The organism is Agathobaculum hominis (assembly GCF_014288055.1).
Lineage (GTDB): Bacteria > Bacillota > Clostridia > Oscillospirales > Butyricicoccaceae > Agathobaculum > Agathobaculum hominis.
Genome location: NZ_JACOPK010000004.1, coordinates 114,896 through 225,808 on the forward strand (window position 1 = coordinate 114,896; position 110,913 = coordinate 225,808).

The window sequence follows — 110,913 nt, forward strand, 5'->3', positions numbered from 1 at the left end:
GCAGTTATCGTTGATGTTTACGCCGTCCGGCTCATAAAAGCGGATTTCAGCCTTGCACTCGACCAGTCGCATCAGACGCTCTACCGTCGTGGAGGACGAACCGTTCGCGCAGTCGACAGCAACTCGCAGACCGGACAGGTCACCGGAAATCGTTTCCGCAAGATGGTTGGTATACTCAACGACCGGGTCAATCTCGCTCTTGAGCACACGGCCGATCCTGTCATGGGTCATGCGCGGAATGGACTCAAAGTCATCGATCAGATCCTCGATCTTTGCCTCGGTAGCATCCGGCAGCTTGTAGCCGTTGCCTGCAAAGATCTTGATGCCGTTGTATTCGAACGAATTGTGGCTTGCAGAAATGACAATACCAGCATCTGCCTTGTGCTTGATGGTGAGGTACGCGACAGCCGGCGTCGGGATAACGCCGAGCAGTTCTACATCTGCGCCGACCGAGCAAATGCCCGCTACGAGCGCGTTCTCCAGCATATCCGAGGAAATGCGCGTATCCTTGCCGATCAGAAGCTTGGCCTTTTTGCCGTGCGCGGACTCCTGTGTGAGCGTATATGCAGCGGCTGCACCGATCTTAAATGCGAGCAGTGCGTCAAGCTCAAGATTTGCAACGCCGCGGACGCCGTCCGTTCCAAAGTATCTACCCAATATGAAACACCTATCTTTCCTGTTGATACGACATGGGGACATGCCCCGGTTTACAGCATTAGCTGTCCGTCAGCCGGCTCCATGTTAAGATGCCGGTATGCCTGCATCGTCACGCATCGTCCGCGCGGCGTGCGGCTGAGAAAGCCGATCTGCATGAGATACGGCTCGTAAACGTCTTCAAGAGTAATGGCCTCCTCGCCGATCGTCGCAGCGAGAGTGTCCAGCCCGACCGGTCCGCCGCCATAGTTGAGCATGATGCTCTGAAGCATGCGCCGATCGACATTATCGAGACCGAGTTCGTCTATTTCCAGTGCGCGCAGCGCGATGTCTGCGCTCTTTTTGTCAATGGTACCCGTGCCGCGAACCTGCGCAAAATCGCGCACACGGCGCAGCAGACGATTGGCAATACGAGGTGTGCCGCGGCTGCGCCGGGCGATTTCATATGCGCCTTCGTGCTCGCAAGGGACGTTCAGAATGCCTGCCGAACGTTCAACGATACTGCAAAGCTCCTCGGGCGAATACAGCTCGAGACGGAGCATGACGCCGAAGCGGTCGCGCAGCGGACTGGTCATCTGACCTGCACGGGTTGTTGCGCCGATCAGCGTAAAGCGCGGCAGGTCGATTCGTATGGAGCGGGCAGAGGGCCCCTTGCCGATGATGATATCGAGCGCGTAGTCCTCCATGGCCGGATAAAGGATCTCCTCTACCGCACGGTCGAGACGGTGGATCTCGTCAATAAACAAAATATCATTTTCTGAGAGGTTTGTCAATAAAGCGGCAAGATCTCCGGCCTTTTCAATGGCAGGGCCGCTTGTGACGCGGATGTTGACACCCATTTCGGCGGCGATGATACCGGCGAGCGTGGTCTTGCCGAGGCCGGGAGGACCATACAGAAGCGTATGGTCGAGCGACTCGCCGCGCATTTTTGCGGCTTCGATATATACGCTCAGGTTTTCCTTGGCCTTGGTCTGACCGATGTAATCCGCCATCGTCTTGGGGCGGAGCGAATTTTCGGTCTCGTCCTCAGACAGCTGCCGGGTGGAGATGATGCGTTCATCATCCGCCATGCCGCCGGAAAATTCAATACTCAAAGGAACACTCTCCCTTATTACTGCTTAACAAGTTTCTTGAGACACTGGCGGATGATTTCGTCCGCTTCCATGCCGGCCGTGTCGATCTGCTTCATTGCGTGGAGTGCTTCAGCCTGCGTATAGCCAAGCACCATGAGCGCCGCAACGGCTTCCTGTGTATGGTTTACGCCGCCGGAGAGATCTGCTGCGGCCACAGGCGAAGCAGCGGAAGCACCTTCAAGCTGCTCCTTGCTCATTTTGTCCCGAAGCTCCAGAACGATGCGCTGCGCGATCTTTTTTCCGATGCCGGGCGCCTGTGTGAGCATTTTCTCGTCGCCGGTGATGATCGAGAGCGCAAGCCGGTCGGGCGGCGCGACCGAAAGAATGGAAAGCGCTGCCTTGGGACCGACGCCGGAAACACCGATCATCATCTCAAAGCAGGACTTTTCCTCCTCGTCGATAAAGCCGTACAGCTCGAAAATCCCCTCGCGCACATTGAGATAGGTCAGCAGACGGGCCTTCGTGCCGATTTTCAGCCTGCTGATTGTATTCTGCGAAGCATGGCAGGCATAACCCACACCGCCGCAGTCGATTACGGCAAGTCCCGTCTGAAGGACGCTTACCGTTCCGTCAACATAATAAAACATAAATTATAAACCCTCATATCGCATAGCCTGTCTGGAATGACCGTGGCAGATCGCAAGCGCGAGTGCATCCGCCGCATCATCCGGCCGCGGGAGCTTTGTGAGATGGAGAATGCTCTTTGTCATTTCCATCATCTGTTTTTTTTCTGCGTTGCCGTAGCCGACGACCGCCATCTTGACCTGATTCGGTGTATAGGAGACCGGATGCAGCCCCTTCTGCGCGAGTGCGAGCAGAATAACGCCGCGTGCCTGCGCAACCTGAATGCCGGTCGTGATGTTCTTTGAAAAGAAAAGCTCCTCGATCGAAACCTCATCCGGGTGGAATGTATCCACAAGCGTGCAGATATCGTCATAGATCTCGCACAGACGCAGATGCATGGGCGTGCCCGGCGCAGTTTTCGCGGCACCGTACTGGATAGCGGTGAATTTCATATTATCGAACCGGACGACACCGTAACCGATCGTGCCGTAGCCGGGGTCTATGCCAAGAATGATCATAACAGGTCCTTTGCCAATGTAAAAACGGAAAAATAATTCCGAGTTCAGATATTATAGCACAAACGTGTGTATTTTGCAATATGTATCATGATAAAGACAGGGATGAATGCAAGAAGCACTCATCCCTGTCGGATCATCTGCTGCTGTCTTTAAGGCAATACCGAATCATTAAAGCTGCGGCGTTAATTTTGCAGTTCGGTCTTGATTCTTTCGGCCGCAAGCAGGATGCCGGCCTTGCCGGAGGAGTAGGTCAGACCGCCCTGCATATAGCAGACATACGGCTCGCGCATCGGCGCGTCGGCAGAAAGCTCGATGGATGCGCCCTGCACAAATGCGCCGGCTGCCATGATGACGGGATCGTCATAGCCGGGCATTGCCCAGGGTTCGGGCGTAACGAAGGAATCGACCGGAGCGCCGGACTGAATGCCCTCACAGAAGCGGCGCAGCGGTTCGGGTTTGCCGAATGCGATCGTCTGGATGATGTCATAGCGCGGCTCCTCTGCCTTGGGGCTAACCTCGTAGCCGAGCTTCTCCATCACCTTCGCACAGAAAATCGCAGTTTTAAGCGCTTGAGCGGTAATGTGCGGCGCCATGAACAGACCCTGAAACAGCAGACGGTTCTGCCCCATTGTGCAGCCGCATTCGCCGCCGATGCCGGGCGCGGTCAGCTTGTAGGATGCGTTTTCGACGAGATCTCTGCGGCCGGCAATATAGCCGCCCGTGGGGGCAAGACCGCCGCCGGGGTTTTTGATGAGCGAACCGGCGATGATGTCTGCGCCGACCTGCGTCGGTTCGATCGTTTCGGTGAATTCTCCGTAGCAGTTATCGACCATAATGGCAGCGCACGGGTTGACCTCACGCACAACCTCGCAGACCTTGCCGATCTCCTCGACGGAAAGCGTCTTGCGCACGGCGTAGCCGCGGCTGCGCTGAATGAATACGAGCTTAACGTTTTCGTCCCTTGCCGCCTCACGGATCGCAGGCAGATCGGGAACGCCGTCCTTCAGATCGACCTGTTTATAGCCGATGCCGTAGCTCTTCATGCTGCCGCAGTAATCGCCGGTAATGGTATTCTGAAGGGTGTCGTACGCCGGTCCGGTAACGGACAGAACGGTGTCCCCGGTCTTTACTGCGGAGAACATTGCGCAGGACAGGGCATGCGTGCCGTTGACAAAGCCGATGCGCACGAGAGCAGCTTCCGTGCCGAAGATGTCGGCGTAAATTTTGTCGAGCGTATCGCGGCCGTAGTCATCATAGCCATAGCCGGTCGTACCGGCGAACAGATTGTCGGAAACGCGGTTCTTTGCGAAGGCGGCGAGCACCTTTTCGGTATTCCGATCGCAGATTTCCTCAATACGGGAAAAATAAGGACGGATTTCACGTTCGGCTTCAGCGCCGAGCGCACGGATTTCCTCGGAAATTTTTAAGTATTCTGACATATTGAATGGTTACTCTCCTAACAGTGTTTTCCCTCCGGGCAGGGTAAAATATACCTTGTCGGGGGCTTCGGTCGAAAGTCCGGAGACAGAGACCGAGCGGGTGAGCGTATCGCCCGAATAGAACGATGCGCTTTTGAGAAGTCCTGAGGACGCAGACACGCTGTAAGCGCAGCGGTAGCCGTCCAGATCAAAGCTGACGATGATGCACGGTTCGCTGTCTGTGGATGTGCGGCCGGCAGAAAGCGGTGTAACGCCTGCTGCGAGCACATCCTCATAGGTCGGCAGCATGGCAGAGGCGTCATCAGAAAAACTGCCTGCCCTGCCCTCATAGACTGCCGAACTGTCAGCGTTCCAGGAATAGATGGTATCGCCTCTGCGGATGATCGAGGAGCGGACAGCGCCGCTCTCGGTCAGGGTATCCGTGCGGATGACGCCGTCGCGAACATAGCGGCGGCAGCGGAGAGAGGATGAGCCGCCGGTATAATACAGTTTGTTTTCGATGGTGCAGCTGTATGCCTCAGGGCGCGTGAGAGACGCAATCACATGCTGGACGTTATCGGTCGTGATATCAACATCTGCAACGCTCTGCGCAGTCAGCAGCTGACTGTCGGCGGTGACGACCGGCGTGTCAGCCTCCCCTGTCGGCAGCGTGATGCCTGTGTCGCGGCGATGCAGCAGACCGGAGGACATGATGTAGCTCAGGAACAGGAGCGACACAAGAACGCCTGCACAGATGGCGGCTGCCATAGGCGCAGAGAGGACTTTTCGCTTTCTCACGGGTTGAACGGTGCCGGACCGTCCTCGCGCAGACCGAAATAGTGCTCGATCGCTTCGACAATGCGCTTCGAGGTTTTTCCGTCGCCGTAGGGATTGACGGCATGCGCCATCCTTGCGTAAGCAGTCTCGTCCTCGAACAGCTCGCGTGCGAGCTTTACGATATCGGCCTGCTCAACGCCCGCAAGCTTGACTGTGCCGGCTTCGATTGCTTCCGGACGCTCGGTCTCGCGGCGCAGGACCAGAACCGGCTTGCCGAGACTCGGCGCTTCCTCCTGAAGTCCGCCGGAGTCGGTCATAATCATGAAGCAGCGCGCCATCAGATTGTGCATCTCGTCAACGGTCAGCGGATGAATCAGATGAATGCGGTCATTGCCGCCAAGGAACTTTTCTGCGGTCTCACGCACATACGGACTGAGGTGAACCGGATAAACGAAGTGCACATCCGGATATGCTTCGCTCAGCTCAGCAATCGCACGGCAGATATTCTCCATCGGTTCGCCGTAGTTTTCGCGGCGGTGAGCCGTGACAAGGACAACACGGTTGTTCTCGAAGTCGAGCTTTTTCAGCTGCTCATCACGGAATGCAAAATCCGGCTTGACGGTCATGTGGATCGCGTCGACGACGGTGTTGCCGACGACAGAAACGCCCTCAGTGATGCCCTCGCGGGCGAGATTGTCACGGTTGCGAGGAGTCGGAGCAAAGTGTAGCGTCGCGATCTGACCGGTCAGCTTGCGGTTCATTTCCTCAGGGAACGGCGAATATTTGTCGTAGGTGCGCAGACCGGCCTCAACATGGCCGACAGGGATTTTGTGGTAGAACGCTGCGAGTGCGCCGGCAAAAGTGGTCGAGGTATCGCCATGGACGAGAACAATGTCCGGCTGCGCCTTTTCGAGCACCTCATCCAGACCGTGCAGGCTCTTTTCGGTGATGGTAGCGAGCGTTTGACGCGGCTGCATGATATTCAGGTCATAATCCGGCCTGATGCCGAAAATATCAAGAACCTGATCGAGCATTTCGCGATGCTGTGCGGTAACGCACACGATGGACTCGGTGTTTTCGTTCTGCTCAAGCGCATGCACGAGCGGAGCCATTTTGATAGCTTCCGGGCGCGTACCGAATACAGTCATTACCTTGATTTTATTCATGTTTGTTTTTCTCCTCCTGTGCAGCCTCGTTTTTGTGTTTTTTCTGCTCCTGCGGATGCTTGCCCCAGTGTTCCGCACCGTAGATAATACATGCGCCGACAAGAATTGCTGCAAGCACTGCGGCAAGCAGTACGACAGCCTTTACCTCACCCGACGAGGTGAGCACGACGGCGGTAAGACCGAGCGTTGCACTGATTGCGTAAAGAATAGCGACCGCCTGCTTCTGATTGAAGCCCATGTCGATCAGCTTGTGATGCACGTGACCGCGGTCAGGGCTCATCGGGCTGCGGCCCTCCGCAAGACGGCGGATGATCGCGTTTGCCGTATCGAAGATCGGCAGGCCGAGAATAAGAAACGGCACAGCAAACGAGATGACGGCGTAAAATTTGAACAGACCCATGATGGACACGGTTGCGAGCATATAACCGAGGAAGGTCGAACCGGTGTCGCCCATGAAGATCTTTGCAGGATTAAGATTGTACGGCATAAAGCCGATGCAGGCGCCTGTGAGGGCGGCCATTGTGATGGCGATTGCCATATTATCGGTCAAAAGCGCAACAGCGAGCATGGTGATTGCGGCGATAGACGATACACCGACAGCAAGACCGTCCAGACCGTCGATCAGATTGACCGCATTTGTAATGCCGACGATCCAGATGATCGTAACAGGAACGGCGAGAAAGCCAAGATGCCAGAACGGCGCATCCGAAAACGGATTGAGGTTGGTGAAAAGACTGATCTGCAGGCCGCCGACACAGACCGGAATGGCCGCCGCGATGATCTGTACGATAAATTTGAGCTTTGCACCGAGTGCGAGAACATCGTCGAAGATGCCGAGCGCTACAATAATCGTTGCACCGAGCAGTACGCACAGCATGGTCTGGTCCAGCTGACCGAATACCAGAATGGAGCAAAGGAAGCCGCCGAAAATCGCAAGGCCGCCAAGACGCGGAATCGGTTCCTTGTGCATGCGGCGGTTATCCTTTGGTACATCGATCGCACCAACCTTGTGCGCGAACCGTTTGACGGGCGGCGTAAAGAAGTAGGACAGCACGCCGGCCAGGATGAAGGCGGCGACGACTATGCCGATTACAGTATATTCATTCATTGCGCTTTCCTCTTTAATGCTTTTGATTTGAACATAAGGGATATATCCTCATACTTATTTTAATCATATCACATTTTGCAGCCTGTTGCAACGAATATTATTAAGGCGCCAGCCGCAGTTGACAAGCATACGCTGCGCAGAGTATGATAAAGGCACGGGTAAAGGGAAAAAACAGAGCAATACGGCATCCCTGAACAGGCGCGTTTTACGGAAATCTGCGGTATTGCGCAAAAGCGAAGGAGAGGAGTTTTCCGTCATGGGAAAGTATATACTGGCCCTTGATCAGGGCACAACGAGTTCAAGAGCAATACTTTTTGACAGCGAACAGAATATTCTTGCAATCCGTCAGCACGAGCTGACGCAGCATTATCCGCATGAAGGATGGGTTGAGCAGGATCCGATGGAGATCTGGTCTACGCAGTACGCGGCTATGTTTGAAGTGCTTGCGGCGGCGGATATCTCCCCTGCCGATGTGGCCGGTATCGGCATTACCAATCAGCGAGAGACGACGATCCTTTGGGATAAAATGACCGGCCGTCCCATTCATAACGCTATCGTATGGCAGTGCCGCCGCACCGCAGACATCGTGGACGGGCTGGTGGAGAGCGGTCTGTCCGACCATATCCGCCGCACGACCGGTCTTGTCCCGGACGCATATTTTTCGGGCACGAAGATCAAATGGCTACTCGATCATGTGGAGGGCGCACGGGAGAAGGCTGAGAAGGGCGAGATCCTGTTCGGAACGGTGGATTCGTGGCTGGTATGGAAGCTCACGGGCGGCAGAGTACATATCACGGATGCCACTAATGCTGCGCGCACGATGATCTTTGATATTCACAGTCTCGATTGGGACGACACACTGCTGACGGCGCTCGATATTCCTCGGGCAATGCTGCCGCGCGTATGCTCGTCAAGCGAGATTTACGGCTATGTTTCTCTGCCTAATGGTGAGATCCCGATTGCCGGCATTGCAGGCGATCAGCAGGCAGCATTGTTCGGCCAGACCTGCTTTAACGCCGGCGACGCCAAAAACACCTACGGCACCGGCTGCTTCCTGCTGATGAATACCGGAACGACAGCCTGTGAAAGTGAAAACGGTTTGCTGACAACGATCGGTATTCGTATCGGAGACGAAACGCAGTATGCGCTTGAGGGCAGCGTATTTGTCGGCGGTGCGGTCATTCAGTGGCTGCGCGATGAGATGCGGTTTTTCTCGGAAAGCCGGGATGCGGAATACTATGCGTGCAAGGTGAAGGATACCGGCGGCGTTTATCTCGTTCCGGCGTTCACCGGCCTCGGTGCACCGCACTGGGATATGTATGCACGCGGCTGTCTGATCGGACTGACGCGCGGCACGACGCGCGAGCATATCATCCGTGCGGCACAGGAGTCGATTGCCTATCAGGTGAACGATTTGCTGACGGCCATGAAACGCGATACGGGCGTGGCCCTATCTTCCCTTTCGGTGGATGGCGGCGCGAGCCGTGACAGCTTTCTTATGCAGTTTCAGGCTGACATTTCGAACTGCACGATACGTCGTCCGGTCATCCGCGAGACGACTGCGCTCGGCGCGTGCTATCTTGCAGGCCTGGCAACCGGCGTCTGGAGCAGCAGGGACGAACTCAAGGAGCTGTGGCGCTGCGATACACTTTATGCTCCCTCGATGGAGGATGAGAAGCGCAGCAGGCTGCTGAATGGATGGGACAAGGCGGTCGGACGCTCGCTTGACTGGGCGGAGCATTGAGCATAAAAAAACATCCTGCCGTGAGTCGTAAAAGACTCCGCGGCAGGATGTTTTGCTTTATTCAGGACGTTCCTTCTTTTTGCGCAGGATGGCATAGCGGTCAACTGCGAACGGGAACTGAAAGTGAACCTTCATCTGCGGCACATTGAACAGGTCAAGCGCTTCGCCGTCATCGTTCACAGCCTCGGCGTGGAAGCTATAGGGTGCGTGACCCGGCTGAAGCAGCTCCAGCTCTTCGCCCTTGAAGAAGCGGTTCTTGAGGGCGAACACGGCTGTACCGTCCTCACGGCAGTCGACCGGCATACCCACGACCTCATAATCGCGGATATACTGGCTGTCGCCGTAGTGCTGACCGTTGGCAGAAGGACCGAAGTAAAAGCCTGTGTAATACTCCCGATGGCTGACCTTGTTTACTTCATCAAGGCAGAACTGCGGCATGACATAGTGCTCAGGATCGGCAAGATAAGCATCGACCGCAGCGCGGTATGCGCCGGTCACGCAAGCCGTGTAGTACGCGGTCTTGTTGCGGCCCTCGATTTTGAAGGAATCGATGCCGGCCTTGATAAGCTCCGGAATGTGCTCGATCATGCACATATCCTTGGAATTGTACAGATAGGTACCGCGGCTGTCCTCTTCGACCGGGAAGAATTCGCCGGGACGCTTTTCCTCCATCAGGGAGTAATTCCAGCGGCAGGGCTGTGCACACGCGCCGTGGTTTGCATCACGGCCGGTCATGTACTGCGAGATCAGGCAGCGGCCGGAATAGGAAATGCACATTGCGCCGTGGACAAATGCCTCGATTTCCAGTGCTTTCGGCGTCTTGGCACGGATTTCAGCGATCTCCTCGAGCGAGAGCTCGCGTGCGAGGACGACGCGTTCAGCGCCTATGTCCGCCCAGAAGTTTGCAGCCTCGGGGTTGAGAATGCTGGTCTGGGTCGAGATGTGCAGCGGAACTCCGGGAGCGTATTTCTGCGCCATGCGGATCACGCCGACATCAGCGACGATCATCGCGTCCGCGCCTGCGTCCTGGAGCAGCTCAAGGTAGGCGGGCAGCGCCGGAAGATCGCGGCACGATGGCATGATATTGACGGTAATATAGCATTTTACGCCGTGTGCGTGCGCCTCAGCGATGCAGCGGCGCAGTGCCTCGTCATCGAAGTTCGCCGCTGCCGCGCGCATTCCGAAGCGCTGACCGGCCATATAGACTGCATCGGCGCCGTAGGCAATGCCGAAGCGCATTTTTTCGGGATCACCCGCAGGTGAAAGAAGCTCTGGAATCTTATTCACCGCTTACCTCCGTGCTTTGGTCCGTGTTTTCGCTTGCGGCCTGTGCCTGTGCAGCGTTCGAGGTCGCAATGTTGCGCTGATGCTCCTCATAGCTGCTTGCGAACAGGTGGCTGCCATCGGGCATTGCGACATAATAGTAATAATCATGGCTCTCCGGGTGGCTTGCAGCGTAAAGCGAGGCATAGCCCGGGTTGCAGATCGGTCCGGGAGGCAGGCCTTCCGCGGTATAAAGGTTGTACGGGGAATCGCTCTTGAGATCCTCGTCGGTGAGCTTGCCGCTCGTACGGCCGAGACCGTACAGGACAGATGCGTCCACCTGAAGATACGGGAATTCGCTCGAATTGTTCAGACGGTTGTAAATAACGCCCGCGATGCGCGCACGTTCATCATCGCGCTGCGCTTCGCGCTCGACAAGCGAGGCGACAGTGACAATGTCGTGCATGGAACGGCCGAGCTCATTGGCTCCGTCTGTGATCTCCGAGCCATAGCGCGAAGCGAAATTATTGAGCATCTTATTGACCGTATCGACGACCGAGCCGTTGCCCTTGTAGATCTCATAGGTATCCGGGAACAGATAACCCTCGAGCCATCCTTCCTCGACCGGCTTCTCGTCCTGCAGGAAGTCATGCTTGAACGGGTACTGGTTGAGCACCTTGTCGAGCGCATCTGCGGTGCAGACATGGTTGTCAAGCAGAAGCTGGCGTACCTGTGCGACCGAGTAACCCTCGGGAATCGTGATCTGAAGCGTATCAGACGAAGAAGAATTGGTCAGCTTGTCGATGATCTGACCGTAGTCCATGCTGGGGTTAAGCTGGTACTCACCGGCGAGCACATCGTCGGCAGAGTCGCCCTTGACGGCGAGATACGCCTTGAAAACCGTACCGTAATTGATAATCCCCTGCTTGTCCAGATCTTTTGCCAGATCAGCGAGCTTTGTGTTCTCGGAAACATAGAACTGCTGCATGGCGTTGTCCTTGACGAATGCAAAGACGTCGTTTGCAGTAAAGATCGCTGCAAGCGAAATGACAAGCGACGCGCCGACGACCGCGATGACATAGACCATCGTGCCGGCGCAGCCGCTGTTCTTATGCCGTCTGCTGCGGCGGCGCTTGCGGCGGACTTCCTGATTTTCCTGATTATCGTACTTATCGTAATCCATAATTCACCTCGAAACATCCCGACCGGCTCAGCCGATCATATCCAAAACGATTTTTGCCGCAAATGCGACAGCGAATACGAGAACCCCCGGATTTCGCATAAGAAGCCACAGATCGTAGAGACCGGCGCTCTTGACGAAATGCGGCACCGAATCGCGCACAAGCATTCCCTGCGCAGTACGCACGGTCAGGTACAGGAACAGCAGCAGGCCAAGCAGATTGCAGGCGAAAAAGTAGTTCGCGATTCCGAACGGTGCATAAACATCGGTCATCCACATGGTGACCGACAGATAAAGACCTCCTGCCAGATGCGCGATAACAGCAGGCCACACGCTGTCGAAAATGTAGGCGGTATAAGCGAAGGCACAGCCGGCAGCGAAAGCACCGATCATGCGGAGCGGATCGCCCTGAAGCAGCGCAAATGTAAGACCGGCAAACAGAAGGCAGGCCGAAGTGCCAACGCCTTCCTCATGAATGGGCATGAGCACACCGCGCAGAAAGAGCTCCTCGACTAAGGCTGCTGCAGCGGCGAATACAAAATACACGCCGTGCGCACCAAACCGGGACTGGGCCAGCGGCAGTGCCGCAGCAAAAAAATCACCGTTCGCCTGTCCGATGAGTGAGCCGAGTGCAATATTGGTCGAAAGAGCGAACATCGCGGTCGTAATGCCGAGCAGAATGGCGAACAGAAGTCCGCCATTTGGCGGCATCTTCCATCCAAGTCTGTGCTTGATCGCGGTTCGATCCTCCGCAGCATAGTACGCAAGGAGCGCCGGGAGCGCAAAGGAAAGCACCTCCGCGAGCAGCAGCAGAGGCGGGCTGATGCCGACATAGCGAATGATGAGCCGGCTGAGACCTGTCAGCAGACAAAAGCAGACAAAGAGGCTGAGACCTGATAAAAGTGCTGTTCTATTTTTCATTCGTGTGCAGCACCTGCCTTTCAGTAATGATGTAGTTGCACGGAAGATCAAACGGCTCACGCGGAAGCTCGTCCGTCAGGCGGCTCTCCGCGCATAGAGCCGCAGCTACAGCGCGGGTCCGGGCAAGAAAACGATCGTAATAGCCGCCTCCATAGCCGAGACGGTAGCCGTTTCTGTCGCACGAGAGCGCAGGAACAATGACGAGCGAAATTCCGTCAGGCGGGATTTCCGGTGCACCGGAGGACGGCTCCGGAATGCCGTAGGCACCGCTTTTCAGTTCATCCAGCGAGAGAATGCGCCGCGCAGACATCTCCCCGGCTCTGCCGCACAGCGGCACGCAGAGCGTTTTTCCGTCTGTAAGCGCCTGCTTCAGAATGGCGGCGGTTCCAATCTCATCGCTTGTGGAGACGTAGCAGAAAATACAGGCGGCATCACGGTACAGATCACTTTTCAGAAGATTATCCGAAATTTTGCAATCGATAAACCTCTTTTCATCAGAGGAGAGTGTGCGGCGTGCCTCACGGTAGTACCGGCGGAGCTGCTGCTTTTCAGTTTGCAGCATGATACACGACCGAAAGGGCGATTTCATCCGCCTTTTCGCGGCTGATGAGTGCGGTAATGAGTGCGCAGGCGAAATCAAGCGCACCGCCGACACCGCAGGCGGTGATGATCTTTCCGTCAGTGACGCAGGTGGCCGGCACCGCTTCAGCCCCCTCCATGCCGTCCTCCATGCCGGGGTAGCAGGTCGCCCTGCGGCCCTTGAGCAGCCCCATGCCGCCGAGGATAACGGACGGCGCCGCGCAGATTGCAGCAACATATTTCCCTGCATCGTACATCGCGCGGACTGCGCTGGTCACACGCTTGTCTGCGTACAGATTGGTCGTACCGGGCATGCCGCCCGGCAGCACGATCATGTCAGCCTGCGCAAGGTCGATATCATCCATTGACAGATCGGTCACGACCCTGATGCCGCGCGCACCGCAGACCGTTTCGCCGGTTACGCCGACGAGTCTGGTCTCAACGCCTGCGCGCCGGAGCAGATCGACCGGGGTCAGCGCTTCGACTTCCTCGAAGCCTTCAGCCAGTAATACATATACCATTGCTGTCACACCTTTCAGTTGAGCATAAGATTGATATATCCGTTATCCGCACACGACCTATCATGCCACTTGGCAACGCCGAGGGCGGTTTCTGAGCCGGGGGCGGTGACAGTGAGCGTTTCCCGGCTGAGCGCATTCAGCAGTCCCCTTTCCCGGTTTGCAGTAAGTCCGATGGCTTCCTGTGCGGTATCCTCCCAGCAGAAAGCATAAGCGGTGAGTGCGGCTCCGTCAAACCAGCCGTAAACGCCGACACCGAGCGCATCGAACATTGCGATCTGCCGGCTCCATTCCTCACGGCTGCGCGTGATATGAAGCGGCGGGCACGAGGCTTCGTAGAGTGCGTTGATCTGTGGGATGTGCGCGTCGCTGAGACGGCGCGGCAGTTCGAACTCCCCTGCTGTTCGCGTCAGTGAGCGGCGCGAGAGATAGAATGTCTCGGCATAGCCAAACGGACGATAAAACTCGAACAGCCATTTTTCTGCAGGAATGAGTATCGAAGCCGCTCTGTTCTTCTCTTTATCGAGAGCAAAGGAGCGTTCCAGAAGCTCGGCGGCATAACCGCGGCGGCGGTGGGAAGGATGCGTGCATACGCCATAGATATAGGTGATCTCGCGCAGCTCTCCGTTGACCGAAAGTGTGTACGGGAGCATCTGGAGCATCGCACACAGGGTGTTTTCCTGCATGAGCAGCAGCGTATGCTGCGGTTCATAGAGATGTGAGAAAAAGTAGCCGTTAAATCCACCTTCGTCCGGAAAACAGGTTTCCCAGAGTGAATAAATCGCCGGGAGATCGCGTTGCTCGGCAAATCGGATCATATTATCCTCACTCCTTTGGTACAGCCATATATTTCACGCCGCGCATAACGGGATAATAGGATTTTTTTGCCTTGCGCAGCCCCTCAAGGCCAAGATCCTCCTCGCGGTTAACATACATCACATCCGTGCAGTTGCGCTGCACGAACTGCTGATTGATCATCTGATATGCGCCCTGGATTGTGTGATCGGCCTTTTCAATCTGGACAACATACATATCCGGCGTTGCCTTGCAGCCGAAGGTGAACGCAATCACCTCGCCGTCCAGACGCAGCAGGCCGCCACGCAGATTCAGATAATCGAAGTTGTGGAGAGCCTGTACGATCGCACAGGTTTCCCCTTCGAAATCGCGCTCATGGGCGCAGCCGTTCAGGTTGCACCAGTGGACATGGAACGCAAAAGCGTCCTTGATGTTGTCCTTTGTCATATCTTCATAACTCCAGCGGTTCTCATAGGCAGTCTTGAACCGGTTCACAAGATTGCGCTTGCTCTGGAGCTTTTTTCCGGAGAGCGTCGAGAGCTTTTCGGCAAGATAGATATAGTCATCTCCGTCCTCGGTGTCGTGCGAGAAGGCGAATTTTCCCGGACGTACCGCTTCGATGCGCTCGATCATCGGTTCCGCGACTGATACGATCACGAACGGAATACCGCGTTCGGCGGCATCCTGCTCAAGCGCATCGAGCGCCGCGCCGAGGTCGCCATTGCCGACCGGTGCAAGATAGCAGTCGTGACCGCCGTCGAGCGGTGACATTTTGATCAGGAAAAATCCATCCAGAAAGCAGATTCTGGTATTGTAATGGCTGCGCCACATGAACAGGTCGACAAAGCAGCGCTCGCACAGATGATAATTATAATGCGAGCCGCATTTTTCGACCGCAGCCTTATCTTCTAAAGTTATTTCACGAAACGGAAGCATAAAAATCCTTTCTGTTTTTGCGAGGGTTACTTTCCCTCTCCGCGCAGTTTCATGTAGTGCGCGCGGACTTCGGCCGCCTTGCCGCAGGACATTTTGCCCTCTGTGCAGACACCGTCAACACAGGCCGGACCGCAGTGTCCGAACAGCGTCGGCGCAACAGCGTAGACCAGTCGGTACATTTGTTCTGCGAGCTCGCGGATTTCCCACTGTGCGCGGCTGCAGCAGCGCAGACGGAAAAAGTTCTTGAGACTGCGGGCGTTGGCAGTCATCATGATACGGGTCGCGCAGGCGTTCGGCAGCACATAACGTGCGTCCTCGATTGCGTGCTTTTCGGCCTTGCTGCGAGCTGCCTTTTCAGGAATACCCTGCTCAAGCAGTTCCTTCAGATACCCTTCCATCAGTGCGGCGGTCAGTTCCTCGTAGGTGCGCTGATCGTCCTCCATTGCCTGAATGAATTTTTCCCGTGCGGCCGGGATTTTATCAATCTCGGGCGGAAGAACATACTCAAAGCCCTTCTCGCGTACATAGCGCTGGCTCTGCACCGAAAAGGATGCCATGCGGTGACGGGTGATCTGCGCCAGCAGCGAGCGCGAAACGCCCTCGATGGCGAAGGTGAAGGAAACATGCTCGATAGGACTCTCGTGACCGATCTCGGAGAGCATATTGACAAAATTCTCTGTCTTTTCCTCTGTCAATCCCTCGAGTACGTTGTCAATATTGCTTGAAGAGTAGCAGTTTTTTGCTGCTGCCGCAATCAGCTTTTCCGGCTCGGGAGTATGAGCCAGCAGTTTGACTTTCATAAATTCTTATCCTTTCTTGCCGAACAGACGCTCACCGATGACAACGAGCAGGAATTTCGGCAGCTTCATCATGCGGCCGATACGGCTCGGCTGCTTGAGCAGACGGTAGAACCATTCCAGTCCCAGCTTGATAAAGATATCGGGTGCTCGTCTGGACACGCCTGCGAATACATCGAGCGAGCCGCCGAGACCGCAGAACAGCGTGCCGTGAATATCGTCGATGTTCGCGGCGATGAACTTTTCCTGCTTGGGGGCGCCGAGGCATACAAAAACGGCATCTGCGCCGCCTGCGGCATTGATCGCATCTACGACCTGCTGCGTGTCCTTGAAGTAGCCGTCATGCGTGCCGGCAAGCACGAGTCCCGGAAATTTCGCACACAGATTTGCGCCGGCCTTTTCTGCGATACCCGGTTTGGCACCGAGCAGAAAGAGACGCATGTTTTCCTTGGCCATCGCCGCACAGAGATCTTCTGCAAATTCAATGCCCGGAACACGGCCCGGCAGGCCCTCGCCGAGAATTTTTGCGGCGTAGATAATGCCGATGCCGTCCGGCAGCACAAGGGCGGCGTGATTTACGATGCCCATGAACTCAGGGTCACGGCGGCAGAGATCAACGATTTCCGGGTTAGGCGTTACAACATAACCCTTCTGCCGCGCGCGGAGCTTGCTCATCGCCAGTTCAACGGCCTGCTTTTTTGTAACTGCGTGGAACTGCACGCCTAAAATAGAAGCGGTTTTCATCCTTTTATTCTCCTATGTCAATACGTCATCATCGGGCACTGCCCATAATCCTTTATATTATAACGCAGTTTATATAAAATCACAAGTGCTGACCCGGCAAACCATCGTTTTGACGAAAAAAACAGAAAGCCCGAGACAAAACCGGACTTTCTGTGTTAAAAGATAAGTTTTCGGTACTATTTCCCGGGAGAACAGCCGCCCGGACCGCAGTGAGAAATAACCTCGTTGAGATAGACCGACATGCCGGTGCACAGGATACCCTGCACCACACCGTCAAACATCACACCTGCCCAGTTGGCATATTCAGACCATCGGGACGCTGCGCCGAGACACGCAAGCGCGATGCCGCAGCCGGTCAGCGTCAACGGTATCAGCCGGTTCGGAAAACGCCCGAGAGCCTTTAAGACCCTGCCGAGGCAGTACAGGACGGCAGAAAGTACGGCATAATCCGCTTCGATATACTGCGAAAGGTGTTCCAATGCGCTCACCTCCGCTTCATTCTATGCGGGAAACAACGAAAGGAGAACGCCGGAGCGCTCCCCTTTCGATATTGTCTTAGAGCTGCTCGCGAATCAGCGTGCCCATCTCGGATGTGGACAGCACCTTCTCGCCTTTAGCAGCGATATCCGCAGTGCGGTGGCCGGCGTTCAGCACGTTCTCGACAGCGGTTTCGATGGCATCCGCCTCGGCCTTGAGGCCGAACGAGTAGCGCAGCATCATTGCGCAGGACAGGATGGTAGCGATCGGGTTTGCGATGCCCTTGCCTGCGATATCCGGCGCGGAGCCGTGGATCGGCTCGTACATACCCTTGCCGCTCTCGTTCATCGAGGCGGACGGCAGCATACCGATGGAGCCGGTGATCATGGAGGCCTCATCGGACAGAATATCACCGAACAGGTTGCCGGTTACGATAACGTCGAACTGGCTCGGATTGCGGACGAGCTGCATCGCGCAGTTATCGACATACATATCGGTGTACTCAACTTCCGGGTACTCGTCCTTGATGCGGTGCATGGTCTCGCGCCATACGCGGCTGGTTTCGAGCACGTTCGCCTTGTCGACCGAGCAGACCTTCTTGCTGCGCTTCATCGCCATTTCGAAGGCGCGGCGGCCGATGCGCTCGACCTCGTAGACCGAGTAGTTCATATCGTCCGCGCCGGTCTCGCCCCAGCCCTTGTCGCTCTCACGGCGGTAGTGCTTGCCGAAGTAGACATCGCCGGTCAGCTCGCGGCAGACAAGGATGTCGAAGCCGTCACCGATGATCTCCGGTTTGATCGGGCAGGCATCCGCCAGCGCCTTGTGCATCTGCGCCGGGCGCAGGTTGACAAACAGGCCGAGCGCGGCGCGCAGGCCGAGCAGCGCCTTCTCCGGACGCTTTTCACTCGGAACCTCGTCCCACTTCGGACCGCCGACCGCGCCGAGCAGCACGGAATCTGCATTCTTACAGATCTCGATGGTCTCCTCGGTCAGCGGGATGCCGTTCTTGTCGATCGAGCAGCCGCCTGCAAGGACTTCCTGAAAATTGAAGCTGTGGCCGAACTTTTCGCCAACCTTATCGAGCACGAGCATAGCCTCGGAGACGATCTCCGGACCGATGCCGTCGCCTTTTACTACTGCGATATTATAATTCATGAGATTATGCCTCTCTCTCCTTGAGCGACTTGAGCAGGCCGCCCGCCTTGATGATGTTCTGGATAAACGGCGGGAATGCAGCCGACTGCCAGCTCTCGCCCTTGGTAACATCGGTGATCACGCCGGTGTCGAAGTTTACCTCTACCTCGTCGCCTGCGTCGATGCCGTTCGCCGCTGCCTCGCACTCGAGGATGGGCAGGCCGATGTTGATCGCATTGCGGTAGAAGATACGCGCGAACGAGGATGAGATAACGCAGGAAACGCCGTTCTCGCGGAGAACGAGCGGTGCGTGCTCACGGGAGGAGCCGCAGCCGAAGTTGCGGGTCGCAACCACGATGTCGCCCGGGTGCATATTCTTTACAAAATCCGCGTCGATGTCCTCCATTGCATGGGTGGACAGCTCCTTCGGGTCTGCAATATTCAGATAACGTGCGGGAATGATAACGTCGGTATCGACGTTATCGCCGTACTTGAAAACCTTGCCTTTTGCGTTCATGGTATGTGTTTCCTCCCTTACTTCAGGTCGTCCGGCGCACAGATGTAGCCTGCAACTGCGCTTGCTGCGGCGACTGCCGGGCTTGCCAGATAAATTTCCGAGGTGATATGACCCATACGGCCTACAAAGTTGCGGTTGGTGGTGGAAACCGCCTTTTCGCCGTGCGCCAGAATGCCCATATGACCGCCAAGGCACGGACCGCAGGTCGGCGTGGAAACGATAGCGCCTGCCTGAATGAAGATCTTGGTCAGGCCCTCCTCGATGCACTGGAGATAAACATCCTGCGTCGCCGGGATGATGATGGTGCGCACATTCGGATTTACCTTGCGGCCCTTCAGAATTTCAGCTGCAACGCGCATGTCATCAATACGGCCGTTGGTGCAGGAGCCGATGACCGACTGCTGGACTTCGATATGGCCGAGCTCGTCGATGGTCTTGGTGTTCTCCGGGAGGTGCGGGCACGCAATGGTCGGACGGAGCGCGGACAGGTCGATCTCGATGGTCTGCTCATACTCAGCGTCAGCGTCGGCCTCGAATGCGGTGATGTTGCGGTCAACGCGGCCCTTGATGTAGTCCATCGTCTTGTCGTCCACCGGGAAAATGCCGTTCTTCGCACCGGCCTCGATCGCCATGTTGCAGATGGTGAAGCGGTCGTCCATGGACAGTTCATGCGCGCCTTCGCCGACGAACTCCATCGACTTGTACAGAGCGCCGTCCACGCCGATCTTGCCGATGATGTGCAGGATGACGTCCTTGCCGGAAACCCACGGGCTCAGCTTGCCCTTGAGAACGAACTTGATCGCGCTCGGAACCTTGAACCATGCTTTGCCGGTAGCCATGCCTGCCGCGAGGTCGGTCGAGCCAACGCCGGTCGAGAACGCGCCCAGCGCGCCGTAGGTGCAGGTGTGGCTGTCCGCGCCGATGATCAGCTCGCCGGGAGCGGTCAGACCTTTTTCCGGGAGCAGCGCATGCTCGATGCCCATTGCGCCGACGTCGAAGAAGTTAACGATGTTATACTTCTTCGAAAACTCACGGCACTCCAGACACTGCTCTGCGGACTTGATGTCCTTGTTCGGAGCGAAGTGATCCATTACGAGGGCAATCTTGGTGTTGTCGAATACCTTGCTGAAACCGGCTTTTTCCATCTCGCGGATGGCAACAGGGCCGGTAATGTCGTTCGCGAGCGTCAGATCGACGTTTGCTTCGATGAGCTGTCCTGCGGTCACGCTGTCAAGACCTGCGTGCTTCGCGAGGATTTTCTGCGTCATAGTCATACCCATAACAGTTTTCCTCCTGCGGATTGCGATTAGTCGTTAAAATACTTGTTGATGCCGTTGATATACGCCTTGATAGAAGCCTCGATAACGTCAACCGATACGCCGCGACCGGTGACGAGCTCGTCGCCGCCGCCCACGCGGATCTTGACGATCGCTTCGCTCTGTGCGTCCTCACCGTCGGTCAGTGCGCGCAGCGAGTAATCCTCGAGCTCGATATCCTTGCCGACGATCTTGTTGATGGCCTGGAAGGATGCGTTGATCGGGCCGTCGGAGGCAGCGGCACGCTCAAAGGTCTCGTCACCCTTTCTGACACGGATGACTGCGGTAGAGGTGATGGTGTTGCCGGAGTTGATGACGAAGCGGTCGAGGATGTAGCGCTCCTCGCCGGAAACCGGAACGGCGCCGATCAGGCCCTCGAGGTCGCGATCCTTAATGACCTTTTTCTTGTCAGCCAGAATCTTGAACTTCTCGAATGCCTTTTCGAGCTTCTCCTTGTCGAGCGTGTAGCCGAGCTCATGCAGACGCTCCTCGAATGCATGGCGGCCGGAGTGCTTGCCAAGGACGATCGCATTCTTCGGAATGCCGACAGATTCCGGGGTCATGATCTCGTAAGTTTCCTTGTTTGCCATGACACCGTGCTGATGGATACCTGCCTCGTGTGCGAACGCATTCGCACCGACGATCGCCTTGGTCGGTGCAACAGCAACGCCGGTGATGGTCTGGATCATGCGGCTTGCGCGGTAGATCTGGGTGGTTTCGATGTTGCAGCCGATGCCGAAGTGATCTGCGCGGGTCTTGAGCGCCATGACGCACTCCTCCATGGAGGCGTTGCCTGCACGCTCGCCGATGCCGTTGATGGTGCATTCGATCTGGTCGATACCGGCTTCAACGCCCGCGAGAGAGTTTGCAACCGCCATGCCGAGGTCGTTGTGCATATGACAGGACAGAACGATGTTTTCGATGCCGGTGGTGTGCTCGCGCAGATACTTGATGCGTGCGGCGTACTCCTCCGGGATCATGTAGCCGACGGTATCCGGAATGTTGATGGTGGTAGCGCCTGCCTTGATAGCGGTTTCGACAACGCGGCACAGGAAGTCGAGGTCAGTGCGGGTCGCATCCTCGGCGGAGAATTCGACATCCGAGCAGAAGCTTTTCGCGTAGGAAACGCTGTGCGCGATGGATTCGATGACCTCGTCCGGGGTCATCTTGAGCTTGTACTCCATATGTACCGGGCTGGTAGCAATAAAGGTATGGATACGGGCAGATTCAGCGCGGCGGATCGCATTGTAGGCTGCCTCGATGTCCTTGTCTACGCTGCGCGCAAGCGAGCAGATGGTCGCGCCGCGAACGGTATCAGCGATTGCTGCGATCGCAGCTGCATCACCGGGAGACGCAGCTGCAAAGCCGGCCTCGATGATGTCGACCTTGAGCGCTTCGAGCTGCTTTGCGACCTCAATCTTCTCGTTGAGGTTCATGGAGCAGCCGGGAGACTGCTCGCCGTCGCGCAGAGTCGTGTCAAAAATCTTAATCGTTCTACTCATGGTTTCTTGTCCTCTCCTTCGGGTAATGTTTGTCGTACAGGGACAAAAAAAGCTCCGTCCCTTAATTCTGCATTAAGAGACGAAGCGAAAGCTCCGCGGTACCACTCTTGTTGCCGCAGAAAAAACTGCGACCACTCTAAGCGCATCCATCAATGCGCAGTCCGTATAACGGCGGACATTCCGTTCCATCTTACCGGCACAAAAGGCTTTCAGCGGACAGTTCCCGGGCGAGTTTCACTGCATTTCGACGCTGCTTTACACCGGACAACAGCTCTCTGAGGACGAAAGTACAATTACTTTACCCGTTCATCACCTTTATCATATGTTATTATATTATCCCCTGCGCACTGCATTGTCAAGAGAAAATTTCGAAGTTTCGCCGTTATTTTACATATGCCATCCCGGACGGCTTGCGAAGCATGATAATATCTGATATAATATTTGTTATCTCTGGGATAAAGAGAAAATAAAAAAGAGGAGTATGTAACATTGAAACAACTTGGACTGCTGGTTAGACTCATTATCGGCATCATCGCCGGTATGCTGATCGGCCTTTGCGGAGGCTGGTTCGGCATTGCGGATACGACGGGATTTGTTGCGGTCATTCGGCTGCTCGCGACGTTCACCTCGCTGTTCTCCACTTTCCTGTCCTTCATGATTCCGCTGATCATCATTGCCTTCATCACGGTCGGCATGGCGGAGCTGGGTAAGAAGGCAAACCGCCTGTTCGGCCTGACGCTGCTGCTTGCCTACGGCACGACGACGATCTCCGGTTTTCTTACCTTTTTTATCGGTAAGGCGTTCCTGCCGTCGCTCATCAAGCCGATCACTGGCGATATCCTCGAAAGCAACGCATTCGAGCCGTTCTTCACCATCGAGGTCACCCCGATCTTCGGCGTTATGACTGCGCTCGTGCTTGCATTCGTTCTCGGCATCGGCATGGCAAACCTCAAGGGCGATTCCATGCTCAAGGTTTTCCGTGATCTTCAGAACATCGTTTCCGGCGTGCTGCGCCACGTGATCATTCCGCTTATTCCGGTGCATATCGCAGGTCTGTTTGCCAATATTTCGGCGGAGGGCCGTCTTGCTGCAACCGTTAAAATGTTCGCGTCGCTGTACGCAATCATCATCGTGCTTCAGCTGCTCTACATTCTTTCTCAGTTCCTTCTGGCGAGCGGCGTATGCAGAAAGAACCACCTGAAGAGTATCAAGAATGTCGCCCCTGCGTACTTTACCGCCCTCGGTACTCAGTCCTCTGCGTCTACGATACCGGTAGCGCTGAACTGTGCGTACAGCAATAACGTAAACCGCGATGTTGCCGATTTCGTTGTTCCGCTCTGCGCGACCATCAACCTCAACGGCGATACCATTTGTCTGGTGCTCGGCTCGATGGGCATTATGCTCGCAAGCGGCATGAACCCGACGCTCGCTGTGTTCGCGCCGTTCATTCTCATGCTCGGCGTTACTATGGTAGCGGCTCCGGGCGTCCCGGGCGGCGGCGTTATGGCGGCTCTCGGCCTTATCACCTCGATGCTCGGCTTTACCGACCCGATGCAGCAGCTCATCATTGCACTGCACTTCTCGCAGGACAGCTTCGGAACGGCGGCGAACGTTACCGGCGACCAGGCGCTTGCGCTGATCGTGGATGAGGTAGACCGCAAGAGCGGCAAGGAGTAAATCGAAGAAAGGAGACAGCATGGAAATTCTGCTTGACATCATTCGGAGTGTGGACTACAATATCCTGCTCCTTATCGCGGACAGGCTCCGCGGCGGCATGCTCGACCCGGTCATGACCATGCTGTCTCTGATTGGGAACGGCGGCGCAGTCTGGATCACGCTCGCGGTCCTGCTGCTGTTCTTTCGAAAAACGCGGCGCGCAGGCGCAGCCATGCTGCTCGCGATGCTCGCGGGATTCCTTGTAGGTAATCTGTGGCTCAAGGAGCTGGTCATGCGGCCGCGGCCGTTCGTTACGCACAGTGATCTGACCGCACTGCTCGCTCCGGGCGATCGGTGGTCGTTTCCATCGGGACACGCGCTCTCGTCATTTGCGGCGGCGACGGCACTCTGGTGCTTTCATAAAAAGACCGGCGTGCTCGCGCTCGTTCTTGCGGCGCTTATTGCATTCTCGCGACTGTACGCGAGCGTACACTATCCCACCGATGTTCTTGCAGGCATGCTTATCGGCATTGTACTCGGTCATGCGGCGGCGTTTCTGACCGACCGCATCATCGACACATTCCATTCCATCCGGCTGAGAAAGGGCGACAAATGAACCAGTATAAACGTCTGCTCAGCAATACCTTTATCTTTGCTGTCGGCACATTCAGCTCCAAAATTCTTGTCATCCTGATGCTGCGCTTCTACACCGGAGTGCTGACGCAGGACGAGATGGGCGTTGCAGATCTTATCATCAAGACGACAAGCATTTTGTATCCGGTCGTATCACTGTCCATCGGACAGGCAGTTATCCGTTACGGGCTGGAGCGAAGACGGCGCAAGCCGGATGTGTTCACCATCGGTCTGCTGACAGTGGCCTGCGGCTTTCTGATCTCATTGCCGTTCAATCCCCTGCTGAAGCTTGTTCACTATAACACCTCGGCGGGCGTGGCAGGCTCACTGCTCGACTACCGCATTCTGATCTATGTGTATGTGCTGACCTCGTGCACGCAGAATGTCTGCGGCCAGTTTATCCGCGCGATCGGTTATGTCCGCCTGTATGCTATTGACGGCATCTTCCGCACATTCATGACCATTGTGCTGAACATCCTGTACCTCAAGGTGTTCCGCTGGAACATTTACGGCTACGTGGCTTCTATTATCTGCTCGGACGCTCTTTCGACCGTGTGCCTGTTTATGATTGCCAGACTCTGGAAATATTTCCGCCCGCGGCGCATCAACTTCTATCTGTGGCGCAGCATGCTGCTGTACGCGCTGCCGCTTGTTCCGGATGCGATCCTCGTCTATATCATCGGTTTCTCTGATCAGGCGTTTCTCGCCTCCATGCAGAATACCTCGGTCAGCGCGATCTATTCGATCGCCTACCGCGTGCCGACGCTCATTGCGCTCGTCGCATCCATTTTTATTGATGCGTGGCAGCTTTCCATGGTCAACAGCAATACCAAGGAGGAGCAGATCGAATTTTTCTCGAATGTCGGAAATACCTATTCCGCCATTGTATTCATCATTGCCTCGGGCGGCATCATGTGCGCAAAGCTCGCCATGACGGTGCTCGCGGTGAAGAACTACTATATCGGCTGGACATTCATTCCCATTCTGGCGATCGGCGCAGGCTTCAACTGCCTGTCGAGCTTTCAGAAGAGTGTGTATCTGCTGGAGAAAAAAACCGTTCCGTCCTTCCTTTCAACGGCATTTTCTGCGGTCATCAATATTGTTCTGAACGCGCTGCTCATTCCGCGTTACGGCGGAACGGGCGCCGCAGCGGCAACGCTGACAAGCTACGTTGCTCTGTTTATTTACCGCGCACTCGACAGCCGCCGGTTTATGCCGATCCGCTGGAAGAGTCTGCGTCTGGGACTGACTGTGCTGCTGCTCGCCGTGCAGGCAGCGCTCATGCTTATCGAGCCGCCGTTCTGGCTCATCTGGCAGCTGCTGCTGTTTGGTGCAGTGGGACTGCTCAACAGCCGTGAACTGATGGCAGCATTTGCCAAGATTCTGCATCGGCACAGAAAAGCATAAATACAAGGGCGCCTCGAAATCGAGGCGCTTCTTCTTTGTTCGTTTCGGCATTCCGACGAAAAATACGCTTTCTGCGCGGCTGCCCTTGCTTTTCGCTGCCCGATACGTTATACTATATGGCGTGCTGTTCGGCATTCATTGCTTCCGGATATGAAAATGACAGTTCGAAACCATCCTGTCGATAAACAAAACTAGGGACAACGAAACAGAAAATATGTTAATTTTCTCGTTGTTGTACGCATTATTTGGAGGTGAACGAAATATGGTGAAAGAAAATATGAGCAAAGCGCAAAAGCTGACATTTTCTGCGATGATCATGGCGCTCTACATTGTAGTGCTGTACTTCACGCAGAGTTTTTCATTCGGTGCTTATCAGATCCGTATCGCAACTTCGCTTTACGGCCTTTCCTACCTGTTTCCGTTCCTGGTTTTGCCGCTTGGTTTCGCAAACTTCATCGCCAACATGCTGTTCGGCGGCCTTGGCCTGCTCGACATGTTCGGCGGCTGTATCGTCGGTATCGTTACGACCGCAATCATCGTGCTCATCCGCCGTCAGGGCTGGAGCCGATGGCTGATGATCCTCCCGATCATCCTTGTGCCGGGTCTCGGCGTTTCGACGTACCTTTCTTATCTGCTGCATGTGCCTTACAGTGCGCTTGCACTCAGTCTCTGCATCGGCCAGACTGTTCCGGCTATCTGCGGCGCAGTACTGGTAAATGTGCTTCAGCGTGCACTCTATCCGCAGAAGATCAAGGCAGACTGATTGAATTTAAAGGAGAAATGCAACCTATGACCGGAAGAAATAAAGAAGAACTGAACGGCGTCACCCTTCTGGGAAATCAGAAAAACAAGTATCCTACGGATTATGCACCGGAAATGCTCGAGAGCTTTCCGAACAAGCATCCGGAGAACGATTACTTCGTAAAGTTTAACTGCCCCGAGTTTACGAGCCTGTGCCCGATGACCGGACAGCCGGACTTTGCGACCATCTATATCTCCTATGTGCCCGGTGAGCGCATGGTGGAGAGCAAGTCACTCAAACTGTATCTGTTCAGCTTCCGCAATCACGGCGATTTCCACGAGGACTGTGTGAACATCATCATGAAAGACCTTATCCGCCTTATGGACCCGAAATACATTGAGGTCTGGGGCAAATTTACCCCGCGCGGCGGTATTTCGATTGACCCGTACTGCAACTACGGCAAGCCCGGCACACGCTGGGAGCAGGTCGCCTTTGACCGTCTCGCGCATCACGATCTTTATCCGGAGAAGGTGGACAACCGATGAGCGAAAAAGCTATGGTGCTCTGCTCGGGCGGCGTAGACAGCACGACCTGTCTTGCGCTCGCCGTCGAGAAATACGGTAGAGAAAACGTCAGCGCGCTGTCCATTTATTATGGTCAGAAACATGTCAGGGAGATCGAGGCTGCGAAAAAGGTCCTCAAATACTACGGTGTGGAGGGCGCTTCCCTCGACCTTACCCCGGTGTTCGCGTACAGCGACTGCTCGCTGCTTTCCCACTCGACCGAAGAGGTCCCCGAGGAAAGCTATGCAGAGCAGCTGAAGAGTACGCACGGCGCACCGGTCACGACCTATGTCCCGTTCCGTAACGGACTGTTCCTTTCGGCAGCGGCGAGCGTCGCACTTTCCAAGGGATGCAGTGTCATCTACTACGGCGCACATCATGATGATGCAGCCGGAAACGCCTACCCCGATTGCAGCGAGGAATTCGTGAATGCGATGAACCGGTCGGTAGAAGAAGGCACGGGCGGCGCACTGCGCATCGAAGCGCCTTTCGTCCGCTGGAACAAGGCTCAGATCGTCAAGGAGGGCCTGCGGCTGCATGTCCCCTATGAACTGACATGGAGCTGCTACGAAGGCGGAGAGAGGCCGTGCGGCAAATGCGGCACCTGTCTCGATCGTCTGCGCGCGTTCGAAGCGAACGGCGTGAGCGACCCGGCAATGAAGTAATAAAAAAGACTGCTGTTTTCTCTCGAGAACGGCAGTCTTTTATTTTGACACCTCCCCTGCTCTATGCATAGAATGACGCAGAGGAGGTTTTTCTATGGGTAAGAGCTTGACTCTGGCGGTCATCGGCGGCGATGAGCGTCAGGTTTTTCTGGCGAGCCTTGCACTGGCAGACGGTCATGCCGTGCGCACGTTTGCGCTTGACCGGGCGAACATAGAGGGCGCGGCGATCTGTTCTGATGCTGCGTCATGCACAGAGGGCGCAGATGCAGTGCTGCTGCCCGTCCCCGTCATGCAGGGCGATGGCTTGCTGCGCGCACCGCTTGCGCGGACGGAGACTGATGTGATGCAGGTGCTTGATGCGATACCGGCAGGCGTGCCGGCGTTCGGCGGTGCGGTTCCCTTCCGGCTGCATGCCCGGGCGGTGCAGTGCGGTGTACGGCTGATCGACTATCTCTCGCGAGAGGAGCTAGCGATACGCAACGCCGTGCCTACCTGTGAGGGAGCGCTGCAGCTCGCTATGGAGCAGACTGACTGCACGATACAGGGTGCACATGTGCTCGTCATTGGTGCAGGACGGATCGGATTTCTGCTTGCTGTCAGACTGCATGCACTGGGAGCACAGGTGACTGTCGCGGCCCGGTCACTGAGAGACCGTGCTCGTATCGAGTCCGCAGGCCTTGCGGCGGTGGATACGGCACAGCTTGCACAGGAGGTGCACGGCAGGGAGATCATCTTCAATACTGTGCCTGCACCGCTTTTGACGGGCGAGATACTGCGCGCACTGACGCCATCCTGCATTGTGATCGACCTTGCGTCCATGCCGGGAGGTGTTGCGCCGGATGCGGTTCCCCCAACGGGCTGCCGGGTAATACACGCCTTGTCTCTGCCTGGAAAGGTTGCGCCGCGCACGGCTGCTGCCGCGATTTATGCTACGGTGACCGCTATACTGCGAGAGGAGGGCGTGCTGTGAAAATCGGTTTTGTTATGACAGGTTCGTTCTGTACGTTCGTCAAGGCACTTCGAGCAATGGAAAATCTTGTATCGCTCGGTCACAGCGTTACACCAATCCTGAGCGAGCATGCAGGCGGTATGGATACACGGTTCGGCACGGCAGATGATTTGCGTGAACGTCTGCGGAATATCACTGGCAGCGAGATCATCGACAGTATTGCGGGAGCGGAGCCGATCGGGCCAAAGCGAATGTTCGATGTGCTGATCGTTGTGCCCTGCACGGGCAACACGCTTGCAAAGCTCTCGCACGGTATTACAGATACGACCGCTGCAATGGCGGTTAAGAGCCATTTGCGAAGCGAGAGACCGGTTGTCCTCGCACTTTCAACCAATGATGCGCTTGCAGCCTCCGCAGAGAATATCGGAAGACTGCTGAATCGCAGACACTATTATTTCGTGCCGTTCGGACAGGACGATCCGGAGGGCAAACCGCGGTCGCTGGCAAGTGAACTTTCGCTCCTGCCGGAGACCATGGAAGCAGCACTTGAAGGGCGGCAGCTGCAGCCGATATTGATTTCTTTCTGATGCAGAAGAACAAGGGCAGGGACACGATACGGTGTCCCTGCCCTTTTACGGCTGTCGGTATTGCGGATCAGCTGTTTCCGTCCGCATTCTCCCCGCCAGTCACGAAGCGGATGGCTCTTGCATAGTTTTTGATCTCGGCATGCGTCTCTGAACCGCCGAATTCACCGTCAAGCGTCCAGGAGATTTCCTCATCTGAGTCAAATGTGATATGCGAGGTGCGGAAGTAGAGAAAACGAGTCGATTCGGTGTTATGCGTCAGCAGGTCATTGATCAGCCATTGAAGCTCCATCGGATTATCGACCGGATAGACGAGCAGAACCTCATACAGACCGTCATCGAGTGCGATAGAGTCCGGACTCAGTGCCTTGAAACCGCCTACAGAGACCGAATTTGTTACCATGCCGTAAATGAAGTGATCTTCGGTCTGCATTTCCGGACTGTTGACGCGGATGCGATATTCCTTGATGTTCGCAAGCGACATAACGCCCTGCATGATGTAGGCAGCACGGCCGAAGATGTTTTTAGTCTGCTGCGGCGTGGCGTAGCTGACCTCGGTGAATACGCCGAAGGCAGCGATATAGTTAAAATAGCGGCTGTTAAAGCGGCCGATGTCGAGTGCCTGCAAGCGGTCCTTTGCAGCGATAGCAGCCGCCTCGGCCGGGACCTTGGGAATACCGAGACTGGTAGCAAAATCGTTGGTCGTGCCGGCAGGGATGTAGCCGAGAGGCGGCTGTACCTTGCTCTGCATCAGTCCGGTGACGACCTCGTTGAGTGTGCCGTCGCCGCCGGCACAGACGATACGGTCAAATTCCCCGGCTCTTGCCTGCGCAACGCGGGTCGCATCCTCGGGACCTTCGGTTACGTGCAGGGTTACATCAAACCCTGCCTCTTGAAAGGTGAGGATGCAGTCAATGAGCTTGCCGCGCATCGCACCGCGCCCGGCATGGGGATTAACGATCCAGAGCATTTTTTTCATGTGCATCCGTCTCCTTTCATGAGTATGCGTTTAGCGGGCAAGAAGAGCGCAGATCTTGTTGGCGTAGCCGGCCGGGTCATCCACCGGCAGACCCTCGATCAGCAGCGACTGCGTGTACAGAATGTCCGCATAGTCGGCAAGGGCATCCGAACCTTCGGCCTGGAGAGCGCACAGCTTCTTGAAGATCGGGTGATCTGCGTTCAGTTCGAGTACGCGATCAGCGCGGACAGTCTCACCGCCGTTGACGGCAGCCTGCTGGTTGAGCACCTTCTCCATTTCAAGCGTTACCGGGCCTTCGGCGCGCAGACAGCACGGATGGTTTTTGAGGCGGCCGGTCAGCTCGACCTTCTTCACCTTGCCCTCAAGCGCCTTGCTGAGCGCGTCGAGCAGCTCCTTGTTGTCCTCAGACTGCTTCTTGATCTCTTCCCTTTCCTCTTCGCTTTCCAGACCAAGGTCTGCGTCCAGAATCGACTTGAATTCCTTGTCGTCGTATTTCGCAATCATTTTGGTGCAGAACTCGTCGATGCTGTCATCCATGCAGAGGACTTCGTAGCCCTTGTCGGACAGAGTCTCCATGACAGGCAGCATCTTGATCTTATCAACAGTTTCACCGCAGGCGTAGTAAATATACTTCTGGCCTTCCTTCATACGGGAAACGTAGTCCTTGAGCGAAACGAGCTTGTTCTCGGTCGAGGAATGATACATCAGCAGATCCTGAAGCAGCTCCTTATGTGCGCCGTACTGGACGTATGCGCCATACTTAATCTGGCGGCCGAAGGATGCCCAGAACTTGTCGTAATCCTCCGGCTTATCCTTCTGCATCTTGAGCAACTCGTTCTTGATCTTCTTTTCCAGACTCTGTGCGATAGCCTTGAGGTGGCGGTCGTGCTGGAGCATTTCGCGGGAGATGTTGAGCGACAGGTCTGCGGTGTCTACCATGCCGCGGACAAAGCTGAAGTGGTCAGGCAGCAGATCGGCACACTTGTCCATGATGAGCACGCCGTTGGAGTAGAGCTGAAGCCCCTTTTCATAATCCTTGGTATAATAATCCATCGGAGCGTGCGACGGGATAAACAGCATCGCGGTATAGGTCACTGCGCCCTCAACGCTCGTATGGATGTGACAGAGCGGCGGCTGATAGTCGAAAAACTTCTGCGTATAGAAATTGTTGTAGTCCTCGTCCTTCAGCTCCTTTCTGGATTTCTTCCAGATCGGAACCATGGAGTTCAGGGTTGTGTTTTCGGTATACTCCTCCCACTCGGGCTTGTAGTCATCCCCTGCATCTGCCGGCTTCTCCTTCATGCGAGAACGGGTCATGTCCATCTTGATCGGATAGCGGATGTAGTCGGAGTATTTCTTGACCAGACCCTGTACGCGGTAAGGTTCAAGAAATTCATCGTAGTTTTCGGATTCGGTGTTGTCCTTGATGGTGAGGACGATCTTCGTGCCGTTCTCTGCCTTTTCACAGGGCGTCACGGTGTAGCCGTCCGCGCCGTCCGACTCCCAGCGGTTTGCGCCATCGCTGCCGACCGCACGGGAAACGACCTCAACATGCTTTGCGACCATGAAGGCGGCGTAAAAACCGACGCCGAACTGGCCGATGATGTCGATGTCGTCCTGCTTCTCGTTCTCAGCCTTGAAGGCAAGCGAGCCAGAGCGTGCGATGGTGCCGAGGTTGCTCTCGAGCTCCTCAGCGGTCATGCCGCAGCCATGATCCTCGATGATGAAGCGGCGGTTTGCCTTGTCGAGGGTCAGCTCGATGGGGAGCGCATCGCGCGTGATACCCGTTTTGCCTTCCTTCATCGCGTTATAGTAGAGTTTATCGGTGGCATCCGATGCATTCGAGATCAGCTCACGCAGGAAAATCTCCTTGTGCGTATAAATCGAGTTGATCATCAGGTCAAGCAGACGCTTGGACTCTGCTTTGAACTGTTTCTGTGCCATAGTTACATACACCTCTGTGTTTTGATTTATCTGTTCAATACGATTAGCACTCTATATCTTCGAGTGCCAACAATGATATGATAGTACGCTTTTTACAAAAAATCAAGAGGGCAGCACAGAAAATTCACGTTTTGTTAACAGTGTGCAAAATAAAAAAGAACCGCTCCGTGAAGAGCGGTTCTGAGACTATGGACTTTTCTCAGCTGAGCAGTATTTATTCTGCGACAGCCGTCAGCATCAGGCTGCCGAGAGTCAGGGAGCCGTTGCTGAACGAAATGGTCTCGCCGGCAAGCTGGAACAGCTCTGCCGGAACCCAGCTTGTGCCGTTGATCTCGTAGGAGGCAGCGCCGAGAGATACGCCGCCGGTGCGATCGTTGCCTGCGTGGTAGCGGTCTGCACCTAGCTGGACGTTGATCGGGGTCTCACCCTTTTTGAGGATAACGGTCTGGGTCTTGCCGTCCCAGGATACCTTGTAGCCGAGGTTCTCTGCGACCTTGCGGACCGGAATCATCGCTACGCCGTCTGCAACGCAGCCTTCGGTCAGCTGCGAGCCATCCTTAGAGAAAACGAGGAAACGGCTGTCCTCCTGGCCCGGGATGACAACGCGGTCGGCAGCGGCCTGTGCCGGGTAAGAAGTAGCAGCGACGTCGAACCATGCAAGGAAACGGGTGCCGACATGGATATCATCGACGGTTACAATGTTGCGGGTCATGAACGGCTGAACGCTCGCGTCCTTCGCGATGGTAAGGTGCAGCGCGCCGCTCTGGCAGGTAACGGTGACAGAGCCGTCGTCGTTCTTCTGAACAGCCTCAGCAGTGAGCAGAGATGCCGGAGCGTGCTTGTCGGTGAGATTGGTCAGAACAGCATATGCGGTGGTCTGTGCCGGAAGAGACATGGTGACAGCTTCGTCGTGGTATACGTAAACGCTTTCACCTGCCTTGAGGGCAGACAGATCAGCCGCAGCAGCGGTCTGGGTGTCCATGACGATCGCATTTTCGGTGTGCAGTACGAGCTCGTCGCCGTCTGCGGTCTTAACAGTCAGATCGCCGTTCTCATAGCTGACAACGGTCGCCAGCTCGGTCATCGGTGCAACGGACAGAGACGGGAGCGTATCGGCAGCGGCCTGCGTCAGCGTCGAGCTGCCCGTTCCGTTCAGATGAGAGACATCGACTGCGCCAGCAGCCGGAAGTGCGCTCATCATCATCATTGCAGCGGCCAGTACGCCGCCCATCGTTCTCTTCATCATAGTGTTTTATCCTCCTGTGTTATGTTCTTGTCCTGTTAGACGGAGAACCGCACAGAAGGTTCCCTGTTTTTCGAAAAAACTCAAATTATTTTTTTGACGGTACAGCGCGATTAAAGCTTGTGCGGCTTACGGGAATTGTACGGCATGGCCTTAGCCTGCGAAAGCTGCCGAGACGGAAACGGTGTACTCCCCTGCTGTGCAGTCGAGAGAAACCGTCTGAGAGACGATTTTTCCAAAGGAGACCGTCTGTTCAGTTTGAATGTTCGATACCTGCATGCTGCCGCCGTTCGGCATGGCAAATGCAGCGGTGTCCGTAAGACTGTCATAGAGCGGCGAGGTAAGCTTGATCGCCCAGCGGTCGTTCGAGCGCGAAAGTGACGAAACATACGCGAGCGGCACGCGGCCGAAGGCGGTCAAACGCTGCATCTGGTCGCGTGCTGAGCACGCTTCGCTGTCGCTCTTGGAACCGAAACTGGTGCTCAGCAGGCCGTTTTCAAGCGAAACTGCCGTCAGCAGTGTCTTGTCAGCGACGTTTGCGGCCGAAAGGGTCAGCGTACCGCTCGTCAGCAGACTCTGGTTGTCTGTATCTGCAGTGGTCGTATCCTCTGCCCGTAGGGTCAGCACGGTCTCGCCGTTCCTTTTGACGGCGGTCGGCTGAACGACGGTTTTATAGGTAAGCGCTGCGGCGGTTTTCGCGGTCATGGCGCGGTAGCTCTCGTAATTGGCAAACAGGCGCTTGAGCGGCGCAGCAGCGGCCGCGTCAACAGCGCCCTGCTCAGTGAGACGGTCGAGCAGTGTTCTCTCTTCCCCCTTCGGGGAAACTGCAAGTGCGGTGTAGGATGCTGCCGCGGCGTCATCACGGTTAAACAGCTCGGTGTCGACAGCGGCGAGATCATACACGCCAAGCTGCGCGGCGGTCTCGGCAGCATCGGAATAGCTGAAATCCCCGGCGGTATCCGAATAGCCGAGTGAGCGCAGCAGAAATGCCGCATACATCCGGGCATCACACATGTTCTCCGGCGACCACGAAGTCGCAGAGGTGCCCTGCGTCAGACCGTTATCATACAGATACTGGATATACGGCTGCTCCCACGCGGCAAGGTCGGTAAACGGCGCGGTATAGGTGAGCTCTCTGGCGGCGTCCTCCTGTCCGAGCAGGCGGACGAGCATGACAGCGGCCTCTGCACGGGTAGGCGCACGGTCGAGCGCGTAGCCGCTTCCTGTTCCTTCGAACAGGCCGAGCGAATGCAGCGTGTCTGCACACGGCGTGAAGTCGGCGGCGAGAGAGGCGCAGGTTAGCGCGCCGGTGAGAGCTGCACCGCAGAAAAGACTGCGTAATACTTTATTCAAAGGTGTTCCCTCCTGAGTCATAGAGAATATATAGGCGATACCGCATGATTGAACAAGGGTGATTTGCACGGTACCGCTATAATACTATATCACATTCTGATGTATTTTCCAACCGGTAATCGGGCAGAATACGCGAAAAGGAGTGACTTTCATGGCAGACATGCGAAAATGCGGTATCATCGGTACCGGAAATGTAGGTGCGGCGAGCGCTTATACCCTTGCGGTGAGCGGACTGTTCTCCGAGGTATTACTGCTTGATGCGGACATGCACAGAGCGGAGGGCGAAGCCGCTGACATTGCGCACGGTGCAGCGCTTCGGCGGCCCTGCCGGGTACACGCAGGCGGCTACGCCGACTTTGCGGACTGCGGACTGGTTATACTCGCGGCCGGGACGAACCAGCGCCCCGGCGAGACTCGGGAGGCTCTGCTCGGGCGAAACCGTGCCATCCTGCAAAGCATTCTGGAACAGCTGACCGCTGTAAACCGGGATGCAGTCCTGCTCGTCGTGTCGAACCCGGTGGACGTACTGACCGGATATACACTTGAGCTGTCCGGATTTCCGGCTGAGCGGGTCATTGGTTCGGGAACCGTGCTCGACACGGCGCGCATCAAGTGCCTTCTGGGGGAAAAACTCGGCGTGGACAGCCGAAATGTGCACGCCTTCATGCTGGGCGAGCACGGCGACAGTGAAGTCGCGGTCTGGTCGAGCGCCAATATCTCGGGCGCGGATCTTGACGACTTCTGCCTTGCTGCCGGAATTGATGATCCGGAAAGCATGCTTGCCTCGCTCGCGCGTGAGGTCACTCACGCAGCGTATGATATCATCGAGCGCAAGGGCGCAACCTGCTATGGCATTGCGATGGCAGTGCGGCGCATTGCAGAGGCTATCATCCGGGACGAGCACGCCGTCCTGCCCGTTTCGACGCTTGCGCGCGGTGCTTACGGCATCGAGGGCGTATGCCTCGGTCTGCCTGCCGTCGTAGGAAGATCAGGCGTCTCCCAGGTTCTCGACCTGCCGCTGTCACGCGATGAGACTGAACGGCTGCTTGCTTCCGCGCACAAGCTCAAAACCCTCATGGAGGGATGAACAAGGCCGCAGAGCGAAAAACTCTGCGGCCTTGTTTATGATCTTTCATTATTCGCCCTCGGGATGAATCTGCTTAAGATACTCGACCATGTCAATGTAGCTCGACAGGTCGGACGGAATGCTGATCTTGACGGCGGAGCCGGTCGCCTTGACGACGCTCTTGACATCCATGGAGGCGGAGACGGTCTCGCCTTCGACGGTGATCTTTACGGTGCCCTTGACTGCGACCTCTGCAAGCTGGCCGTTCCTGACGGTCATGGTGATGGCCGTATCCTTGAATTCGACCTTGGTGTTCGCAGAACCCTCGGGGAGACCGCCTGCATAGCTGGTGAGAATCTCGTTGATCGTGCTGTTGAGAGCCGAACCATCGTAAGTAACGGTGAGGTCGGAGCCGGACTGCTTGATGTTCTTGATGTAGCAAAGCGGCAGAACATCTGCGTCACTTACGCCGAAGCTGTGAAGCTGCGCCGTGAGCTCATCAAGATCCAGCGTCATCTTGACCTTGACGCCATCACCCATATCCATGTAGTAAACGCCGCCGGTGTAGCACGCCTTGATATTCGAAACAACCGGCTCAGAGCCTGTGACCCGGGTCGTGGTCGTGCCGGTGATTTCCATCTGCGCGTCCTTCAGCTTGTCCGGGTCAACGTAGGCCTTGGTGTTCATCACGCTGTCTGCGGTGATTTCCATGTCGGATGCCTTCATGGTCATGCGGGCGGTAACGTCCTGTTCTGCGCGGGTAATCGGCGTAGAAACCGCCTTATTGTAGCTTTCAGCGAGATCGATGAAACTGGAGAGCGGCGCCGCCTTACTCTGGTCGATCGCACCGTCGGCGATGAGCTTGTCGAGCAGGGTGATGTCGGTCGCCTTGACCGGGGTTGCGAGCGCTTCCAGACTCATGGCAGCGACATTATCTCGCAGGAAATTGTTCGTGTCACAGAAAGATTCGTCGATGAGACCGACGTTGTCCGCCGCAAAGTCAAGTGCACCGGTATAGGTGAAATCACCGTTCTGCGTGTCGGAGTAGCCGAGCGAACGCAGCAGGAAGGTGGTGTACATCTGAGCGGAGCACTTTGCCTTCGGCTCGAAGGTGGTCGCGGTTGCGCCGGTAGTCAGCTTGTTGTCATAAAGGTACTGGACGTAAGGGGCTTCCCAGCCCTCCAGATCGGTAAACGGCGCGGTATAGGTGAGCGCCTTGGCGTCGGCCTCCTTGCCGAGCAGGCGCACGAGCATAACGGCGGCCTCTGCACGGGTGGGGGCACGGTCAAGGTCGTACTGCGGTGCGCCGGAAGCGGTCGTGCCGGTGCCCTGGAACAAACCGACCTCATGCAGACGGTCAGCAGACGAAGTGAAGTTTGCCGCACCTGCGGAAACCATTACGCCTGCTGCACAGGCAACTGCCATAGCGCCGAGCTTAAAGCATCTTTTCATAATTTTCTCCTCCTTACACTTTTACTGGATAGGACCAGTTTATATGTTCATTATAACAGAGTTAATATGAAAAGCAAGCGGTATTTCTTTTTGCAGAAAGCTTTATTCTCAGCAGAGGTTTACCCTTCCGCTGAGGGGGAAGAGGAAACTATCTGCATATGCGGATATGCAATCTCTATCCCTTCCCTGTCGTAGGCCTGCTTGATGCCCTCCAATACGGCACACTTGAGCGCGAATGCAGTCGCGTTGTCCTTCGCCCAGAGAGACGCGCGCAGCGTCACCGACGAGTCGGCGAGCTCGAGTACCACGACTGTCACCTTGGGCGCGCCGTCATGCTTCTGCTGTTCGGTGCGCACATCGAGATAGCTCGGCTGCCGCGCTACCTCGGCTGCAAGCAGTTCCTTCGCCTTTTTCAGGTCACTCTCGTAGCTGACGCCCACGGTCAGGAACACGCAGATGCGGCTGTCCGCGTAGTCGGCGTTTTCGATGATGGCGCTGTTCATCTTGCTGTTCGGGATGATAACGCGCTTGTTCTCGACTGTGCGCACGGCGGTGTGATGCAGCGTGATCTCTTCGACTGTGCCGGTGATGTCGCTGTCGACATAACGCACGACGTCTCCCATCTTGAACGGCTTGAACAGCAGGATCATCACGCCGCTCACGACGCTGCCGAGCGCTTCCTGCGCCGCAAGACCGGCTACCACAGCGATAACACCGCCGGCCGTCAGCAGGGTATGTACCGCGCTCGAAAGCAGAGGTATCGCTCCGATAATGACCATGCCGCCGGCAAAATACACCGCTGCGACCGCGATATAGCGCACGAAGCCAGTTACTGTCGCGAGCGAACTGCCCGACTTTCTCTGTCGGTCGACAAGCTTGCGCATCAGTCGATTTACCGTCTGCGCCGCGATATAGGTCAGCACTGCGGTCAGGATCGCCAGTCCGGCCATGCCCAGAAAGCGACCGGCGGGCGTGGACATGAATTCTTCTATCTTTGCAAGCAAGCACAGCACTCCTTTCCTTGAAAAACAGCGAAGGCGAGGTGATGCGTCACCCCGCCCTGCATAAGTTTCTGATGCGTCTTAGTACGCGATGCCCCAGACAACCATCTTGTCGGCCTTCTTGCCGCAGACCGGGCAGGTATCTGCAATATGCTCCTGCTCAAACGGCATGCAGCGGCTCGGCATGCCGGTTTCTTCCTTGATCTTCTCCTCACAGGCCTGATCGCCGCACCACATGGACTTGATAAAGCCAGTGTGTTCAGCGAGGATGGACTTCATCTCATCCAGGCTGGTTGCGGTGTAGGTATGTGCCTCGCGGTTTGCCAGCGCCTTTTCGTAGAGGCTCTTCTGGATGTCATCGAGCAGAGCCGGAATGGTCTTTTCGAGATCCTCGAACTTGACAACGGTCTTTTCGCGGGTGTCGCGGCGGACAAGCACACACTGACCCTCGGCGATGTCGCGCGGGCCGACCTCCAGACGGAGCGGAATGCCCTTCATCTCATACTCGGCGAACTTCCAGCCCGGGGTATTGTCGGACAGATCGATCTTTGCACGGATACCGGCTGCCTTGACCTGCTCGTACAGCTCGGCTGCCTTTTCCTTGACGCCTTCCTTATGGGCAGCGACCGGGATTACGACGAGCTGGGTCGGAGCGATGCGCGGCGGCAGCACCAGACCCTCGTTATCGCCGTGGGTCATGATGATCGCGCCGATAATACGGGTGGAAACGCCCCAGGAGGTCTGATACATATACTGAAGCGTGTTGTTCTTATCGGTGTACTGCATGCCGAAGGCGCGCGCGAAGCCGTCACCGAAGTAGTGCGAGGTGCCGGACTGAAGCGCCTTGCAGTCGTGCATCATGGCCTCGATCGTGTAGGTGTTCTCTGCACCGGCGAAGCGCTCCTTCGGGGTCTTTTCGCCCTTGACGACCGGGATGGCCAGCCATTCCTCGAAGAACTTCGCGTAGATGTTCAGCATGCGCAGGGTCTCCTGCATCGCCTCCTCGGCGGTGGCGTGGACGGTATGACCCTCCTGCCACCAGAACTCACGGGAACGCAGGAACGGACGGGTGGTCTTTTCCCAGCGGACGACCGAGCACCACTGATTGTACAGCTTGGGCAGGTCACGCCAGGAACGGACGATCTTCGCGTAATGCTCGCAGAACAGGGTCTCGGAGGTCGGGCGGACACACAGACGCTCCTCGAGCTTGTCATTGCCGCCGTGGGTGACCCACGCGCACTCCGGCGCGAAGCCCTCTACATGGTCGGCCTCCTTCTGGAGCAGGCTTTCCGGGATGAAGATCGGCATCGCAACGTTCTCATGGCCGGTCTCCTTGAACATAGTGTCGAGCGTGTGCTGAATGTTCTCCCACAGCGCCTGCGCGTACGGGCGCATGATGATGCAGCCCTTGACGGACGAGTAGTCCGCCATCTCCGCCTTTTTTACGATATCTGTGTACCACTGCGCGAAATCCACGTCCATCGACGTGATCTCACTGACCAGCTTTTTCTTTTCTGCCATTATTCTTCACCTTTCTGGTTCGCAATAATCTTATCTATTTTCTCTTGTTCGTTTTCCAGCGCATCGTTGCCCCAGATGTAGAATACATCATCGGTTGCAGACCGGACGGTAATCCTTCCGTCTTTCAACAGGCAGGTATAGTGTCCGCTTCTATGGCCCTCTGTCGGAATGGCGATTGTGAAGCGAACAGCACCGCTTTTGACCGTCTTTACCTCGTCGATCAGAATGTCATCGAGTGTTGCAAACGTGGTCTGTGTTCCATCCGGCGCGATACGCACGAGCATATCACCGGCCATGTATCCGATACCATCCGAATAGTATTCCGTCCGCTCAGATTTATTGCAGGAAACAGCATAATAGGCCCCATCGGCATCCTGCTTTACGCTGATGACCGGAGAGTCTGTCACCTGCACCAAACGGCCGTTTTCTTTGCGGTACAGCCCGGCTGTGCCCCAGAACAGCGCACCGTCACTGCCGAATATCTGCGGTGCAAAATGCTTGCGCACCTCGGCATCATCCGACTGATACGCATTGGAGATGGCATAGCTGTCTGTCTTTTGACCGTCCCAGTTATATGCCGTCAGCACGGTTTCGTCCGCCGTGCATTTCTGCGTAATAATCATGCCATCCTCGGTCAGTTGGCAGATGCCTGCCGCCATGTTGAACGGCTCCACGCCTGTTTCCGTGAGCTTATAACCGGTCGTCTCGTCCGTGCAGATGATGCAGCCGCGTGCGCTCTGATAAACGGTATGTGCTGCCTGCTGCTGTGCTTCGGTCAGGGTCAGTTCGGTTTTGACCGTATCGCCGCGCACTGAGCACAGCGAATACGTTTCCGTTTTCCGGTCGTGCACCAGCAGATAATCGGTTTCTCCGGCACTGCCGAGATATTCCACGGAGCTTTCTTTCGGCAGCGAGAGCACTTGCGTCAGTTTCATCGTCTTGCTGTCCATGCGGTACAGGGTCAAGTCCGACTGATCCATATCGCTCTGCGCATAACGGTCTGTACCGCTGACAGGCTGCACTCCGTCAATCGGGCACTGTGCCACTGTCACATCTGCGATCTGGCAGACGAACGGCGAAGCGATCAGGTTCCACTTGTCATCGTACTGATAATCATTGCCGTAATCACGCGGCAGAACGTTCCATGCCGCATTTTTGAACTGTTCCGCCGTGAAAACGCCGTTGTCGATCAGCTTTTCCGCCACACTACGGTCGCCTTCGTCGCCGTTTTTCGCGTAGTTCGTACTGAGCAGCCGCGCCGAGAGCGAAACCGCATCTCCGCGGATAAAGCCCTCCTCGTCCGTCTGCCGTACCTCATCGTTATCGACAAAAGCCGTACCCTGATAGCTGTCCGCATCCAAATGTGCCCGGGTCAGAAAAATGCAATACTGGTCGCAGGTGACATTGCGCTGCGAGCCGTACAGTGTCGCGGAAACGCCTTTGGTCAAACCATTCTGATACAGCCAGCCGACGTATTTGTCCGCCCACTGCGGCACATCGGTAAACGGATGCTTCCAGTTTCCTGCCAGCGCGGTCTTTTCTGCGCCAAGCAGACGGGTCAGCATCACCGAGGCCTCTGCGCGGGTCATGGATTTCTCCAGCGCAAAGCCCTTGTCGGTGCCTTTAAACAGCCCGAGATCGTAAAGCATCTGCGCTTGCGCTTCGGTATCGCCGGGATAGTTGTTGTTGATCGTACCGACCCGTGCGGCACCGGCGGCACAAGTCAGCAGACCTGCCATCAAACACGCGGAAACAAATTTTTTCATGCCGCATCCTCCCTGCATACATGACAAAACTCTATGAACCTTTATTCTATTGTGACGGAGAACGGAATACCGCTTCCGCTCTCCGTTTTGCTGCTTACTTCAGCCTGTTCTTAACCTCGTAATCGAGCTTCTCGATAAATTCGCTGAGCTCCATCGGGGTGGTCTCGCCGGTCTTGCGGTTGCGAACGGAGATGATGCCCTTCTCCTCGTCCTTGTCGCCGATAACGATCATATACGGTACCTTGTGTACCTGCGCCTCGCGGATCTTGTAGCCGATCTTCTCGTTGCGCTCGTCCATGGTGGCGCGGAAGCCCTTGTCGGTCAGCTGCTTCATGACCTCCTGTGCACAGGGAATGTTGCGGTCAGTCATCGGCATGACGCGAACCTGCTCCGGAGCCAGCCAGGTCGGGAACGCGCCGGCAAAGTGCTCGGTGATAACGCCGATGAAACGCTCGATCGAGCCGAGAACGACGCGGTGAATCATGACCGGGCGATGCTTCTCGCCGTCCGCACCGGTGTACTCGAGCTCGAAGCGCTCAGGCAGCTGCATATCGAGCTGAATGGTGCCGCACTGCCAGGTACGGCCGATGGAGTCTGCCAGATGGAAGTCGAGCTTCGGGCCGTAGAACGCGCCGTCACCCTCGTTGACAACATAGTCCTTGCCGATCTCAGTGATCGCCTCGGCGAGGGTTTTTTCAGCGAACTGCCAGTCCTTGAGCTCGCCCATGTGGTCCTCCGGCATGGTGGACAGCTCGATCTGATAGGTCAGACCGAAGGTGGAATATACCTCATCGAACAGGCGGACAACGTTCTTGATCTCGTCCTTCATCTGATCCCAGGTCATGAAGATGTGGGCATCATCCTGCGTGAAGCAGCGGACGCGGAACAGACCGTGCAGCGCGCCGGACAGCTCGTGACGGTGTACCAGACCCAGCTCGCCCACGCGCAGCGGCAGCTCCTTGTAGGAATGCGGCTGAGACTTGTAAACGAGCATGCCGCCCGGGCAGTTCATCGGCTTGATTGCGTAGTCCTCGTCGTCGATGACGGTGGTGTACATGTTCTGCTTGTAGTGATCCCAGTGGCCGGAGCGCTCCCACAGCTTGCGGTTGAGGATCATCGGAGTGGAGACCTCAACGTAGCCATAGCGCTTGTGAACCTCGCGCCAGTAGTCGATGAGCGTGTTCTTGAGGATCATGCCGTTGGGCAGGAAGAACGGGAAGCCGGGGCCCTCCTCGGTCAGCATGAACAGACCGAGCTCCTTGCCGAGCTTGCGGTGGTCGCGTTTCTTCGCTTCTTCGAGCATGTTAAGGTACTGGTCAAGCTCGTCCTTCTTCGGGAACGCGGTGCCGTAGATACGCTGGAGCATCTTCTTGGAGGAGTCGCCGCGCCAGTAAGCGCCCGTAACGTTCATCAGCTTGATGCCGTTGCCCTTGACACGGCCGGTGGAGTCCAGATGCGGACCTGCGCACAGGTCGGTGAATTCGCCCTGCTTGTAGAAGGAGATCGTAGCGTCTTCGGGCAGGTCGTTGATCAGCTCTACCTTGTACGGCTCCTCGCGCTCCTGCATGAGCTTGACAGCTTCCTCACGCGGAAGCTCGAAGCGCTCGAGCTTTTCCTTCTCCTTGCAGATCTTGCGCATCTCGGCCTCGAGTGCGTCCAGATGCTCCTGCGTGAAGGAGAACGGTGCATCGAAGTCGTAATAGAAGCCGTTTTCGATAGCCGGGCCGATGGCCAGCTTGACCTCCGGGTACAGACGCTTTACCGCCTGAGCGAGGATGTGGGAAACCGTGTGACGGTACGTGTCACGGTATTCCTTGTTTTCAAACGTGTACTTGTTGTCCTCAGACATGGTTTTATCTCACCTTTCCTGTCAGTTTTAACAAAAATAAGCGTAATCCGTGCAGATAAAAAAATTCCGCTCACCGCTGAGTGTGAGACTCAGGGGTGAGCGGAAAGCCCACGGTACCACCCTGCTTGCAGAGCCTCGGCATCCGATACACGAGGTTTCGGAGAAGGCGTTTCTGCCGCTTGGGGTCTTATAACGCAGACGAAACGATACAGCTTCAGCACTTTTCTAAAGGCATTGGGCCGTACAGCTCGGGAAACCGGTAGCCGTTCCTTGAGGTCTGCGGACGCTTTCAGCCGCGTCATCCGCTCTCTTGCAGGACCGTATTTATGGAAACAGCATTTTTCCGTCGAAGCCGATAATATTGTTAAGTTTGAATTACATGGACTATTTTATACTGTAATTACTGGTTTGTCAACCCCTTTTTCGCAACCTTTTACAGAGAACAGAAGCGGCTGCGCTGCTGATGAGAACGGGGAAAACGGTGTTCAGCATTTGAGCGCCGGGTCAGAGATATTCTTTGTAATGCGTTCATAAAACGCACGCTGGTCATCCATGGTGGAGAACGCCTCGAAGGGGACGATGATGGCGGAAAACTCGTCGACAAAAATGAAGTAATGCCTGTCATCGGATGCAGTACGCTGCACTGCGTCATAGCGGTAAACGCTGTCCTCGTTCTCCCCCTTGAGCTCGAAGTCTTCATCGCGCAGGGTGAGTGTCTTGGGGCCGCAGAGCTGCTTGTTGTTGGCGTTTTTGAGGATGCGCTCGGTATTTTTCACGACTTTGCGGCGCATATACCACGGCGTTCCGAAAAAGCAGACCGCAGCGAGTGCGAGATAAACCAGACCGGAGACGAGTGTCAGCGCGTGCAGCCAGTACATGAGCACCGAACCACCGATGATGACGATGACAGCCGTTGCGACACGCATCATCCAGATGGAGCGCTGCACGACAGCATTGTTGTTGAAGTAGTTAAGATTAAAGTCGATGTAATCCTGTTTGGAAACACTGTATTTGAATTCCAAGGTGAAAGCCTCCTCTTTACCGTTTGGTAAAGAGTATACCATAAAAGGCAAAGGCATGCAACCGGCGCCCGTCCGCTCCCCCCTGCTGCCGGGAGAGAAAACTTGCCCGGATATCAGGAGACCTTTCAGGAAACTGTTAGATAAACCCTGTAAAAGCAAAAAAGCCGCCCTTTCTCTCGAAAGAACGGCTTTATTTGGTCCGAGTGACAGGACTTGAACCTGCGGCCTCTTGACCCCCAGAAATCTTGATATTGAGAAATGTTGCGTTTTTTCGCTAATAACGCCCGAATAATGCGAATACATCACATAAATACTGATGATTTTTGGGGTCTTTTGAATGCATAAACCGCGTCGTAAAGGACAATTAAAGGACAAGGCAAAGCCCCGGTGTTCAAATTAAACACCGGGGCTTCCCTTCTGTTTATCTCCTGCATTATCTGCTGTACAGCCCGGTGACCTGCAGCAGCAGGAGGCGCGTGCAATCCGGGCAGGTGCCGTCTTTTTCCCAGCGCTGCAAGGTGCGCATGGGAATGAGATATCGCTGAGCAAACTCAGCCTGCGTCAGGCCGAGGTGATCCCGGATCCGCCGGACGGGCATGTTCGCCGCGTCCCACAGTCTGCCGAGCTCGCGCAGGCGATCGGCGGAAATTTGAGCATCTTCCGCATCGCCCCAGATGGACGAGAGCGCCGCATCCGAGATAAAACCATCTCGATCGGCGTAGCTCAGTGCCTCTCCCCACAATACACAAAACTGCTTATCGTTCATGCTTACTGCTCCCTTCTCTCAGTTCGTTCCACTTCTTCCAAATTCCCTCATTCCTCGGCTCTCCGTCGAGGTAATCGAGGATTTCGCACACTTCCGCCGGAGATTGATAAAAGAACGCATTCGTCTCTCCGTTGTTCGTCCGGATGAACTGCATTTTCTTCGGCTTTGCCGGGAACCGGCTGCAAACAGCCTCCAGCAGGTCCGGCTGGCCGTATATCCGCAGCCGCAGCCGGCGCTGCGGAACGCCGTAACTTGAAACCTTTCTTAGATCCACTATCCCCTGCAGCTCGACGACCGCCCGGCTGAATGCCGGCCAGTCGTCCACGTCGTCCAGTGTCGGCGGCGTGAAGTTTTCCGCTGACGCTGATTTTATGCACCAGTAGTCCTTCTTTTCCCCGGTGCGGTGCTGCAGGAAAGGCCTCGTCCGCTCAAAGAGCGGGGCGACTGCGTCGATATAGTGCTTATCGACGCAGCGGACGAGGTACCGCTTTTCCTGCCAGTAGCCGAGCAGGTACAGGATAGCCTGCTGGTACCCGTTAAATTCCATACGGATCACCTTTCCTTTTCTGTGGCTTCATTGTAACGCCATTTTGGCGTATTGTCAATATTATTGTGCCATTTTGGCGCGTCAATCTCACACAAAACTCAGACCTTCTTTTTGTGCAGAAACCACAAAGCCCCGGTGTTCAATTTGAACACCGGGGCTTCCCCTTTATACCTTATTTAATATGCGCCGCGATTTTCTTAATGAGCTCGTCGCCGTACTGATACCGGCGAAGGTACTCGATGGTCTGCCCCTCCAGGCCGGCGACCTCCTGCACGGTGTCGATGGCCTCCTGCACGTCCGGCGTGCCGTCCGGCACGAACGTGCGGCACTGCGGCGCGGTGATGGCCGGCATCTGGCGCACCGCATCGTAAACCACAGTAAACCCCGCCTGCTGGAGCGACCGCATCTTGATGAAGTTCACATCATCGCGGCAGATGCACTCACACTCGTAGGTCTTGCCGTTGAGCAGGACCTTTTTCTTTTCTACCACTTCGTCCTCCTTCTTCGGTTCGGGTTCAACCGGCGCGGTCAGCCGCGCCTTGAACTTACGCCACAGGCTTTCATCACGCACCCACGGCTCCGGGCAGTCCTTACCCGTTACGTCATAATGGCGCACAACATGATCCACGTCGATGCCGTACTTGTCCATCAGCCAACGCACCAGCTCAACCGTGCGGTCTACCGTCTGCGGCGTGATGGTGTACTTGCCGCCTACGATGTCGCTGCACATTTCCACACCCAACGAATTACGGTTCATACAAATGCCGCGTAACGGGTGATGCGAGCTCTCGAGAGCGCCGCCGCAGTGCCATGCTGCATCGTTGTCGCGCACGGACTGCGTAACGCTGTCCTCATCGACAAAATAGTGTGCACTTGCCCGTCGGCCTGCGCCCTGAAAATAGTGCGCATTACCCTCGTCGGTGTCACCGTCGTTGGCGGTATAGTGCATGACGATGTACTTGATCGAATTGCCGCCGCGGCCGGAGTAGTAGTTGCTCGGATCAGCCGGCACAAACGGAATGTTCATCAATCGTTCTCCTCCCCTAACTTATCCACTGCGTCCTTTGCTGCCGCGAGCGCCTTCTGCAGCCACTGCGGCACCGGCGCGCCGAGCGCGACGGCATTCTCGACGATGCTGCCGAGCTCCGTAAGGGTGTACCACACCACTACCATCGGGCACAGCAGCACAGTGTACTCAAACGGCAGCGTAACGCCGGGGATGTGTCCGATCAGCGTGCCGATCAGCAAATCGGCGACGCCTGCGACAATGACCACGACGATGCTGCCGCACTTGTGCCAGATGCCGTCTCTGGCGGCCGGGGATGACCACTTGCCGGCGCGGCACGCCACCGCCGAGCCGGTGAGAAAGTCAACAGCCATGCAAAAGATAAAGAGCACGACCAACCAGCCGAACCACCCCCAGAGCGCGGTGAGAATGGCGATGATTGCTGCAATCGCAGCCTTAAAATGCGCTACATTTTCCATGATTTTTACCTACTTTCTTGCGTCAAGCAATGACGCGATTATATTCGTATTGCACGCGGATTGGATTGATCTCCGCATAGATGAGCGTCGTTTTCGGGTCGGTATGCCCCAAAAGGTGCTGAATAACTGTCAAGTCCATGCCAGCCGACAGCGCATGCGACGCAAAGGTGTGCCTCATAAGGTGCGGATACAGTGGACGCTCCATACCGATACGCTTGCCAAGCTTGGAAATGATCTTCTCAATTCCCCGATCGCTCAAAGGTTCGTAGGGCGCACGGCTGCTGGAGAAGAGCGCCTCTCCTCCCTTGCGGCCCTTGATGTAGAGCTGCAGCATGAGTTTCGCACGCACCGAAAAGTACACGGTGCGCTGTTTACCGCCCTTGCCGAGGACTTTGCACTTGCGCTCCTGCCAGTCGATGTCCTGCACGCGCAGACCAGCGACCTCGGACACGCGGCAGCCGCTGGACACCAAGAATTCAACCAAGGCTTTCTCCTTGTAGCCTTTACACCCGTCGCGAATAAGTTCCAGCTGCTCTGCGGTCAGAGGGTGCCGCGCACGCAGCTTGTCGATACGCAGTGACTTGATCTTACGCATAGGGTTCTTCCTGATGACGTCCTCATCTGTCAGCCACTGAAAGAATGACCGCAAGCAGTTGATGTGCGCTTGCACAGAATTGTCCTTGAGGTGGCGCTCATCGACCAGATAGGCGATGTGCTCTCTCAAGTCATCAGTCGTGATCTTCTGCACCGGTTTCTTGCATCTCTGGATCAGCACCTTGAGCCGCTCACGATAGCCCTCCAGCGTCCTGGGACGGCAGCCGTCGATACGCTTCGCCGCCAGGAAAGCGTCAACACGCCTCGGCAGATTGCTCCGCTCATACACCTTGGCAGGCATAATCTCGTAGTCATGCAAGATTTTCGCGATCTCGCCCGCACATTCGGGCATTAAAGCGTTCAGTTTAGCTAACAGGTCCATTTTTGCAGTCATAGCGCACACACTCCTTTGTGCCATTATAGCACAATAGTGATAGGGCGCCTACGGCAAAGCGACTCAAGGACTGCGGCGAGTTATCTGGTCAAAACGACGCTGATATGCTCACAGAACCCGGCTTTTATCGGGGAGGAGACACGTCGAAAATGTTGCTTCACGCCCCGATTTTCTCGTACGCATGGACTTTAGAAGTGCTTGCAAATTCAGCATGGAACATCGGAGTGACACAGCGGTTTATCGACTACGAGACCCGACGCATGTACATCCGCTCCAATCACCCTATCGAAAGCGGTTGGGAGTGGTATGACTGGCTTGAGGTTGCACAATGCAAAACGCCCGAGATGCACGAGCTACCATTGGCTGATAGTATCAATCGCCTTGGCACGGCTGCATACTGGAAAAATGCATTTAATGAAGTAACAGTAGTATTCGATTACGGCGAAAAGTCGAATGACAACTTTGTCCCAGATCAGTGGACCCTCATCGCAACACTTCCAGAAGGATTTAGGCCATTTTTGCAGTCGCAATGGGGAATGTGTAGCGATTCAGGATCTGATAATGTTGTCGCTACATATCGACTTGACTATGATGGTTCCTTGTATTACCGTGCATCTACAGCAGCGGTTAATAAAAAATCACTTGGCGGCATTCGATTTGTTTTCATTGCCCGAAATTAACCCGCGACAAAAGTCGCCTGCATATAAAGCGATTTGTCACTGGCTGTTATCGTTTCGCAAATCTCACCGTTAGATTTGATGATAATTGTAGTCGGCGTGTAGCTTGGATAGAGCAGCGCTGGCACGACGATCGCATGATCCGGCCTAAAGCCCTCGGGCAGCACTGCAAAAGTTTCGTCAGCACGAAAGCCACTCGTTCGCATTACTTCTCCGGCAAAAGAAACCACATTTTCTTGTGTGCGAAAGTATTTACATCCGAGATCGGTATAGCCGTCCGCCAAAGGAAAATTATGCACTTCTGGAGTAACGGCAAGTGATAACTTCCTCCAGCCAATCCAATGATCAATGTTGTAAATGTTGAACCAGCGTTCAAGCGTTACAACATTGGTAACATAAAGCACACGCCATTGATTAGAGGGTGCGTGCAGAGTTAGTTCGGCGCACCAGTAGCCCTCATAAGGTGTATCGGTTGTGTGCGGATCAAAACCGCACTGTTTAGGCTCTTTTTGTGCCGCTGCCCATGCTAAAGCGGACTGTTGAGATACTAAAACTGCATCCCACACTGCTCGCTTTGCCATAGCCGTCCCTACGTCCTCTTTGCTGTCGGGCATTTTGATGTCAGCCGCCGTCAGCGTCACATCCTTCGCCAGTGTCTTCCCGTTCACCGTCCGGCTCGTCGGCACGAGCCCCGCGAGCGCGGTTTTCACGCTCTGCGCCCAGGCCTCGATCTTATCCCAGTTATCATTGAGCGCCGACTTGATGTTGAACGTCTGCGCGCCGTCCTTGTCCGGCTCGTATTTGAAAAGCTCGAGCAGCTTTGTTTTCAAACTCATTTTCTCGCCTCCTAAAACGCAAAATCATGCATCGTGTGCCCCTGCAGCTCGTCGAGCGTCATACCGTCAACCTCGCGCACGAGCAGATAACGGTAGAGGTAGCTCACCGCCAGATGGCACGGGATCACGCGGTCTACCGCGTCCTGCAGCGCCGCAAGCTCCGCCGCCTCGGGCACGCCATACGCGCCGACAAACGTCAGCACGATCACGCCCTTTGCAAAGCCGACAGAAATCTCGCCGTTCTTCCAGCTGTCGCACACGCGCTGAATCAGGTCAACGTCGCACTTGCCCGAGCCGCGCCACCGTGCAATCAGCGCCGTGCGGCGCTCCTCCAGCGTGCCGGTCGAGGCCAGTCCGGCGTCCCGCTCCTCGATGGCAAGCGCCCACGTCATACTGCCGGGGAACAGCTGCTGCGTAATGTCGAGCATCTGCTCGCGCTGCGTGTCGTCGAGCGATTGGATCGCGGTAAGCAGGTCGCGCACCCACTTGTCTGTGCGGTACGCCACCGGCAGACTGCGCAGCATGTTATCAAACTCAGCCATAGGTAATTGTCACCTCTCCGAGCACCGGACACTCGCGCTCGCCGACCGCGATGTTGCTCGTGCCGCCGCCGACCGTCAGCCCCTCGAAGTCCACGACGCCGTCGGCCGACAGGATAGCCGCCGCAATCTGTCCGTACGAGACATAGCTCTGCGCAAACACTGTGCTGGCCAGATAGTCCGCAACCGCTGACTTGATGGCAGCAGTTACACTCTCCTCGTCTGCGGTGTTCGATTTGGACACCGTGCAGCTGACCGTGATGGCCTTGCCGGTCGCGGCAGTGACAAAGCACTGTGCGCCGATAGGAGCTTGTCCGCGGCCTGCACCCTCGCTGTCGGGGTCAATGTAGTCCTGCACCGACTTAACCAGTGCAGGCGATGCAGGCTGACCGGCGTTGTCCGCGATCACGACATCAACTGTGTTGACGCCCTGCACCCGCGGGAACACCTTGACATGACCGACACCGGCCACCTCAAGCGCCCACTGTACATAGTGGTAGATGTTGCCGCTCGTCGCAGGCGTGCGCAGAACGACCAGATAGCGTGCATAATACTCGCTGTCCGACTCCTCGGCATAGCCGCCGCCGATCGGCTCAGGGTTATCACACGAGGCAATGCCCTGCATCGTCACCGGCATCTGTTTTACGCTGTGCGCGGGCAGATTGCCCGCCGTGCCGTCCACCGTGCAGGTGACCGGGACGGTGCCCTCGCCCTCAATGGCAACGGTCTCGGTTGCGTAATACTGAACACCGCCGCCGCTCTCAAACAGCGTGCCCTGCTCGACCGTGCCTGTGCCGGTGACGGTCAGGCTGCCGTGTGCAAAGGTCGCCGCCTTGCGCTCCAAGCCGGAGCGCGGATAGATGTAGCGATCAAGGGCGCTGTCGTGCAGATTTTCCGGGTCAAGCTGCTGTTTGGCCTCGTCAATAGCCGTGTCCGTGCCCTCCATCCGCAGGCTGACTGCGGCTAAAAGGTCATATGTCGGAAAGCCGATGGTCTTTTGATAGCTTTCCGGCATATTGCCGAGCATCTCGTCTAAAATCTCACTCGCTGACAAACGTCGTCACCTCCTCACTCTCTCCGGTGTGCAGCCGCACCGTGAAGCGTACCTCCACGCCGCGCCGCACGCGCGTAAACTTAAAACTGTCAAGTGACCGGATAGCCGAACAGAACGCGGCGGTCTCTCGCACGTTGCGCTCAATCTCGGCAAAAATCCAGCCCTCCGGCACGCGCCGGTCAAGGCTGACCGCCTCCACGCCCGGCTGGGTCGTGCCACTCGTCCGGTAGATTGGGATTGCACCCGGTTTCTGGCGCAGCATCAGCTCAAGCCACTGCTTGACCGCCTCAATGCCCTGCCGCTCGACCAGAGCGCCGTCGATCAGCTGAAAACTGCCCGAGCGTCCGTCCTCATGGAACACAAACTCCGGAGAGCGCCCAATGCTCTCCGCGACCTGCGCGGGCAGCTCCTCCGGGATAACCGGAAACACATCGGCCATAGCCGACACCTCCTATAAAGAATCTAAAACCAGCAGCTCACTGCCTTGCAGAATGGCCGCCGCCTGCATGCCGACCTTCCACGTTTTGCTCTTTGCCGTGGCGGTCATAATCAGGCCATCTCCCGTGCTGAACTGAAATTCCTTACTTACCACAGAAAAAATCAACTTGGGCGTTACCTGCAAGACCTCGGCACGATACCAGCCTTTGGGTAGGCTCTTTGCCGCTTTTCTCGCGGTGTTCTTGATGGCCAAAGCCATCTCTGTATCCCATGCCACTGGCACGCACTCCTTTCCACATCTTCCACAGTTTTATCCACAAGCATACAATATCTTGTGTTATCCCCACGGAGTACAGAAACCGGACACCTCACCATAGCTGCGCGTTACGCGCTTGACGCTATTGGAGCAGTTGCCCTCCACCGTCTCAAATGACGATGCTCCGGCAGATATTACAATACCGATATGTCGGTCGCCCTGAATCATCAGGTCACCCGCCTTGGGCTTGTAACTGCCTGCCGATTTGTACTTGCCGCGTGATTTGAAATAGCTGCTCATATCGCCAACGTAGCCGTAGCTTGTCGGGATAGGTGCACCGGACTTATACGCACACCAGCAGATAAAATAGACACACCACGCAACGCCGTTGTGGCCGGCCCACTGGCCGTACTTGTTGATGTCCTTGCCGGACTCCTTGTACCCGACCTCGCCCAGGGCGGTGTTGATAAACGACACCGCGCTGCCCGAGCCGCCGCCCGAGCCGCCGATGATCGCAGAGCCGTTTTTGCGTCCCCAGCGATTGCACTCGGCGTTGCTGCTCATCAGCAGGTCAAAGTGGTAGACACCGTTCTCGATCTGGATCGCGCCGCCTCTGTCGTTGACAGTGTAGGTCGTGCCGTCAAGGCTTGTACCCGTGTCGCGGACGGTAATTTTCGTACCGAACGGCACAGACGGCGGTGCGGCGCAGGTTTTCTTCGACGGGTCGAGCCTGTTGCCCTGTGCATCCAGATAACCGCCCTCCAGCGCATTGTTGGCGGGGTAATAAGCGGTAAACAATGCCTTGACGATCGTGCCGCCCGCGCCGCTGTCGCTGCTGCCGGACAGATCGGGCAGGCCGAACACCTGCACCTTGTCCGTGCTGGCGGCCTTGATGGCTGCCGCGTCGGTCTTACCCTCGGCGGCGGCTCGCACCTGCTCGAGCGCCGTGATTTCCAGCGCCATTGTATGCCCTGCACCGCCGTAGTGATGCTCCACGCGCGTAACGCGGAAGTTGCCCTTGATGCCAAACGCGGGCGAGTTAAACCGCAGTACCACGCCGCTTGTCACCTCATCACAGCCCCAAATCTCGGAGATGGAGCGGGTCTGCCCTACCTTGTCGGCGTTCTTGAGCAGATTCTTGACCATCTGGCCGAGCACAGCCGTGCCGGGATTTTCCGTGACCGTTTCGATGTGCTGCATAAAGCCGTAACGCTTGATAGACGCCGCGTTGCTGGCCTGTGCGCCGATGTACGCCTTTCCGTCGTCCTCGGCAGCAATAACCACAGCGTTGCAGGTGTTCTCAATGCTGTCCTCACCGCTCACCTGACCGAGCGCCCATGTAATATCAAAGCCGGGCAAATTGTCCGCCGGACGATGGAACGCCTTGATGGGCACGGTCGGCAGCGCCTCGACCTGCAGGCCGCTGTCGTCCACACGGTGGCGGTACTGCTTGCCGGTCGCAGACGTGCAGGTGTCCAGCACATCGCTGATAATGTCAGCGGGCGTAGAGCCGGTCCACAGCTTCGTGATCTTGGTCGGCAGGCTGCACACCTTGCCGACTGTCACGCCCGCCTTGGCACACGCCTTGCGGATGACCTGATCGGCGGCAAGGTTGTTGACCTGCAGCACGATTTCGCTCTTGTTGAGATACCACCCGCGGTCGTAGGCCGTAACACCGCCGTCCAGCGTCACCGTGATAACGATGCCGGAAAAGACCGTTTTGCCCTGATTGGTCACGCGCACCTTATCGCCCGGCGCGAGTGCCAGCTTGGGCGTGTACTTGTCCCACGGCGAGATAAACGTCTTAAACGTCAGCTCTGCCGCCAGCGTGTCAAGGTCATCGGTCAAGGTCATGCCACTCGCAAACGCAGTGATATCGCGCGGCTGTGCGCCGTCGCGGTACAGTATCAGCTTGTGGTCATCGACATATCCTGCCGCCATCGGCGCACCTCCTCATTTGATAAACTTGTATTCTGTGACGGCAATGCTGTACTCCAGATCGCCGTTTTTTCGCACGGTGACGTCAAAGCTGTCCACCGTCACCGGCATGTTAAGCCGTGCCGCGCCCTTGCTGTCGAGCACGATCAGCCGGAACGGCACCTTCTTGTCGCGCCATCGGCTCAGAAAATCGACATACGCCCAACCATCTGCAGATGCCTCGGACGGCATGAACGAGTACCGGCGTACCGGCAGCAGCGCCGTCCACTCCATGTGCCGCAGACTAAGCGTGCCGATGCGTCGATAGTCGCGGCTCAGGCCCTCGTAGGTCTCGTGGTGCTGCTCCGGCTGTGGAATCGGGAAATCCGGCGGACAGTGCGGCAGCGTCCAAACCTCTTCATTGTTGTTTACGCTGAAAATAATCTTGTACACTTACCGCACCTCCTTATGTGTTGCCGAGCGCCGCCAGCACCTTGCGGCCGACATATGCGCCGACCTGTTCGGTATACTCCCGGTTGCCGATCACGTTGCCCTGGATGGTGACGTTGACCGTCACGCTCCGACCGCCCGCCGCCTTGACAGATACATCATGCGGGATGATCTGCGTGCCGCTTGGCAGGTTCATAATCTCGCCGCCGCGCTCGTTGACGCGGGTCAGACCGCCGCGCCAGTAGGGCGTGCCCATGGCATTGCCGTCCAGCTGATCGGCAACCCATGACACGGCGCTCTTGCCGCCCTTGTAGATGGAGCCGAGAATCGGCACACTCTCGATCTTCTGGTTAAGCCACGAGAAGAAGCCCGCGACCTTTTCCTTAGCAGCCGAAAAAGCGCCCGTGATACTGTCCCTGATGCCGCCGAACGCTGTTTTTATGCTGTTCCATACCTCTCCGGCCTTGGCCTTTACGGTGTCCCAGTTCTTATACAGCGCCACACCTGCGGCCACAACAGCTGCCAGGCCGAGCACGATCCAACCTATCGGCGTTGCTACAAATGCAGCGTTCAAAGCCCACTGGGCGGCCGTCAGAGCGGCAGTTGCACCGGTGGCCACGCCGGATGCTACGGCACTGGCAACCATGCCTGCTTTGTTGACAACCATCATGGCGGTATTATGGATCCACGCAGCAGATTCTACGCCCTTGGCGGTCACCAGCTTCCACACGGTCTTTATAAACCCGCCGATCGTCTGTCCGGCAGAGATTATGCCGGCAACAAAACTAAACACCTGTCCAATGCCCCACATGACAGCCAGCTTTTTCAGCGTGCCGATCAGCGTATCCGAGTTGTCGCGCACCCACTGCAGTGCCTCTCCGGCCTTTTGCAGTGCCCGTGCGAACTGCTCATCGAACTGCTTCTGCAGCGAACTTAAATCGAGCCCTTCAATCCACTGTCCGAATGCTTCTGCCTTTCGCTGCACCCAATCCAGCATAGAGCCGGAGCGGATGGAACCGTCCTCGGCGGCACCGGCCAGCACCCACAGCTGATTTTTAACCTTGGCGCTGGTATCGCCAACCTTAGCGAGCATCTCGTCTAAGGTTGCGTGGTTACGTCGTGCGTTAATAACCTGCTGATTGTTTGCATAGTAGCTGTCGGCGGCCTTGTCATAGGTCTTGGAGAGCGTATCAACAATCAGTTTCTGACGGGCACTTTCGTCCGAGCAGTTCTGCAGCGCGAGGTTGAAAAAGTCCTCTGCGCTTGCGGCTGACTTAACAGCCTCATTCCATTTCTTGTTGGCTTCGGTATCAGCCTTGAGTGCAACACCAAACTTCTCGCCTTCCTTGGTGGCCCAGTTGATAGCATCCGCAAAAACGCCTGTGATCTGACCGGTTCGTGCAGTCTCATTGGCCGACTCTACCAGACCCTCGATCGGCAGCGAATCGCCAAATGTGCCGTGCACGCCTGCGGCAATGCGCGTCCACTTGGTTACCTCTTCATCATTCTTCGCCATGTTTGCGAGCAGCTGAGAAGCCTCAGTCGCAGTGTCTGTATCGCCAAGAATGGCGTAGAAATTACGATAGCTCTTTCGAGCCGTGTCTGCGGAAAGACCTGCCGCCTGGAATCCGGCGTTTAACTTGCCCTGCGCGACGCGGTATTCCTCGGTCGCGCCGTCGAGTGCAATGAACGCAGCGGTCATGCCTGCAACAGCCGCACCGGCAGCCTTGACACCCTTCTTTGCAAAATCCCCCAACGCCGTGAGCGATTTGTTCTTGAATGCGACCACCTTGCGGGTGGCCTGCATCATGCTGTCATCAATATTCTTGCCGGATTTCTTAGCCGCCTTGGCTGCCGCTACCAGACCGCCCGACATCTCATCCTTTAGCGTCAGGACGGTATTGATTACTTTGTTTTTAGCCATTTCCGTCCTCCTCCTTTGGGTTGTACGCCAGTGCAATACCGGATGCAATCAGCCACCGGTTATCCTCATACCAGCGCGCCCGGCCTTCCCGCAGCACTGCGCGGTCCGCAAGAGACATCTGCCGGATAGCTTCCGGCGTTATGCCTCTCGGTGCATAAAATGCCGCAAGGTCGAGCACCGGGTCGCGCTCGATCAGTTTTTTACGGTGTCGGCCCTCGCAGTGTCCGGCGTGTTGTTATCGCGCGGACCGATCAGGCCGAGCCAGCGATACAGCTTGCCGCCCAGCTGGTCAACCTCGTACGGCTGCATCAGCGTCCAGACGGTGTCATACGGGTCGGTAACACCCAGAGTCTTGTGCAGCTCCGGATCCTGCAGATCCGGACAGCAGTCATAGATCAGACTTGCGCAGGCGCGTACCGTGTCTGCCGCACTCTCGGACAGCATGGCTTCGGCATAGCTCAGCTTGGCATCCACGCTCGGCTGTACAAAGGTCAGCATTTCGCCGGCCACTTCAAACTGCTTTGCGTTCTTGCGGTCCTTTGCGCGCTGCTCGGCTTTTGCCGCCAGCGCGTCCAGTAACTTCTTGTCCACGCTTTACGCCTCCTTAAATCGTCTCAAGAACCTCGAAGTGACCGAACTTGAACGGCACTTCCTCCTCGATCTTGCTCTTCTTCGCGAACTTGGCGAGATATATCTCGTCGATGGTCACATCGCTGTACGCGACGCGCTCGACCTTGTTCGTGCCCTTCTGCTCGAGGGCGGTGATAATGGTCATCGTCGGCATTTCGCCGGTCTGGAAGGCGTCCGCCATCAGCTTCAGCACATCCGAGTCGATCTTGAGGACCGTAAACGAGCCCTCGCCGGAATAACCGTTGTAAATGCGATAAGTCGCAGAGTCGCCGCAGTTGTTGATCTCTTCAAAGTCGCCGGTGACCTTCGCCTCCACGCTCTGCAGCGTGGAAAGGCGCTTGCCGTTGAACCACATATTGCCCTGATTGGAATGGAGCACGCGGTTCGGATTAAAATCAGCCATAAGTACCTCCTGTTACGCCATCGTAATCGGCATGATGAGATCGGTCATCGAGTTCAGGATCTTGACATTTGCGGTCAGGTAAACCGTTCTCTTAAACGGGTTGGCCTTGACCGTGTCGTCGTCCCAGCTCTCCGCCTCGCTCTTGCCGGATGCCACCCATGCGGCTCTCTGCGCATCTACATCGATCATTGCAGCATTCGCATAATCCGGATCAAGGATTGTCTGCTGCATAAGCTGACGGAAATAGCTGCTGTTGAGTGCATTTACGAGCATCATCTGATTATCCCGCGAGTTTCTGTAGTTGCCGAGGTAGGTCTCGCGGAATGTCGCCGCAATATCGTCCTTTATCATATCCATGGCCTCGACGGTCTCGATCAGGCACATATCCTCAGTGCGCGTCTTGCCATCCGTGGTCGTCATGGAGTTGATGCCCTGTGCGATACGCACAGTATTGTCCTCGCTGTTAACAAGGATAAACTTGCCGGTGCCAAGCGCCGCATCGTTGTCCTCGACCTCCTGCACCTCTTTCAGATTAGAGCACTGGTAGTTGGTGCTGCCTCTCTTGACGTTGCAGACGGCGAAAATGCCGACAAGGCTCGGCAGATACGCTACGCCGTCCTTCTCCCCGCGATCATCGGAGAACGTGACCTTTTCGTTCACGAAATTGACCACGTGCATATCATCCGGCAGGGTCGTGAGGCCATAGCAGACCGCCTTGTAGGTTTTCTTCTTGGTGTTGTCCTGCGTTTTGACCCACGCGGCAAGCGCCAGACCGTCAGCGGCACTCTGACCGGCGATGGTCAGCCAGCCGGTCTTCACGGTGCGGCTGATCTCCGCAAGCGTGTCGGCGAGTGCGCCGTCCGAATCCGCGCGGAACACGTGCGCCTGATACGGCGCAAAGCCGAGCAGGTCGCAGATAGCAGCGTAATTGTCTGCGGTGTACAGGCTCTCGTCCGCCTGCGCGGCAGACAGGTCGCTGTACTGCTTGTGCGTGAAGCTCTTATCCGTATCGTCGCGCACGATCAGGATTGCGATGCCGCGTTCCGAGCGGTCAATGAGCGACACAGCTCTCTGCTCAAAACTGATTTCGATTTTCGGCATTGTAATTGCCATTGGTTTTACTCCTCCTCTCAGTATTCGAGGGCTTCCATCATGTCTCCGGTTTCGGCGGCGCTCTCGCACCAGCTGAGTGCAAACTGGAGCACCAGCACACCGAGCGATATGGTCGTGCTGACCGTATCGTCCGGCACCAGCACGATCTCGCCGGTGTCGATACCGGTTTCAAGTGCGGCGATCAGGCGTTCCGCCATCTCACTGCACTCCTCGAGGTACTCCACCCGCTCGGCGGGATAGTACCAAACGTCCACGTCGATCGACCGCTCCCGCGCACCGCCGCAGGCGGCGTTTCCCTCGGCCGGGAAAATGTCGATTTTGAAGGACGGACGCACCACGGGTTTATCGGTGTCCGATTTGGACACCGGAACACCGGGTGCTGCTTGCTTTAACAGCGCGGTCAGTGCCGCGCGTACTTCTCGAATTGTCATATTTTATCTATCAACTCGTCGATTACATCTTCACAAGCCGAAGCAAATTCCGGTTCAAACTCCTCCTGCGCTTTCTCAAAAACGCCGAAGCCCTTAACCTCACCGACCTTGCGGCCGATGCCTTTGCCGGGGATTACGCCGCGACCATTGCCCTCCCCCTTTCCGGGATTGACAGTCTGCTCATGACCTTCTTCAATCAAGTGTGCATGCGGCGCATTTGAATAGACACGGACACTCATGGCGTTAGCATTTGCCTCAGTCCACACCTTGCCGCGTTTGATGCGCTTGTTGTAGTTGCCGGTGTGCTGTTTGATGCCGAGCGCCCGTACCTTTGCTTTGGTCTTGCGTTTGAGCTTGTTGCCCTGCTTCTGCAAAAACTTTCTTTGAGTCTTGCTGGCCTCTTTTGAAGCGAGAATGAGCTTTTCAGAAAAGCCATACAGCTCGGAAATGTCAAATCCGTCACGCATCTTCAACCACCAGCTTCAGCATGACCTCCAGACGGTCGCGGCGCTTGTAATGCGGCTGCCAGTACAGCACATCGTACCGCTGACCCTCGTAAACGAAATACGTCGCCGTGGTCAGCTTGCACGAGCGCGGCCGGATGGCCAGCTTATGCGTAACCTCGGCGCGAACCGTATTGCCCGGCAGGGTTTCGTTCCTGCCGGACATGACAGTCAGCGCACCCCAGATCTTGCCGTCCTCGGTGTACTGCCAGCAGGTTTCGCCGATGTCGTTTTCAATCTGGTGCTTGTTAAACACCGTCAGGCGGTGTCTGAGATCATTGGTCAGCGCCATTTGCGCCCTCCTTTTCCGGGTATCGGCCGGACAGGGCAATATGATTGAGCAGGGTCTGCACGGTAAACGGCACCTGTGTCACGCTCGTGTCCGTGACAGGCGTGCGGTTTTCGTACCAGTGCGCCGTCAGCTGGAGCACAGCCGTGTCGAACAGCTCATCACTGTCCGACGGCGGCTCCTTGCCGGTCATATCCCGGACGGCAGTGTCTGCCGCCCGGATCAGGCTCTCAATCAGCTCGTCCTCGTCCGCATGGTCGATGTGGGCGTACAGCTTAAAGCGGTCGAGCGTCAGCATCAGGCGCTCGCCTTCACGAGCTTGCGGACCGCATCGGCCTGGCTCGGCTTGCAGTCGAACATCGCGCAGCCGAGGAACAGGAACGCATTGGTCTTGACGTCAAACGTCGAGGTAATGGTCACGTCCTCCGGCATATTGCCGATGACGGTGGACAGGTCAGCCAGATACGCCTCGTGGTCACCGATGCGCTCGTCGATGAGCACCGGATAGCCGTAGATGTAGTAGCTGCCGCCCTCGATACGAACGAGGTCGTTCTTGGACTTGTCCTGCAGCGGCATGAAGTCGGTGAACAGGGTCTTCTTGCTCATCAGGAACTGTGCGCCTGCATCGTAGCCGCCGGGCAGCAGTGCAATCAGGTCGAGCACGTCCTTGTTAGTCAGTGCGGCAGTCTTGCCGACAGTGACCGAGTTGGTCGCGCCCCAGGTGTTCGCCTTCTCGATGCCGGTGCCCTGATCCGTGCCGGTGCCCTTGATGATGGTGTCCGAGATCAGCTTTGCGATCTTCTTGGCGAGCATATCGGTCAGCCAGTTCTCGAATACGTCGAGCGCCATCTGCTGTACGGACTTGGAGATCTGCACGAGCTTGGTGATCTCGTACGCCGACAGGTTGATCTTGGTCAGGCCGGTGTCGGTGGCAGTGATAGCCGCATTCTCGGTGTGGTGTTCTGCATCCGCCTGCTCGCTCTCAACCGCAAAGGTGACATTGCCCGGCACGCGCAGCAGCGTTACCTTGTCCAGCAGCGGTGCGTACTGGTGCACCTTCTCGATGATGGTGTTCGCGGTCTGGGTCGGCACCAGCGGACCGGCGGAAGCCGTTGCGGTAGACCATGCACGCTGCTCGGTTTCGGTCAGCTCGTTGTTTGCCAGCGTTTTCAGCCATGCGGAGCGGTATTCCTCGCTCGAGCGGTCATACTCGCGCTGCTCCGGCGGAGTCGGCTGCGGCAGGAACGTGCGTACCTCGCCGCCCGCACCGTTTGCGATCTTGTTCAGCAGATTGCGGCGCTGCTCTGCCTGTCCCAGCAGGGTCTTGCGCTCCTCGAGCAGACTGTCGGTTTCGGTGCTCAATGCGTCAAGGTCTGCGCCCTCGGCGTCCATCTCGGTGCGGATTGCCGCCAGACGCTCCTCGATCTCGGTCATGCGGTTCTTGCCTGCAAAAAACTGCAGGCCGACCTGATTGCGGAAACCGCCGAAGATCGCCTGCTTGTTCTGATTCTTGCTCATTTACTTTTCCTCCTTTGTAATACCATAGGTTTTCAGCTTGAGTTCCAGCCTGCGGCGCTTGTCCGCCTCCGCGTGCTCGCGCTCGGCCTCCGCCTTTGCCCACGAGCGTGCCGCAATACTGGTGCCGTCGTACGCCGGAATATCCACCGCCGCCACATCAAACACCCGCTTGAAACCGGTAATGCGGCGCAGATGCTTTGCGCGGTCATATTCCTGCTTGTTGACGGTGAACGCGAACGACATCTGATCCAGATAACCGCCCCGGATTTCCTCGTAGAGCCTCCGCCCTTCCTCGGTGCCGGACAGGTCAGCCGAAATACGCAGACCGCGTGTGTCCACGGTCAGCTGTAAGGTGCCGTTCTTGGTTCGTGCCACGGGTTTACCCCCATGGTTATAATTCATCACGACATCGCGCATCTCCGCTCCCGTAAATGCGCTCCTGTCGATGACTTCCTTGTATTCGATACCGTCGTACTCGTACAGCACGGTTTCCTCATCAAAAACCGCCGCATACCCTTCTACGCGGTACTGCTTATCCTCTTCCCCCGTGTCCAGCGCCCGCACCTCAAAAGTGCGGTAATCACGGGTTTCCGGTGTGATCGCCATTGTCGCCCTCCTTTGACGTATCGCCCACGGCGTCCAGATTGGACACCTCTGCGTACTCCTTGCGGATATAGTACTTGTCGCCGTCCTCGACCGGACTCATGTTGAAGATTTCCAGACCCATATTGTGGGTCAGGAAGCCGCGGTCGAACAGCTGCGTCACGACATTCAGCTTGGTCTGGTTGCTCGCATACTGCAAACGGTTCGCCGTTGCGATGATGGACGCGCCTGCCGCGATCTCCTCCGGCGTGAACGTCATAGCCGTCAGCACCAGCGACAGCTGAATGGCAAACGGCTCGATAAATCCCTCGTAGTAGGCGTTCCACTCATCCTCATTGTAGGTGTTGGTGAGGATTTTCTCGTTGGTGCCAAAATACTCGAACACCGATGCTCTGATAAGCTCCTGCTGCTTGGGATTGACGACCATCGCCGCCGACTCAATCTGCTTAACGTCCGCGTACTTGCTGTCGAACATGGCAACGCCGGTCGAATTACCGGCCAGATTGTCCCGCGCAAAGCGTTCGCGCTCGGCAGTGATGTCCTTTTCCTTGAGGTTGCCGTTCAGACGAGCCAGAAACCGGATGGTCGTAGCATTCTTGATGCCGTTGATAATGCCCTCGGCCTGCGTCTGCGCCATCTGCATGGTCGGCATGAGCGGCCGGTTGTCCGAACCGAAGAAATCGTCCTCGTACTGGTGCTGGGTCAGGATACCCGCTCGGTTCAGCTCAATCGCGGCCTTTTGACCGCCCCAGAAGCTGTACTGCAGATACGGCTCACCGCCGTACTCGCGCACCGAGGACTGCTGCGGCAGTACCGGATAATAACCGATCAGCCGTCCGGCGCTGTCCTCCATCGGCACGATAAAGGCGTTGTTCTGCACCAGATAGATGGTCGCCAGCCGCGCAAGGAACTTGCTCGCATCCATAAACGGGTTGGGCTGCATCCCCAGCACGCGCCGCAGATCCGGCCGGGCGTCGCCCGTCACCTCGAGGTGCAGCTTGCTGCAATGCCGCGCAAACGCCGCAATGGCCGCGCGTGTCAGCTCCATTTCGTACAGGCCGCCGCGGTAGGTCGTGTAGACCGGCTGGTAGGCGGTCAGTGTCTTAAAATATTCCCTCGGTGCTGTGCCGCCGGGCGGCCTCCGCGGGAACAGCTTTTCCAAAAGCCCCAATGTACTTACGCCTCCTCGTTCATCGTTACATAGTCATCGTAGTGGTCCTGCAGCACCTTGTACGCGCAGATCAGCGCGACCGTGCCGTCAATTCTGCGGCGGCTGTCCGTAATCTTGACCGGCTGAATGTTGCCGTTGATGTCGGTGCGGACCTCGGTGTTGACCATGCACCACTTGTCGATCGGGTTGTTGCCATCGACCACCAGACCGGCGCCGAGGTCGGCCTTGAGGTCCTTCATCGGCTGAGACAGCGACAAGGTGCCCTGCCGCACCGGTATCATGCACTGCTCGCCAAACTCGGCCTTGAAGCGGTCGAGCAGGCTATCGTCAATGTGCCACGGGTCATAGCCGATGTAGCGGACGTACAGATCGTCCTCGTCGCGCAGCTCCATAAACCAGTCGAGCATGACCTGCTTGTCCACCTTGTTGCCCGGCACGGCACGCATCAGGCCGCGCTTGACCCACAGGCTATACGGCACGCTGTCGCGCTCGCGGCGGTTGCCGGCAGCCGCATCGGCATCGAGCACGCTCTGCGGCAGCCAGTACATACTCCGGCGGTAAATCTTCGGGTCGCCCGGCCGCTGACAGATGGCCGTTGCCGCCGCAAGGTCGATGCTGTCTGCCGCGTCCATGCCGCCGATGGCGTAGTCGAACGCGATATTGTACGTTTCCGGATTGGAGCACTCCGCCCAGGTCAGCCAGCTTGTCGCAGCGTTTTCCTTGAGGTTGAAGTCCTTGACCAGCACGGTCGGCAGGAAGGACGGGTCATTGTCCGCCTTTTTGACCATGCGCCGCAGGTAGTCCACCTTCTTGATGGTACCAAGTCCGGGATTGGCCTTGATCCACATTTTCTCGCTGCGGTACTCGTCCCGCTCGTCCAGCTCGTAGATCCACGCGAGAAAGCTCTCGTCCTCGATCGAGCCGTCGATGACGCCCGCGGCGTAGGCATACTGCGCGTCGAAGATACACTCGCGCACGAAGCCGTTGGTCGAGATGGAGAACAGCAGCGGCTGCTCCCGCGCCGACATGGACTGCTTCATGTCGTCGTAGATTGCGCGGTTCTTGATCGCTGCCAGCTCGTCCACGAGTACGCCGTGCGAGTTTAGGCCGTCGAGCGTGTTGGTCGCGCTCGCCAGGGCGGTGATAAAGCCGAGGTTGTACGGATAATACAGGTCGCTCTGGCGCTTGCGGATACCGCCCGCCAGCTCTGGCGACTGCTTGCGCATATTGACGCAGGCGTTAAAGCTCTTCGCCGCCTGTTCGCGCTTGGTGGCGATAGAGTAAATCTCCGGCGCGCCCTCGCCGTCGTTGACCAGCAGGTCAATCTCTATCGCGGCGCACTCGGTCGTTTTGCCGTTCTTTCGTCCCTCGACGATCATGCACTCCTGATACTGCCGCAAGCCGGTGTGTGCATCGACAAAGCCGAAAATCGCCTGCCAGCGTGCTTTCTGGAACAGCTCCAAGCGCAGCGGTGCACCGAGCTTGCCCTGCGGCTGCTTGCAGAACCTCTCGACGAACTCAATGTGATGGTTCGCCAGGGCTTCATCGAACACCCACGGCCGGTACTTCTCCGGGTGGCGCAGCTTGTCGAGCAGGACGGCGCACAGCGTTCTGACCTTGCGGCAGGCGGTGATCTCGCCCGTCAGCACCGCGCAGGCGTACTGCTCGAGCCAGTTTTCGCCCTTGCCCGCCGGTGTTTTCTTCGCCTCGCGCGTCATGCGCTTTACCAGGCGCTCCCGTTTCTGTCTGGGATCTGTCTTTGCTGCCGTTCTGCTCACCTCCCTGTGTTTCTGCGTTCTGACGGACGAACCCGCTCGTCAGCTTTCCGGGTGTGCCGCCGTATCCTTGCCCATATACTCGATATGGGTGGACGGAATGGCAATACCGTCCGTCACAGCGCAAAAACAAAAAAGAGCCGACAGCGCCATCTCCGGCAGTCTATCGGCTCTGGGCTCCAAGGCCTCTGGCTCTCGTTGTTACTGTTGGGCGTGGCGGCAGGATTTGAACCTGCACCCGTCTGCGCGTCCGCTTTGGTGACTGGTCGCCACTTCTCCGCAGGCGTTATCGTCAATGTGACACTCCCACATCGGGCCGCCGCTCTACCCCTTGAGCTACACCACGCATATTCATTTCGCATTCTCGGTGTTCAATTTGGACACCGCGTCCCGCATTTTCCGGTGCGGGCACTCCGTCACCTGCGATGCCCGCGTCCAGGCGCTTTCGCAAAATCCCTGGCTGTTGATCATCGGGCAGGTCAGCGGACAGATCGTGCGCTTTCCCATCAGCCGATACGCCTCCCTGCGGTCGTGCGCTGCCACTCAGTCAGGGCATTCATTTCACCGTTGGACTCCGGCAGCAGGTCGCACAGCGTCTTGATGACCGTGGTGTAATTTTTGATCATCGTGTTGTACACTTCGACCTCCGGCGACTTCTTCGTGCCGAACTGATTTTCGCCGTTCTGGTACTCGGATACACAGCCGTTTTCGTTGATGGAATCCCGTAAATCCTCCAGAGTTACGGCCATAAAAGCCGCATTATCCATGAGTTTTTCGGCGGTTTTCCGCTTGTTTTCGTCCATTTTCGCAAAGACTTCTGCGAGCTTCTCGCGCTCGCGTTTTATTCTTGTTTCGGCCTTCGGTTTTCCCATGCCGCACCTCCTCTCAACTACACCCCTCCTGCACCCGTCACTCAGCCTAATCTGGGTTTTGGGGTGCGGTCTTCCGTCGGTCAGCGCCGCGGCTCGAATGGGGGGAGTAGGTTTCCGTCGTCATCAAAGCCGCAGCGTGCGCCGCTGTGCTCTGTCATGTGCTCAATGTCGTGGCAGTGATGGCACAGCAGCTCGAGATTAGACCAGCCGAGCGTCCGTGCCGGATTGCCCATGTCCTGCGGCCGCAGTGCCTTGCGGTGGTGCACGATCAGTCCCGGCTTGCCGCATCGCTCACACAGTCCGTGCTTGCTGACCATGTAGGCCTCGCGGGTGTCGCGCCATGCCGCCGAGTTGTAGAATGCCTTCGCCCATGGCTTAGCCATGACGCTCACCTCGCATCACAGCAATCGCACCGGCGCTCTCGAAGATCATCTGCTCGAGTACCTCAACCCGTTTGTGCAGTTTCCATCGCCGTTCGGCACATTGTTCCGCACGAATAAGCAGGGCAACTTCGTCCCGGCGCTGTTTCAATCGGATCAGGTTCCGCTCATACTCATCTGCGATTTCGGCAATGCTTTTCACGACGTTCACCGCTTTCGGGGAAAATAAAAAGCCGACAGCGCGCACTCCTCACGGAATGTCACGCGGTCGGCTCTGGGCTCCAAGACCTCTGGCTCTCACCGTCAAAGCTGACGATGGACTCGCACTTGCAATATTTGCACCAAAGTGGGAAACACCTCAGCACAGTTTGTCCCGGCATGACCATAACACCAGTTGGCCGGCCACATCGCGGGCACACGATTTTCATCTTCTGTTTATGATTATACACTCGTTTTCCGCTCCTGTCTACCCTTTCGGCGTTGTTTCTCCGGCCCCCTGTCATATGTTATAGACAGTTCCAAGCCAGAATCAACGCGCTTCTTTCTGCGCGCTGTCTTTCTATTATAATGTATGGTTTTCGGCATCAGGTATTTGATGTACTTGCAGCTGGCTATCTCGTTCCGGCCGCCGCCCTCATCGAGCACCTGCGCGCCCGGCGGCGCATCCACGCTCGTGCCGTCGTCTACCCACTCGTAAGTTGTGACAGGTCGGGCAAGGTTGCGCGATCCGACAAACTGTTTCTTGCCGTTGAGCGACGCTTCTCTCCGCTCTTTGGTCAAGTAGCCTGCCCATCCGTCATACCCACGCTCTCTAATATAATTAAGCTGTATATCGTCGCCCCAGATCCAGAGTGACCGCATCAGCTCCAAGTCACCGCCTGCGGCATTGATGATAATATGTGCGTGAGGGCGGTGGTCACCGTGTCGGCCCTCGAGCACATAAATGTATTTCAGATCCGGAAGGCCTCGCGCCTTGCGGTAGGCCCGCATCTGCGCAAACACCTTGCCGAGATGCTTGCGTGTCACGTCGGCGCTGTCCGGCAGGTCCGCATCTCGATAGGTGACGGTCAGCACCAGATCGGTATCGTCAAAGTTGGTCGCCATCAGCATTTCCAGTTTGCGTTGAGCCGTATTGGCGTTAGTGCGCGCCACCTGCTCCTCGGTCACCTCGCGGATGCGCTTGCGCTCCTGCTTGCTGGCGTTTGGTCGCGGCACCGTGTAGGTGATGTCCCACACGAGCCGTCCGGCTCGGATTGTCTTTCTTCTCTTCATTTTCCCTCCAACGGTGTCCAAATTGAACACCACAGCGGACGAGGCTATCCCCGTCCGCGTGTAGTTTTATAGAATATCCGCAAATTTTCGGTTTGTCAAATATTTTTTAGTCCTTTAGATGCTGGCGCATGATTTCGACCGCCATGCGGCAGGCTTCCTCACACGCAGCCATCATCTTCTCGCGGCCGTGCAGACCGCCATAGTATTCGATCTCGCCTAACGCCTCGGCCGAGGTATCCGGGTCGAGGATGCGGATTGCCTGGTTAATCGTCATGGGTGTTGTCCTCATCCCGCAGATGATGCATCAGGAAGTCGGCCCCCGGCACGTCACAGAACTCGTTCTTGTTACGGCCGACCACAAGAATCGGACCAACGAAATCCACGCCGAAGAACCGGCAGTTATACGGCATTCCGAGCAGCACTCCTTCCTCGTTGCAGATCACGACGGCATCCGATGCAATCGTTACGGTTTCGATGTACCCGCCGACCTCGGCCTGCAGGGCTTTCAGCGTGTTGTCGATGTCGATCAGCTCCGGCGCACAGCCGGGCTTTTTACGGATTGCTTTCATAATGTCCCCCCTACTTCAAAAAACGTTCGATCTGCTCAAACGGAATGGTGAACTGCACATTGCCGTCGTTGATGCTCAGTGTTTTACCGATTTCGTCGTTAGTGATGATGCAGTCGAACATCTTCGGCACCAGAAACGGCGATCCCGATACATTCACTCCTCCGCTGACACGAACGTGCAGATTTTTAATCTTCTTTTTCTTCATGCCTCGTTACATCCCAACTCTTTCAGCCGTACCATCGGGCACTGCTCGCACTTGTCTACCAACGCCTCATAGTCCATCTCAAACGGAAACTTGCAATACTCATCACAGAACTCGCTTGCAAGTTTGTTCACCGTCTGCTCCCAGCAAGCCGGATGGAATACCGGACCAGAGCGCACGCCCTGTCCACAGAATTTACACTTCGCCATTATTCCGGAATCACCTCCGTCCAATGCGTTACTGTTACGCTTGCCGGGCAGTCCTGGTCTTCAGCGAAGCGCCAGCCATCCTCCCAGCGGACATACTCGCCATAGCTCCCGTTATCCTTGCGGCACAGCAGCGGCACGGCCTCGGGCGGCTGCTCGGCGGGATACTCGTGCCAGATCACCGATGCAGGCAGGCCGGACAGCATCTGGAAGGGGTCTACCCCCGCCCAGTCGGCCAGCTCGAAAAGCTCGTCTAAATTAGGTAAAGAACAGTCCAGCGGATTATCCCACAGCCAGCGCATCGACCAACGGCACCTAAAGTCAGAAAGGTCATCCGCGCTCGTAACACCGACGCCCGCGAGCGCGAGTTTGATATGCCGCCGCGCCATCGCGAGCGGCGATTTCATGAAGGCGTCCTCGCGCTGCTGGCGCTCGGCCTTGCGCATCTCGGCGTCCTTCGCGCTCGTGATGCGCTGCTTTACCTTGCCGCAAACGAGCTTACAGCCGTCCGCTTTGCTGCACTCATGGCAGCAGCCGACGCAGTATTCCTTTTTTACCCACGCCGCACGCTTGTCTGCGCCGGTGCAGGGCTCTATGAAGGGCGACGCCTCCGGGCAGGTCAGCGGTGTAAAGTCAAATTCCGCCGCCTTGCGGTGCGCTTTAATCTTCTTGCTGTTCAGACTCCAACAACGGTCTTTGTACGCGCCGTGCAGCTCCCTTTGCAGACCCGCATCGCACTGGCTCAGCTCGTAGGCCGTGCTGTCGTTGATGCGGTGGCACTTGAGGTCGCCCGCCCACGCCTTGGTCAGCCCGTTGTCGATTGCCTTTGCCCTGGCAATCTGCGCCTCTGAGGTTTTGAGTACCTCGGCAACGTAACTGCGCAGCTTGCCCGGCAGCTCGACCACGCCGCGTGCTTGCAAATCCTTGAGCGCGGCCTCGATTTCCTTGGCGGCCTGTCCGGTATACTCGGCAGTCAGACCCGCGCCGCCGCGTGCCATGGTGTTGGTCCAGTGCAGGATCAGCGTCTGGATGGACGGGTCAAGGTCAGCATCGAGCACAATACAGGGCGCGGTCTTGCGGTCGAGCAGCGCCAGCGCGTTCCTCCGGCGGTGTCCTGCAAGGAGTAAGTACCCGCCATCGGTCTTGCGGCGCACCACAAGCGGCTGCTGCAGACCGATGACCTTGATGGACTCGGCCAGCTCGTCAATGTCGTTCTGCGCGTAGCTGTTGTTCTCGTTCTCCTCAATCTCGGCCATCGGGATTTGCTCCACCCGCATTTCTCCGGTGTTCGATTTGGACACCGCCTCGCCCATCAGCTCCGCGAGATTAAATTTCTTTGCCATATCACTCCACCTCCATCAGCTCCGCGACCCATGCCCGGTAATCTCGGGCAGCCGCCGAGGTCGGCGACCAACGCGTAACCGGCTGGGCGGCGTAGGTGCTCTCTGTCACCTTGTCCGTGCGGCGGATTTTCCGGTAAAACAGTGGAATCGGGCTGTGCTCTCGCAGCCAGTCCTCGCTCTGGCGCGTTGCGTCAGCGTTGTGCCAGATGGTCAGCAGACCGAAAACTCTGCGCTTGGCAAGGCCGGTGTTCCGCACGCTGGCAATCTGGTCGGCAAGCAGCCGCATACCGGACATCTCAAACGCCCCCGGCTTGATCGGCACAATTACCGTGTCACTTGCCGCAATCGCCGAGATGCACGGTAAACTGAACGACGGCGGGCAGTCGAAGATCATCACGTCATACACATCATCCTCGACCAGTGCGTCACGCAGATCGGCGTACACGCGGACCGCCTGCTTGCGGTCAATGTCGGCGTCCAGATCAACCGAGGCCAACTGCATGTCGGACGGGATAATGTCCAGATCACGGTAAATGGTGTGCTGGATGACGTCCTCGTAGTAGGCCGTGCCACCGTCAAACAGGTCGGCCGTGCTGCAGGCATCAGGTGCAACGCCGATATACTGGCTGGCGTCACCCTGCGGGTCGCTGTCTACCAACAGCACGCGCTTGCCATAATCAGCCGCCAGAATGCCTGCGAGGTTTACTGCGGTGACGGTTTTACCTACCCCGCCCTTCAAATTCACTATGCTTATCGCTTTCATGATTTTATCCTTTCTTTTTCTGTTTTCCGGGCGACCGCATTTTTACGCCGCTAGCATGCAGGATGGCCGAAACCACAGCGTAGGCGCGGCCCTGTCCGCGCGCGATGGCGAGTATGGAGTTTCCGGCCTCGTAAAGCTCCACGATCTTCTGTCTTTCCTCCGGCGTCGCGGATGCGTTGCGCCTTGCCTCGCACCGCGCCTTGGCGTCCTCCTTCGGGTTTACCATGCGCCGCTCGTCGCGCTTCGGCGTGCGGACGGTTTCGGTGTAGCGATACGGCTCGCCAAAGACTCCGGTTCCGGACACCTCAACCGTTTCGTAAATCCCGCGCGGATGGCGGAAGATGACGCGGCGCTCACTTTTATTCATATTCCACCTGCGACGTCGATGCCTCACACTCGCGCTTGATGGTCTCATCTTTGATCATATCAGCGAACTTATCCATTATAGCTAATCCCAGCTTATCGCCGAAAACCTCCACAGCGATTGAGTGCATCGCGATAAATGCACGATGCAAATCTTCAAATAATTCGCGACGGCGGCCTTCGATAAGCTCACTGGCGGTGCCGTCATTGTTAATTTTAATTTCGATCATTTTTCTCTCTCCTTTTGGGATTCATTACCTTGCCTGTTACCCTTTCGGTTCCAAGCGCCATAAGAGCGTAAGTAGCCATCCCCTGGCCTAAATACTCCACCAGCATATCACGCAGCATATAGACTACCTGCGCAGCTTCTTTCAATGCCGCATTAGGACTATCAAATTCGTTCGTCCTGTCCTTAAATCGGCGTTTAGCGTCAACTTTAATCTCAATCATGGGTTTGCCTCCGATTTCTTTTGATATACCCGAGCACCGCGCCAATAGCTTCCGCCCTCTCGCGGTACTCTCGCGCGAGCCTCGGCTCAACGAGCTTGCTCTGTGCGTACAGCCTGCGGCGGTCAAACCGCAGCTTTTGGATTGCTTTTCTTAGCTTCATTCTTTTTCTCCATCCTCTTCGTCTGCACGATCACCTCGCGCTGGCCGTCCATGTACTCGACAAACTGCTGCACGCTGCCGTCGAAATCGAGGTAGACTTTGCCGAGGCGGCCCTCCTTGTTTTTGAGCACCTGCAGCACGCGCTCGTTTGCCGGTGCGCTGTCCGCCTCGTTCTTGTAGAGCGCAAGCACCGCATCGGCGTCCTGCTCGATCTGGCCGGACTCGCGCAGGTCGGTGAGCGACGGCTCGCCGTCGCGCGCCTCAGACGCTCGCGAAAACTGCGACAGCGCCACGACCAGTATTTTTTGATCCTGAGCCATAGTGTGCAGCCCCATGCTGATGTTGGTAACGACTGTAACACGGTCACGCCCCGGCGCCCGGAGTAATTGCAGGTAGTCGATAAAAACTATCCTATGTCGGCGGCTTCGCGCGCAATCCAGAATGTTTTGCACGCTCCACCCCGGCGCATGCACCAGCTCGATGTCGCTCTCGGTGATCTCGCGCTGCAGGCGGTTGAGCCGCGTCCACTCCTCCGGCGTCATCTCCCGGCGGTTGATGTGGCCGAAGTCGATGATCGCGCGGTTCGAGACGATACGGTTTATCAGCTTGGAGGGCGTAGTCTCGAGGCTGTAAAAGCCGACTTTCGCGCGCCGCCCCATGTGCGTCGCCATCTGGAGCGCGAGCGCCGTCTTGCCGGCGGACGGGCGGCCTGCAAGGACTACAAAATCGCCGAAGTCGCTGTACAGACGGCTATCGAGTCGGCTGAACCCGTACTCGATGAATTTTCTCTTTGTCGTCTGCTCGAGGGCGAAGGTTTCAAGTCCCTGCGACAGCGAGACGATTTCTGCGCCCTGTTTTTCCGCCGTGGCCTCCATCGCCGCGGCGATGAGCTCGCGCCCTTCCTCGCTCGTGCGCACCTGCGTGAGCTTGTCAGCCAGCTCCCGCAGGCGGCTGACTTTCGTCTGCTCCTGCATGGCCTCGGCGTATGCTTTCCAGGCGCTCGCCGTGCTGCATACGTCCATGCACTCCATCAGCAGCGGCTCGTATTCCTTGCCGATGGCGGCGCGGATCGTCACCGGGTCGAGCGGCCGGCCGCGGTTGAAGATCTCGCGTGCCGCGGTGTACACCGTCCGCAGCTCAGCGCGGAGAAAATCGCTCTCGCGCGTCGCGGCGAAAAGCTCGCCTGCGATCTTCGGGTCAAGCAGCAGCGCGCCGATAACGCTGTACTCGGCCGCGAGCGTCGCTCGTTTCTCTACCACACCTCGACCTCCTCTCGCCGCCTGGGCGGCTTGTCCGGCGCGGCTTCCGCCGGATTGTCATACTTGCCCTCGAGCACCTTGACCAGATTGTTCTCGTTCAGCAGCCACTCAAAATCGGCTTTCCAGTGGCGGTCGTTCTGGCCGGTGCAAAAGCTGCTCGCCTGTGCCTTGCGGAACGCCTCATCGAGCTGCTCCGGCGTGTAGCCCTTGCTGTAAATCCGCCGCACTGTGAGACAGCGTTTGTCCGTCAGACGGACGACTTTCGGCAGACTGGTGCAGATGGCGTTATAGCGGTCCGCAAGCTGCTGCGGCTTATTGCTTATTTCGGGCTTATTTGCCTTATCTTCCTCTTCTCTTATCTGTGTCTTTAACTGTTCATTAATCATTTCACTGTTCGGTGACAGCTTGTCACTGTTTGGTGACAGGGTGTTGTCACCATTTGGTGACAGGTCACCACCAAACGGTGAAATGGGTAATTTGCTCTCGTCGAGGGCGTAAAACAGGGTGCGATCGTGGCTGTCCCTGGCGTAGTTCGCGGTCAGCAGAACGCCCTTGTCCTTGAGGTTCTTGACGATGCGCTCGATCTGCCGACGCGACCAGAACGGGAACAGTTTTTCCATGGCGCGCAGGCTGTTGTACGTCCAGTATCGGCCTTCATGCCAGTGCCGGTCATTGGCGGCATTTTTCTCAATCCAGAACTGGAGGCGCGAGATAAAGACCGCGCCGTCCACGCCGTACATCTCAGCGACTGCACCATCGAAATGGTAGTTCATGTGTCCACCTTCCCCTCACCGCGCATAATGCGCAGGTTCTCGCGCAGATGATGCCGTGCGCGTACCGTCATGAGAAAGGATGCAAGACGGTACGCGTCCGTGTGCATTTCCTCGGCCAGCGCATGGAGGTCCTGCCACAGCTCGTCCGACAGGTGGACTCTCAGAATGATTTCAGGCATAGTTATCCTCCTCTTTCAGCCTTATGCTGTATGATGTGCGCCGCCGACCCACATGGCCAGCAGTCCGACGGCCGCCACGAAAAACGTCGCCCAGCCGCTGAGCAGATTCGCATTGTCCGCACCGGATGCGCAGACAAGCAGGATAAAGCCGACCATGGAAAGGGCTGCCCGAATTTTTCGATCAGTCTGTTCTCGGGCTTGACGGCTTTTGACCGTGGTGTTATAATTACAAATACAAGATGTTTTCGCATTTGCGCTTGCTACGGTTGCCGCCGTGCAGGCGCTTTTTCTTTGTCTGTTTTTCATGCCGCACCTCATACTGACCACCGGATATGCTCCGGCACCTTACGGATACCTGTCTCCTGCTGCTGGCCTTGCAGATCAAGCGTCGGATGCTCGGCAAGATACTCGATCAGCGTGTCCAGGTTGACAAACTGACGGCAGCCTGCTGTAATCATCGGCACCGCGCCCGATCTCATCAGGTAGCGGATATGATGCTCGCAGAACTTCGTGCCCGGATCGAGCTTGCGCAGCTCGCTGGCAGCTTCCTTTGCGCTGCGGATTCTTGGTAAATTAGCCATTCTTAGCACCTCCGGATGCAAAATCCAATTCCAACGCCGCTGTTACGATTTCGTGTAATTCGGACATGATCTCGTCGTGCAGCGGCTTTTCCGCTGTCGTGATGACGCCGTCCTCGTTGATTTCCATCAGCTGATCGAGCCGTCCATCTTTGGCGAACCTGCCGATCAGACGGATGAGCCGCATGGTTGCGTGCTCCAGCGTCCGTACGCCTACCTGCGGCAGCACTCCGGCGAGATCACCCGATTGGATATGCTGATAGCACAGATACGGGAAATCGTACAGCTGCGCCATCCGCAACACCGTGCTGTCCGGCGGCCGGCGGCGATCCTGCTCATAGGCTCCGAGGCTCTCGACGCTGATGTCCAGTCGTTCGGCTGCGACTTCCTGCGTCAGACCTTTCAGCTCGCGAGCGGCTGAATAGATATTTTGGTTTTTCCGCGCACTGGTAATGGGCGCGGACTCGGTATATAATGCAGCCATAGTTAAACAACCTCCTTCTCCCCTTTGTACAGATCGTCCAGCGTGCAGCCGAGATAGATTGCGATTTCCGGCAGCAGTCGGGACGGAGGGTACAATCCTTCGCTCTCCCACTTGACTATTGCGGTCTGGCCAACACCAAAATGTGCCGCCATATCCACCTGTCGCAGACCCTTTGCCAGACGCAGTTCTTTGATTCTTCGCATTGTGTCACCTCCCTCCCAGAGTCAACATAGTTACTGCTGACTCTGGGCTTATGGAATTATTTGAATATAACCGCAAAAACAGCTATTGCCGCAACAATTAACGCAATAACAGATACTTTTTGACAAACATACAGTTTACATCGCAAATTCGCATAATTACTCGAAAAACTACCTCTCGTCTTACGCAAGGCAGTCATAAGCTGCACCATCTGCTTAGTAATAGCAGCTTGATCGTTGATGTTTCCACCTGCTACGTTCGCCATTGCATCTAACCGACTCATTTGGTTAAAGATTGCTTCTAAATCCTTGGGCATCTCTTCTCACCTCCCTCTGGTGTTCCTTCCTTTCCCGTGGTAGAATTTAGGGGAAAGGAAGTGTTCGTATGGCATCTTTGTCGGAGATTTATTTATCTCGTACCGAACTTTGGTTATTGAAATTCATATACTTTCACAAAAACCATACCATTGCACGCGATAGTTCGCTTGCATCTAAGAAAACATTTTTGAAGTTGATGGATCTGCATTTTGTTGAATCATCTTGTGATTTCAAAAAGTTTCCTGAGATTATTAACGATATAGGCGAAATGGAAGCTAACTGTTACTGTGTTTCAGACTTGGGTGAACAGTTTCTCCGACTTCAATCAGTTCGGTTCAAAGCCGACCGCCGATATTGGATAACGACTGGTATCGCTATTGTTGCGCTGATTAAGTCATTCCTTCCAGAATTGACCGCACTAGCGGAACGATTATTGAAATAATTAACGCAATAATCGAAATCACTAACGGAAAATCCGGATGTTTTTTCGGAAAATCGTTAATCCATCGTTCAAATCGGTTCATCCTCCCTCACCTCCATATCACTTTCTGTGTTATTAGTTTATAACACTCTGAGTGTTATGTCAAGCGTTTTATGGATTTTTTTATACGTTCTGTGTTTTCATATTTCTTTATATTACTTTTGGTGATATGATTGTACCGAGGTGAACCGTATGATTCGCATTAAAGAGTTGCGCAACGAAAGAGAATTATCACAAAAAGACTTAGCATTATACTTTCATGTCGCTCAAAGCACTGTTTCAAGCTGGGAAAAAGGCGTACGTGATCCCGATACTGATACTGTCGCTTCTTTAGCCGCATTTTTTGATGTATCAACGGACTATCTTCTTGGTAAAACGGACATAAGAAAACCGGCCGGTCACCCAAGTATAGACGATGACGACATCAAATTCGCGCTTTTCGGCACGACCGACATAGACGATGCAACATTAGAGGACATCAAGGCATACGCACGTTTCAAGCGTGAGCAATATAACAAAAGGTAACTTTATGGATCGCAGAACGAGCTTATATCTATACGCATGGCGGAACCACATTGACGTGGACTATTTCCCGATGCAAACGGCTGAGGCTTTCTCGGTTCCGATCGGCGGCACCTGCGCCATCGCTCTGGACCCGACCAAGATCCGATCCGAAGCGGACGAGGCGGTCAAGCTGTCGCACGAACTCGGCCATTGTGTCTACGGCGGGTTTTACAACCAGTACACGCCGCTAGACGTCCGCGAGCAGCATGAGAACAAGGCAAACGCCTGGGCGGTGTATCGGCTTATCCCTTGGGGTAAGCTCAAGCAAGCCGTGAAGAGCGGCATAACCGAAGTGTGGGACTTGGCCGAGTATTTTGACGTGACCGAGGATTTCATGCGTTGGGCGCTCTCCTACTACACAGAGCGCAAAAACTATAAATTTGAGTAAAAAAATAAAGGTGTTCAATTTGAACACCTTGCTAAAGGGGTTTAGGCTATGGGATTCAGATTCCGCAAATCTTTCAAAATCGCGCCGGGCGTGCGCGTGAACGTCGGTAAAAAGTCCATCGGCATCTCTGCCGGCGTCAAGGGCGCGCGTGTGTCAGTGAACAGCAGCGGCCGCAAGACTACGACCGTCGGCATCCCTGGAACAGGCCTGAGCTACCAGAAAACCGAGAAGATCGGTGGCCATGCTGCTACCGATAAGCATGACCAGACCGCGCCGGAGTATACGCCGACCGTCGATCTCCCGCCTATCGACCCGCAGCCGCCGCGCCCGCCCCGGACGCCGAAGGGTACGCTGACCCTGCTTAAAGTCCTCGCCGTCCTGCTGATAGCGATGAGCCTGACGCTGACGCTTGCCTCCGTCGTCGGTGGCTTCATCGGCACCGCCCTCGGCTGCTTTATCCTGTACTACCGCCGCACTCGCATCGCGTGGAATGGCGACAAGCCGCCGCGCTGCCGCTGGATGGTCGTCGTAGCCGTCCTCTTCGTCTTGCTCGCCGTCGGCGGCAAGGCTTCGCCCGATCCGGCCGCCGACGCCACCGCCGAGCAGACCGTTCAGGCCGAGCAAGCCGCCGCCGAGCAGGCCGCCAAGGAACAGGCCGAGAAGGAAGCTGCGGAAAAGGCCGCCGCCGAGCAGGCTGCCAAGGAACAGGCTGAGAAGGAAGCCGCGGAAAAGGCCGCTGCCGAACAGGCCGCCAAGGAGCAGGCCGCCAAGGAGCAGGCCGAGAAGGAAGCCGCGGAAAAGGCTGCCAAGGAACAGGCTGAGAAGGAAGCCGCGGAAAAGGCCGCTGCCGAACAGGCCGCCAAGGAGCAGGCCGAGAAGGAAGCCGCGGAAAAGGCTGCCGCCGAACAGGCTGCTGCCGCCGCTGCCGCTCAGGCTGCGCAGGAGCAGGCCGCAGCTCAGCAGAGCGAGACTGTTTACATCACGCCCAGCGGTAAGCGTTGGCACCGATCCGCAAGCTGTGCCGGCAAGAATGCCCGCGAAGTCACCATGGATCAGGTCGGCAACCGCACGCCCTGCAAAAAGTGCGCATAATTTCACAGCAGACCCCTGCCCTTTCTGGGGTCTGCTATATTTTCAACCGTTCAATCGAACAAATGTTTCTTTTTTGAGGAGGCATCTCAATGGCAACCATCAGAAAACGCGGTAAATCATATCAAATCCGCGTCTCTTGCGGATACGACATCACCGGCAAGCAGATCGTCAAAACCCTCAACTGGACGCCGCCGGACGGAATGGGTGCACGACAGCTGAAAAAAGAACTGGACCGTCAGGCCGTGCTCTTTGAGGAGAAGTGCCGCGACCGAACGGCTCCCTCGGGCAGCATTAAGCTGGCTGACTACATCGACCAATGGCTGACCGATTACGCTGAGATGCGCCTCAAAGGTACTACCATCGCAGGCTATCGGCACTTCCGCAGCCGTGTTGTCGCCGGACTCGGACATCTGCGACTGGATAAGATCACACCGAACCATCTGAATGCTTTCTATCGAAACCTGATGGAGGAAGGCGTGCGGAATCGCGGCCTGTACCGCTGCGACGACTTCAAGGCGATCACCAGGGCGGCCGGTATCACAGCCAAGGCCGTAGCCGAAAAGGCACATGTGCGTGTAGAAACGCTGTACGGCCTCAACCACGGCAAGAACGTTTCTGCGGAGACAGCGCGTAAGATTGCCGATGCCCTCAACACCACAGTAAACTATATTTTCGAGCCTGCGCAAACAACGGCGGACTTATCCAGCAACACCGTCAACCACTACCATAAGTTTTTGTCAACCGTCCTTAGCACAGCAGTTAAGCAGGGGCTGATCAACGATAATCCCTGCACTCGCGCCGATCCGCCTGCTTACGCAGAAGATGAGCCGACATATCTGCAAGAGGATGATCTGCAAAAGCTCATTCAAGCATTAGCGCATGTGGAGATCAAGTATCGTACAGCAATCTATCTCCTGCTCGACAGCGGCATGCGGCGCGGCGAGCTGCTCGGCCTGGAGTGGAAGGACATTCACTGGGACAGCTACACCGTCACGATCCGCCGCAACTCGGTGTATCTCCCCGACCGCGGTACGTATACCGAAACGCCAAAGACGCGCAAGTCCGTGCGTACCATCAAGCTGCCGCAGGAGACCTTTGCCATGCTCCAGCAGTACCACGCATGGCAGTCCCGTCAGCGGCTCAAGCTGGGCGATAAGTGGCAGGAATACGATCGCCTGTTTACGACATGGTGCGGCGCACCGATGAACCCCTCTACCCTCACCGGCTGGTTTACCTCCTTCGCCCGGGAAATTGGCCTGCCGGAAGGCACCACGCTCCATTCTTTGCGTCACACCAATGCGTCCCTGATGATTGCCACCGGCACCAATGTGCGCACCGTGTCCGCCCGTCTGGGCCACGCGCAGACTTCTACCACCACCGATATCTATGCGCACGTAATCCAGTCCGCTGACGCTGCCGCGTCTGATGCCGTCGGCAGCATCATCCATGCAAAGCAGAGCAAGACTAATGCTGATTAAACTCGAATAAGGGACAACTAAAGGACAGCTCGCAGTTTTTATGCGAGCTGTCCTTTTCAATGTGCTATTAGAAGTTACAAAAAAAGCCGCCCTTTCTCTCGAAAGAACGGCTTTATCTGGTCCGAGTGACAGGACTTGAACCTGCGGCCTCTTGACCCCCAGTCAAGCACGCTACCAGCTGCGCTACACCCGGATTAATCCGTAAGGCTTCAAACCTTACTTATTTATTCTATCAAAATGGTCATTAAATGTCAAGCATAATTTTATAAAAATATGATTTTTGCATTACTGCATGGAAGCAGAACGAGCGCAGCCGGTTTTGTCCGGACTGCGCTCTGATTTTTTATCCTGCCTGATGACGGGAATGATGGAACTCGATCTGCTTGGTTTTAATGAAAACACTCAGTTTTTTGTATGCAAGCATCGTGATTACGGTGAGAATGGCGCCCTTGATGAGATTGAAAGGCAGAACGCCGAGCAGCAGGTACATGCCCATGCCGGTAATGCTCGGGTTGACCGCCGAGCAAAGCTCAAAGATAGCGTCCAGATTCCAGCCCATGCCGTTCACATAGAACGGAATGATCAGGAAATAGTTGGTGAGCATACCCATGCACGCCATCGCGACCGAACCGACAGCACAGCCGATGACCGCCATTTTGCGGCTTTTGTGTGCGCGGTAGACCAGAACAGCGATGATGACAAGTGTGGACAGCATGAGAAAGTCTGCGGCTTCGCCCGAACCGGCGGTCTGGGTCTGTGTCAGATGGATCAGATCCTTGATGCCGATCATCGTGATCGCCGGAGCGATGCCGAGAATGAATGCTCCGACCAGAACGACAGCGCCCGAAAGATCGACCTTGAGAAAGGGCGGCATGAACGGAATCGGAAATTCAAAATACATCATAATGGTCGCGATCGCCGCAAATACTGCGGTGCAGGTAATTTTTTTTGCTTTTGTCATAACAGCTTCCTCTTTGCGTGTTCTGTTTTCGGTCTGCTGACCGAGGGAAAAACAAAAGCCCTTTGGAAAACTCCAAAGGGCGCACAGACGTACCGAAATACCCCTGTTTCTCTCATCCGGACTATGACCGTCGGTCGGGATTCACACCCGTCATGCCTTGCGGCTCGCAGACTATCGGGACTCACGCCCGTTTACTGCCGGTGGAGACTTTCACTCCGCCCTGAAACAGAACATTTTTATTGATGGCTCTATTATAAGCCGTCTCTGCTCTTCTGTCAATCCCCGGAAGAGAAACTTTGCAGGATCTCGCAAAGCTGCTGACGAGTGCCGACAGCGTTGATGAATTCGAGCAGTGCGTTGGCAGTCATGTGCTGCGGCAGATCGAGAGCCTTGAGGACGGCAGCACGGCGCGCCGCGCTGTCCGGACGGCCGGACAGACCCCATTCAAAGAAGTCGGCCTTGGTAATCGTTCTTTCCGCAGGGGCGCGCTCTCCCTCTCCTTCAAACGTTGCGCCGGCGCGGCGGAGTGCGTCCAGGATAACCTCCGGACGCATCCCCTCGACGCCGAGCTTGCCCTCCTTGGAGCCATGCTTTTTGCGCCGCTCCTTGCCGGTAACATCGGGGACGTATGCCTGCTTGATCCTGTCCTGAGGGAGAGCGCCCTTGAGATAATTACGGATGACGAAGCCTGCGCCGTCGCTGTCGGTCAGCACGATCAGGCCGCGCGTTTCGGCAATGCGACGGATGACCTTAAGCTGATCCTTGTTATTGAAGATACGAAAGCCGCCGGTTTCGAGGACTACCGTGTCGACCACTTGACGGACGGTATTGACATCGTAGCGGCCCTCCACGAGAATTGCTTCACGCAGTTTTATCATGATTTCGCCCCTTTCACCTCAGCCGCAATGTCGAGCAGCGTCAGCTCGATCAGCTTCTGCCTGTCGACGGCACTTCCCTTCAGCTCCGAATCTGTGCGCGCACAGAGCGAAGCCGCCCGGCGCAGTACCGGAAGCGGAAGCCGCCGCGCCGCGTTCTGTATCTTTTTGGCGTAAAACGGCGATTTTGAGCCGATCATTTCGGAAAGATACCGGTCTCCCCCGCGCGTTTCTGCACAGATCTTCGCAGCATACAGGCGCTGAATGTGGCGCATGATGGTCGTGAAGATGATGACCTCATTGTTCTTGAGGCGCAAAAGATCCCCGACGAGGGCAACTGCTTTTTCAAACCTTCCTGCCGCGATCGCATCGGTCAGGTCGAACACTACCGCATCCAATACTGGTGAGCAGACCGCGTCGATGTTATAGCGCTTGATCTCGCCTGTCGTGCAATGCGCTGACGCCTTTTCGATCTCTCCCATGAGATTGGTCAGTGATGTGCCGCACAGGAAGATCATATAGGCTGCATCTTCATCCGAGATGATACAGTTCAGCTCACGCGCACGGCGTTCCAGACGCTCGATGAGTTCTTTTTCCTCCAGACGCGCAAATTCAGCAGTACAGGCTTTTTTTTCGAGCAGCTTGTACATTTTGGTGCGCTTGTCCGGTTTGGCCTCGAGAATGTCGAAATAAAATACCAGACAGACATAGTCCGGCAGGTCGGACAGCAGGTCGATCAGCTGGTCTCCGAAAGACGCAGGCGGCGCATAAATATTGAAATCAGTCACGATGACCAGCTTTCGTTCGCTCATCGCCGGATAGCTGTCTACTGCCTCGGTCAGCGACTCGAGCGTCAGCGTCTTGCCGTCCAGTTCGATGAGATTGAAGTCTGCGAATGTCTCATCTACGACTTTTTTTCTGAGCTGCCGCAGATAGTATTCTCTGAGGTAGGCCTCCTCGCCGTACAGGATGTACAGCGTCTCAAAGCTGCCCTTTGCGAGATCCTGCTTGAGCTTCAGCCGCCCGTTTTTATTTTGCTTTTCGACAGCCATGCCGTCACTCCTTTTTGTACCGGCGGACAATCCCGCCGGATGTATCTGTGCTTTCGCACGGAACGCTGCCGCAGCGGAGCGAAGTGGTTTCGCGCTCGGCGGTAACGAGTATTTTTCTTGTCTGCATGTGATTCATCAGTGGCACGAGCAATTCTGCATCGCCTGCTGTGTTCTGCGCGAGCATCAGCTCATCCGCGCGGGGCAGTTCGCCGCCGTTTTCAGCGAATGCTGCGAGCTGTTTTTTCGTTGCGCTGTGCAGAAAGAGAACCTTGTCCGCGATACAGACGCCGAGCTTCCCCTCGGCAACGGGGAAAACGGAAACGGGCGCCGCCGCACCGATGATGGACTGCGGTTCGGAAATCTCCTCGGCTTGATACTGCTCACATAGCCGCAGAAGCTCTATATTCTTCGCAGTCTCGGTGCAGCCGGACGGAATAAGAATGCGCTCGACCCTGACGTTTTCCATCAGCTGCGGCAGGTCGCGGGCGTGCCCCATGTCGACCGCTGTGAGAATGAGCGTGTCGATGCGCGGCACCCCGTTCAGACGCATCCATTCGTGCGTCAGTGCCGCAGCGCTGCGCGAGGTACCTGCACAGTCGATGAGCGTCGCATGACCGCGTGTATCCGAGAGGATAACCGCCTGTCCCGAACCGCAGGGCAGGTATGTTACGCTGTACTCCCCAGTTCGGAGAACGGCGTCTGTGAGAAACAGCCCGCCGACCGTGCAGCAGACAAGCGGCAGCACGATGCGCCACCGAATGCGTGAGCCTGCGGTCAGCCAGACGATAACAGCGCCTCCGGCAAGTGCGATCGCCGCAATACCGAGCGGACGGCTGAGGTCGATCGAGCCGAACGGGAGCAATGAAATGCGTTCAGCAAGAATCAGCAGAAAGCGCAGCATCAGCCGCAGCGGAACGGCGAAAACCGGCAGGACTGCCGGGCAAAACGCCGAAACGGCGCACAGCAGATAACCAAAGACGAAGCACACACCCGTGAGTGCGGCCGCCGGAAGATTTGCAGGCAGAGAAAGCAGAGACGCGCGTCCGAAACAGGCGAGCGAGACCGGCAGTGTGAAGATTGAGGCGCAGACCGTGCACGAGAGCGCCCCTGCCGGAAAGGCAAGCAGCCGACGCGTCAGACGCGCACATTCCGCGAACGGCGCGAGCAGTCTGTGCTGCATGGAGGACGCGAACAGGATAAGACCGAGCGTCGCGGAGAACGAAAGCTGGAGACCGGCGCCTGCGGCGGCGTAAGGGTTCAGCAGCAGGAGCAGCGCAAGCGCCGCCATGAGAGACAGCTTGGGATTGACGTCCCGACGCAGGATAAAACCGAGCGCTGTAATACCGTACATGACGGCGGCGCGGATGACGGAGGGCGTCGCGCCTGCAACCGGTACAAACAGCAGAATGAGCGGCAGCGAGAGATAAACACCCCATTTTCTGCCGAGCAGCACGAAACAGAACGCCGCAAGATAGCCGACATGCAGTCCGGAAACCGCGACAAGATGGCTGAGTCCAGCCATGCGGAAGGACAGTGTATCGTCATCAGACATGCCGGTGCGGTCGCCCAGCAGCAGACCGCGCAGCAGTCCGGCTTCCCGTTCAGGCAGCGCTGCGGAAACCGCATTTTTGCAGAAGCGCGCGATGCGCTGCGGCAAATACCGCGGACTGCCGGACGCGGAGCCGAGACGTTCGAAGCCGATCACATCACCGCTCTTGTTCTTGGTGGAGAATGCGGCGATAAAGCAGCCGTCCGCCGCAAGCGAGCGTTCCCGGTCGGGATTACTGCGGTAAAATGTCACATGTGCTTCGATGCGGTCTCCGGCGCAGAGTGGTGTATCACTCAGCGGAAGATAGCAGAAGGTGCGGAAACTGCGGCGCAGATAACGGTTCGGTTCAACGCGAAGCTCAGCGCGCTGGCTGTCCTCATAGACCGAGGCATCCTGCAAAACCGTCGCTCGAACGACTGCGCTGCGGCCGTTCAGCTCGCGGACGGGCTGTGCAAGATACCTGTCGCAGAGCGACAGCTGTACGAGCGCAAAGACTGCGGCGCACAGCATGGCGAGGACGGTAAACGCTCGGCGATGCCTGACGGCGAATGCTGCGCCGATCAGCAGCACAGTGAGCACAGGAAGGCACAGGAACGGTGACGGGACGAGCCCGAAACGCACCGCGATGAGCAGTGTCGCGGCATACGGGGGCACAAGATACAGCAGCGGTCGCTCGAACATGGCCTCTCCCCCGTCTCTCCTGCCGCAGCAGAGCGTTTTTTCATTAATCAGTATACCATAAGCCGCCGGGATAAACAAGTACGGCTCCCGCCGCAAGGGCAGGAGCCGCAGAGATTTACTTGTTCGAGACGGTGATGATGCGGATTTTGCCGCCGTCCTCGGCCGTATCGTTCGCGTACAGTGCGAATTTCGTGTAGTTCGATTTCACACTCTGGAGCGTAGCGATGAATTCACGGTTTTCCGTGTCGTAAATGCCGAGCTGATCGGCAAGCGCATAGTAGCCGTCCTTCGTGCGGACGCCGGAAGCGCCGTCGAAAGCCGTGCGGTCAACCGTGTCGATGAGCTTGAGCTTTTTGATGTCGAGCGAGGTGTTTACGATGCTTTCATCGGTCGAATACCCCTTCGGAACTGCGATCGGGCCACCGGAGAGACCGCTCGGAAGGCTCAGAACCTTAAATTTATCCTTTATTTCCTTGCCGTCCGACCAGTGACGAAGGACAACAGACTCAATATAAGAATAGGAGGTGTGCTCATCACGATATTTCTTCTTTTCTTCGTCGGAATAAAGGCTCCATTTTTTATTATTGACAATGTCGTCATCACCAGGTTCATCGAAATGCGAATCGTCTTTGATTTTTTCGCCATATCCCATACCATACAGCCAGCTGTCGCCGGTCACATCGCCGAGAATGACGGTCGTGATCGTGCCTGCGCTGTCGGTAACAGTATAACGGATGTCGGACGAGGGAACCTTGGCAAGCGAAATGTCGGAGAGTGCAATGCGCGAAAGCGGTGCGCCGGACAGAACCTCTTCATAGACGTTAACACGCGAGGAGACCGGTTTCGAACCGAGCTTTCCGTCCGAAAGCGACCATTCACCGGAGGTTTTGCCCGAGAGCGTGCGTCTGGTGAGGACGGCCTTGTCGCCGTTCGTGCTGACCGAGACCAGACGTCCCATGAGCGCGGTCGGCTTATCCAGCTTGTCGATGTCCATATTTCGAAGCGTAATGCCGTTCGTCAGCGTGACCGTTGCCTTGCTCTCGTCGATCGCGGTCACGATGCCCTGCATATCAGCCGAGACCGTGCTCCGCGGGTACGCTGCCGCGACGTTTCCGTCTGCGTCGAACAGGAGCGTGATGTAATCCTTGAGCTTCATATCTTTGAAGAAGGCCGCGGCGCTGTCGGAAATCCGGAACGAATTGCCGTATACCTTGACCTCCTGCGGATAGCTGACGGTTGGGCCGCCCTCACTATAGCGGCCGCTCACACGGGTATCCGAGACCAGCGCCTGTCTGTTCGCGGCGTCGAGCGTCACGACATCATACTTTTTCAGGCCGGACGGGTCGATGACAGCCCCATTCTTGACGATCTTGTATTCGCTCGGGATGTTTGCCGAGGTGGCAATACCGTAAACGAAGGTGTTGGCGTGAGAAATACTCGTGCCGGGCAGGACAGCCAGCAGCGCAAGCGAGCCGTATTCGTTGTAGTAAGCGTGCAGCGTGTCACCCGGCAGAATGGACGACCAGACCTCGGCCAGCGATTTGAGCTTGCTGTCCTCGGCAGAGCTGTCGCGCGAAATATAAGTCGGCGTGTCGCGGTTCGGCCGGAAGGCGCCGGTTTTGGTCACGATGCGGTCAGCGGCTGCATTTACGACCTCGTAGGTCTCCTGTCTGCTCGCGGTGTCGGGTACGACGCCGACGGCGACGTTATCGCCCTTTTTGCCAATAACGAGCGTGCCGTATACGCCGATCAGGCTGCGGTCGAGTTTGCCTGCGGTCTTGCGCGCAGAGAGCGTGCCGTTTTCATAGAAAAGCGCTTCGTCTGCCGCAAGCGAGCTGTCGGTTTCGCTGGTTTCGAGGAGAATGCAGTTTTCAACCGTCGAGGATGAAACACGGCTGATGAGGGGCGAGCCCTCCTGTCCGTCCGAGCGCGTCGAGGTGCCGAGCGTATTGAGCAGCATGGTCGCGGCGTCCGCACGGGTGACAGGTGTTTTGGCGTCCTTGATGGACACGCCCTGCGTCAGGCCGAGTGCGTTCGCCTGCGCGATGTAGTCCGCCGGCCAGAACGGGCCGATGTCGCTCTCCTTGTAGCCGAGCATGCGAAGCAGCATGGTGCATACCTCGCCGTAGGTCAGCTGTCTGTCCGGACCGAATGTGCCGTCGGCATAGCCGCGGATGATGTAGTTGTCCTTGAAATCCGGGTGGCGGAGCGCCGCATTGACGTATCGCGCCGCCCAGTGCGAGGCGTGCACATCCGGGAAGATCGTGTAGCTGGCATAGGGACTTGCATCGTCAATGCCCATGGCGGTGACGGCGAGCTTGCAGAATTCTGCCCGGGTCAGCGGACGGTTCGGCTCAAAGCGATTGTTTCCTGTGCCCTGCATGATGCCGAGCGAGCCGAGAATGGAGGCTGTCTGCTGAAGTGAGCCGCTCGAAATATCACTGAAAGCCGCTCCGGCAGGTGCCGCCGTAAGAGCCAGTGTCAGACACAGGCTGATAAAACGTTTTTTCATATCTATTCTTACCTTTCTCTTATTGCGTGCGCAGCGCATCGACCGGCTGAAGATTGGATGCCTTGTTGGCAGGGTACAGACCGAAGATGATGCCGAGCAGAGCGGAAAACAGAAACGCACCGAGCACAAGACCCACACTTGGCAGCACGGTGAACTGTTCTACGTTCGGCAGATACATATTCTGCTGGAGCTGACGGGCAAGCATGAACCTGCCGAGCACCGCCGAGGCAAAGCAGCCGAGCACAATGCCGATGATGCCGCCGCAGCAGCTCACGACCGCCGCTTCCACAAGGAACTGACCGATGATGTCGCGCTTGCGCGCGCCGATCGCCATGCGGATGCCGATTTCTCGTGTGCGCTCGGTAACGGACACGAGCATGATATTCATGATGCCGATGCCGCCGACCAGAAGCGAGATGCTCGCGATGCCGCCGCCGAGCAGCGCCATCAGGTTGCTCGAGGCCTCCTGCTGCTGCTGAGACTGACTGTTCGAGTAGGCGCTGAAATAGCCGCCGTTTACCTCGCAGCGCGGCTGCATGAACTCCGGGAGCGTCTGTTCGGTGAGCGTCTGGATGTCCTCGGCATTTTCGGCCTTGATGATGTACTGATGGTCGCTCATGCCCTGTGAGCTCATCATCAGGCTTTGCAGCGTGTACGGCATGATGAGCATCTGATCATTCGTGTTGAGCTTGCCGCCGTATTTGCCTGCATAAACGCCGACAATCTCGAAGCTCTTGCCGCCGATGCGGAGCTCCTGTCCGATCGGGCTCATCGCGCCGAAGAAATACTTGCGCAGCGTCTCGCCGATCACACATACCCGTGCGCGGCTCTTGCAGTCCGCCTCTGTCAGGTCGCGCCCTGCAGAGATCGACATGCTCGTAACCTCACCGTAGTGTTCGTTGACGAAATACATCTGAAGATAGCCGCTGTCCGAGCCGTTCGAGTCCATTTTCTTGCTGCGGTACTGCACGCCGCCGTTCTGCCAGTCCCAGTACTGCGACTGCGGCGACCATGCGGCGACCTCATCGAGAGAATCAAGGTATTCCTCGAACTCCTGCCAGTCCTTGTTACGCGCGCCCCAGGCGTAGACGTCGATGCGGTTCGCGCCCATCGCCTCGTACTGGAGCTTTTGCAGCTTGGTCGTGCCCTGGATGGACGCGACGATGGCGATGACGGACGCGACGCCGATGATAATGCCGAGCATGGTCAGCAGCGAGCGGATCTTGTTGTTGAGTATGGATTTGAAAGCCATGCGAACGGTCTGAGTCCAGTTCACATCCTCACCCCCTCGCTCGCCCGGTCGCTGACGATGCGGCCGTCCTGAATGGTGACGATTCGTTTTGCCATCTGTGCGAGCTTGTTGTCGTGCGTGATGAGGATGATCGAGGTGCCTTCCTCATTGAGCGCGGTCAGCTTGCGCATAATGTCGAGGCCCGAGGCGGAGTCCAGATTGCCGGTCGGCTCGTCCGCCATGATGATGGGCGGCTTTGCCGCCACGGCGCGTGCGATAGCAACGCGCTGCTGCTGGCCGCCGGACATCTCACCCGGGCGGTGATCCATGCGCTTTTCGAGCCCCACCGAGCAGAGCGCGTCAGCGGCAAGCTGTCTGCGCTCCTCCCTGCCGATGCCGCGGTAAATGAGCGGCAGCTCGACGTTCTCGATCGCTGTCAGCGCCGGAATTAGATTGAATCCCTGAAAAATGAAGCCGATCTCGCGGTTTCGAATGCCTGCGAGTACGGAAGGCTTCATGTCGCTCACCGGCTGCCCGTCCAGATAATAGGTCCCGTAGGTCGGAATATCCAGACAGCCGAGAATGTTCATCAGCGTGCTTTTGCCCGAGCCGGACTGACCGAGAATGCACAGAAATTCGCCCCACTGGACGGAAAGCGAGATATTGTCGAGCGCACGCACTTCGTTTTCGCGTCCCTCGTTGTATATCTTGCTCATCTGCTGTACATCGATCAGCAGCTCGCTGCGCTCCTCACCCCCTTGTTCGGAGCGCATGGAAAACGTATTCTCCCTCCACATATCACTGCCTCCTGTTATCCCATGCCCATGGCATTCATATCGGCGTAGAGATCGGTCGGTCCCGCAAGAAATACCGTTGTTCCTTCGTCAATGCCCCACAGGATTTCGGTGTTGGTCGAGTCGGCAATGCCGATTTCGACAGGCACAAGCTGGAATCCGTCCGGAATGCCCTCGGTGCCCTCCGGGATGGGGATGGTCTCGTCAAACGGGATTTCATTTCCGTTTTCGTCGGTCAGCGGCTTTGCAAATACCGCAGTTCCCTCCTCTGTGTTGACGATAGCCGAGGACGGAACGGTCAGACAGTCCTCGGAAGAGGCTGTCGTGATCTTGTAGTCGACCGTCATGCCGCTGTGGATGGACTGACCGTCGATCGGCTCGACCGAGATGACCGCCGAGAAGGTCGGCATGCTGCCCTGCCCGCCGCTGGAGTTCTTGTCCGGCTCGAGCGCAACCGACTCGACCGTGCCGGTCAGCTCAAGCTGCGAGCCGTCCGAATTATACATGCTCATGGTCGCCGGCTGGCCAGTCTGTACCGCGCCCATATCGGTGGACATGATGGAAGCATTGACGATAATATTGCTCAGATCAGCGACAACAACGAGCGGGTCGGCGCCGCTGACCTCCTGATCCTCTACGGCATTCATTGTAACGACGACGCCGTCGATCGGAGAGACGACGGTCGCCTGCGCGATCAGCAGCTGAAGCTCGGAAATGCGGGCCTGCTTGTCCGCAACGGCAGTCTGCGCGGAAACGACCGTGCTCTGCGCAGAGGAGATCGAGCTCTGGGCGTTCTTTACCTCGTCCTGGAGCGCGTCGCTCGTCATGCGCATAATTGCCGCGCCTGCGGAATAGTTTCCTGTGCCGCTGTATGCAGTGATCGTGCCGGAGACCTTACTTGTCACAGCAATTTCGCTGATGTATTCGAGCGAACCGGACTCCGCCGGATAGATCACGCCCGCAGCTCCTGCGTTTACGGTCGCGGTCGCGGCCATTCCCTTGGTGAGCGTGCCGGGGTTGTTGACCGTGATATTAACGCGCACGAGCTTTACGCCGTCGCTCGATATGTGGCTGCTCGACTCCACGCTGCTGACCGTGCCGCCGACCTCGCTCATCGCGGACGGAATGGAGACCGATGCGTACTGTCCGGCCTTGATCGAACCGCTGTATGCCGCGCTGAAGTAGATGGACAGCTTCATCTGTCTGTCGTTTACCATGCAGCCGAGCGTCTGACCCTCGCTGATCTGCTCGCCGACACGGTAGGTCGTCGCATTGCCGTTTGAATCGGCCGCCGCCACAAACCGGCCGGTGATCGGCGCGGTAACATTGAGATGGTTGAGCTTGTTCTGCGCGGAAACGAGCGCATTCTGCGCCTGCGTTACCGTGTTCTGCGCCTCTGCAACGGTGCGCTGCGCATCGACAAGCTCTTTCTGCGCGGCATCGAGCTCCTTGCGCGTTTCAGTCGGATCGACCGCAACGAGAAGCTGACCGGTAACGACCTCATCGCCCTCGGTGACAAGAACCTGAGAAACCTTGCCCTTGATGTCGCGGCCGAGCTCCTCACGCTTGCGGGCTGAGGTCGTGCCGCTGCCCTCGACGTAGGTTTCAAGCGTTCCGCGCGTCGCCTCGGCCGTCTGGATCGTGGTGTCGCCGGTATCGGTCTGCCGCGCGTGTCTGACGAAAAATACGCCTGCTGCGGCTGCGATCACGACAAGTCCCGCTGCGATGGCGATACGCGCCTTTTTGTTCAGCTTTTTTTTGCCCTTGTTCATCTTGTCTGCGTACCGGTTGCGTCTGGGCGCAGGTGCGTTCTGCGCTGACGGCCCGGCTTCCGGCTTCACGGCAGCTCCCCCATTGTCCGCCGTCTCGTTGGCGGCGTTTACCGCCGCGCTGTCGAGCTTTTTCGTCTGCTCAAGCGGATCGGAGCCGCCGGGCTTTCGTCTGCCCGTTTTTTTCTCATCGCTCATTTGAAAAATCCTTTCTATCCTTTGCCTTTACTGTGTGTTTTTCAGCCAGTCCGCGAAGAAAGCGCGAACCTTGTCCGGCAGTGCGTCGAGCGCGCCGTCGTTGACAAATACGCGGTCATACTGATAGCCGGCTACGCCGTCATCCGAGCGGTTGCCGAGCGCACCGCGTGCCTGCTCCAGTGCAGGACGGGTCACGAGCAGCGTGCGGCATTCCTCGCCTGCGGCCTCCCGAAAACGGGCGATCTCTTCCGGCTCACGGATATGTACGAAAAGCAGCTGCTCATCGCTCCGGCGGAACGCTTCAAGCTGCTCTGTGCAGTAGCGGAACGGAAGATCGTTGAATTCGGAGCAGCTCTGCTTGAGCTCGGAAAGAAAACGTCGGGACGCCGGGGTTTTGACACCATCCCAGCCTGCGGCGCGTGCGACCTGCAGAATGGGCGTGATGGACGAGATGTTTCTCGTCTTCCAGAAGGCGGCTGCTGCCTCGCATACCGTATCCTTTCCGACTCCCCCGCTGCCGTTTATAATGACTACCAGTTTGTCCACGCGGACACCTCCAAACAACTGTCGACAGCCATGAAAAAATGACTGTATTCTTACATGTAAAGTGTACCACAACCACCTCTTTCTTTCAAGCCGGGCGGACGAATTGTCACCAACTTTTAAGACGGCACAGGGGCATCTCCGTCTGCTGCGCGGAAATGCCCCTGTTTGTCACAATATGATGCAGATCAGACCGCCTGCGTTTTCGTTGATGATCTTCTCGAGTGTTTCACGTATCTTGCTGCGCGCGTCATCCGGCATACGGCTGAGCTTGTGGCTCAGTTCCTCCCGCACCAGCTCGCTGAGCGATTTGCCGAAGATGTTAGTTTCCCAGATCTTTTCGGGCGCGTCGCGAAACTCGCTGAGCAGATAATGCACAAGCTCCTCAGACTGTTTTTCCGAACCAACGATCGGATTGACCTCAGCGCGGATGTTGGCGCTCAGCAGATGGATGGACGGCGCGGAGGCGCGCAGGCGCACACCGTAGCGGCCGCCCTGACGGACGATCTCGGGTTCCTCGAGCGTCAGCTCCTCGGTCGAGGGCATGACGATGCCGTAGCCGGTCTGCTGGACCTGATCGAGCGCGCCGTGCAGACGTTCATAGCGCTGCCGGATTCCGGCAAAATCGCGCAGAACGGAAATAAGGTCGGCGGCGTCCGTGATATGCACGCCGGTCTCCTGCTCCACGATGCCGTAGAAAACACTATCCGGGACTTCTGCGCGAATGCGTGCCGTGCCGCAGCCGAGATCGAGCTGCTGCGCTGCGGCGGATGCGATATACTCGCTTTCGCACAGCGTATCACAGATGCCGGCAAGATCGCGCATGCGGCTTTCAGATGAGGCGGCTTCGCGGATCGTGCGGTAGATGCTGCGCTGCACCTCGGACTGCGGCGGCAGGGCGGCAATGTAGCGTGGAAGTACGAGACCGAGCTCGCAGAGCGGAAATTCATATAAAACTTGCTGTAAAATTTCAGAGATACCGGTCTCGTTCAAATCTGCACAGTTTGCAGCGATCGGCTCGACGCCATACTGCTCGCGCACGAAGCTGCAAGCCTTTTCTGCGCGCTCCCCTGTCGGCTCCGAGGAATTCACGATCACGAGAAACGGCTTGCCGAGCTCCTGCAGCTCCTTGATGACGCGCCGCTCAGCCGGGATATAGCTTTCGCGCGGAATATCGGTAAAGCTGCCGTCTGTCGTGATGACAAGACCGATCGTTGAATGCTCTCCGATGACGCGGTGGGTGCCGATCTCCGCAGCTTCTGCAAGCGTCATCGGCTCCTCCCGCCACGGCGTCGAGACCATGCGCGGCGTATCATTCTCCATGCTGCCGAGCGCCCCCTCGACCAGATAGCCAACGCAGTCCACGAGCCGCACGCGGCAGACGCCGCCTTCGGGAAGTGCGATCTCTGCCGCCTCCTCGGGCACGAATTTTGGCTCGGCAGTCATAATGGTGCGTCCGGCGCCGGACTGCGGCAGCTCGTCACGCGCCCGCTCCCGTTTGTACATGTTTTCCATGCCGGGCAGGACCATGGTCTCCATAAAGCGCTTGATAAAGGTTGATTTGCCGGTGCGAACCGGCCCGACGACGCCGATGTAAATATCACCGCCGGTTCGCGTGCTGATGTCGTGATAGATTCCGTTCTCCATACGCTACCACCTTTCAGATCCGCAGCGGAACGAGCAGCATGGTGTCCGAAACAGCTGCCGTGTCAGATGGCAGGTCGTTCGCCGCGCAGATCGCCGCCCGTGTGCTTCCGCAGTCCTTTGCAATATCCCACAGCCGTGTTTCCCCCGCGATATGGCGCACGAGCAGCGTCACGCCCGTGTCCGCCTGCCGTGCTGTCTGCTCGACCGAGCACAGATGGCGCAGCGTCAGCGGTGTCTCGCGCTCGCACTCTCCCTCCGCTGTAACGGTCAGCGTCAGTCCGCGCTCCCCGACCGTCTGCGCACGAACGGACAGCGACGGGCGCAGACAGGTGCCAGCTTCGATGCCGGTAAAGGTCAGCGGCAGGACACGCTGCACACTGCAAAGGCGTTGTTCATCGTCGAGACAGAGCACCTGCACCGAGGCGGAGATCTGCAATCCCTTTTCTGCCGCCCGCACGCCGCAGCATACCGCATCCGCACAGATCACATGAGAGATATGCGCCGCGGTCTGGATGCTTTCGACGGATTCGGCAGAAAACGGCTGCGGCTCCGGGCTGCTGTACAGGCTGGCACTGTCCTCCCGGGTCTTCAGCAGGACGCCCGGCAGATAAAAATCCGTAATGCAGTGCAGCGTATGACTGCGCCGCAGCAGGACCAGTGCGTCCGCATTCACTGTGCAGGACAGCGAATGGTCGGCTGCGATGCGGCATTCGAGACTGCGTACCGTGAGCTGCGCGTCGGGCGTATCCTCCTCGACCGCTCCCGTCAGTTCGAATACCTGCGTAAAGGGTGTGGTTTTACTGATCGTGCGGACCGCTTCGTCAAGCTGCATCACCAGACACCGCAGAGCCGCCTCTCCGCGCACGACGATGCGGTCGCGCATCGCGCGGCATTCAGTGATCTGCAGCGTACAGGATTGCTTGAGAAGCGAAAGACCGTCTGTTTCCTCGACCGGGATGTCCTCCAGAACGGAGAACGAAAAAAGCTGCGCTTCGTCGGGCAGAACCGCTTCACAGGTCTCCGAAAGCAGCTCGAGATGATCGTCTGTAATGTTTTCTGTATAATCGCAGGCTGTTTTGTCGTAGCATTCGGCTGTCAGTACAAGATCGGCCGCAATGCTCAGCTTGCGGCTGTTGACGACCGAGGCCTCGACCGCGCTCACACGGCATTCCACCAGACAGACCGAGCTGCTGTCGAGCTGCGCACATTCTTCGATGTGCGCGAAGCTGAGCGGCACCTCCAGACGCCGCAGACCGCCGCCGTTTTCCGGCTCGTACAAAATGACCGTCTGAACCGTGCCTGAGATAAGAAGGCGGCCGTTCTGCGGTGCGTGATCTCCGATGGCGGCCGTTCCGCAGGCATACACGACACGCCCTACATCAGGAAAAGCATCCGGCACAATGCAGTCCGCTGTTTCGGTACAGGCGCTTGTCTGCGCCAGCTGCCGCCTGCAATAGACAATGCGTTTCTGCTCCAGTTCCATTCTTGAAATCTCCTCCTTTGCACTGCTGCTCCTGTCAATACGGTATGTGAGCCGTGAAAAAGATATGACAGTTGATTGACAAGGCATACAGCAGCCGATATAATGGAGAAAAGGAGGCATTTCGGATGAAAGATAAGCTTAATGCCGTAAAAACAGTACTCTGTGCGGTGTTCGCTGCCGGCTGCGCCGTGCTCGGATTTTTCTTCTGGGACGCATCTGACCGCGCGGGCGCTCTGCTTGAGGAGAACGATGCACTGCGCGAGCAGCTTTCTGTTACGCAGAGCGACGCGAAAAATGCCGCTGCCGCTGCTGCTGAGCTTCAAGAGCAGGTAGATGAAATGACCGCGCAAATCGATGAGCTGAACAGCCGGCTGGAGCAGGCGGCGCAGTCCGGCGCGGACGCAGGAGCGGCAGGACCGATGGTCTACGTTACGCCGTCCGGCTCAAGGTACCATAACGAGGGCTGTCAGTATATCGGAAAGCGTGCGGTGCAGATGCCGCTTGCTGACGCGAAAGAGGCAGGATATACTGCCTGCGCGAAATGCGAATAATAGAGATGACACACTTAGTCCCACATCTAACACCCCCAAAAAACCCTAAAAAACCGCATTCCGGCGAATAAAGTCGAAATCAGCAAAACCGAGCATCAGAACATTCACAGCCGGAATAAAAGAAAAAGTTCCGCAAACAAAGCTGTTTACAGAACTTTTCGTCTGGTCCGAGTGACAGGATTCGAACCTGCGGCATCCTGCTCCCAAAGCAGGCGCGCTACCAACTGCGCTACACCCGGATATATCGGCATTTAACACCATAGTAGTATATCAAATAGGACGCGCTTCTGTCAAGCATCTGATACGATTGAGTAAAAAAATTTCTCCATGCGGTAAAGATGATTGACATTTATCATAAAAAAGAATATCATTTTATGTATATTTCCCACAACGGGAAGGGAGGAATAATATGAGCCGTTTATCAATCGAGACACCGGGACGTGCAGAAACCGTTGTCGAGGGGCTTTATCGCGACGTAGAAAGGCGTATCAGCGCAAGTCCTCCGGGACTTTGTCCGGTGGATATGGCGCTTTCGTTCCTGCGCCTGAGCCATGCACAGACCTGCGGCAAATGTGTTCCGTGCCGCATTGGTCTGGGTCAGCTGACCGAGCTGCTGGAAAGCGTGCTGGACTCGACTGCGACGCCGGAGACGATTGACCTTATTGAAAAGACCGCGCGCGTTATTCAGGACACGGCGGACTGCGCCATCGGCTACGAGGCGGCGCGCATGGTGCTCCAGGGCGTGCAGGGCTTCCGTGACGACTATATGTCGCATGTTGAGCATGGCCGCTGCCTGTTCGGCTGGGACCATCCGGTACCCTGTGTGGCGCTCTGCCCTGCCGGCGTCGATATTCCGGGCTATATCGCGCTCGTGCGTGCGGGACGTTATAATGATGCGGTTCGTCTGATCCGCAAGGACAACCCCTTCCCCACGGTCTGCGGCTATGTCTGCGAGCATCCGTGCGAGGCGCGCTGCCGCCGCAGCATGGTGGACGACGCGGTGAACATCTGCGGCATCAAGCGCTTTGCGTGCGATCACGCGACCGATATGACGCCTCCGCCCTGTGCGCCGTCCACCGGAAAGAGCATTGCCGTTATCGGCGGCGGTCCGGGCGGTCTGTCTGCGGCTTATTTTCTGTCGTTGATGGGACACAGGGTCGTTGTATACGACCAGCGTCCGCAGCTCGGCGGCATGCTGCGATACGGCATTCCGGACTACCGTCTGCCGCAGGAAAAGCTGGATCGCGACATCGAGTTTATCCTCTCGACCGGCATCGAGGTACATACTGATACCGCAATCGGCCGTGATATTGAGTTCTCCGAGATCGAAAACCAGTATGACGCGGTTTACATCTCCATCGGCGCGCATAACGACAAGAAGATCGGCATCGATGGCGAAAACAGTGTCGGCGTTCATGCGGCGGTGCAGCTGCTGCGCGACATCGGTGAGGGCCGCGTGCCCGACTTCCGCGGAAAGCGCGTCTGCGTCATCGGCGGCGGCAATGTCTCGATGGATGCGACCCGTACTGCGCTGCGTCTCGGCGCGGCGTCTGTCACCTGTGTCTACCGCCGCCGCATCTCGGATATGACCGCGCTGAACGAGGAGATCGAGGACGCACAGGCAGAGGGCTGTCAGATCCTTCAGCTTCAGGCGCCCGACCACATCGAGGCGGACGAGAACGGTCATGTTGCCGCGCTCTGGACGCGCCCGCAGGTCATCGGCCCCTATGGCTCGGACGGCCGTCCGCGGCCGTATGACGCCGATGCACCGCTGCTGCGCACGCCGTGCGACATCGTTATCGTTGCGATCGGTCAGGCGATCGACGCCCGTCCGTTTGCACAGGTCATGCCGCTCGAGCGCGGCAAGATCAAGGCTTCCTCGGACGCCTTCGTCCCCAATACGCCGCACGTATTCGCAGGCGGCGACGCAGTTACCGGACCTGCGACGGTGATCCGTGCGGTAGCAGCCGGCAAGGTTGCAGCTGCGAACATCGACGCGCATCTCGGGTTCCATCATGTCATCCAGTCTGATGTTGAAATCCCGGCACCCCATCTGACCAATCTGCCGGCCTGCGGCCGCATCGAGCTGCACAACCGTCCGTTTGAGGAGTGCGTGGGCAACTTTGAGCTGGTCAAGTGCGGCATGACCGAGCAGGAGGTGCAGCAGGAGACCTCGCGCTGCCTGCGCTGTGATCATTTCGGCTACGGTATTTTCAAGGGAGGTCGAACGAACAAATGGTAAACCTGACAATAGACAAGATCGCGGTATCTGTACCCGAAGGCACGACCATTCTGGAAGCGGCGGCCTCTGTCGGCATTGAAATTCCGAGCCTGTGCTATCTCAAGGACATCAATGAAATCTCCGCCTGCCGCGTGTGCTGCGTTGAGGTCGAGGGCGAGGGCAAGCTCGTCCCCTCGTGCAACAATGTCGTTCAGGAAGGAATGGTGATCCATACCAATACGCCGCGCGTGCGCGAGGCGCGCCGCACCAATGTTGAGCTGATTCTATCGCAGCATGACAATAAGTGCGCGACCTGTGTCCGCTCCGGTTCGTGCCAGCTTCAGAAGATCTCGAACGATCTCGGCGTGCTGTCCGTTCCGTACAAGAGCGACCTCGCGGTCGGCAAAAAGAGCTTCTGGACGACAACGTTCCCCCTCTATCGCGACATCAACAAGTGCATAAAGTGCATGCGCTGCGTTCAGGTATGCGACAAGGTGCAGTCGCTCTCCATCTGGGACGTCAGCGGTTCCGGCTCGCGCACGACCATTGACGTTTCCGGAAACCGCTTTATCAAGGAGGCGGACTGTTCGCTGTGCGGCCAGTGCATCACCCACTGTCCCACCGGCGCTCTGCGCGAGCGCGACGACACAGCCAAAGCGTATTCCGCTCTTGGCGCTGAGGGCAGGCTCACGGTCGTTCAGATCGCTCCGGCAGTGCGTGCAGCATGGGGCGAAGCCTTCGGCATGCCGACCGGCAGAGCCACGGTCGGTCAGCTCGTTGCGGCGCTGCGCAGTCTGGGAGCGGATTATGTATTCGATACGACGTTCTCGGCCGACCTCACTATCATGGAGGAAGGAACGGAGCTGCTCCAGCGTCTCAATGCCGGAGACCTCAAGGACCAGCCGATGTTCACCTCGTGCTGCCCCGGCTGGGTTCGTTTTCTCAAAAGCCAGTACCCGGAAATGACCGGACGCCTGTCTACGGCGAAGTCTCCGCAGCAGATGTTCGGCGCGGTGGCAAAGAGCTGGCTGGCTCATCGCCTGGGCATTGAACCGGAAAACGTTTACAGTATTTCTATCATGCCCTGCATTGCAAAGAAAGCCGAGCGCGAGCTCCCCGGCATGCAGTCTGCCGGCGCGGGCAGTGATGTGGATCTGGTGCTGACGACGCGCGAACTTGCCCGTATCGTGCGCGCCGAGCACATTGATGTGGAGCAGCTGGCGGATTCTCCGTTCGACGATCCGCTTGGCAACGGCTCAGGCGCCGGCGTTATCTTTGGTGCGACCGGCGGCGTTATGGAGGCCGCGCTCCGCTCCGCATACTTCCTCACCACCGGTGAAAATCCGTCCGCAGATGCATTCTGCGAGGTGCGTGCGGCAGAAAATGAGAGCCGTCCGTGGCGCGAGGCTGCGTTCGACCTCGCAGGAACGACCATTCACTGCGCGGTGGCGAGCGGTCTTGCGAACGCGCGTCATCTGATCCGTGCGATCAAACGGCGCGAGGTTCACTACGAATTTGTCGAGATCATGGCCTGCCCCGGCGGCTGTGCAGGCGGCGGAGGCCAGCCGGTAGATGGCAGCGACCGCGAAAAAGCGGCTTCGCGCGGCGGTGTGCTGTTCTCGCTCGACGAAAAAGCGGAACTTCGTTTTTCGCACGAAAACCCGGCTGTTAAGGCGCTTTATAACGAATATCTGTCCAGTCCATGCTCTGAACGGGCAGAAGAACTGCTGCACTGTGATCATTTTGCATGGCAGATGCCGCAGACAGGAATTCACGTTTAATCAATTATATAGAAAAGCCCTCGCAGAGAGAAGAAAGCTCTGTGAGGGCTTTTTGCGACTTGCAAGGAGGGTATTTCGCGCAAAGGCATCGTCATGTAAATGCGGCTGCGGTCAAAAGAAAAACCGCCCATTCCAACGGAACAAGCGGTTTGATCTGGTGGAGACGGAGAGGATCGAACTCTTGACCTCCACACTGCCAGTGTGGCGCTCTCCCAGCTGAGCTACGCCCCCAAATCATCTGCCGATAATGACTATCAACACGATGATTATATACCATTTTTTACAGTCTGTCAACACAAAAAGGCAAAGTTTTTTATACGATGCCGAACAGGCGTCTGCCGTTTTCGGTCGTGATACGTTCGACATCCTCGACCGGCATACCCTTGATCTCTGCAATCTTCTCGGCCATTCGGTAAATGTAAAGTGACGAATTTCGGTGGCCTCGGAACGGCTCGGGCGCCATGTAGGGCGAGTCGGTCTCGACCATCAGCCGCTCGATCGGCACCTCGCGGATGACTTCGATCGCTTTTTTCGCATTTTTAAAGGTGATAACGCCGGTGAAGGACAGATAATAGCCGCGCTCAAGCAGCTCACGCGCCATTTCAATATGACCGGCATAGCAGTGATATACTCCGATCACATCGGGATAGCGGCGCGTGATCTCCATGCAGTCGGCGTGGGCATCACGGTCATGGACAATGACCGGCAGCTTCAGCTCGCGCGCCAGCTCCATCTGACGAGCGAAAACAACCTGCTGCCGTGCGCGCGCACGCTCTTCCTTCTCCCAGTAATAATCCAGACCGATCTCTCCGATGGCACGAACACGAGGCTCGCTCTGCGCGAGTGTGCGGATTTCATCCAGTGCCTGCGTCCATCCATCCTCGATATTCTCCGGATGCAGGCCGACCGCAGCATAAACAAACGGATAACGGTTTGCGTAGCTGACTGCCTTACGTGAGGTTTCTGCATCGCAGCCGGGGTTCAGGATCAGACCGACGTTGTTTTCCGGCATGGACGCGAGCAGCGCGTCGCGGTCCTCGTCGAAGCGTTCGTCATCATAGTGCGCATGGGTATCAAACAGCATATTGTTCTCCTTAAATCCAGCCGAAATGCTTGCAGGCATTCCACAGGCCGTCCTTGTCTACGTCGGTCGTGATGTAGTCAGCTTTTGCCTTGAGCGCGTCTCGCGCATTTCCCATCGCAATGGACAGCCAGCCCTGACCGAACATACACAGGTCGTTCATGCCGTCACCGAATACGACGATATCCTCGTCCGGGATATGGTACAGCTCCTGCACCTTTCGAATGCCGCGCTGCTTTTCCTTCGGCTCGACAAAAACGATTTCGGGGTTATAGCGGACGAGCGGCAGCTCGCCCGACTGCATCTGTTCCTCTTCGCCGATCGGACAGCGGAAATAGACCTTGTACAGATGGTCGAGGACATGGTAATCGTATCTCGGATCCCAGAGTACGGGAAAATAGTTTTCCGGCGCGAGGGACAGATAATTCCTGTCGCTCGTCACGCACAGCTTTTCGTTTTCCGGTGAAATTGCCCACGGAATGCCGTTGCCCCGCAGCCAGTCCACGAAGCGGATGCATTCCGACGCCGGAAGCGACTGCATCTCGAGAATTTTTCCGTCGATGGTCACGCTCCAGCCGCCGTCGGCGACGATATTGGTAAAGCCGTAGCGATCCGCGACCGTTTTCGCGGAGGCCTGAAGCCTGCCGGTGGCGATAGCGGTGAAATGCCCGGCCTGCCGAAGCAGGTCAAGGCATTTCACCGCACTCTCGGGCATCGTCGTGGTAAGGCCGGTGGATAATGTGCCGTCGATATCGAAAAAGAAATATTTTCTGCGCATATTTCCTCTCGAATATCAGACATTGAAGCGGAACAGCACGACATCGCCATCCTGCATGACATATTCCTTGCCTTCGGAGCGAACGAGACCCTTTTCGCGTGCGGCCGCGAGCGAGCCGAGTTCGATGAGGTCTTTGTAGTTGATGACCTCGGCGCGGATAAAGCCGCGTTCAAAGTCGGAGTGGATCTTGCCGGCAGCCTGCGGCGCCTTGGTGCCCTTTTCGATGGTCCAGGCACGGACCTCCTGCTCACCCGCGGTCAGATAGCTCATCAGACCGAGTAGATCGTAGCAGACCTTGATCAGGCGGTCAAGACCGGACTCGTGCAGACCAAGCTCAGACAGGAACATCTCCTTCTCCTCTGCGTCCATGCCTGCAATATCCTCTTCGAGCTTTGCGCAGATTGGCAGGACCATTGCGCCCTCCGCGTCTGCGATAGCCTGTACAGCCTTGAGGCGCTCGTTTTCCTTGTCGTTGCCGGTAAAGCCTTCCTCGTCCATGTTGGCCGCATAGATGACCTTCTTTGCGGACAGCAGGTCGCTCTCGTTTACGACGCGGTCGACATCCTCGTCCTCGCCGAAGCCCTCAAAGGTGCGGGCGGTCTTGCCCTCCTCCAGATGCGCCTTGAGCTTTTCCAGAATGTCTACGTTGAGCAGCAGCTTCTTGTCTGCCTTTGCCGCCTTGCGCGTGCGCTCCAGACGGCGTTCCAGATGCTCGATGTCCGCAAGAATGAGCTCGAGATTGATGGTCTCGATGTCGCGCGCCGGATCGACCGAACCCTCGACGTGAACGATGTTCTCGTTGTCGAAGCAGCGGACAACGTGTACGATTGCGTCGACCTCGCGGATATGGGACAGGAACTTGTTGCCCAGACCCTCGCCCTTGCTTGCGCCGCGGACCAGACCGGCGATGTCTACGAACTCTACGACAGCCGGGGTGGTTTTCTTCGCGTGATACAGATCGGTCAGCGGCTGAAGGCGCTCATCCGGTACCGCTACCATGCCGACGTTCGGGTCGATAGTGCAGAACGGATAGTTCGCGCTCTCTGCGCCTGCCTGCGTGATCGCATTGAACAAAGTGGACTTGCCGACGTTAGGGAGACCGACAATGCCGAGTTTCATATGTTTTTCCTCCAAATTCTCTAAAGAGCACGGAAAGGCGGCTTCCAAAGGGCACGCTTCTCCCGTCTCATTTTTTGTCTTAGATTAGTATACCGCTTTTTCTGGCATTTTGCAATGTTTTGCGTTATACTATTGGCAGGTGCCTGCGGAAAATCCGTCTGCGCCGGGCGGCGAGCCGCTCTCTTGAATTCTGGAAAAGGTGATATATTATGCCATCCTATGCCACCTGTCATATTTTTGCTGCCACGGTGCAGCGCGTTACGAGCGATGCGGTCGCCCATATCATCGACTCGGCTCCTTCGGCCTACCGGTGGGGCGCGCAGGGAGTTTCGCCGCTGCGCATGTATCATGCACCGCTGCCGTCGCCGCTGCACCATGCTGCCGCTGAGCTGCGTACCCAGCCGCCCGCCCGGCTGTTCGAGGCGCTGTGCAGGGCGGCCTGCGGCGCACACAATACCGCCGCGCTCGCGTATGTATTCGGCTTCTGCACGAACTATGCGCTCAGCCGCGTGACGAGCCGCTTTATCGATGAGCAGGCCGACCGGCTTGTGACGTATATGCCCAGCCTCTCCGCTGCGGCGCGCCGTCAGCTGGCCGCGAGCGACATCGACGGCATCATGATCGAGGACTACATTGATACCGCGTCGGCCGGCTATGCGGCGTATCGTCTGCTGGATGCGGACGCGCCTGAATGCACCGCCGCCGCCCGTGTGCTCGCGCAGGCGGTGCATGCAACGCTCGGTACGCACGTCTCCCCTGCCGCCGTTTACCGCGGCATGCACGATATGCGGCATATTCTGCGCCTTGCACATGGCGGCGTGCCCGTGCGCAGCAGATTGCAGAAGCTCGAGCATCTGCTCGGAAGGAGCGGCATGGCCTCCTCGTTCATCCGGCCGGCGGAGCCGCTTGCGGCGGACTGTGCGAACCGCGAACATCGTCCGTGGCAGAGCGCAAACGGCGAGCGCACGGAATCGTTCGGCGATCTGTTCGATGCCGCTGTTCCCCTTGCTGTTTCGCTCCAGAGAGCGGTTCTCGATCGGTATTTCCAGGACAAGCCGCTTGATCCGCGGTTTTTCCCCTCGGATTTTAATGGAAATCCTGTGAAAAACGGAAAATAACCGGCTGATCGTCGGGAAATCAGACACGCTTTGACGATCCGGCGACAGGTTTCGTGTGACTTTATCCTTTCAAGTGCGTATGCTGTCATTGTTACCGAATTGTAACCAATGATCTTCTTGAAAGGAGGTATATGGACGGCTTCGGCTGTCCATACTGCCGTCATGCGAAACCTGTTATCTTTTTTGCTCGGGATTCTTTCCGACCTGCTCTACGTGTTTGTCTGTTTTGCGCTGTTCCTCGATCGCGCGGTCACATTTGTCTGGGACGCCCCGCTGCGACGGCGAACAGGCGGCGTTATACATGCACTCGCGCGAAGCCGCGCCGCCTCGGCGGCACTGATCTTCATTCCGTGCTTCCTGCTTCCCTTTTCACTCCTCACCCAGAAGGGCGTGCTCATTCTGGCAGGAGACAAGCCGCTCGGCTTTGTGCAGGATGCGGACATGCTCTCCGGCACGGTGCAGGAGCTCGAGGCGAGCGCCTCGGCAGCGTCCGGCGAAACCTATTCCCTTCCCTTCTCGCTGAGCACCCGCTCGATGCGTACACCGCTTTGTGAATTTCTCGACGAGAACGCGCTGCGCACAGCGCTGACGGAGCAGAGCGGTGAACTGGACACGCTTGCGGTGATCTCGATCGACGGCACGCGCGCCGGCGTATGCCATAATGCCGAGGAGGCACAGACCCTGCTCGACCGCGTCAAGCGGCTTTACACCACGCAGGCTGACAGCAGCGCGGATTTCGTGCAGCAGGTTCATGTGGACAGCGTTGTTGCGGAGAGCCGTCTTGCAGGCGAGCCGCAGACGGTTTTTGAGACTCTGTCCGACCGCCTGGACGTCCGTGCGCGCCGCTCTGTCACCTACACCGAGACCATCCCTTTCGGCACGGTAACGCGCGAAAATGATGCAGAGTATCAAGACTACCGCGAGACCGTCCGGCAGGGGCAGACCGGTGAGGCGGTCGTGACAGCGGAGATCCAGACGCTCGACGGCGAGGAAAACGAACGCACCATTGTCGCACGTACCGTGCTGCGGAGCGCGTCGGACGAGATCGTCGAGGTTGGCACAAAAAATATCGGCATCGGCACCGGCAGCTTTGTGCGTCCGGTCTCGGGCTATACCTTTACCTCGGCGTTCAAGTGGCGCTGGGGACGGCTGCACAGCGGTGTCGATCTGGCGGTGCCTGAGGGAACGCCAGTCCGCGCGTCTGACAACGGAAAGGTCATTCTTGCAGAAAATTCTGGCGACGGCTACGGAAACTATATCATTCTCGATCATGGCAACGGCTTCAAGACTCTGTACGGCCATAATTCGGCGCTGTGCGTGTCGGTCGGAGACATCGTGTCACAGGGCGATCTGATCGCCTATTCGGGAAACACCGGCAACTCGACCGGCCCTCACCTGCATTTCGAGATTCATCTCGATGATGAAAAAGTAGACCCGGAGCGTTTTCTGTCCTTCTGACGCGCAAACACCCTGCATGCTTTTGTTTCATGCAGGGTGTTCTCTTTTTATTCTTGTGTTTTGTCATGCGGCTCGTCCGGAGAGCCGTCCGTCTGCGTCTCGGTTTCGGAGTCAGTCGGTGCGGAAGCGCCGGTCGGCTCCCAGTCGAAGTGCATCGGCTGCGGCTCGGGAGTCGCGAGATAATCGAACATGGCGATGAACGAGGTCTGGTAGTAGCCGTTCACAAAGCTGCCGACAACGAGGCCGACGCAGAGCGCCGCAATCAGAGACACTGCCATGACTGCAATGCCGAGGCCGCCGCCGATCACCGTCAGACCGAGCATGCCGAGCAGGAAGCACAGATAGACCGACGCGAGGGCGAGCAGGTTCCAGCCGAGAAAGCTGAGTTCAAAGATGAGAAGCGCGCCGAAGCGGCCGCGGAATACGTCGGAGGCATCACGGGTCGCATTCCAGACGCCGTACTGCTCGTTGTCATGCAGTACGACCCAGCCGGCGCTGTAGGTCATCAGCTTGATGCTGATCAGGAAGCTGACCAGCCCGTAAACTGCATAGAGTACGATCAGTCCGCCGGTCATGCTGTCTGGGCTTCCGGTCATGAAGCTCATCGCGGAAACCGCGACAACGCCGATCGTGAGCAGAACGGTCGGCGGAACGGTCCACATCAGACTGCGCAGGAACAGGCAGAACGACATGCGGATGCCTGTCCAGAGAGATGCACCCGAGGTGATCGGCTGAAGGACTGCGCCCGCGCCCGGACGGCCGCCGCGGGTGAGGTCGGTGTAGAACCGCATAAGGCCGAAGGTGAGCGGACCGGAAACGACGAGCAGCAGCAGCACAGCGGTAAAGAGACCGCTGCCTGTGCCGCGCAGCATCGTCTGCGCAACGGCGCTCTCATCCGCCCCTGCCACCAGCAGCGCAAAGGACGAGCCGAACATGGTCAGGTAAACGATCAGCATCAGCAGGATGATCGGCAGCGAATACAGCACATTTGCGCCGATGCAGGAGCCGAGATGCGCCGCGACATGCGCTTTGCATTTACGCTTGCATTCTTTTCTCTTCTGGGCATTCCATTCTTTCATTTTTCTCTTCCTTTCGGTCAGCTTCCGGTGCCGACGCATACTACCTCGTCGCGTTTGGAGTAGGTGGATTTGTTTGCGAGCACTTCGGTCGTCTTTCCGTTTTCCGTGATGACCTTATAGGTGCGCGTCGAGTAGCCGGTGATGCCCGAGGTCTCGACCTGTGTTTCTCCTGCTGCAAGCGAGCTGTCCTGCTTTTCGACTGTTTCCGGCTTGTAGGTTTCCAGCACCTCGGTACGTGTTGCGACCGTCTTATCGCTCGTTTTGGTGCCGATAATGGTCATGATCATCTGTCCGCCGGTCTGTTCTGCCAGGATCTTGATGGGATAGGCAGTGTTGTTCGCGAAACGGAAATCGAGATTGCCGTAGTCCACGGTCGCATCCTCGCCGAGCGGCGTGTAGGAAACGGTGAACGAGTGATTGTGACGCTCGACGACCTCCAGATCCGCGCGCAGCACGGCCATATAAAGCGTCGAGGAGGGCTGGCATACGCCGCCGCCGAATTCGTCGATGATCTTGCCGCCCGAGTAAGCGTGCGCCTCCTGATAGCCGCGCGCCTGTGTGCGTTCGCCGACGACTGTGTTGTAGGAGAACACATCGCCCGGATTCAGGATCGTACCGTTGATGGCCTTGGCGGCCAGACGGACATTGTTCGTGCGCGGTGCGTTGCCCTCGTTGAGGTTGGTTGCGGTACGGGCGAGCGTATCGCGGAACAGACGTTCCCTGAGGACCGCCTCCGTGATCGTCGGTTGCGTGATGGTGACCGGAATGGAGTAGCTTGCCTGCGAGCCGTCACCGATGATCTCCTTTGCTTTTTCAACATCGAACTGCACGCCGGACTTGCCGGGGATGATGGTCTTGCCGTCCTCCTTGCTGACGGTCGCGTTGACCGGACTGCCGGTGACATCCTCTGCAATTTTGTCGATGTCGATGGCAGGCGCAGCGGTCACATCGGTCGAGACCTCATAGGGTTTGAAATCCATCAGCTCGATCTGCGCGGTGAGCGCCTGTTCGACAGCGGAGGTATCGAACTGCACGCCAGGCGTACCGGACTGAATGACGAGGTTTTCCCCGTCGAGCTTCCATGCCGGTGCGACCGGCTCGGTAAGCGCCTCGGCGGCGATCTCCTCGAGCTGGGCTTTCAGACCCGCTTCATCGACCGAAGCGTCCAGACGGGTATCGCAGCCATCCCGCATCGCGCTGATGATCGCTGTCATGCGCGCGAGCGGCCCGCCCTCGCGGCCGACCTTCCATGCGTTTTCCGCAGACTGGATATCGTCTACGCCGCTCAGAACGTTCTCGACCGGAATATCATAATCCGCATCATAGATCGTGAGCGTGAGCTTTTTACCCTGATAGAGCGGCTTGCTTTTTATGGCAATCTGCTGTGCGGCTTCATCGCGCGACAGACCGCCGACGTCGATCGAGCCGACTGTCACGCCGGGGAAAATGTTCGGATAGAAATAAACTGCGCCGAGCGCGCCGCCTGCGAGCAGCACGAGCAGGACGAGGATAACGATGAGCGCGGCGGGAATGCGGCGTTTTCTGGGGGGAGCCGCAGCGGTCTTTTCTGCTTTTTTCTTATCTGTTTTGATGAGGTGCGCGCCCTTTCTGGGTTTGCCGGAATGGAATGCCATGGTGATCTCCTTTTATTCATGCGCAGAGCGGCGCGGCCGTCTGTCTGCGTGAGAGTTTATGCGATGCCTGCGTCCGAAAGACACAGGGGCTATCATTTTATTATATACTGCTGTGCGGAAAGGTGCAACAACAAATCGGTATCAGAATGTTTTTCGCCGCCGCCTCATAAGATGACAGCATGAAAGGAGGCGGCGAACATGGCGGCAAGGCAGAGAAAACACCGTGAGACACACGGAAAGGGCTTGTTTTTCGTCACATTATGCCTGCTTGCGGCTGGAGTGGTCAAGTACAGCAGTTTCCCTGCTGCGGCCGAGTTCCGTGCACGGGCGGCTGAGGCGCTTGCCGGTGCGCCGGGAATGGAGGAAGCACTCGGTGTCTTCGGCGGACGGACGGAAAACGCCGCGGCGGTCAGCGGTGATGCGGGATACGCGGCATCCTCGGGCGGTGCGGACGACATCCTCGGACGTGAGCAGACGCAGTTCCCGGACACGGCGGACGAGACCGTCTATTCGATCGGCTTTCATTATGTTCTCCCGGCGAAGGGCACGCTTACATCGTCTTTCGGTGAGAGGCTGAGTCCGCTCACCGGTGAGCCGGGATTTCACTACGGCGTGGACATAGCGGCCGATGAGGGCACGCCGATCGAGGCGTTTGCCGATGGAACGGTCCGTGAGACCGGAGAGTCGAGCTACGGAAAGTACCTGATCGTCGATCATGCGGACGGATTTTCGACGCTGTATGCGCATTGCAGCAGCATTTCCGTCGAGGTGGGAGAAAAAGTCAGCTGCGGCAGCGAGATTGCCCGTGTCGGTCAGACCGGCAATGCAACCGGTCCCCATCTGCATCTGGAGATCTGGCGAAACGGCGCGGCGCTCGACCCGGCGGATTACCTGACAGAGCTGTAGCATGGGCAGAGTAAACGTGCGCGACGGCTTCTGGGTGCTGCTCGCGGCGCTCTGGTGTGTGGACGAGGACAATCTGCTTCCGCTGTTCCTGACGGCAGCGCTCGTGCATGAGGCCGGGCATGCGGCTGCCCTGTATCTTGCAGGCGGCCGTCTCCGGCAGCTGACGCTGACCGCCTGCGGCGCGGTCATGCAGGCCGCGCTTCCCTGCGGCCGTTTCGCCTGCGCGGCAGTCAGTCTGGCCGGGCCGACGGCTGGTTTTGCGCTGACGATCGCGGCGAGGGCCTGCGGCGGATGGCGTCTTGCCGGTGCAAGCGCGCTGCTCAGCCTGTTCAATCTGCTCCCCCTCCCTCCGCTCGACGGCGGCATGGCGCTCGCGTATCTCTCGGACGGCGGATTTCCGCGCGTTCGGGGTGTCCTTGTCGCGCTCAGCGGTGCGGCGCTGCTGCTCAGCGGACTGCTCTGTCTGCGGAACGATGGCGGATGCTGGGTACTGCTCACAGGCACGGCAATATGTATTTCAGCACTTCGCATGAAAAAATACAGCGAAATATGTGTATTTTAACCGGTTTCTGTGCGGCATTTTGCATAGTTTTTCCGAAAAACGGCGGTTTTGCATGGCATAGCCTTGCATACGGGCGGATTATGTTGTAAAATTACAGATATACAGACCCCGGGTGCGTCTCGGATCGATACAGGCTTTCTGGAACGGAGGATTTATGTTTCACGTCGGTGACAAAGTCGTTCATCCATTGCACGGTGCAGGAGTGATCGAAGGCATGGTCGAAAGGATCATTGATGACACTCCGGCATGGTATTATGTCCTGCGCCCTGCGTTCGGGGACACCGAGCTGTTTCTGCCGGTGGACGGCTGCGGCAGACTCGGAATCCGTCCGGTTTGCAGCCGGGAGCGCGCCGAGAGGTTCCTTGACGGACTGGATGCGATAACGTGCAGCGAAAGCAAAAGCTGGAACCAGCGCTACCGCGAAAACATGCAGCATATCCGTTCGGGCGACCTCTGTGAGGTTGCACAGGTCATCAAGAGCCTGTCTGTGCGGGACCGTGCGCGCGGTCTGTCCACGGGTGAGAAAAAGATGCTCGAACAGGCCATGCAGATACTGGAGTCTGAGCTTGCGTTTGCGCTCGATCGTCCGGCGGAGCGTATCGCAGAAATGCTGCGTGAGCATCTGTGCCGCTGAGCCTGCGGCAAAAAGAAAAGCTTTATCAGGGAAAAGGCTTTGCATGCGCAGAGTCTTTTTTCGATTTCTGCAAGGAGAAATGAATATGTCAACTGAAAATCAGTCTGTCTGTGCGGTCGTTGTTGCGGCCGGCTCGTCGCGGCGCATGGGAGGCGAAAACAAGCTGCTGCTCCCGCTCTGCGGAAAGCCCGTACTCGCGCATACGCTGACGGTGTTTCAGATGTGCGGCGCCGTTCGCGACATCGTACTGGTCTGCCGCGAGCAGGATATGGAGGTCTATCGGACGCTTGCCGCAGAAAACGGCATCACAAAGCTGCGCACGTTGACGCGCGGCGGCGATACCCGTACCGAATCGGTCCTCGCAGGCGTCTCTGCCGCGTCTGAGGCCTGTGCGCTCGTGGCAGTGCATGACGGCGCGCGGCCGCTCGTGTCCGATGAGGTCATCACGCAGGCTGTAGCTGAGGCCGCAAAAACGGGTGCAGCTGCGCCTGTGGTCCCGGTCAAGGACAGCATCAAACGCATCGAGAATGGAAAGATCGCAGCTGATGTGCCGCGCGATACGCTTGCCGCAGTACAGACCCCGCAGGTCTTTCGCAGGGATATGCTGCTGCATGCTCTGCTGGATGCGGCAGCGAACGGCCGCAGCTTTACGGATGACTGCGCCGCGGTGGAGGCGCTTGGTCAGACGGTTTCCGCGACCTCGGGCAGCTACGAAAACATCAAGGTTACAACGCCCGAGGACATTGCTGTCGCGGAGGCGTTCCTGTACAGGAGGGAAAAGAAATGAATATGCGGATCGGACACGGCTACGACGTCCATCGGCTGGTCGAAGGGCGGCGCTGTATCATCGGCGGCGTAGATATTCCGTTCGAGCTTGGCCTGGACGGACATTCTGACGCAGATGTGCTCACGCATGCGGTGATGGATGCGCTTCTGGGCGCGCTCGCGCTCGGAGACATCGGCAGGCATTTTCCTGATACCGATCCGGCCTACAAGGGTGCGGACAGTCTGGCTCTGCTGCGCCATGTCAGTGCGCTTATCCGTGAAAAGGGCTGGCAGGTCGGCAACATCGACGCAACCGTGCTCGCGCAGGCGCCCAAACTCGCGCCGCATATCGTGCAGATGCGCGAGAATCTTGCCGCTGCCATGGAATGCGATGTCGACCGTGTTTCCGTCAAGGCGACGACTGAGGAAAAGCTGGGCTTCACCGGTGCAAAGCAGGGTATCGCCGCTCACTGCGTCTGCCTGCTGGAAAAGCTTTAAGAAGATTACAGCATAACAAGATGCAAACGGCACGCCTTTCGGCGTGCCGTTTTACTATTTCGTTACCTCGCAGCCGCCCCATTCGACAACGGTAAAGCCGTCCCTCTCGAAAGACGGGAACGTCTGCGGTTCGATCGGCTGCGCCCGGTTCAGCGGTTTCCACGCCATGAATACGCGGAGCTCACTGTCCGGTTTCGGGTCGATAGTGAGCTTTGCGCCATCGGTGTAGCGTTCAGACTGGAAGGAGATCAGGTTATAGGGGTTTCCCTGCATCTTCGGAAGCCAGTAAACGATAAATTCATTATACTCCTTCGGTGTCAGACCGATGCCGGAGAGCGTTTCGCGGAGAAAATCTGCGGTGTCTGCACCGGCAACGCAGAAGCCCTTTGAGAAGTCATAGTCGGCATCGTTTTCTCCTTCCCAGAACAGGTAGGAGTATTCGTTTCCGTTTTCGTCATGCAGTGTGCCGTCCGGCTCGGCGGTGACACGCCAGCCGTTTTCATACGCCGGATAGGCCGCGGTGAGCGTTCCGTCATAATCGAGCGAAACCTCGACCTCTGTCTGCTGCTCGGGATAGAGATAGATGACCGG

123 protein-coding genes, 4 tRNA genes, 1 riboswitch and 1 other annotated feature (2 of these 129 only partly in view) are annotated in these 110,913 nt (G+C 57.1%); of the genes, 27 read left to right on the plus strand and 100 right to left on the minus strand.

Annotated features, from left to right (window positions below; translation table 11 throughout):
• The 8 genes from glmM to H8S02_RS05515 form a co-directional block, all read right to left on the minus strand.
• Positions 1-657: the 5' portion of a phosphoglucosamine mutase gene (gene glmM / locus H8S02_RS05480; protein ID WP_186969663.1), read on the minus strand. It extends 696 nt beyond the left edge of the window; 657 of the gene's 1,353 nt are visible here — the first part of the coding sequence; its start codon is at positions 655-657; the stop codon falls past the left edge of the window.
• A gap of 50 nt (positions 658-707) precedes the next feature.
• Entirely contained in the window at positions 708-1,748 is a 1,041-nt protein-coding gene (gene ruvB / locus H8S02_RS05485) for a Holliday junction branch migration DNA helicase RuvB (RefSeq protein WP_118684692.1), read from the minus strand.
• 17 nt (positions 1,749-1,765) lie between these two features.
• Complete coding sequence (gene ruvA / locus H8S02_RS05490) at positions 1,766-2,374, minus strand: Holliday junction branch migration protein RuvA (RefSeq protein ID WP_186969664.1); 609 nt, start codon at positions 2,372-2,374, stop codon at positions 1,766-1,768.
• Positions 2,375-2,377: 3 nt separating this feature from the next.
• Complete coding sequence (gene ruvC, locus H8S02_RS05495) at positions 2,378-2,869, minus strand: crossover junction endodeoxyribonuclease RuvC (RefSeq protein ID WP_118684696.1); 492 nt, start codon at positions 2,867-2,869, stop codon at positions 2,378-2,380.
• A gap of 182 nt (positions 2,870-3,051) precedes the next feature.
• Positions 3,052-4,308 (minus strand): methionine gamma-lyase family protein, encoded by a 1,257-nt coding sequence (locus tag H8S02_RS05500; protein WP_186969665.1) that lies wholly within the window; start codon positions 4,306-4,308, stop codon positions 3,052-3,054.
• A 9-nt stretch (positions 4,309-4,317) separates the two neighbouring features.
• Positions 4,318-5,055 (minus strand): hypothetical protein, encoded by a 738-nt coding sequence (locus tag H8S02_RS05505; protein ID WP_186969666.1) that lies wholly within the window; start codon positions 5,053-5,055, stop codon positions 4,318-4,320.
• 26 nt (positions 5,056-5,081) lie between these two features.
• Positions 5,082-6,230 carry a non-hydrolyzing UDP-N-acetylglucosamine 2-epimerase gene (gene wecB, locus H8S02_RS05510; RefSeq protein ID WP_186969667.1) on the minus strand — a complete coding sequence of 383 codons (1,149 nt, stop codon included), beginning with the start codon at positions 6,228-6,230 and terminating at the stop codon, positions 5,082-5,084.
• Positions 6,223-7,338: an MraY family glycosyltransferase gene (locus H8S02_RS05515; RefSeq protein ID WP_118684704.1), complete on the minus strand. Its 1,116-nt coding sequence runs from the start codon at positions 7,336-7,338 to the stop codon at positions 6,223-6,225. Before H8S02_RS05515 ends, wecB begins: the two co-directional genes overlap by 8 nt.
• A 256-nt stretch (positions 7,339-7,594) precedes the next feature.
• On the opposite strand from H8S02_RS05515, the gene glpK reads away from it, so the two are divergent.
• Positions 7,595-9,082 (plus strand): glycerol kinase GlpK, encoded by a 1,488-nt coding sequence (gene glpK, locus H8S02_RS05520; protein WP_186969668.1) that lies wholly within the window; start codon positions 7,595-7,597, stop codon positions 9,080-9,082.
• Positions 9,083-9,139: 57 nt separating this feature from the next.
• On the opposite strand, the gene H8S02_RS05525 is transcribed toward glpK, so the two are convergent.
• The 14 genes from H8S02_RS05525 to H8S02_RS05590 all read right to left on the minus strand — a co-directional run bounded on the left by H8S02_RS05525 (position 9,140) and on the right by H8S02_RS05590 (position 21,761).
• Positions 9,140-10,369 carry a peptidase U32 family protein gene (locus H8S02_RS05525; protein WP_330601929.1) on the minus strand — a complete coding sequence of 410 codons (1,230 nt, stop codon included), beginning with the start codon at positions 10,367-10,369 and terminating at the stop codon, positions 9,140-9,142.
• A complete protein-coding gene (gene mltG, locus H8S02_RS05530) occupies positions 10,362-11,528 on the minus strand; it encodes an endolytic transglycosylase MltG (protein ID WP_186969669.1) in 1,167 nt (388 codons plus the stop codon). The genes H8S02_RS05525 and mltG overlap by 8 nt, the downstream gene beginning before the upstream one ends.
• Before the next feature lie 27 nt (positions 11,529-11,555).
• Positions 11,556-12,446, minus strand: coding sequence for a CPBP family glutamic-type intramembrane protease (locus H8S02_RS05535; RefSeq protein ID WP_186969670.1), 891 nt, complete (start codon positions 12,444-12,446; stop codon positions 11,556-11,558).
• Positions 12,436-13,008 carry a 5-formyltetrahydrofolate cyclo-ligase gene (locus tag H8S02_RS05540; protein WP_186969671.1) on the minus strand — a complete coding sequence of 191 codons (573 nt, stop codon included), beginning with the start codon at positions 13,006-13,008 and terminating at the stop codon, positions 12,436-12,438. The genes H8S02_RS05535 and H8S02_RS05540 overlap by 11 nt, the downstream gene beginning before the upstream one ends.
• The gene (locus H8S02_RS05545) at positions 12,995-13,546 is read right to left on the minus strand and encodes a DJ-1 family glyoxalase III (protein ID WP_186969672.1); all 552 of its coding nucleotides are present in this window, start codon (positions 13,544-13,546) and stop codon (positions 12,995-12,997) included. The genes H8S02_RS05540 and H8S02_RS05545 overlap by 14 nt, the downstream gene beginning before the upstream one ends.
• A gap of 14 nt (positions 13,547-13,560) precedes the next feature.
• On the minus strand, positions 13,561-14,361 hold the full coding sequence (locus H8S02_RS05550) for a GNAT family N-acetyltransferase (RefSeq protein WP_186969673.1): 801 nt from the start codon (positions 14,359-14,361) through the stop codon (positions 13,561-13,563).
• 7 nt (positions 14,362-14,368) lie between these two features.
• Positions 14,369-15,274, minus strand: coding sequence for a DUF2156 domain-containing protein (locus H8S02_RS05555; RefSeq protein ID WP_186969674.1), 906 nt, complete (start codon positions 15,272-15,274; stop codon positions 14,369-14,371).
• Between the two features lie 26 nt (positions 15,275-15,300).
• On the minus strand, positions 15,301-16,074 hold the full coding sequence (gene thyX, locus H8S02_RS05560) for an FAD-dependent thymidylate synthase (protein ID WP_186969675.1): 774 nt from the start codon (positions 16,072-16,074) through the stop codon (positions 15,301-15,303).
• 6 nt (positions 16,075-16,080) lie between these two features.
• Complete coding sequence (locus tag H8S02_RS05565) at positions 16,081-16,815, minus strand: WecB/TagA/CpsF family glycosyltransferase (protein WP_186969676.1); 735 nt, start codon at positions 16,813-16,815, stop codon at positions 16,081-16,083.
• Positions 16,816-16,991: 176 nt separating this feature from the next.
• A complete protein-coding gene (locus H8S02_RS05570) occupies positions 16,992-17,294 on the minus strand; it encodes a phage holin family protein (protein WP_186969677.1) in 303 nt (100 codons plus the stop codon).
• Positions 17,295-17,370: 76 nt separating this feature from the next.
• The gene (gene leuB / locus H8S02_RS05575; RefSeq protein WP_186969678.1) at positions 17,371-18,447 is read right to left on the minus strand and encodes a 3-isopropylmalate dehydrogenase; all 1,077 of its coding nucleotides are present in this window, start codon (positions 18,445-18,447) and stop codon (positions 17,371-17,373) included.
• Between the two features lie 4 nt (positions 18,448-18,451).
• Positions 18,452-18,943, minus strand: a complete 492-nt coding sequence (locus H8S02_RS05580) for a 3-isopropylmalate dehydratase small subunit (protein ID WP_186969679.1) — start codon at positions 18,941-18,943, stop codon at positions 18,452-18,454.
• Positions 18,944-18,960: 17 nt separating this feature from the next.
• Positions 18,961-20,223: a 3-isopropylmalate dehydratase large subunit gene (gene leuC / locus H8S02_RS05585; protein WP_186969680.1), complete on the minus strand. Its 1,263-nt coding sequence runs from the start codon at positions 20,221-20,223 to the stop codon at positions 18,961-18,963.
• Positions 20,224-20,249: 26 nt separating this feature from the next.
• Entirely contained in the window at positions 20,250-21,761 is a 1,512-nt protein-coding gene (locus H8S02_RS05590; protein WP_186969681.1) for a 2-isopropylmalate synthase, read from the minus strand.
• A gap of 72 nt (positions 21,762-21,833) precedes the next feature.
• Positions 21,834-22,080 (minus strand) — a binding site (T-box leader).
• 170 nt (positions 22,081-22,250) lie between these two features.
• Here H8S02_RS05590 and H8S02_RS05595 point away from each other — a divergent pair.
• From H8S02_RS05595 to H8S02_RS05630, 8 genes are all read left to right on the plus strand, one after another.
• Positions 22,251-23,438, plus strand: coding sequence for a dicarboxylate/amino acid:cation symporter (locus H8S02_RS05595; protein WP_186969682.1), 1,188 nt, complete (start codon positions 22,251-22,253; stop codon positions 23,436-23,438).
• A 19-nt stretch (positions 23,439-23,457) separates the two neighbouring features.
• On the plus strand, positions 23,458-24,033 hold the full coding sequence (locus H8S02_RS05600; RefSeq protein ID WP_186969683.1) for a phosphatase PAP2 family protein: 576 nt from the start codon (positions 23,458-23,460) through the stop codon (positions 24,031-24,033).
• Positions 24,030-25,457 carry a lipopolysaccharide biosynthesis protein gene (locus H8S02_RS05605; protein ID WP_186969684.1) on the plus strand — a complete coding sequence of 476 codons (1,428 nt, stop codon included), beginning with the start codon at positions 24,030-24,032 and terminating at the stop codon, positions 25,455-25,457. Before H8S02_RS05600 ends, H8S02_RS05605 begins: the two co-directional genes overlap by 4 nt.
• Positions 25,458-25,719: 262 nt before the next feature.
• Complete coding sequence (locus H8S02_RS05610; protein WP_199673668.1) at positions 25,720-26,220, plus strand: QueT transporter family protein; 501 nt, start codon at positions 25,720-25,722, stop codon at positions 26,218-26,220.
• Positions 26,221-26,246: 26 nt separating this feature from the next.
• Positions 26,247-26,744, plus strand: a complete 498-nt coding sequence (gene queF / locus H8S02_RS05615; RefSeq protein WP_118684738.1) for a preQ(1) synthase — start codon at positions 26,247-26,249, stop codon at positions 26,742-26,744.
• The gene (gene queC, locus H8S02_RS05620; RefSeq protein WP_186969685.1) at positions 26,741-27,427 is read left to right on the plus strand and encodes a 7-cyano-7-deazaguanine synthase QueC; all 687 of its coding nucleotides are present in this window, start codon (positions 26,741-26,743) and stop codon (positions 27,425-27,427) included. Before queF ends, queC begins: the two co-directional genes overlap by 4 nt.
• Positions 27,428-27,521: 94 nt before the next feature.
• On the plus strand, positions 27,522-28,397 hold the full coding sequence (locus H8S02_RS05625; protein WP_186969686.1) for a dipicolinate synthase subunit DpsA: 876 nt from the start codon (positions 27,522-27,524) through the stop codon (positions 28,395-28,397).
• Positions 28,394-28,963: a dipicolinate synthase subunit B gene (locus H8S02_RS05630; RefSeq protein ID WP_330601930.1), complete on the plus strand. Its 570-nt coding sequence runs from the start codon at positions 28,394-28,396 to the stop codon at positions 28,961-28,963. Before H8S02_RS05625 ends, H8S02_RS05630 begins: the two co-directional genes overlap by 4 nt.
• A gap of 67 nt (positions 28,964-29,030) precedes the next feature.
• On the opposite strand, the gene H8S02_RS05635 is transcribed toward H8S02_RS05630, so the two are convergent.
• The 4 genes from H8S02_RS05635 to H8S02_RS05650 all read right to left on the minus strand — a co-directional run bounded on the left by H8S02_RS05635 (position 29,031) and on the right by H8S02_RS05650 (position 34,479).
• The gene (locus H8S02_RS05635; RefSeq protein ID WP_186969687.1) at positions 29,031-29,939 is read right to left on the minus strand and encodes a diacylglycerol/lipid kinase family protein; all 909 of its coding nucleotides are present in this window, start codon (positions 29,937-29,939) and stop codon (positions 29,031-29,033) included.
• A 30-nt stretch (positions 29,940-29,969) separates the two neighbouring features.
• Complete coding sequence (gene htpG, locus H8S02_RS05640) at positions 29,970-31,883, minus strand: molecular chaperone HtpG (protein ID WP_186969688.1); 1,914 nt, start codon at positions 31,881-31,883, stop codon at positions 29,970-29,972.
• Between the two features lie 214 nt (positions 31,884-32,097).
• Positions 32,098-33,129 carry a copper amine oxidase N-terminal domain-containing protein gene (locus H8S02_RS05645; protein ID WP_186969689.1) on the minus strand — a complete coding sequence of 344 codons (1,032 nt, stop codon included), beginning with the start codon at positions 33,127-33,129 and terminating at the stop codon, positions 32,098-32,100.
• A gap of 150 nt (positions 33,130-33,279) precedes the next feature.
• Positions 33,280-34,479, minus strand: a complete 1,200-nt coding sequence (locus H8S02_RS05650; RefSeq protein WP_186969690.1) for a hypothetical protein — start codon at positions 34,477-34,479, stop codon at positions 33,280-33,282.
• Between the two features lie 151 nt (positions 34,480-34,630).
• Between H8S02_RS05650 and H8S02_RS05655 the strand changes: the two genes are divergently transcribed.
• Positions 34,631-35,566 carry an L-lactate dehydrogenase gene (locus tag H8S02_RS05655; RefSeq protein WP_186969691.1) on the plus strand — a complete coding sequence of 312 codons (936 nt, stop codon included), beginning with the start codon at positions 34,631-34,633 and terminating at the stop codon, positions 35,564-35,566.
• 48 nt (positions 35,567-35,614) lie between these two features.
• Here the strand turns inward: H8S02_RS05655 and H8S02_RS05660 are convergent, their stop codons facing one another.
• The 11 genes from H8S02_RS05660 to H8S02_RS05710 form a co-directional block, all read right to left on the minus strand.
• Entirely contained in the window at positions 35,615-36,997 is a 1,383-nt protein-coding gene (locus H8S02_RS05660; protein ID WP_186969692.1) for an S-layer homology domain-containing protein, read from the minus strand.
• A 119-nt stretch (positions 36,998-37,116) separates the two neighbouring features.
• The gene (locus H8S02_RS05665) at positions 37,117-38,001 is read right to left on the minus strand and encodes a mechanosensitive ion channel family protein (protein ID WP_186969693.1); all 885 of its coding nucleotides are present in this window, start codon (positions 37,999-38,001) and stop codon (positions 37,117-37,119) included.
• Positions 38,002-38,079: 78 nt separating this feature from the next.
• Positions 38,080-39,519, minus strand: a complete 1,440-nt coding sequence (gene proS / locus H8S02_RS05670; RefSeq protein ID WP_186969694.1) for a proline--tRNA ligase — start codon at positions 39,517-39,519, stop codon at positions 38,080-38,082.
• Positions 39,519-41,285, minus strand: coding sequence for an S-layer homology domain-containing protein (locus tag H8S02_RS05675; protein ID WP_186969695.1), 1,767 nt, complete (start codon positions 41,283-41,285; stop codon positions 39,519-39,521). The genes proS and H8S02_RS05675 overlap by 1 nt, the downstream gene beginning before the upstream one ends.
• Before the next feature lie 94 nt (positions 41,286-41,379).
• Positions 41,380-43,134 carry a threonine--tRNA ligase gene (gene thrS / locus H8S02_RS05680; protein WP_186969696.1) on the minus strand — a complete coding sequence of 585 codons (1,755 nt, stop codon included), beginning with the start codon at positions 43,132-43,134 and terminating at the stop codon, positions 41,380-41,382.
• Between the two features lie 485 nt (positions 43,135-43,619).
• Positions 43,620-44,156, minus strand: coding sequence for a YcxB family protein (locus H8S02_RS05685; protein ID WP_186969697.1), 537 nt, complete (start codon positions 44,154-44,156; stop codon positions 43,620-43,622).
• Positions 44,157-44,589: 433 nt separating this feature from the next.
• On the minus strand, positions 44,590-44,922 hold the full coding sequence (locus tag H8S02_RS05690) for a helix-turn-helix domain-containing protein (RefSeq protein WP_186969698.1): 333 nt from the start codon (positions 44,920-44,922) through the stop codon (positions 44,590-44,592).
• On the minus strand, positions 44,912-45,469 hold the full coding sequence (locus H8S02_RS05695) for a hypothetical protein (protein WP_186969699.1): 558 nt from the start codon (positions 45,467-45,469) through the stop codon (positions 44,912-44,914). Before H8S02_RS05695 ends, H8S02_RS05690 begins: the two co-directional genes overlap by 11 nt.
• Positions 45,470-45,641: 172 nt before the next feature.
• Entirely contained in the window at positions 45,642-46,496 is an 855-nt protein-coding gene (locus H8S02_RS05700) for a peptidoglycan recognition protein family protein (protein WP_186969700.1), read from the minus strand.
• The gene (locus H8S02_RS05705; RefSeq protein ID WP_186969701.1) at positions 46,496-46,954 is read right to left on the minus strand and encodes a phage holin family protein; all 459 of its coding nucleotides are present in this window, start codon (positions 46,952-46,954) and stop codon (positions 46,496-46,498) included. Before H8S02_RS05705 ends, H8S02_RS05700 begins: the two co-directional genes overlap by 1 nt.
• A 22-nt stretch (positions 46,955-46,976) precedes the next feature.
• On the minus strand, positions 46,977-47,942 hold the full coding sequence (locus H8S02_RS05710) for a tyrosine-type recombinase/integrase (protein ID WP_186969702.1): 966 nt from the start codon (positions 47,940-47,942) through the stop codon (positions 46,977-46,979).
• A gap of 149 nt (positions 47,943-48,091) precedes the next feature.
• Here H8S02_RS05710 and H8S02_RS05715 point away from each other — a divergent pair, with 149 nt between their 5' ends.
• A complete protein-coding gene (locus tag H8S02_RS05715; protein ID WP_207722075.1) occupies positions 48,092-48,622 on the plus strand; it encodes a pyocin knob domain-containing protein in 531 nt (176 codons plus the stop codon).
• Here H8S02_RS05715 and H8S02_RS05720 read toward each other — a convergent pair.
• The 24 genes from H8S02_RS05720 to H8S02_RS05830 all read right to left on the minus strand — a co-directional run bounded on the left by H8S02_RS05720 (position 48,619) and on the right by H8S02_RS05830 (position 65,724).
• Complete coding sequence (locus H8S02_RS05720) at positions 48,619-49,455, minus strand: hypothetical protein (protein ID WP_186969704.1); 837 nt, start codon at positions 49,453-49,455, stop codon at positions 48,619-48,621. The two genes, H8S02_RS05715 and H8S02_RS05720, sit on opposite strands and share 4 nt — an antisense overlap.
• An 11-nt stretch (positions 49,456-49,466) precedes the next feature.
• A complete protein-coding gene (locus H8S02_RS05725; protein ID WP_186969705.1) occupies positions 49,467-49,997 on the minus strand; it encodes a putative phage tail protein in 531 nt (176 codons plus the stop codon).
• Positions 49,990-51,048, minus strand: a complete 1,059-nt coding sequence (locus H8S02_RS05730; protein WP_186969706.1) for a baseplate J/gp47 family protein — start codon at positions 51,046-51,048, stop codon at positions 49,990-49,992. Before H8S02_RS05730 ends, H8S02_RS05725 begins: the two co-directional genes overlap by 8 nt.
• Positions 51,035-51,487 (minus strand): DUF2634 domain-containing protein, encoded by a 453-nt coding sequence (locus H8S02_RS05735; RefSeq protein WP_186969707.1) that lies wholly within the window; start codon positions 51,485-51,487, stop codon positions 51,035-51,037. Before H8S02_RS05735 ends, H8S02_RS05730 begins: the two co-directional genes overlap by 14 nt.
• A gap of 12 nt (positions 51,488-51,499) precedes the next feature.
• On the minus strand, positions 51,500-51,763 hold the full coding sequence (locus H8S02_RS05740; protein ID WP_186969708.1) for a hypothetical protein: 264 nt from the start codon (positions 51,761-51,763) through the stop codon (positions 51,500-51,502).
• Positions 51,764-51,823: 60 nt separating this feature from the next.
• Positions 51,824-53,683: an XkdQ/YqbQ family protein gene (locus H8S02_RS05745; RefSeq protein ID WP_186969709.1), complete on the minus strand. Its 1,860-nt coding sequence runs from the start codon at positions 53,681-53,683 to the stop codon at positions 51,824-51,826.
• A gap of 12 nt (positions 53,684-53,695) precedes the next feature.
• Complete coding sequence (locus H8S02_RS05750; RefSeq protein WP_186969710.1) at positions 53,696-54,112, minus strand: hypothetical protein; 417 nt, start codon at positions 54,110-54,112, stop codon at positions 53,696-53,698.
• Positions 54,113-54,125: 13 nt separating this feature from the next.
• Complete coding sequence (locus H8S02_RS05755) at positions 54,126-56,033, minus strand: phage tail tape measure protein (protein ID WP_186969711.1); 1,908 nt, start codon at positions 56,031-56,033, stop codon at positions 54,126-54,128.
• Positions 56,026-56,151: a hypothetical protein gene (locus tag H8S02_RS12690; RefSeq protein ID WP_279287270.1), complete on the minus strand. Its 126-nt coding sequence runs from the start codon at positions 56,149-56,151 to the stop codon at positions 56,026-56,028. The genes H8S02_RS05755 and H8S02_RS12690 overlap by 8 nt, the downstream gene beginning before the upstream one ends.
• 74 nt (positions 56,152-56,225) lie before the next feature.
• Positions 56,226-56,624, minus strand: a complete 399-nt coding sequence (locus H8S02_RS05760) for a hypothetical protein (RefSeq protein ID WP_186969712.1) — start codon at positions 56,622-56,624, stop codon at positions 56,226-56,228.
• Positions 56,625-56,637: 13 nt separating this feature from the next.
• Positions 56,638-57,066, minus strand: a complete 429-nt coding sequence (locus tag H8S02_RS05765) for a phage tail tube protein (RefSeq protein ID WP_186969713.1) — start codon at positions 57,064-57,066, stop codon at positions 56,638-56,640.
• 12 nt (positions 57,067-57,078) lie between these two features.
• Positions 57,079-58,179, minus strand: a complete 1,101-nt coding sequence (locus H8S02_RS05770) for a phage tail sheath C-terminal domain-containing protein (protein ID WP_186969714.1) — start codon at positions 58,177-58,179, stop codon at positions 57,079-57,081.
• Between the two features lie 17 nt (positions 58,180-58,196).
• On the minus strand, positions 58,197-58,610 hold the full coding sequence (locus tag H8S02_RS05775; protein WP_186969715.1) for a phage tail terminator family protein: 414 nt from the start codon (positions 58,608-58,610) through the stop codon (positions 58,197-58,199).
• On the minus strand, positions 58,607-59,077 hold the full coding sequence (locus tag H8S02_RS05780) for an HK97 gp10 family phage protein (RefSeq protein ID WP_186969716.1): 471 nt from the start codon (positions 59,075-59,077) through the stop codon (positions 58,607-58,609). Before H8S02_RS05780 ends, H8S02_RS05775 begins: the two co-directional genes overlap by 4 nt.
• The gene (locus H8S02_RS05785) at positions 59,070-59,405 is read right to left on the minus strand and encodes a head-tail adaptor protein (RefSeq protein WP_186969717.1); all 336 of its coding nucleotides are present in this window, start codon (positions 59,403-59,405) and stop codon (positions 59,070-59,072) included. Before H8S02_RS05785 ends, H8S02_RS05780 begins: the two co-directional genes overlap by 8 nt.
• A complete protein-coding gene (locus H8S02_RS05790) occupies positions 59,389-59,700 on the minus strand; it encodes a head-tail connector protein (protein ID WP_186969718.1) in 312 nt (103 codons plus the stop codon). Before H8S02_RS05790 ends, H8S02_RS05785 begins: the two co-directional genes overlap by 17 nt.
• Positions 59,700-60,920 carry a phage major capsid protein gene (locus H8S02_RS05795; RefSeq protein ID WP_186969719.1) on the minus strand — a complete coding sequence of 407 codons (1,221 nt, stop codon included), beginning with the start codon at positions 60,918-60,920 and terminating at the stop codon, positions 59,700-59,702. Before H8S02_RS05795 ends, H8S02_RS05790 begins: the two co-directional genes overlap by 1 nt.
• Positions 60,921-61,526, minus strand: a complete 606-nt coding sequence (locus tag H8S02_RS05800) for an HK97 family phage prohead protease (RefSeq protein ID WP_186969720.1) — start codon at positions 61,524-61,526, stop codon at positions 60,921-60,923.
• Entirely contained in the window at positions 61,501-62,694 is a 1,194-nt protein-coding gene (locus H8S02_RS05805; RefSeq protein ID WP_119214653.1) for a phage portal protein, read from the minus strand. Before H8S02_RS05805 ends, H8S02_RS05800 begins: the two co-directional genes overlap by 26 nt.
• Positions 62,695-62,699: 5 nt before the next feature.
• Positions 62,700-64,472, minus strand: coding sequence for a terminase large subunit (locus H8S02_RS05810; protein ID WP_407926394.1), 1,773 nt, complete (start codon positions 64,470-64,472; stop codon positions 62,700-62,702).
• Between the two features lie 205 nt (positions 64,473-64,677).
• Positions 64,678-64,815, minus strand: a tRNA-OTHER gene (locus H8S02_RS05815).
• 5 nt (positions 64,816-64,820) lie between these two features.
• Positions 64,821-64,976 carry a hypothetical protein gene (locus H8S02_RS05820; protein ID WP_186969721.1) on the minus strand — a complete coding sequence of 52 codons (156 nt, stop codon included), beginning with the start codon at positions 64,974-64,976 and terminating at the stop codon, positions 64,821-64,823.
• On the minus strand, positions 64,976-65,341 hold the full coding sequence (locus tag H8S02_RS05825; RefSeq protein WP_186969722.1) for a hypothetical protein: 366 nt from the start codon (positions 65,339-65,341) through the stop codon (positions 64,976-64,978). The genes H8S02_RS05820 and H8S02_RS05825 overlap by 1 nt, the downstream gene beginning before the upstream one ends.
• 80 nt (positions 65,342-65,421) lie before the next feature.
• Complete coding sequence (locus H8S02_RS05830) at positions 65,422-65,724, minus strand: HNH endonuclease (RefSeq protein ID WP_186969723.1); 303 nt, start codon at positions 65,722-65,724, stop codon at positions 65,422-65,424.
• On the opposite strand from H8S02_RS05830, the gene H8S02_RS12410 reads away from it, so the two are divergent.
• Entirely contained in the window at positions 65,723-65,950 is a 228-nt protein-coding gene (locus H8S02_RS12410) for a hypothetical protein (RefSeq protein WP_207722076.1), read from the plus strand. The genes H8S02_RS05830 and H8S02_RS12410 overlap by 2 nt on opposite strands.
• Before the next feature lie 31 nt (positions 65,951-65,981).
• On the opposite strand, the gene H8S02_RS12815 is transcribed toward H8S02_RS12410, so the two are convergent.
• The 19 genes from H8S02_RS12815 to H8S02_RS05930 form a co-directional block, all read right to left on the minus strand.
• Complete coding sequence (locus tag H8S02_RS12815) at positions 65,982-66,224, minus strand: cysteine-rich KTR domain-containing protein (protein ID WP_407926395.1); 243 nt, start codon at positions 66,222-66,224, stop codon at positions 65,982-65,984.
• Complete coding sequence (locus H8S02_RS05845) at positions 66,163-66,993, minus strand: rolling circle replication-associated protein (protein WP_186969726.1); 831 nt, start codon at positions 66,991-66,993, stop codon at positions 66,163-66,165. Before H8S02_RS05845 ends, H8S02_RS12815 begins: the two co-directional genes overlap by 62 nt.
• A 106-nt stretch (positions 66,994-67,099) precedes the next feature.
• Positions 67,100-67,267 carry a hypothetical protein gene (locus H8S02_RS05850; protein WP_186969727.1) on the minus strand — a complete coding sequence of 56 codons (168 nt, stop codon included), beginning with the start codon at positions 67,265-67,267 and terminating at the stop codon, positions 67,100-67,102.
• A complete protein-coding gene (locus H8S02_RS05855; protein WP_186969728.1) occupies positions 67,257-67,562 on the minus strand; it encodes a DUF3846 domain-containing protein in 306 nt (101 codons plus the stop codon). Before H8S02_RS05855 ends, H8S02_RS05850 begins: the two co-directional genes overlap by 11 nt.
• 10 nt (positions 67,563-67,572) lie before the next feature.
• Positions 67,573-67,767: a hypothetical protein gene (locus H8S02_RS05860; protein WP_186969729.1), complete on the minus strand. Its 195-nt coding sequence runs from the start codon at positions 67,765-67,767 to the stop codon at positions 67,573-67,575.
• Positions 67,764-67,973: a hypothetical protein gene (locus H8S02_RS05865; RefSeq protein WP_186969730.1), complete on the minus strand. Its 210-nt coding sequence runs from the start codon at positions 67,971-67,973 to the stop codon at positions 67,764-67,766. Before H8S02_RS05865 ends, H8S02_RS05860 begins: the two co-directional genes overlap by 4 nt.
• Positions 67,973-69,313, minus strand: a complete 1,341-nt coding sequence (locus H8S02_RS05870; protein WP_186969731.1) for a ParB/RepB/Spo0J family partition protein — start codon at positions 69,311-69,313, stop codon at positions 67,973-67,975. Before H8S02_RS05870 ends, H8S02_RS05865 begins: the two co-directional genes overlap by 1 nt.
• A 1-nt stretch (position 69,314) precedes the next feature.
• Positions 69,315-70,076, minus strand: a complete 762-nt coding sequence (locus tag H8S02_RS05875; protein ID WP_186969732.1) for a ParA family protein — start codon at positions 70,074-70,076, stop codon at positions 69,315-69,317.
• Positions 70,077-70,080: 4 nt separating this feature from the next.
• Positions 70,081-70,443 (minus strand): helix-turn-helix domain-containing protein, encoded by a 363-nt coding sequence (locus H8S02_RS05880; protein ID WP_186969733.1) that lies wholly within the window; start codon positions 70,441-70,443, stop codon positions 70,081-70,083.
• Entirely contained in the window at positions 70,436-70,669 is a 234-nt protein-coding gene (locus tag H8S02_RS05885; protein ID WP_186969734.1) for a hypothetical protein, read from the minus strand. The genes H8S02_RS05880 and H8S02_RS05885 overlap by 8 nt, the downstream gene beginning before the upstream one ends.
• Positions 70,656-70,889, minus strand: coding sequence for a hypothetical protein (locus tag H8S02_RS05890; RefSeq protein WP_186969735.1), 234 nt, complete (start codon positions 70,887-70,889; stop codon positions 70,656-70,658). Before H8S02_RS05890 ends, H8S02_RS05885 begins: the two co-directional genes overlap by 14 nt.
• A 122-nt stretch (positions 70,890-71,011) precedes the next feature.
• On the minus strand, positions 71,012-72,307 hold the full coding sequence (locus H8S02_RS05895; RefSeq protein WP_186969736.1) for a replicative DNA helicase: 1,296 nt from the start codon (positions 72,305-72,307) through the stop codon (positions 71,012-71,014).
• Positions 72,301-73,080 (minus strand): polysaccharide deacetylase family protein, encoded by a 780-nt coding sequence (locus H8S02_RS05900; RefSeq protein WP_186969737.1) that lies wholly within the window; start codon positions 73,078-73,080, stop codon positions 72,301-72,303. The genes H8S02_RS05895 and H8S02_RS05900 overlap by 7 nt, the downstream gene beginning before the upstream one ends.
• A complete protein-coding gene (locus H8S02_RS05905; protein ID WP_186969738.1) occupies positions 73,077-73,259 on the minus strand; it encodes a hypothetical protein in 183 nt (60 codons plus the stop codon). Before H8S02_RS05905 ends, H8S02_RS05900 begins: the two co-directional genes overlap by 4 nt.
• A 21-nt stretch (positions 73,260-73,280) precedes the next feature.
• Complete coding sequence (locus H8S02_RS12700; protein ID WP_279287271.1) at positions 73,281-73,415, minus strand: hypothetical protein; 135 nt, start codon at positions 73,413-73,415, stop codon at positions 73,281-73,283.
• Between the two features lie 158 nt (positions 73,416-73,573).
• Positions 73,574-73,840 carry a DNA-binding protein gene (locus tag H8S02_RS05915; protein WP_186969740.1) on the minus strand — a complete coding sequence of 89 codons (267 nt, stop codon included), beginning with the start codon at positions 73,838-73,840 and terminating at the stop codon, positions 73,574-73,576.
• A complete protein-coding gene (locus tag H8S02_RS05920; RefSeq protein WP_186969741.1) occupies positions 73,833-74,321 on the minus strand; it encodes a helix-turn-helix domain-containing protein in 489 nt (162 codons plus the stop codon). The genes H8S02_RS05915 and H8S02_RS05920 overlap by 8 nt, the downstream gene beginning before the upstream one ends.
• 2 nt (positions 74,322-74,323) lie before the next feature.
• The gene (locus tag H8S02_RS05925) at positions 74,324-74,524 is read right to left on the minus strand and encodes a helix-turn-helix domain-containing protein (RefSeq protein ID WP_186969742.1); all 201 of its coding nucleotides are present in this window, start codon (positions 74,522-74,524) and stop codon (positions 74,324-74,326) included.
• Positions 74,525-74,580: 56 nt separating this feature from the next.
• Positions 74,581-74,838: a hypothetical protein gene (locus tag H8S02_RS05930; protein ID WP_186969743.1), complete on the minus strand. Its 258-nt coding sequence runs from the start codon at positions 74,836-74,838 to the stop codon at positions 74,581-74,583.
• Between the two features lie 68 nt (positions 74,839-74,906).
• On the opposite strand from H8S02_RS05930, the gene H8S02_RS05935 reads away from it, so the two are divergent.
• From H8S02_RS05935 to H8S02_RS05955, 5 genes are all read left to right on the plus strand, one after another.
• Positions 74,907-75,281: a hypothetical protein gene (locus tag H8S02_RS05935; RefSeq protein ID WP_186969744.1), complete on the plus strand. Its 375-nt coding sequence runs from the start codon at positions 74,907-74,909 to the stop codon at positions 75,279-75,281.
• Between the two features lie 231 nt (positions 75,282-75,512).
• Entirely contained in the window at positions 75,513-75,845 is a 333-nt protein-coding gene (locus tag H8S02_RS05940) for a helix-turn-helix domain-containing protein (RefSeq protein ID WP_186969745.1), read from the plus strand.
• 55 nt (positions 75,846-75,900) lie between these two features.
• Positions 75,901-76,272: an ImmA/IrrE family metallo-endopeptidase gene (locus tag H8S02_RS05945; protein ID WP_207722077.1), complete on the plus strand. Its 372-nt coding sequence runs from the start codon at positions 75,901-75,903 to the stop codon at positions 76,270-76,272.
• Positions 76,273-76,320: 48 nt separating this feature from the next.
• Positions 76,321-77,364 (plus strand): DUF4236 domain-containing protein, encoded by a 1,044-nt coding sequence (locus tag H8S02_RS05950; protein ID WP_186969746.1) that lies wholly within the window; start codon positions 76,321-76,323, stop codon positions 77,362-77,364.
• 89 nt (positions 77,365-77,453) lie between these two features.
• Complete coding sequence (locus H8S02_RS05955) at positions 77,454-78,842, plus strand: tyrosine-type recombinase/integrase (RefSeq protein WP_186969747.1); 1,389 nt, start codon at positions 77,454-77,456, stop codon at positions 78,840-78,842.
• Between the two features lie 117 nt (positions 78,843-78,959).
• Here the strand turns inward: H8S02_RS05955 and H8S02_RS05960 are convergent.
• The 12 genes from H8S02_RS05960 to H8S02_RS06015 all read right to left on the minus strand — a co-directional run bounded on the left by H8S02_RS05960 (position 78,960) and on the right by H8S02_RS06015 (position 94,137).
• Positions 78,960-79,035, minus strand: a tRNA-Pro gene (locus H8S02_RS05960).
• A 150-nt stretch (positions 79,036-79,185) separates the two neighbouring features.
• Positions 79,186-79,803: an ECF transporter S component gene (locus tag H8S02_RS05965; RefSeq protein ID WP_186969748.1), complete on the minus strand. Its 618-nt coding sequence runs from the start codon at positions 79,801-79,803 to the stop codon at positions 79,186-79,188.
• A 100-nt stretch (positions 79,804-79,903) separates the two neighbouring features.
• A riboswitch (FMN riboswitch) is annotated at positions 79,904-80,035 on the minus strand.
• Positions 80,036-80,078: 43 nt separating this feature from the next.
• Positions 80,079-80,681 (minus strand): toprim domain-containing protein, encoded by a 603-nt coding sequence (locus tag H8S02_RS05970; RefSeq protein WP_186969749.1) that lies wholly within the window; start codon positions 80,679-80,681, stop codon positions 80,079-80,081.
• Entirely contained in the window at positions 80,678-81,730 is a 1,053-nt protein-coding gene (gene holA / locus H8S02_RS05975; protein ID WP_186969750.1) for a DNA polymerase III subunit delta, read from the minus strand. Before holA ends, H8S02_RS05970 begins: the two co-directional genes overlap by 4 nt.
• 4 nt (positions 81,731-81,734) lie before the next feature.
• A complete protein-coding gene (locus H8S02_RS05980) occupies positions 81,735-83,960 on the minus strand; it encodes a ComEC/Rec2 family competence protein (RefSeq protein WP_186969751.1) in 2,226 nt (741 codons plus the stop codon).
• A 115-nt stretch (positions 83,961-84,075) separates the two neighbouring features.
• Positions 84,076-86,472 carry an S-layer homology domain-containing protein gene (locus H8S02_RS05985; protein WP_186969752.1) on the minus strand — a complete coding sequence of 799 codons (2,397 nt, stop codon included), beginning with the start codon at positions 86,470-86,472 and terminating at the stop codon, positions 84,076-84,078.
• Positions 86,473-86,491: 19 nt separating this feature from the next.
• Entirely contained in the window at positions 86,492-87,748 is a 1,257-nt protein-coding gene (locus H8S02_RS05990; protein WP_186969753.1) for an ABC transporter permease, read from the minus strand.
• A complete protein-coding gene (locus H8S02_RS05995; RefSeq protein ID WP_279287272.1) occupies positions 87,745-88,500 on the minus strand; it encodes an ABC transporter ATP-binding protein in 756 nt (251 codons plus the stop codon). Before H8S02_RS05995 ends, H8S02_RS05990 begins: the two co-directional genes overlap by 4 nt.
• Positions 88,501-88,514: 14 nt before the next feature.
• The gene (locus H8S02_RS06000) at positions 88,515-90,464 is read right to left on the minus strand and encodes an efflux RND transporter periplasmic adaptor subunit (RefSeq protein WP_186969754.1); all 1,950 of its coding nucleotides are present in this window, start codon (positions 90,462-90,464) and stop codon (positions 88,515-88,517) included.
• A 27-nt stretch (positions 90,465-90,491) separates the two neighbouring features.
• Positions 90,492-91,010 (minus strand): hypothetical protein, encoded by a 519-nt coding sequence (locus tag H8S02_RS06005; protein WP_186969755.1) that lies wholly within the window; start codon positions 91,008-91,010, stop codon positions 90,492-90,494.
• A gap of 168 nt (positions 91,011-91,178) precedes the next feature.
• Positions 91,179-92,654 (minus strand): stage IV sporulation protein A, encoded by a 1,476-nt coding sequence (spoIVA, locus tag H8S02_RS06010; protein WP_186969756.1) that lies wholly within the window; start codon positions 92,652-92,654, stop codon positions 91,179-91,181.
• Positions 92,655-92,667: 13 nt separating this feature from the next.
• On the minus strand, positions 92,668-94,137 hold the full coding sequence (locus H8S02_RS06015; RefSeq protein WP_186969757.1) for a DUF3794 domain-containing protein: 1,470 nt from the start codon (positions 94,135-94,137) through the stop codon (positions 92,668-92,670).
• Positions 94,138-94,262: 125 nt separating this feature from the next.
• Between H8S02_RS06015 and H8S02_RS06020 the strand changes: the two genes are divergently transcribed.
• Positions 94,263-94,688 (plus strand): mitotic spindle assembly checkpoint protein MAD1, encoded by a 426-nt coding sequence (locus tag H8S02_RS06020; RefSeq protein WP_186969758.1) that lies wholly within the window; start codon positions 94,263-94,265, stop codon positions 94,686-94,688.
• Positions 94,689-94,851: 163 nt separating this feature from the next.
• On the opposite strand, the gene H8S02_RS06025 is transcribed toward H8S02_RS06020, so the two are convergent.
• A tRNA-Pro gene (locus H8S02_RS06025) sits at positions 94,852-94,927 on the minus strand.
• Positions 94,928-95,097: 170 nt separating this feature from the next.
• On the opposite strand from H8S02_RS06025, the gene H8S02_RS06030 reads away from it, so the two are divergent.
• On the plus strand, positions 95,098-96,930 hold the full coding sequence (locus tag H8S02_RS06030) for an NAD(P)-binding protein (RefSeq protein ID WP_186969759.1): 1,833 nt from the start codon (positions 95,098-95,100) through the stop codon (positions 96,928-96,930).
• Positions 96,924-98,690: a [FeFe] hydrogenase, group A gene (locus H8S02_RS06035; RefSeq protein ID WP_186969760.1), complete on the plus strand. Its 1,767-nt coding sequence runs from the start codon at positions 96,924-96,926 to the stop codon at positions 98,688-98,690. Before H8S02_RS06030 ends, H8S02_RS06035 begins: the two co-directional genes overlap by 7 nt.
• Positions 98,691-98,845: 155 nt before the next feature.
• Here the strand turns inward: H8S02_RS06035 and H8S02_RS06040 are convergent.
• From H8S02_RS06040 to ychF, 4 genes are all read right to left on the minus strand, one after another.
• Positions 98,846-98,921, minus strand: a tRNA-Ala gene (locus tag H8S02_RS06040).
• An 82-nt stretch (positions 98,922-99,003) separates the two neighbouring features.
• Entirely contained in the window at positions 99,004-99,774 is a 771-nt protein-coding gene (locus tag H8S02_RS06045; protein WP_186969807.1) for a TatD family hydrolase, read from the minus strand.
• Between the two features lie 10 nt (positions 99,775-99,784).
• A complete protein-coding gene (locus H8S02_RS06050) occupies positions 99,785-100,549 on the minus strand; it encodes an HAD hydrolase family protein (RefSeq protein WP_186969761.1) in 765 nt (254 codons plus the stop codon).
• A 15-nt stretch (positions 100,550-100,564) separates the two neighbouring features.
• Positions 100,565-101,668, minus strand: a complete 1,104-nt coding sequence (gene ychF / locus H8S02_RS06055) for a redox-regulated ATPase YchF (RefSeq protein ID WP_186969762.1) — start codon at positions 101,666-101,668, stop codon at positions 100,565-100,567.
• Positions 101,669-101,877: 209 nt separating this feature from the next.
• Between ychF and H8S02_RS06060 the strand changes: the two genes are divergently transcribed.
• Positions 101,878-102,786: a hypothetical protein gene (locus tag H8S02_RS06060; RefSeq protein WP_186969763.1), complete on the plus strand. Its 909-nt coding sequence runs from the start codon at positions 101,878-101,880 to the stop codon at positions 102,784-102,786.
• A gap of 183 nt (positions 102,787-102,969) precedes the next feature.
• Positions 102,970-104,244, plus strand: a complete 1,275-nt coding sequence (locus tag H8S02_RS06065; protein ID WP_186969764.1) for a M23 family metallopeptidase — start codon at positions 102,970-102,972, stop codon at positions 104,242-104,244.
• A gap of 47 nt (positions 104,245-104,291) precedes the next feature.
• On the opposite strand, the gene H8S02_RS06070 is transcribed toward H8S02_RS06065, so the two are convergent.
• Together H8S02_RS06070 and H8S02_RS06075 are read right to left on the minus strand one after the other, a co-directional pair.
• The gene (locus H8S02_RS06070) at positions 104,292-105,323 is read right to left on the minus strand and encodes a DUF975 family protein (RefSeq protein ID WP_186969765.1); all 1,032 of its coding nucleotides are present in this window, start codon (positions 105,321-105,323) and stop codon (positions 104,292-104,294) included.
• A 17-nt stretch (positions 105,324-105,340) separates the two neighbouring features.
• Positions 105,341-106,957, minus strand: a complete 1,617-nt coding sequence (locus H8S02_RS06075; RefSeq protein ID WP_186969766.1) for a VanW family protein — start codon at positions 106,955-106,957, stop codon at positions 105,341-105,343.
• A gap of 198 nt (positions 106,958-107,155) precedes the next feature.
• Here H8S02_RS06075 and H8S02_RS06080 point away from each other — a divergent pair, with 198 nt between their 5' ends.
• The 5 genes from H8S02_RS06080 (at position 107,156) to ispF (ending at position 110,322) form a co-directional block, all read left to right on the plus strand.
• A complete protein-coding gene (locus tag H8S02_RS06080; RefSeq protein WP_186969767.1) occupies positions 107,156-107,863 on the plus strand; it encodes a M23 family metallopeptidase in 708 nt (235 codons plus the stop codon).
• 1 nt (position 107,864) lies between these two features.
• Positions 107,865-108,425 carry a hypothetical protein gene (locus H8S02_RS06085; protein WP_186969768.1) on the plus strand — a complete coding sequence of 187 codons (561 nt, stop codon included), beginning with the start codon at positions 107,865-107,867 and terminating at the stop codon, positions 108,423-108,425.
• 154 nt (positions 108,426-108,579) lie between these two features.
• Positions 108,580-109,059: a CarD family transcriptional regulator gene (locus H8S02_RS06090; RefSeq protein ID WP_186969769.1), complete on the plus strand. Its 480-nt coding sequence runs from the start codon at positions 108,580-108,582 to the stop codon at positions 109,057-109,059.
• An 85-nt stretch (positions 109,060-109,144) separates the two neighbouring features.
• On the plus strand, positions 109,145-109,846 hold the full coding sequence (ispD, locus tag H8S02_RS06095) for a 2-C-methyl-D-erythritol 4-phosphate cytidylyltransferase (protein WP_243166427.1): 702 nt from the start codon (positions 109,145-109,147) through the stop codon (positions 109,844-109,846).
• Complete coding sequence (ispF, locus tag H8S02_RS06100; protein WP_330601931.1) at positions 109,843-110,322, plus strand: 2-C-methyl-D-erythritol 2,4-cyclodiphosphate synthase; 480 nt, start codon at positions 109,843-109,845, stop codon at positions 110,320-110,322. Before ispD ends, ispF begins: the two co-directional genes overlap by 4 nt.
• A 54-nt stretch (positions 110,323-110,376) precedes the next feature.
• Here ispF and H8S02_RS12530 read toward each other — a convergent pair whose 3' ends face one another.
• Positions 110,377-110,913: the 3' portion of a hypothetical protein gene (locus tag H8S02_RS12530; RefSeq protein ID WP_243166428.1), read on the minus strand. 138 nt of this gene lie beyond the right edge of the window; 537 of the gene's 675 nt are visible here — the last part of the coding sequence; its start codon lies off the right edge, out of view — the gene reads right to left on this strand; the stop codon is at positions 110,377-110,379.

Coding starts and splice junctions, on each gene's coding strand:
- H8S02_RS05535 (WP_186969670.1), bottom strand. CDS start 12,446: ATGAAAAATAGAACAGCACTTTTATCAGGTCTCAGCCTCTTTGTCTGC.
- H8S02_RS05725 (WP_186969705.1), bottom strand. CDS start 49,997: ATGGCTGAGTTTGATAACATGCTGCGCAGTCTGCCGGTGGCGTACCGC.
- H8S02_RS05710 (WP_186969702.1), bottom strand. CDS start 47,942: ATGACTGCAAAAATGGACCTGTTAGCTAAACTGAACGCTTTAATGCCC.
- ychF (WP_186969762.1), bottom strand. CDS start 101,668: ATGAAACTCGGCATTGTCGGTCTCCCTAACGTCGGCAAGTCCACTTTG.
- queC (WP_186969685.1), top strand. CDS start 26,741: ATGAGCGAAAAAGCTATGGTGCTCTGCTCGGGCGGCGTAGACAGCACG.
- H8S02_RS05825 (WP_186969722.1), bottom strand. CDS start 65,341: ATGGGAAAACCGAAGGCCGAAACAAGAATAAAACGCGAGCGCGAGAAG.
- ruvC (WP_118684696.1), bottom strand. CDS start 2,869: ATGATCATTCTTGGCATAGACCCCGGCTACGGCACGATCGGTTACGGT.
- H8S02_RS05955 (WP_186969747.1), top strand. CDS start 77,454: ATGGCAACCATCAGAAAACGCGGTAAATCATATCAAATCCGCGTCTCT.
- wecB (WP_186969667.1), bottom strand. CDS start 6,230: ATGAATAAAATCAAGGTAATGACTGTATTCGGTACGCGCCCGGAAGCT.
- leuB (WP_186969678.1), bottom strand. CDS start 18,447: ATGAATTATAATATCGCAGTAGTAAAAGGCGACGGCATCGGTCCGGAG.
- H8S02_RS05965 (WP_186969748.1), bottom strand. CDS start 79,803: ATGACAAAAGCAAAAAAAATTACCTGCACCGCAGTATTTGCGGCGATC.
- H8S02_RS05970 (WP_186969749.1), bottom strand. CDS start 80,681: ATGATAAAACTGCGTGAAGCAATTCTCGTGGAGGGCCGCTACGATGTC.
- H8S02_RS05790 (WP_186969718.1), bottom strand. CDS start 59,700: ATGCTGACGCTCGACCGCTTTAAGCTGTACGCCCACATCGACCATGCG.
- H8S02_RS06030 (WP_186969759.1), top strand. CDS start 95,098: ATGAGCCGTTTATCAATCGAGACACCGGGACGTGCAGAAACCGTTGTC.
- holA (WP_186969750.1), bottom strand. CDS start 81,730: ATGGCTGTCGAAAAGCAAAATAAAAACGGGCGGCTGAAGCTCAAGCAG.
- H8S02_RS06060 (WP_186969763.1), top strand. CDS start 101,878: ATGCCATCCTATGCCACCTGTCATATTTTTGCTGCCACGGTGCAGCGC.
- H8S02_RS05555 (WP_186969674.1), bottom strand. CDS start 15,274: ATGCTTCCGTTTCGTGAAATAACTTTAGAAGATAAGGCTGCGGTCGAA.
- H8S02_RS05995 (WP_279287272.1), bottom strand. CDS start 88,500: ATGTGGAGGGAGAATACGTTTTCCATGCGCTCCGAACAAGGGGGTGAG.
- H8S02_RS05855 (WP_186969728.1), bottom strand. CDS start 67,562: ATGAAAGCAATCCGTAAAAAGCCCGGCTGTGCGCCGGAGCTGATCGAC.
- H8S02_RS05770 (WP_186969714.1), bottom strand. CDS start 58,179: ATGGCAATTACAATGCCGAAAATCGAAATCAGTTTTGAGCAGAGAGCT.
- H8S02_RS05515 (WP_118684704.1), bottom strand. CDS start 7,338: ATGAATGAATATACTGTAATCGGCATAGTCGTCGCCGCCTTCATCCTG.
- ruvA (WP_186969664.1), bottom strand. CDS start 2,374: ATGTTTTATTATGTTGACGGAACGGTAAGCGTCCTTCAGACGGGACTT.
- thyX (WP_186969675.1), bottom strand. CDS start 16,074: ATGAAAGTCAAACTGCTGGCTCATACTCCCGAGCCGGAAAAGCTGATT.
- H8S02_RS12690 (WP_279287270.1), bottom strand. CDS start 56,151: ATGTCTCTTGCGGACCGCGCAGTGCTGCGGGAAGGCCGGGCGCGCTGG.
- H8S02_RS06035 (WP_186969760.1), top strand. CDS start 96,924: ATGGTAAACCTGACAATAGACAAGATCGCGGTATCTGTACCCGAAGGC.
- H8S02_RS05880 (WP_186969733.1), bottom strand. CDS start 70,443: ATGAATAAAAGTGAGCGCCGCGTCATCTTCCGCCATCCGCGCGGGATT.
- H8S02_RS05610 (WP_199673668.1), top strand. CDS start 25,720: ATGGTGAAAGAAAATATGAGCAAAGCGCAAAAGCTGACATTTTCTGCG.
- H8S02_RS05870 (WP_186969731.1), bottom strand. CDS start 69,313: ATGGCAAAGAAATTTAATCTCGCGGAGCTGATGGGCGAGGCGGTGTCC.
- H8S02_RS05660 (WP_186969692.1), bottom strand. CDS start 36,997: ATGAAAAGATGCTTTAAGCTCGGCGCTATGGCAGTTGCCTGTGCAGCA.
- H8S02_RS05705 (WP_186969701.1), bottom strand. CDS start 46,954: ATGGAAAATGTAGCGCATTTTAAGGCTGCGATTGCAGCAATCATCGCC.
- H8S02_RS12700 (WP_279287271.1), bottom strand. CDS start 73,415: ATGGTCGGCTTTATCCTGCTTGTCTGCGCATCCGGTGCGGACAATGCG.
- glpK (WP_186969668.1), top strand. CDS start 7,595: ATGGGAAAGTATATACTGGCCCTTGATCAGGGCACAACGAGTTCAAGA.
- H8S02_RS05795 (WP_186969719.1), bottom strand. CDS start 60,920: ATGAGCAAGAATCAGAACAAGCAGGCGATCTTCGGCGGTTTCCGCAAT.
- H8S02_RS05980 (WP_186969751.1), bottom strand. CDS start 83,960: ATGTTCGAGCGACCGCTGCTGTATCTTGTGCCCCCGTATGCCGCGACA.
- H8S02_RS05690 (WP_186969698.1), bottom strand. CDS start 44,922: ATGAACGATAAGCAGTTTTGTGTATTGTGGGGAGAGGCACTGAGCTAC.
- H8S02_RS05785 (WP_186969717.1), bottom strand. CDS start 59,405: ATGGCGCTGACCAATGATCTCAGACACCGCCTGACGGTGTTTAACAAG.
- H8S02_RS05635 (WP_186969687.1), bottom strand. CDS start 29,939: ATGAAAAAAATGCTCTGGATCGTTAATCCCCATGCCGGGCGCGGTGCG.
- queF (WP_118684738.1), top strand. CDS start 26,247: ATGACCGGAAGAAATAAAGAAGAACTGAACGGCGTCACCCTTCTGGGA.
- H8S02_RS05715 (WP_207722075.1), top strand. CDS start 48,092: ATGTTGCTTCACGCCCCGATTTTCTCGTACGCATGGACTTTAGAAGTG.
- H8S02_RS06090 (WP_186969769.1), top strand. CDS start 108,580: ATGTTTCACGTCGGTGACAAAGTCGTTCATCCATTGCACGGTGCAGGA.
- H8S02_RS05985 (WP_186969752.1), bottom strand. CDS start 86,472: ATGAAAAAACGTTTTATCAGCCTGTGTCTGACACTGGCTCTTACGGCG.
- H8S02_RS05950 (WP_186969746.1), top strand. CDS start 76,321: ATGGGATTCAGATTCCGCAAATCTTTCAAAATCGCGCCGGGCGTGCGC.
- ispF (WP_330601931.1), top strand. CDS start 109,843: ATGAATATGCGGATCGGACACGGCTACGACGTCCATCGGCTGGTCGAA.
- H8S02_RS05905 (WP_186969738.1), bottom strand. CDS start 73,259: ATGCCTGAAATCATTCTGAGAGTCCACCTGTCGGACGAGCTGTGGCAG.
- H8S02_RS05625 (WP_186969686.1), top strand. CDS start 27,522: ATGGGTAAGAGCTTGACTCTGGCGGTCATCGGCGGCGATGAGCGTCAG.
- H8S02_RS05745 (WP_186969709.1), bottom strand. CDS start 53,683: ATGGCGGCAGGATATGTCGATGACCACAAGCTGATACTGTACCGCGAC.
- H8S02_RS06070 (WP_186969765.1), bottom strand. CDS start 105,323: ATGAAAGAATGGAATGCCCAGAAGAGAAAAGAATGCAAGCGTAAATGC.
- H8S02_RS05915 (WP_186969740.1), bottom strand. CDS start 73,840: ATGGCTAATTTACCAAGAATCCGCAGCGCAAAGGAAGCTGCCAGCGAG.
- H8S02_RS06050 (WP_186969761.1), bottom strand. CDS start 100,549: ATGCGCAGAAAATATTTCTTTTTCGATATCGACGGCACATTATCCACC.
- H8S02_RS05775 (WP_186969715.1), bottom strand. CDS start 58,610: ATGACAATTCGAGAAGTACGCGCGGCACTGACCGCGCTGTTAAAGCAA.
- H8S02_RS05875 (WP_186969732.1), bottom strand. CDS start 70,076: ATGAAAGCGATAAGCATAGTGAATTTGAAGGGCGGGGTAGGTAAAACC.
- H8S02_RS05820 (WP_186969721.1), bottom strand. CDS start 64,976: ATGGGAAAGCGCACGATCTGTCCGCTGACCTGCCCGATGATCAACAGC.
- H8S02_RS05720 (WP_186969704.1), bottom strand. CDS start 49,455: ATGAGTTTGAAAACAAAGCTGCTCGAGCTTTTCAAATACGAGCCGGAC.
- H8S02_RS05765 (WP_186969713.1), bottom strand. CDS start 57,066: ATGGCTGATTTTAATCCGAACCGCGTGCTCCATTCCAATCAGGGCAAT.
- H8S02_RS05590 (WP_186969681.1), bottom strand. CDS start 21,761: ATGAGTAGAACGATTAAGATTTTTGACACGACTCTGCGCGACGGCGAG.
- H8S02_RS06015 (WP_186969757.1), bottom strand. CDS start 94,137: ATGGAACTGGAGCAGAAACGCATTGTCTATTGCAGGCGGCAGCTGGCG.
- H8S02_RS05900 (WP_186969737.1), bottom strand. CDS start 73,080: ATGAACTACCATTTCGATGGTGCAGTCGCTGAGATGTACGGCGTGGAC.
- H8S02_RS12410 (WP_207722076.1), top strand. CDS start 65,723: ATGACGCTCACCTCGCATCACAGCAATCGCACCGGCGCTCTCGAAGAT.
- htpG (WP_186969688.1), bottom strand. CDS start 31,883: ATGGCACAGAAACAGTTCAAAGCAGAGTCCAAGCGTCTGCTTGACCTG.
- H8S02_RS05845 (WP_186969726.1), bottom strand. CDS start 66,993: ATGAAGAGAAGAAAGACAATCCGAGCCGGACGGCTCGTGTGGGACATC.
- H8S02_RS05935 (WP_186969744.1), top strand. CDS start 74,907: ATGGCATCTTTGTCGGAGATTTATTTATCTCGTACCGAACTTTGGTTA.
- H8S02_RS06085 (WP_186969768.1), top strand. CDS start 107,865: ATGGGCAGAGTAAACGTGCGCGACGGCTTCTGGGTGCTGCTCGCGGCG.
- H8S02_RS05925 (WP_186969742.1), bottom strand. CDS start 74,524: ATGCGAAGAATCAAAGAACTGCGTCTGGCAAAGGGTCTGCGACAGGTG.
- H8S02_RS05890 (WP_186969735.1), bottom strand. CDS start 70,889: ATGATTGAGATTAAAGTTGACGCTAAACGCCGATTTAAGGACAGGACG.
- H8S02_RS05600 (WP_186969683.1), top strand. CDS start 23,458: ATGGAAATTCTGCTTGACATCATTCGGAGTGTGGACTACAATATCCTG.
- H8S02_RS05780 (WP_186969716.1), bottom strand. CDS start 59,077: ATGCGTGACGGATTTGACATTTCCGAGCTGTATGGCTTTTCTGAAAAG.
- spoIVA (WP_186969756.1), bottom strand. CDS start 92,654: ATGGAGAACGGAATCTATCACGACATCAGCACGCGAACCGGCGGTGAT.
- H8S02_RS05505 (WP_186969666.1), bottom strand. CDS start 5,055: ATGGCAGCCGCCATCTGTGCAGGCGTTCTTGTGTCGCTCCTGTTCCTG.
- H8S02_RS05755 (WP_186969711.1), bottom strand. CDS start 56,033: ATGGCTAAAAACAAAGTAATCAATACCGTCCTGACGCTAAAGGATGAG.
- H8S02_RS06080 (WP_186969767.1), top strand. CDS start 107,156: ATGGCGGCAAGGCAGAGAAAACACCGTGAGACACACGGAAAGGGCTTG.
- thrS (WP_186969696.1), bottom strand. CDS start 43,134: ATGTCTGAGGACAACAAGTACACGTTTGAAAACAAGGAATACCGTGAC.
- H8S02_RS05605 (WP_186969684.1), top strand. CDS start 24,030: ATGAACCAGTATAAACGTCTGCTCAGCAATACCTTTATCTTTGCTGTC.
- H8S02_RS05940 (WP_186969745.1), top strand. CDS start 75,513: ATGATTCGCATTAAAGAGTTGCGCAACGAAAGAGAATTATCACAAAAA.
- H8S02_RS06020 (WP_186969758.1), top strand. CDS start 94,263: ATGAAAGATAAGCTTAATGCCGTAAAAACAGTACTCTGTGCGGTGTTC.
- H8S02_RS05580 (WP_186969679.1), bottom strand. CDS start 18,943: ATGAACGCAAAAGGCAAGGTTTTCAAGTACGGCGATAACGTCGATACC.
- H8S02_RS05700 (WP_186969700.1), bottom strand. CDS start 46,496: ATGAACATTCCGTTTGTGCCGGCTGATCCGAGCAACTACTACTCCGGC.
- H8S02_RS05565 (WP_186969676.1), bottom strand. CDS start 16,815: ATGAAAACCGCTTCTATTTTAGGCGTGCAGTTCCACGCAGTTACAAAA.
- H8S02_RS05860 (WP_186969729.1), bottom strand. CDS start 67,767: ATGAAGAAAAAGAAGATTAAAAATCTGCACGTTCGTGTCAGCGGAGGA.
- H8S02_RS05885 (WP_186969734.1), bottom strand. CDS start 70,669: ATGATCGAAATTAAAATTAACAATGACGGCACCGCCAGTGAGCTTATC.
- H8S02_RS05830 (WP_186969723.1), bottom strand. CDS start 65,724: ATGGCTAAGCCATGGGCGAAGGCATTCTACAACTCGGCGGCATGGCGC.
- H8S02_RS05655 (WP_186969691.1), top strand. CDS start 34,631: ATGGCAGACATGCGAAAATGCGGTATCATCGGTACCGGAAATGTAGGT.
- H8S02_RS12815 (WP_407926395.1), bottom strand. CDS start 66,224: ATGACAGGGGGCCGGAGAAACAACGCCGAAAGGGTAGACAGGAGCGGA.
- H8S02_RS05800 (WP_186969720.1), bottom strand. CDS start 61,526: ATGGCGATCACACCGGAAACCCGTGATTACCGCACTTTTGAGGTGCGG.
- H8S02_RS05865 (WP_186969730.1), bottom strand. CDS start 67,973: ATGGCGAAGTGTAAATTCTGTGGACAGGGCGTGCGCTCTGGTCCGGTA.
- mltG (WP_186969669.1), bottom strand. CDS start 11,528: ATGGATTACGATAAGTACGATAATCAGGAAAATCAGGAAGTCCGCCGC.
- ispD (WP_243166427.1), top strand. CDS start 109,145: ATGTCAACTGAAAATCAGTCTGTCTGTGCGGTCGTTGTTGCGGCCGGC.
- proS (WP_186969694.1), bottom strand. CDS start 39,519: ATGGCAGAAAAGAAAAAGCTGGTCAGTGAGATCACGTCGATGGACGTG.
- H8S02_RS05850 (WP_186969727.1), bottom strand. CDS start 67,267: ATGACGATTAACCAGGCAATCCGCATCCTCGACCCGGATACCTCGGCC.
- H8S02_RS05540 (WP_186969671.1), bottom strand. CDS start 13,008: ATGCTGCAAACTGAAAAGCAGCAGCTCCGCCGGTACTACCGTGAGGCA.
- H8S02_RS05930 (WP_186969743.1), bottom strand. CDS start 74,838: ATGCCCAAGGATTTAGAAGCAATCTTTAACCAAATGAGTCGGTTAGAT.
- H8S02_RS05500 (WP_186969665.1), bottom strand. CDS start 4,308: ATGTCAGAATACTTAAAAATTTCCGAGGAAATCCGTGCGCTCGGCGCT.
- H8S02_RS05550 (WP_186969673.1), bottom strand. CDS start 14,361: ATGATCCGATTTGCCGAGCAACGCGATCTCCCGGCGATTTATTCACTC.
- H8S02_RS06000 (WP_186969754.1), bottom strand. CDS start 90,464: ATGAGCGATGAGAAAAAAACGGGCAGACGAAAGCCCGGCGGCTCCGAT.
- H8S02_RS06045 (WP_186969807.1), bottom strand. CDS start 99,774: ATGCTGTTTGATACCCATGCGCACTATGATGACGAACGCTTCGACGAG.
- H8S02_RS05695 (WP_186969699.1), bottom strand. CDS start 45,469: ATGGAATTTAACGGGTACCAGCAGGCTATCCTGTACCTGCTCGGCTAC.
- H8S02_RS06075 (WP_186969766.1), bottom strand. CDS start 106,957: ATGGCATTCCATTCCGGCAAACCCAGAAAGGGCGCGCACCTCATCAAA.
- H8S02_RS05920 (WP_186969741.1), bottom strand. CDS start 74,321: ATGGCTGCATTATATACCGAGTCCGCGCCCATTACCAGTGCGCGGAAA.
- H8S02_RS05645 (WP_186969689.1), bottom strand. CDS start 33,129: ATGATGAAGAGAACGATGGGCGGCGTACTGGCCGCTGCAATGATGATG.
- H8S02_RS05675 (WP_186969695.1), bottom strand. CDS start 41,285: ATGAAAAAATTTGTTTCCGCGTGTTTGATGGCAGGTCTGCTGACTTGT.
- H8S02_RS05545 (WP_186969672.1), bottom strand. CDS start 13,546: ATGGTATATGTATTACTGGCTGAAGGCTTCGAGGAAGTCGAAGCGCTG.
- H8S02_RS05735 (WP_186969707.1), bottom strand. CDS start 51,487: ATGGCCGATGTGTTTCCGGTTATCCCGGAGGAGCTGCCCGCGCAGGTC.
- leuC (WP_186969680.1), bottom strand. CDS start 20,223: ATGGGTATGACTATGACGCAGAAAATCCTCGCGAAGCACGCAGGTCTT.